Here is a 115,343-nt window from a genome sequence, read left to right as displayed (position 1 = left end):
AAACAGACCAGCATAAGGTATATTACCACAAGCTGAATACCCCGCAAAAAAATGACGAACTCATCTTCGGCGGCACACCCGAGCAAAAACACCGCTACATTGGTGCCGGCACAACTGAAGACAACAAATACCTCATCTTAAGCGCCAGCAATGCGACTTCAGGCAATAAACTGTTTATTAAAGATCTTAGTAAGCCCAATTCAGGTTTTGTAGCCATTGTTGATAACGAAGACACTAACACTTCGGTTATTGAAAACGTAGGTTCTAAACTATATATCGTTACCGATAAAGACGCACCTAATAACAAGATTGTCACCGTTGACGCTTCAAACCCAACTCCTGAAAATTGGGTAGATTTTATCCCGGAAACCGAAAACGTACTCTCCCCCTCAACCGGTGGCGGCTACTTTTTCACCGAATATATGGTTGACGCCGTTTCGCAGATCAAGCAATACGATTATGACGGAAAATTAGTGCGTGAAGTAGAACTTCCCGGTATAGGTAGCGCTGGTGGTTTTGGGGCGAAAAAAGACGAAAAAGAACTGTACTACAGCTTTACCAATTATACGACTCCCGGAAGCATCTACACCTACGATATCGCTTCGGGTGCGTCTGAATTATTCCGCAAGCCGGCTATTAATTTCAATCCCGAAAATTACGAGAGCAAGCAGGTATTTTACACCTCAAAAGACGGTACCAAAGTACCGATGATCATCACCTTTAAGAAAGGTCTTGAACTCAATGGGAAAAACCCGACCATCCTGTATGGCTATGGTGGTTTTAATATTTCGCTTACGCCCTCTTTCAGCATTACCAATGCGATCTGGATGGAGCTGGGTGGCGTGTATGCCGTGCCTAACCTGCGCGGTGGCGGTGAGTACGGTAAAGAATGGCATGATGCCGGGACCAAAATGCAAAAGCAAAACGTATTTGACGACTTTATCGCTGCGGCAGAATACCTGATTGCCGAAAACTATACCTCTAGCGATTATCTGGCCATTCGCGGGGGTTCTAACGGCGGTTTGCTGGTTGGTGCCACAATGACCCAACGACCCGATTTGATGAAGGTAGCACTTCCCGCTGTTGGCGTGATGGATATGCTGCGCTATCATACGTTTACCGCCGGAGCCGGTTGGGCGTACGATTACGGTACCGCTGAAGACAGCAAGGAAATGTTTGAATACCTGAAAGGTTATTCACCCGTACATAATGTAAAAGCCGGGGTGAGCTATCCTGCAACGCTTGTCACTACCGGAGATCACGACGACCGTGTGGTACCGGCGCACAGCTTTAAATTTGCTGCCGAATTGCAGGAGAAACAGGCGGGAGACGTACCGGTTCTCATTCGCATAGAGACCGATGCAGGTCACGGAGCCGGTACACCGGTAAGCAAGCAAATTGAGCAAACGGCAGATATTTTTGCCTTCACGCTGTACAACATGGGCTTTAAGGTACTTCCCGAAGAAATTAAAGGCTAAGACCCCTAACCCCCAAAGGGAGGATAATCTGTTTTTAATAATTAAAACCACACAGGTTTCAGAAACCTGTGTGGTTTCTATAACTAGACGATGCTGCACGTAACAATTGATTCTTTTGCCTATGCCGAAAATCCGGTTTTAAACGATCTCGATTTTAAAATTGAAGAAGGACAGCATATTTCTATTTTGGGCGAAAGCGGGTGTGGAAAAAGCACCCTGCTTCAAATCATTTACGGCTTACTTCACGTAGAGCACGGAAGCATTTTCTGGAAAGATCAGGAACTTTTAGGTCCTAACTTCAATCTGGTTCCCGGCGAAGCTTTCATCAAATATCTGGCTCAGGATTTTGATCTGATGCCTTTTATTTCGGTGGCCGATAATATAGGCAAACACCTCTCGCGCCGCTTTATGCAGCAGCGCCAGGAGCGTATAGATGAATTGCTCGAGGTGGTAGATATGACGGCGTATGCAGACCAGCACGTAAAAAACCTAAGCGGTGGCCAAAAACAACGTGTTGCCCTGGCCCGTGCTATTGCCAAAGAACCCGAACTGCTCCTACTTGACGAACCCTTCAGCCATATTGATAATTTCAGGCGAAATGCTTTGCGGCGAAAGCTTTACGCGTATTTAAAAAAAGAAGGTATTACCTGTATCACCGCCACTCACGATAGTGAAGAAGCGCTTTCGTTTTCTGACGAAATTAAAATGATGCGCGAAGGTACTTTTATACAAACCGACACGCCAGAAGCCTTATTCCAAAATCCAAAGGATGAATATGTAGCTTCGTTTTTTGGTGATGTCAACTCTTTAAAAATCGATGGCAAAATCCGGCTTTTGATGCCGCATCAACTTAGGTTTTCTCCATCTGAAACCGAATTTAAGACCACAGTAATGAAATCCTATTTTAAAGGAAGCTACTATCTGATTGAAGCTTTTTCTGACACTAAAGCGATTTATTTTAATCATAACACGAATCTAAAAGCAAATACAACGGTTTTTTTAAAATCTAAATAGCTCACACCTAATAGATAATTCAAATTATATTATTTTTAATATTTTAGTTATTGTTGAATAATATATATGGAGCTTATTTACAATTCAAAGTTTCTTAGCATTCATTTGGATGATGGAATTATGATTCAGGAATGGACTAAGGTCCAGCTCACTGAAGCAGATTTTAAAGAAGAACTGAAAAACTTTTTGGAGCTGTTTAAAACTTATAAGCCTCAAGGAGCCTTATGGATTTTAGACAATCTTGATTTAGAAATTTCTGAAAGCCTGTATAAATGGGTTGAAGAAAATATTCTGAAAGCCTTGTATCAGGCAGGTCTGCGCAAACTCCCATCTACAGTACCCAAAGAAAAATTGATTTATTTATCAATCATCAACTCTGTTCAGAATGTGGGACTCGTTTTAAAACCAAACTTTTTCTCCTCCAGACAAGAAGCTCTAAATTCTATTAAACATCCCAGGAGCTCAGAAAATAACGCCTTTAACTATCAGGTTAACGAGTCTAAACAAAGCGGTGAGATTATTTTGGAAATGGATTACGACCAGCTGCCCAAAGTGATCAAACACCTTGATAAGCTCAACAATGAATTGAAATTTAATGAAACGAATCAAAGCTATTTTGACCAACTAAGTTTCAGGGAAGTTGAAATTTTTAAAAGTATTGCTCAGGGTAAATCAAACAGGGATATCGCAGAAAATTTATGCCTTTCTGAAAGCACCATTGCTACACATCGCAAATCAATAATCAAGAAGTTGAACGTCAAATCTGTAAAGGACTGGCAACATTATGCCGATGCGTTTCTGTAAAGATTAGTTTTTGACTAAACCGGCAAGCTTCTTCCCCAACAGGCTACCTATAGCTATACCCATTCCGCCCAGGCGCACACCGCAAAATACGTTAGCTGACAGGGGTTCTAAGACAGGCTGCTTTTGATCGCCAACCCCAAGAATACCACTCCAGCGGTGCTCGATCTCAAAACGTCTTCCGGGTAAAATTGTCTCTGCAAGTACCCGTTCTAAATACTGCTGAATTTGTGTTGTTGTCCCAAAAGAATCGGTTTGCTCGCCTTTGAAGTCCAGATTACGGCCTCCTCCCAGTAAAATGCGATCGTCTATGGTTCTAAAATAGGTATAGCCTTCATCCAGATGGTACGTTCCGGTCAGGTTTAAATTTTTAATGGGGCCGGTAATCAATACCTGATTGCGGGCGGGTTGTACTCTTGAAATTCCTAATTTTTGTGCGAAACCATTTGTGGCTATAAACAATTTTTGGGTTTTGAATTCGGCTAGAGACGACTTTAGCACAACCCAATCGCCAAGATCATTATAATCTTCTACCGTGCAGTTGTTAAGTATTTGAATAGTATTGTGTTGTGCCAAATCTACAAGCGCCCGCATCATGTTGCCGGTGTCGAGTTCGCCCTCTTCTTTGTTAAACAACAGTTTCGGCTGAATGTTTTTGAAGTTTTGTGCATTGGGTTTTATGCTGAAAATCGTGTCATTAAAGAGCGGCTGCAGTAAGCGGTTAACGCGCTCTACCGAATCTAAACAGGTTTCATACAAATCCTGCTGACTCTGGAAAAACAGTTCATAACCCCCGTTTTTTTTAAAACCTAGTGCCTGCCCTCCCACTCGGTTTTTAAGCACTTCAAGCCCTTTTACGCGCATTTCTACGAGATTGAGGAGTTCGTCTTCGGTATGTGTTTTAAGATCTGCCAGAAGTTCTGAAACGCTCCCGAAGCAGGCAAAGCCCGCATTTTTGGTACTGGCGCCCTGAGGCATCGCACAGCGCTCTAAAATGAGTATTTTGGCTTTGGGATACATTTCACGAAGTTCTAGTGCGCAACTTAAGCCGGTAATACCGCTGCCCACAATGGTAAAATCTACGTTAGTAAACCAGGTTTTATATTCCCAATAGGAAAGTGCCACGCAATTCGTTTTTCTGGATTCTATTCAAAGATAGGTTAAACCGGTAAAGCCTTTAAGAACTTCAGTTGCTTCTGCTTTACGAGATAGCCTGCGTTAGGGATTGAGCGGTTTGTTTGAGCTCTTCTGCCCCATACGGGCAGAAAGCGAGCCGTGAAAGCCCGACCCCGCCTTATCGCGGGGTAACGCCCTTAAAAAAAGAAAACCCCAAACTTAAGGTTTGAGGTTGTTCTTCTGCTTGATTTTTTATCTATTCTTCTTCCGGAGCGTTCATTACAAAATCGTTCATAAACGCGGTGGTGTAATTGCCTGCTATATAATCGGGATGATCCATCAACTGGCGATGGAAAGGGATAGTGGTTTTGATACCTTCTATCACAAACTCATCTAGGGCACGCTTCATTTTATTGATAGCCTCTTCACGACTTTGAGCCGTGGTAATAAGTTTGGCGATCATCGAGTCGTAGTTAGGCACAATAGAATAGCCGCTATATACGTGCGTGTCTATACGTACCCCGTGACCGCCCGGCGCGTGCAGGTTTGTAATTTTACCCGGAGACGGTCTGAAGTTGTTATATGGATCTTCAGCATTGATACGGCACTCGATAGAATGCAATTGTGGATAGTAGTTTTTACCTGAAATGGCTACACCCGCAGCTACCAATATTTGCTCGCGAATCAAATCGTAATCAACTACCTGCTCTGTGATGGGATGCTCTACCTGAATACGGGTATTCATCTCCATAAAGTAGAAGTTGCGGTGTTTGTCTACCAAAAATTCTACGGTACCGGCGCCTTCATATTTAATGAATTCGGCAGCACGTACAGCAGCATCTCCCATTTTTTCGCGAAGTTCATCGGTCATAAAGGGTGAAGGCGTTTCTTCGGTAAGTTTTTGATGGCGGCGTTGTATAGAGCAGTCACGCTCTGAAAGGTGACAGGCTTTACCGTTGCTGTCGCCTACTATTTGAATTTCAATGTGGCGGGGCTCTTCGATGAGCTTTTCCATATACATGGCGTCGTTGCCAAATGCCGCGGCAGATTCCTGACGGGCAGAATCCCATGCCTTTTGAAGGTCTTCTTCCTTCCAAACGGCACGCATACCTTTACCTCCACCTCCGGCAGAAGCTTTAAGCATCACCGGATAGCCGGTTTCTTTAGCTACGCGCTTGCATTCTTCAAAGTCTTTAATAATGCCATCACTTCCCGGAACACAGGGAACCCCGGCTGCTTTCATGGTAGCTTTTGCCGTGGCTTTATCTCCCATTTTGGCAATCATATCTGGCGAAGCACCAATAAATTTCACTCCGTGCTCTTCACAAATTCTCGAAAACTTGGCATTTTCTGAAAGGAAACCGTATCCCGGATGTATGGCGTCTGCATTGGTAATCTCTGCAGCAGCCATAATATTTGACATTTTGAGATAAGACTCGCTACTGGGTGCAGGACCTATACAAACGGCCTCATCTGCAAAACGTACGTGCAGACTTTCGGCATCTGCAGTAGAGTACACTGCTACAGTTTTTATGCCCATCTCTTTACAGGTTCTGATTACGCGTAATGCGATTTCTCCCCTGTTTGCTATAAGTATCTTTTTAAACATATCTCTGGTACATTAATGGCAATGCAATTTGCCTGAAGCGTTTTCGACTTGTTGCCGCTAGAGACTGCTTCTGGGAAGCAATCGGGCTGCAATCAATTAAGCCGGGTCAACCAGGAATAATGGTTGGTCAAATTCAACAGGCGAAGAATCGTCAACAAGAATTTTAACGATCTTACCTTTTACTTCACTTTCTATTTCATTGAAAAGTTTCATCGCCTCAATTACACAAAGCACATCACCTTCTTTTATTGAAGATCCTACTTCAACGAAAACAGGCTTATCTGGAGCCGGCTTACGGTAGAATGTACCAATGATTGGCGACTTCACCGTGATGTATTTGTCACTCTTATCTGCAGGTTTTTCGGCTGCCTCGGCTGCCGGAGCTGCCTGGGTTGCTGCTGCCGGTTGTGCTACAGGAGCAGCTTGTTGAGGCATAGCGTTGCCCATCATAGGCACCTGCTGTACAATTGTAGTCTCACCCTTACCTTCTTCGGTTGTTTTGATGGTGATTTTAAAATCATCCATCTCAAGCTTCACCTCACTTGCACCAGACTTGGCAACAAACTTGATAAGGTTTTGAATTTCTTTTAAATCCATAATGAATAAACGTTAGTTAGATTAAAAATTAAGCATTGTAGGCCCATTTCAGGTAGATGGAGCCCCAGGTAAAACCGCCACCAAAAGCGGCGAATATTAGATTGTCCCCTTTTTTAAACTGCTTCTCAAAGTCGCTCAAAAGCAGGGGTAGTGTGGCAGATGTGGTGTTCCCGTACCGCTGTATATTCATAAGCACCTTGCTGTCATCAAGCTGCATACGTCTGGCAGTAGCATCTATAATGCGTTTATTAGCCTGGTGTGCTACAAGCCAATTAACGTCATCGTGAGACAAATTGTTGCGCTGCATAATAAGCTCGCTTACATCGGCCATATTAGAAACGGCAAATTTAAAAACAGTTTTTCCGTCCTGATAAACGTAATGTTTTTTATTAGCCACAGTTTCTTCGGAAGCAGGCATTAAAGACCCACCGGCTTCTATACGCAAAAAGTCTCTTCCTATACCATCTGATCTCAGATACTCATCCTGAAGTCCCAAACCTTCTTCATTGGGTTCAAATAAAGCTGCGCCGGCCCCGTCACCAAAAATGATACAGGTCGTACGATCTGTATAATCAATAATTGAAGACATTTTATCTGCTCCTATTAAAAGCACTTTTTTATATCTGCCGGAAGCCACATAGGCCGAAGCTGTAGACATCCCGTATAAAAAGCTGGAGCATGCTGCCTGTAAATCGTATGAAAATGCGTTTGTGGCACCAATGGAGGTGGCAACATAGGCAGCTGTAGAGGCTACCGGAAGATCTGGAGTTGCGGTGGCCATAATGACCATATCAATTTCTGAAGGGTCAATACCGCTTTTTGCAATTAAATCTTCGGCTGCTTTTATACCTAAAAAAGAAGTTCCTTTAGAAGGGTCTTTTAAAATGCGGCGTTCTTTTATTCCTGTTCTGGTCGTGATCCATTCATCATTGGTCTCAACCATTGTTTCCAAAATTTCGTTGGTAAGCACATATTCTGGCACATAAGCGCCAACAGCAGTTATGGCTGCAGTGATTTTACTCATATAAATCTGGTTTCTGCGAAAAAATAGCGTTTTCGCGTAAAAATGGAAGGAAAAGTACTAAAAATCGATTAATTAGCGTCGATAATTAACTTTTTTTGGTACTCCTCAAAAATAAAAAAACTCCCGAAAAATCGGGAGTTTGTTTGGTTTTACAAGCTGCCGTTAAGCCACTTCCTCGTTAGAAGTCGCGTCTATTACAACCTGCCCTCTGTAATACAATTTACCTTCGTGCCAGTGTGCGCGGTGGTAAAGGTGTGCTTCACCAGTAGTGGCGTCTACACCAATTTTAGGCATTGCAGCTTTATAATGCGTTCTTCTCTTATCTCTTCTGGTTTTCGAGGTTTTTCTCTTAGGATGTGCCATTACCGTATTCTATTTATCTGTTAAAAAATCTTTTAGTTTATCCCAACGGGGATCTGTTTCCTTAGGTGTCTGAGTTTCCGGCTCTTCAACCTCCTTATTTTTAATACTTAATTCTTCAAGTTTATCAAGTATGTCTGACTCCAGGCTGCCGTCCTCAACTCCGGGATGCACCCGTTTTAAGGGCATCGCCAAAACAATGAGCTCATAAATGTACTGGGCGATATTTACCTCGTAATCACCATGAGGCAAAATTAAAATATCATCGATCTCGTCATTATACTCCTGCCCAAACTTTACCACAAGCTTATACGAAGCTTCAATGGGGTGGTCATACGGCTCGTTTGTAAGATCACAATTTACATTTACAAAACCCTGAGCATCAAAATAAAATTCCATCAATGTGGACTTTTTACTTAGGATTACCTTTAAATCTACGTCTATAGAATTAAAGTCATCATACTCAAAATGCTCAAAGAACGTGTTATCAATTTTATATTGAAAATCGTGCTCCCCTTGTTTTAAACCAACAAACTGGATGGTATACGTTTTCAAATGCTTCATTACCTTCTCTTTCCTAATTCAAATCTTTCCGCAAAAGGCGGGTGCAAAGATATAAATTTTTATTTAGCTGTTAATTAAGTGTGGATAAATTTTTTATCTACCTTTCTTTCTGGCGTGAACGCCCGCCCGGTTGCTTCTTACGGGGTTGTTTTTTGAGGACGTTTTGGGTTAATTCGGCGTATTCTTCCCTTTTTTTGTAAATATCCAACGCCATAAATACCGCTTCTTTAAAGGAGCCTGTGTCTGCAACTCCCTTTCCTGCAATCTCAAAAGCAGTGCCGTGATCTGGGGAAGTGCGCACTTTATTAAGTCCGGCAGTATAGTTTACCCCTTTACCAAAAGCCAGGGTTTTAAACGGTATAAGCCCCTGATCGTGATAAGCTGCAATTATCGCATCAAAGTTTTTATAATTTCCGCTACCGAAAAAACTATCTGCGGCATAAGGCCCGTAAGTGATTTTACCTTTTGATCTAAGCTCGGCAAGTGTAGGAATCAAAACTGTATCATCTTCCTTACCTATGACCCCGTTGTCCCCGACGTGCGGGTTTATTCCTAAAAAGGCAATTTTTGGCCGTTCTACTCCAAAATCCTGAATAAGACTCTGGTGGATGGTTTCAAATTTCTTTTTAATAAGGTCTGCTGTAATGCTAAGGGAAATATCACTTACCGGAACATGATCGGTAAGAAGGCCCACCTTGAGATGTTCACTCACCATAAACATAAGGCTGTTTCCCTCCAGTTCCTGGTTCAGGTAATCGGTATGACCGGGAAATTTAAAATCTTCAGCCTGAATAGATGCTTTATTGATGGGTGCCGTTACCAATACATCAACGTCTCCATTTTTTAAGCCTTCAACCGCTGCTTTAAGCGACTTGATAGCGTAGGCACCGGCTTCCGGATCTTCCTTTCCAAAATTAATCGAAGGGTTTTCGTTCCACACATTCACCACATTTATTTTACCGTCGATGGCCTGTGAGGCATGTTTGATCCCCTGAAAGTTAAGATCCAGTTCAAAATGCTTTAGAATATAGGTTACGGTTTTTGCTGAAGCAAAAATAACCGGTGTACACAAATCGAGCATAAGCGCGTCCTCAAGAGTTCGCATCACAATCTCCCCTCCAATACCGTTTAAATCTCCTATGCTGATTCCTAATTTTATACTTTGTTCTTTCATAGTAAACCCCTTTTTGGTTTTCCTTTGTAATAGAATTGTAAAAGTAGTTAAGTAAATAACCACAGTACACATTCCAATTCATTTTATTTAAACCCTATTTTAAGTAAATCTTCAAAAACCAAACTCATGTTTACCGGAATTATAGAAAACCTCGGAATTGTCAAAAAGCTTAAGCCTGAGAATGGCAATCTTCATATAAGCGTTCAAAGCAAACTTAGTGCGGAGCTTAAAGTTGATCAGAGCGTTGCGCACAATGGAGTGTGCCTCACCGTAGTTGATCTTCACGAAGATATGTACACGGTTACCGCTATTGACGAAACTTTAAAGAAATCCAACCTGAGCACCCTCAAGGAAGGCGATTCAGTAAATCTGGAACGTGCAATGATATTGGGTTCCCGCCTGGACGGACATATCGTACAGGGTCACGTAGATCAAACGGCGACTTGCATTGCTATCAAAGAAGAGGATGGGAGCTGGCTTTTTACTTTTGAATATGATCCCAAGTTACAAAATGTGACTATAGAAAAGGGTTCTATCACCATTAATGGAGTAAGCCTTACGGTCGTAAACTCAAAAATCAATGAATTTAGCGTAGCCATTATTCCGTATACCTATGAGCATACCACCTTTAAAACCTTTAAAAAAGGAACTCTGGTAAATCTGGAATTTGACGTTATTGGAAAATATGTTAAGCGTCTTCTGGAAATTCGCGCTTAATATTTTCACTAAAACCCAGCAGGTAAACTCCTAGAACCAGACCAACCGGTATGAGTAAAGGAATGTAATCGTCGATAGGGACTGGTTCTCCTACAGGAGGAGGAGGTCCTGGTCCTGGTCCTGACGGAGGAGGTGGTTCCTGAGCAAAAGCCATGGCAGCATATAAAAATGCGAACAACAGAAGTAGGGTATTTCTGATTTTCATAGCTGTTTGAAGTGGGACATTCTAATTACTCGCGACGAAAATACTAAAAGTTATTAACTTTCGTAGCATATTTTATGCATATAATCGAATAAATATTATTTTTCAAAGATATTTTTATTGGCAATATCGTATTCTAATCGGATGATTTCCCTTAATTTAGCCCTATTTTCGGGAAAATCAAGATAAACCAAGTAGCTTAATTCCTACTTGTTGATAATTTTCCCTAATAACGAGAACAGCAAAAAGCCTACTAAAAGTAAGGCTTTTGATTCTTCTGTTTACACTAAAATACATAAGACAAGCAAAACAAAGACGGCAAAAGCATTTTTGGATAGCGTAGACCGTTTTTAGAAGACCATAAGAGAAAAATTCAACTACTATTTTATCTCTGGAATAAAAAAACCCTTATAAACGAATTGTTTATAAGGGTTTAATGTGGTCCCACCTGGGCTCGAACCAGGGACCACCTGATTATGAGTCAGGTGCTCTAACCAACTGAGCTATAGGACCGGCTTTTAAGGTGTATTACATCTTAAAGCGGGCGCAAAAATAGTATTAATTTTCATTTAGCGCAAGGTTTTCATTTTTCTTCTGCCATTACTCCCGATCCTGGCACAATTCAATCAAGACCCCTTTGGTGCTTTTAGGATGTAAAAACGCAACCCATTTGTCATCTGCCCCGGCTTTAGGCTCTTCGTTAATCAGCTCAAAACCTTCAGCTTTCAATCGCTTCAATTCGGCTTTAATATCTGTCACCGCATAAGCTATATGATGCACTCCTTCTCCCCGCTTCTCTAGGAATTTAGCTATGGCACTGTCTTTATTTGTAGCCTCAAGCAATTCAATCTTACTCGCTCCCATTTTGAAAAAAGAGGTATTCACCCCTTCCGAATCAACCCGCTCAGTTTTATAAGGAGGTATACCAAATAACTTTTCATAAAGAGCATTGGCCTCATCCAGGTTTTTAACTGCAATCCCGATGTGTTCTATTTTTTCCATTACTTAAAACTACGGCATTTTCTTTAGTTACACGAGGCTGAGATAGTCTTACAAGAATATATAGAACCTGAAATCAGCCGGTAGCTGCAGCAGATTAAAAATATGGGACAATTTAGAAATTAGGAGTTTTACCTACGTCATTAAAACCAGGCCGTGCAACCTACAATTTTCAATTCGCCGCTCAATTATCGCCAAATAGAAGACTTACAAGCACCCTACTACTAATACCTGCTGCCTGAAAAATATGACTTCGCGATCCCGCACGTAAACGTCATGCAATTTTATTGATGTATTTTTGCCTCTATGGAAACAAACAGACAAAAGAAAGTAGCCGGTGTTTTGCAGCGCGATCTGGTAGACGTGCTTCAAAAAGCATTGATGCAGGCCGGTGTTAAAAATATCATCGTGTCGGTAAGCAAAGTCAACGTAACTACCGATTTGTCACAGGCAAAAGTATACATGAGTATATTTCCTCATGCAGAAGCTACAGCAATGCTTAAAGAAGTCAATGCGGTTAAGCCTTTTATCAAGCACGAAATTGCACAGCGTACGCGCCACCAATTGCGCCGTATGCCCGAACTGCAATTTTATGTAGACGATTCTTTGGAGTACATTGACGGTATAGACAAATCGCTGAAAGGAACCGAAGATCCTATAGAAAATCCCGATTTACTGCCTCGTCGCAAAAAATCTTAATCCTATCTTGAAGTTTTCAGTATTTATCGCAAAACGTTACCTGTTTACTAAAAGCAGTAATAATGCTATAAATATAATCACCCTTATTTCTGCTTTGAGCATTGTGGCCGGTTCGGCTGCTTTGTTTATTGTGCTTTCCGGATTTTCAGGGCTGAAAGATTTCAGCCTCTCGTTTTCTTCCCTTTTTGATCCCGATATAAAAGTGATTCCTGCGCAGGGAAAAACCATCACTTTTGATGAAAAAACCATTGAAGCCCTTCAAAATAGCGAAAGTGTAGCCGATTTTACCAAAATTATTGAAGAGCGTGCTTTTTTAGAATTTAGGGGGAAAAACCACATCGCCTATATTAAAGGTATAGATGAAAAATACCTCAAGGTCAACCCTATCGATAGTACATTACTTTATGGAAACTGGTTATCGCAGGATGAACCCTTAGCTGTTATCGGTTTCGGAATTTCGAGAATTCTCTCCCTTGGGGTTAACAATTACACCGATTTGCTGCGCGTTATGGTCCCCAGGCCCGGCAGCGGTCAGATCACCGATCCTACTCAGGCCTTTAACAGTTCGCAGCTTGTGGTTTCTGATATTTTTCAGATAAATGAAGAACTCGATCAAAAGTATATTTTTGTCAACTTTAACTATGCGCAGCAGTTGCTCAACTATCCGGATACCACGTTAAGTGCCCTCGAAATACGCTTAAATCCCGGAATAAATCCTATCTCAGCACAACAGGAAATCCAAAGCCTTTTTGGTGATCGCGCCGAGGTCAAGACCCGTTTTCAGCTGAACGATAAGCTCTATAAAATGCTTAATGCCGAAAATCTGGCGGTGTATCTCATTTTTACTTTAGTCCTGATCATTGCATTATTTAATCTTGTGGGAAGCATCATCATGATCATCATCGACAAGAAATCGAACATCAAAACCATGCATAGTATGGGTGCTTCGCTGAAAGAAATCAAGAAAATCTTCTTCCTTCAGGGAGCGATGATGACGGTATTTGGAGGTTTGCTGGGTCTGGTTATAGGCGCACTCGTGGTTGCGGCTCAATTGCTTTTTGAACTCAAAATGATCACCCCCACACTGCCCTATCCTATGCAATTTACAGTTATGAATTTCTTAGCAGTATTTCTTACAATAAGTATTCTTGGGATTCTCGCCTCCTATCTCGCTTCTTCAACCATCAGACCGAAGCTGCTGGAAGATTAGATCACTGCCTAATAGGTAAAGTAAACTACTTTGGTACAATCCTAAGAAAAACCCAAAGGAAACAAAGCTTTGATTTCAAAGGAGTTCTAATTACACACTCTGGCTGAGCCAATCAAAGTCTGCAAAGTGTTCCTCTACCTCATCAAATGCAGCAAAAACATCTGCTGCATCGTCGCTGGTTACCATTTTCATACGATAAGGCTTAAAATCTGGAATACCCTTGAAATAGTTGGTATAATGCCTGCGTGTTTCAAACACCCCGAGTTTCTCACCCTTCCAGTCAATAGCCATTTTGAGATGTCTGCGTGCCGCATCTACCCGTTCCTGCAAGGTAGGCGGAGCCATATGCTCGCCCGTTTTAAAGAAGTGTTTGACTTCTCTAAAAAACCAGGGATAGCCTATACTCGCCCGGCCAATCATGGCGCCGTCAAGTCCGTACTCATCACGCATCTCCACAGCACGCTCGGGAGTATCAACATCGCCATTGCCAAAAACCGGAATATGCATGCGCGGATTGTTCTTTACTTCTGCAATAGGCCGCCAGTCGGCACTACCTTTATACATCTGGGCGCGGGTTCTTCCGTGGATGGAAATCGCCTTACAGCCCACATCCTGCAAACGTTCTGCTACCTCAACAATTTTAATGGAGTCGTGATCCCAGCCTAAACGGGTTTTTACCGTAATGGGCAGGTTGGTATGCTTCACCATCGCTTCGGTGAGCGAAACCATCAAATCTATATCTTTTAAAATACCGGCTCCGGCGCCTTTAGAAACCACCTTTTTTACCGGACAGCCAAAGTTGATATCAATAATATCGGGCTTTGAAGCTTCAACAATTTCAACACTTTGCAGCATAGATTCCAGGTTTGCACCAAAAATCTGGATACCCACCGGGCGTTCCTTCTCATAAATATCAAGCTTCATCACGCTCTTTGCTGCATCGCGTATAAGGCCCTCGCTCGAGATAAACTCGGTAAATACTACATCTGCACCCTGCTCTTTACACAATGCGCGAAAAGGCGGATCACTCACATCTTCCATAGGTGCCAAAAGCAACGGAAAGTCTCCTACATCTATATCTCCTATTTTTGCCAAAGCTTTGAATTTTAAGTCGGTATCGTTGAGATTGCTCTCAAGGATACCATTTCTGGATTACCGCGCAAAATTAAGCAATGTTTGGTAAAGTAGGTTAATGACGGTTCTGATTAGTAGATATCTAGTCTTTCCGCTCTAAACGGGTTTCTTCTTCAGCATTTACCGCTCTGCTGTTATCGCTGAGCTTAAAGTTTCCAAATTTATACCGAAGGCCTACCCGTATTTTTCGGGATTCGGGCATCGCAAAAAAAGAATTGTTTTGATTTAAATAACGTGACGTAAGCGGAATGTTATTCGTATTGAAAATATCTTCCGAACTCAGATTAAAAATAAGCCTTCCATCCAGAAAAGTCTTTTGAATGTCAATGTTTAAAGCATACTGCGGTCTGTCGTATTGATAGGAACCTGCTAAAATATTGGAGGTAAAAGTATTTACAAGAGTCGCGCTTAAGCCGGGTTCAATAACAAAATAATTTTGCGTCTGAACAAAAATCCCATTGATACCCTGATTATAATCTTGTGCTCCGCTCTCTAGTGCTTCAAACTCATTTTCCATTCTAAAAAATGATGTGTAAACACTCATCCACATCCAATTGGTCACAAATTCTGAATAGGTCACATCCAGGCTGTACTGCTGCTCATAATTGAGATTCGTGTTCAAACCTCTAATCGTCAGGTTTTCATTATCCTGAAAAGGCAAACTACTCATCGCATTATCTATACGATCCCAGTATAGACTGAAAATAAGTTTATTCTTAAATGTGTAATTAAACTCTACCCGGTTTGCAATTGCAGGCTGAATATTAGGATTTCCTTCCTGAAAGTTGTTTTCATTTAGAAAATACCGATACGGATTTAAACTTTGAAAACGGGGTCGATCAATCCTGCGACTGTAATTCAATCCAAAAGAATGGTTTTCTGAAGGATTATTCATCAAGTAAATGGTCGGGAAAAGCTCCAGATATTCCTGAGTATTTACAACTCCTAAGGTTCGTGAATTTCCATTAGCATCGGTATATTCTCCCCGTAAACCGGCCTGAAGACTCCAGGTCTCCCAATCTTTCGAAAAGCTGAAATACGACGCGTAAATACTTTCGGTGTAGTCAAAATTGTCATTTAGGATTGCATTGCCGGAGTTAATGTCCCCATTACCGTCAAAAAAATCCTGCCTGCTGTTTGAATTGATTCCCGAATATTTAGCCCCCGCTTCAAAAGCCCAGTTTCCTAAATTGCCGGTATAATCAAGCTGCCCGGTATAAATTTGTGAATCCTGAGTAGGAATGGTATTGAACGAATTTGCATTCAAAAGCTTGCCTTGCGGTGAAAAATAGCGCGTGGCTACCACCTGTGATTGATCGTTAGAATAGTCAATATAGTTGGCATTTGCAGTAAGTGTTGCCCCGTTTTCGCCCAGCTGCCTTTCGTAGTTAAGATTAAAGAGCAAATTATCATTTTGGTTTTCGAGCCTGCTTTGTGTAGTGTACAGTGAATCAAGCCGACCCTGCGGGTCGAAAATTTCGGTTCTTCCGCTGATGTCTGAATCAGCTTTTGGTGTGTGCAGCACATTGGCACTCAGACTCAGCATGTCTTTTTCGCTTAGCGTAAAATCTAAAATGGTATTGAAGCTGTGCGAAAACGTGCGTGTGTCTTTTAAAAAGAGATCATCCCAGGTTGCTTTAGTGCTTCCATTGGGATTAAAAAATTCGATAAAACCTTCATCGGTTTTAGTATCAAAGCGCGAGTTAAAAGTATAACCGGCATAGGCATTGAGCCAAACGGTTTTATAATAATGACTGCTACCTGCCGCATATTTGGGTAAAATTCCCACAGTTGCCGAAGCATCAACGCTTCCTTTATAGCCTATAGACAGATTTTTTGAAGTCACGATATTCAAAATCGCTCCGCCTTCTGCATCGTATTTGGCCGGTGGTGTGGTAATCACCTCAACCGATTTTACGTTTACCCCTGCAAAACCTTCCAGCAATTGCTGCAGCTCGTCATTGGTTAAATACACCTTGCGATCGTTGATGTAAACCTGCGCAGGGCGATTTCTAACCAAAATTGTTCCCTGATTGACAATGACTCCCGGAGTGCGTTTTAAAATATCAAAGGTTGTCCCGGAAGAAATCGCTGTGTTTTCCACATCAAAAATCAGACGATCCACCTTACGCTGTATAATCGGCCTGCGTGCAGTGACGGTAACCTCATTTAAAAACTGGGGGGATTCTTTAAGCACAAGAGCTTTTAAACTTAAGCTTTGCTGCAGTTCAAAAGGATCGCTGTAGGCGTCTTCATAGCCCACAAAACTGGCCTTAAGCAGGTAATTACCGGTAGTAAGATCTTCAAATTTAAACAGACCTTCTTCGTTGGTAACAAACCCACTCACAAAGGTAGAATCTGCGGCTTTTAAGAGCAAGACATTGGTGAATGGGACGGGGTTTTGTTCACTATTCTGAACAAGCCCATCAAGACTTAGACTTTGAGCTGATAGAAATAAGGGGGCGAAAACAAAGACGTTAAAGAGTAAAGTGGATCGCATAGATTTCAAATCTAATTTAATTTCTATGTTTTTAAGATACTTCAATTAGATTTTCGATGATTTGCCCTATAAATTGCCAAAAATAGAATAATTAGAAAATGCATTAGCTAAACTGTATATTTGCAGACTAAAGTTGACCTTATTTAGGTACTTAAACAGATGGGTTTTCGATTTATACCATTTTTGGCTGTCTAAAAATTGCAAATGAATCGGGAGGCCAATGCTTAAACAAGGCAACGCTGATGAAGAACGTCTATGAAGAACATTCGCAATTTTTGCATTATCGCTCACATTGATCACGGGAAAAGTACGCTTGCAGACCGTCTGCTAGACTCTACAGGTTCTGTAACCGATCGTGAAAAACAGGAGCAATTACTTGATAATATGGATCTGGAGCGCGAGCGTGGTATTACCATTAAATCGCACGCCATTCAGATGAATTATATACACAACGGTGAGCCTTATATTTTAAATCTCATCGACACTCCGGGACACGTGGATTTCTCCTATGAAGTGTCACGAAGTATTGCTGCCTGTGAAGGTGCTTTGCTTGTGGTTGATGCCGCACAGAGCATACAGGCGCAGACCATTTCTAACCTGTATCTGGCTCTTGAAAACGATCTGGAAATTATTCCGGTGTTGAATAAGGTTGATTTGCCCAGTGCAAACCCCGAAGAGGTGACCGATGATATTGTAGATCTTTTGGGTTGTAACCCCGAGGATGTAATCCCTGCCAGTGCTAAAACCGGCATTGGTATCACCGAAATCCTTACTGCGATTATTGAGCGTATTCCGCCACCGAAAGGAAATCCTGACGAGCCTTTACAGGCCTTGATTTTTGACTCGGTTTACAATCCATTTAGAGGGGTTGAAACCTATTTTAGGGTATTGAATGGTGAGATTACCAAAGGGCAGAACATCAAGTTTATGGCCACCGGTAAAACCTATTTCGCAGACGAGGTAGGAACTCTCAACCTAAAACAAACGCCGAAAAAAGTAGTCAAAACAGGCGATGTAGGTTACCTCATCACGGGTATTAAGGAAGCCAAAGAAGTAAAAGTGGGGGATACCATCACCGATGCGAAAACGCCCACAACCAATATGATCGAAGGTTTTGAGGATGTAAAACCGATGGTATTTGCCGGAATTTATCCGGTAGACACCGAAGATTATGAAGATCTGCGTTCTTCGATGGAAAAACTGCAGCTCAACGATGCGTCTTTAGTATTTCAGCCCGAGAGTTCAGCGGCATTAGGTTTTGGTTTCCGTTGCGGATTCCTGGGGATGTTGCACCTGGAGATCATTCAGGAACGCCTGGAACGTGAGTTTGATATGACCGTGATCACGACCGTACCTAACGTATCGTATCACGCGTACACCATAAAAGATAAGCAAACGCCAATACTGGTTAACAACCCTTCCGATTTACCTGATCCTTCGGGGATGGACCGGGTTGAAGAGCCCTTTATCAAGGCAAGTATCATTACTAAAGCCGACTTTGTAGGTCCGGTAATGTCCTTATGTATCGAAAAGCGGGGACAAATCACCAATCAGACCTATCTTACACCTGAGCGTGTGGAATTGTCATTTGATATGCCTTTGGCCGAAATCGTATTTGATTTCTACGACCGCCTGAAAACGGTTTCTAAAGGCTATGCCTCTTTTGATTATTCGCCAATAGGCATGCGGGCTTCCCATCTGGTAAAAGTTGATGTGCTCTTAAATGCAAATGTGGTTGACGCGCTTTCAGCTTTACTACACCGCGATAATGCCTATGATATCGGCAAAAAGATGTGTGAGAAGCTAAAAGAATTGATCCCGCGTCAGCAGTTTGATATTCCTATTCAGGCAGCGATTGGAGCCAAAATCATCGCACGGGAGACCGTAAAAGCCCTGCGTAAAGACGTTACGGCAAAATGTTATGGTGGTGATATTTCGCGTAAGCGAAAACTACTCGAAAAGCAGAAAAAAGGTAAGAAACGTATGCGCCAGGTGGGTAACGTAGAAATCCCTCAGGAGGCATTTATGGCCGTACTTAAGCTTAACGATTAAGATGAAATTAACCAAAATACAACTCACGGGTCTTGGCCTTATCGTGATTTGCGGTGCTCTGAGTCAATGGACAGCGGCAAAGGAAAGTCAAACTCTGGTTTGGATTCTCGCAATTGGTGCTGTTGTGGGGGTCGCTTTTGTAGTTTCAGATTACTTTAGCCGCAAATAAACCGGCATTAAAAACAAAAAAAGCTTCCTGAAAACGGAAGCTTTTTTGTTTGGTATTCATTCGGGTATTAATACTGTTCCAGTTGAATGCGCTCGCTATTGGTATAGCCCGACTTTAGCGCCGCCTCCACAATTTGAATATCCCGCAAACCTTCAATGCCGGGTGCAATGACAGGCGTATCGTTTAAAATCGCAAGTGCATCATCATCCATTTGCAGGGCTTGCTGGTTGCAATTGCAGGGTGGTAACTTTTTACCATCACTGGTGCTTCCCTGAACGCCATTATAACTCTGAAATGGGGATAACTCGTAGTCTCCGTTTTCACAATTTACCTTCAAAAAATTCACATTATCAGCATAAGTAACCCTGGCTGTGGTCTTTAAGCCACCTGGAAATTCTACATCAAGCCAGGTAATTTCAGGTGCTTTATTGAGAAACAAATCCGGTCTTTGGGTCTCGTGACGTGCGGTAAGCGATAGTGGCTCCAGACCCGTCGCATAACGCAGCGCATTAATATTGTAAACACCCATATCGTAAATGGCGCCACCGCCTTTAGAACCATCCAGACGCCAACCGCCGCCCGGGCCTATGCGCCAGCCTACTTCAGTATCTACATTTTGAATGCTTCCGTAGGGCTTTGTTTTGGCCCACTTCATTATAGTTTGGGTATTTTCCTCGTGCTGCATACGATACCCGATAGCTAATTTGACTCCGTTTTTATCGCAGGTTTCCATAATTTCGCGGCATTCTTCAACCGTCATCGCCATCGGTTTTTCACAGAAGACATGCTTTCCGGCGTTAGCCGCCATCACGCTGTATTTTTTATGTAGAAAGGTGGGCGTTACGATGTAGACTACATCAATTTCCGGATTATTTGCAATCTCAGGCAATGTCTCATAACTGTAAATATTTTCGTCCTTTATACCGTATTTCTGCTGCCATTGCTGAATTTTCCCGGGACTTCCCGTTACAATACCCCGCAGTTCAATATGTTCGGTTTGTTGCAGGGCAGGAGCCAAATTGTTAGTCGCATAGCTACCCAGGCCCAGTAAAGCAACACCCAGTTTCTTGTTGGGTTTAGAACAGGCATAATAGGGTAAAGGCAAGGTAGATGCTGCGAGAACAAGACCTGATTTCTTCAAAAAACTTCTGCGGGTACTCATAACTTTTTTGTTTTCAAGTTAATGAATGCCCAATCAATACAGAAGAGCTTTCTAAAAGCTTAGGAAAACTTTAAAGTTCGTTTTCATCGATCTTTGGTTTGACCGGCATTTTCTCAGGATCAAAAGGCTTGCCGAGGTAAACCAGCTTGATATTTTCAAAACTGTCTATCTCAAGCTCGTTGATGTTCGATTTTAAAATCTCAAGTTCGCCTGATTCCTGTTTTAAAAATATAGGTACCATGTTTCGATCTTCCCGGGTACTCTTAACAAGCTTCTCAAAATCTTCTTTGGTCTTAACCTCAATTTCCTGGATGGTTGGATGTGCACGGGCTACTTCGGTAAGTCGAATAAAGTCATCGGTAGGCGAGAAAAGACCCTCATTTGGAGCATCGGGACCGCGCATTTCATCTGGAGTAATGAGCCTGAATGAGCCGTTTTCACCAAAAATATTTTTAAAACGCTTGATCGCGTAGTCGTTGATATCCCCGTTTCCGGTAAGTGCCATCAGGTAACCCACGTCGTTCAGTTCGATATTGTTCATCAAACTGTCTGAATAAATACTTTCTTCAATAGCCTCGAGGCCGCGCTCCTTGGCTTTTTCAATATTGTAACTGTTGCTGTCTACCAGTACCACATGGCGGCCATTTTTCATCAGGTATTCACCTATAATACGCGAAGCTTTTGAAGCGCCAATGATCACAATACCCTTAGATTCGGTAAGGAAGACACCTACAATTTTAGCAAAGAGACGGGCTGTGGTGGCATTTAACAATACCGTACCCAGTACAATCATAAATACCAGCGGTGTGATGTATTCTGCCCCTTCAACGCCTTCACTTACCAGCTGTAAACCAAAAAGGGAAGCAATACCCGCAGCTACAATACCGCGCGGACCTACCCAGCTTACAAAGAGTTTTTCGTTAAACTTTAAACCGGAGCCTTTCGCACTTAGGAACACTCCAATAGGTCGTAGAATGAACACAACAACGGCAAAAAGCAAGGCTGCTTTCCAGGTATACACCAGGTATAAATCCTGCATTTCGATATTTGCGGAAAGCAGAATGAACAGCAAAGAGATAAGCAAAACGCTCAAAGACTCCTTAAAGTAGAGGAGTTCTTTGATGTTGGGCAGTTTCATATTCCCCATAATGATTCCCATCACCACAACCGAAAGCAGACCGCTCTCGTGAGCAAACAAATCGGAGAGTACAAACACCCCAAGCACTGTTGCCAGGGTAAATACATTCAATAAATAATGCGGAATCACATTGCGTTTGATTGCAAATGCGAGTGCGTGTGCAAAGGTAAAACCGAAGGTAAACCCAAAAAGTACAATCTTACCAAACTCTTCAAGAGCGGTGATGGTAAATTCACTACCGGCACCTACACTGATAAATTCAAAAACCAATACGGCTACCAAAGCACCTATGGGATCAATAAGGATACCTTCCCATTTAAGAATGGCTGAGATGTCTTTTTTAAGCGGAATGTTTCTAAGAATTGGGGTTATAACCGTAGGTCCGGTTACAATAATCAATGCCGAAAACAGAAAGGATATTCTTAGACTCAGGTCAAAAATATAGTAGGCTGCTGCTCCTGCGCCAAAGAAGGTTACCAAAGAACCCACGATAATTAGTTTGGTAATTACCGGTCCCACATTTTTAATCTCGCTAAAGCGTAAGGTAAGACCTCCTTCAAAGAGTATTATTCCGATAGCCAAAGAAACAAAGTTAAAAAGCCGCTCCCCGGGGAATATGCCTGTTTCACCGTCCCAGATGGGTTCTATCCACTTGGAGCCGTCATAGGTAAACAAGGTTGAAATAGGCCCTACAAAAAGCCCGATTAAAATAAGAGGTAAGATCGCAGGTATTTTAAATTTCCAGGCAACCCATTGTGCCAATATACCCAAGATTATTATTCCGCCCAGTTCTAACATGAATTTCGATTTTTTGCTATGATACGGCTTTAAAAATTCATTTTAAAGCCCGATTTTGCTATTCTTTGTTAAATATAGCTTAATTCGCCAAGGCTTAAAATTTGATTTAACGCTGTTTTAGTATTTTGCACAACTTTGTTTATCCTGAAGCCGCAAAATTTTCAGCTTCCTGCATTAAACTACCTCAGGGCAAGCCCGGGAGGCATTCGTTAAAAACAAATTTTCATTTTCGAGGTAAGCCTCGTGGTATTAGCTCTTTGGAGGTGCCATTTAAAAATCAGTAGTCCGTTTATGGTCATTCACGCAATAGAAGCCGGTAATTTTAAATTAGACGGAGGCGCTATGTTTGGAGTCGTCCCAAAATCACTCTGGACCCGCACCAATCCCGCAGATGCAAACAATATGATTGATATTGCCGCACGCTGTATGCTCATTGAGGAAGGCAATCGCCTCATTCTTATAGACACGGGAATGGGCGACAAGCAAAGCGAAAAGTTTTTTGGCTTTTACTATCCCTGGGGTGATGATACCCTTGAGAAATCGTTAAAATCTAAAGGTTTTCATCCTGACGATATCACCGATGTTTTTCTCACGCATTTACACTTTGACCATTCCGGAGGCTGCATAAAATGGGCTGAAGATGGTAAAACTCCGGTTCCGGTTTTTAAAAATGCAACCTACTGGAGCAACAAAGATCACTGGGAATGGGCCACAAAACCCAATGCCCGGGAAAAAGCGTCTTTTTTGAGCGAAAACATCTTGCCCATAGAACAAAGCGGGCAGCTTCGGTTTATTGAAAAAACCGGAAAAACCTTTCTTGAAAATAGCGATCTGGGCTTTGGTATTTTATTTGCAGATGGACATACCGATAAACAGATGATTCCGCATATAACTTATAAAGACAAGACCCTTGTTTTCGCAGCAGATTTGTTGCCAACGGCGGGTCATTTACCCTTACCGTATGTGATGGGCTTTGATACGCGGCCCTTGCTTACTTTGGGCGAAAAAGAAGAATTTTTAAACCAGGCGGCAGATCATAACTATTATTTGTGGTTAGAGCATGATGCGCATAACCCCATAATCACGGTAAAACATACCGAAAAAGGAGTGCGGCTTGATCAAAGCCTCAGAATTGAAGACGTACTCTAACGAAAACTTATACGTGACTCAAATACAAAACCTAAATTTTAAATATAAATACATACAGATAATGAAAAAATCCCTGATTGCAGCATTTGGAGCTGCATTGCTTATCGCCGGTTGCGATACACCTGCAAAACTGATAAGCGTCCCTGTTGAAAATGTTGACCAACTTCCCGTTAAAATAGCCGATCTGGATGAGGAGCAACTCAAAGAATGGCCCGGAAAAGACATTAAAGAAGATACCATTCCCGGGATGAGTGTTGAGAAAACCTACGACGAACTTATAAAAGGTCAGGGATCTTCCGTAATTGTTGCGGTTATAGACAGCGGTGTTGATATCGAGCACGAAGATCTGGATGGTGTTATCTGGACTAATGCAGATGAAATTCCAAACAACGGAATTGATGATGACAAAAACGGCTACATCGATGACATTCACGGTTGGAACTTTCTGGGCGATATCGTTGCCGAACAACTTGAAAAAGCGCGTATTGTACAAAAATATGACGCTCAGTTTAGCGGAAAAACATTAGATCAGATTCCGGCTGCTCAAAAAGAGCTTTTTAAAACCTATACTAAAGCTAAGGCAGAAGTTGAAAAAGACCGCAGTGAGCTTGAAGATCAAATCACCCAATACCAGGGTCTAATGGCTGCTGTAAAAACCGCTCATACCGAAGTTTCTCAAAAACTAAATAAGGAAGATTATACTGCCGAAGAACTTGCGGCTCTTCCTGCAGAAACGCAGATGGAGCAGCGCAACAAGGCTATTCTTACCCAGATGCTTACCTATGCAGATACTATTCCTGAATTTATGGAAATGCTTACTGAGCAATTAGAGAGTATGCAGGAGCGTCTGGATACCAATTACAAACTCAACGCTAATTACCGCAGTGTGCTGGGTGATGACCTTAACGATTTAAACGATACCAATTACGGTAATAACAACGTAATAGGTCCGGATCCGGAAGCAGCCCGTCACGGGACTCACGTTGCCGGTATTATCGCTGCAGAACGCAACAACGGTATTGGTATGAACGGGGTGGCTAACAATGCAAAAATTATGGTGGTTCGTGCCGTTCCTGACGGGGATGAGTACGATAAAGACATCGCCTTAGCAATACGCTATGCCGTAGACAACGGTGCAAAAGTGATCAACACCAGCTTTGGTAAATACTTTGCTACAAACCCGGAGTGGGTATATGAAGCCATTAAATATGCGGCTAAAAAAGATGTATTAATTGTAAATGCAGCCGGTAACGAAAGCATTGACCTCGATGGCGGCGATACCGTTTATCCTAACGATCAGCTTGATAATGTAACTGAATTTGCTGATAATGTGATTACGGTAGGTGCGCTGAACTACAAATACAGTGGCAAATTAGTCGCAAGTTTTTCAAACTACGGAAAATCAAATGTTGACGTTTTTGCTCCCGGAGTTCAAATCTGGTCTACCGTTCCCGGTAATGAATACGAGTTTTTACAGGGTACCTCGATGGCCGCTCCCAATGTTGCCGGTGTGGCAGCGATGTTACGCTCGTATTACCCGCAATTCTCTGCTGCTCAGATTAAACAAATCATTATGCAGAGCGGGATCACCAGCAATATTCAGGTATCTGCCGGTGGTGATGCTGACGTGATAAAACCCTTCAGTGCACTTTCAAAATCGGGCGAAATGGTAAATATGTATAACGCCTTCAAAATGGCAGAGTTATCTACTAAAAAGTAATAATTATGGAATTAAAAAAAGCAATTCAATCTACCTTCTGGAGTGCTTCGGTACTTGTTTTGGGTTTAATCCCTGCAAGTACTTCGGCACAAAATAACACCTCCTACTGGCAACAGCATGTGGACTATAAGATGGAGGTTGATATGAATGTTGAAGACTACAACTATACCGGTAAGCAGGAGTTAGTTTACACAAACAATTCTCCCGATACCTTAAATCAGGTATTTTACCATCTGTATTTTAATGCCTTTCAACCCGGCAGTGAGATGGATGTGCGTTCGCTTACCATCAAAGATCCCGATCGTCGTGTGATGGACCGGATTTCAAAACTGGAGCCGGACGAAATTGGTTTCTTAAACGTAAACACGCTTACTCAGGATGGAACGCCCTTAACGTACGAAGTTGCAGGAACCGTTCTAGAGGTTAGCCTGGCGAAAGCTATTGCGCCGGGCGAAAGCACAACCTTCAATATGGATTTCAACGGGCAGGTACCTGTGCAAATACGCAGAAGCGGTCGCAACAATGCCGAAGGTGTAGCACTCTCGATGACACAATGGTATCCTAAACTGGCTGAATACGACTTTGAAGGATGGCATGCAGATCCGTATATCGCTCGTGAATTTCACGGCGTTTGGGGTGATTTTGATGTGAAAATCAGCATCGACTCTGAGTATACGGTAGGAGGTACCGGTTACCTTCAAAATACCGAAATAGGTCACGGCTACGAAGAGCCCGGTCAAAAAGTAGAAAAGGCCAAAAAAGGAAAACACACCTGGCATTTTGTAGCGCCTAATGTGCATGACTTTACCTGGGCTGCAGATCCCGACTATATTCACGATAAACTTACTGCTTCAGACGGTACGGTATTGCACTTTTTCTATAAAGACAACAAAGACATCATTGAAAACTGGAAGAACTTACAGCCTAAAACCGCTGAGCTTTTAGCCTTTTATAATGAAAACGTAGGCCCTTATCCTTACGACCAGTACTCGGTAATTCAAGGAGGTGATGGTGGTATGGAGTATGCGATGTGTACCCTGATCACCGGAGAGCGCAGCTTTGGCAGCCTTGTGGGTGTGACCGCTCACGAGATGGCACATACCTGGTTTCAGTTCTTGCTGGCTTCAAACGAAGCCAAGCACGAGTGGATGGATGAAGGTTTTACCAGCTATATTTCTGACGAAGCGATGAATGTGGTAATGGATGAAAAGAAGCCTAATCCACAAGCCGGGAATTACGCATCCTATTTTAGACTGGCAACCAGTGGTATTGAGCAACCTCAAACGACGTATGCAGACCGTTATGAAATGAATGCCGCTTACGGAGCTTCGGCTTATTCTAAAGGCGCTGTGTTTTTAGCACAACTGGGCTACATCATTGGCAAGGAAAATCTGGATAAGACCATCAAAACTTATTTTGATGAGTTTAAATTCAAGCATCCCACGCCTAATGATGTGAAGCGCGTTGCCGAAAAAGTAAGCGGAATGCAGTTAGACTGGTACCTGGTAGACTGGACACAGACCACTAACACCATTGATTATGCGATTAAAAATGTAGAGGAAGTAGACGGTAAAACTCAGGTAACTCTGGAGCGTAAAGGTCTTATGCCAATGCCGGTTGACTTTTACGTCAATGTAAAAGACGGCGACAACGCAGAAGGAATAAACGAGTCTTATTACATTCCGTTGCGGATGATGCGTGCCGAAAAGCCTAACCCATTCCCAAATATGGAACGTACCCAATTGCCGGATTGGCCCTGGGCGTATCCAACCTATACGTTTACTATAGATAAGCCACTTTCTGAAATCAATTCAATGACCATTGATGCTCAGCAATTGATGGCAGACATCGACCGAAGCAACAACAGCTGGAATCAGCCTGCTGAATAAACTTTCGGAATAATCTTAAAGTCTAAAGCCGTTTCAAAATTGAAACGGCTTTTTTCATTGGAATCTACGGTCTGACTTTGCCTAATTACCGTTCCGTTTAGTTTGTTGCTATCTTTACACCTAAATTTTTTCGCCTCTGGCTAAACTATGAAGCAAACTTTCCCTAAAAAAGAACACTTAAAACGGAAAAAACTTATCGACGCCTTGTTTACCGAAGGACAGAAAGTAAGTGCCTATCCCTTGCTTTTGGTTTATAAAACTTCGGCTTTGCCTGAGGAAGGGGTTTCTATACAGGCCGGAGTTTCTGTAGCCAAACGCAATCACAAACTTGCCGTGACCCGAAACCGTATAAAACGCATTATGCGAGAGGTTTACCGAAAAAATAAACAGGATTTTCAAACAAACGGCTTAACTTTTGCGTTTATGTTTATCTATACCGGCCGCGAGGTCATGACTTATGAACAGCTCGAAAAAGCCATGCTTAAGCTCATTGCAAAGTTCAACGCCGCGCAAAACGAAATAGATGATTAACCGTTAAACCTATTCTTTATGAAAATACTGGGTTTTTGGCTGCTGAGTATGATTTATATGTGCTCAAGCGGCAGTTCTGATGAATCCTATGCAGCTGCTGATGCTGCTTACGAAGAAGAAATGGCTCAGCCGGAACTGGCTGATGATGTAGAAGCTGATGTGGAGCAAAAAATCATTAAAACCGGGAATCTTCGGTTTGAAACTCAGGATTTAGCCGAGACCCGTGCCCAAATTCTTAAGGCTGTAAACACGACTAAAGGCTATGTTGAGAACGAACGTACCGGTAAAGACTATCGCGGCAGTTATCAGGAACTGCAACTGCGCGTTCCTGCTGAAAATTTTCAACAGGCGCTCGAACTAATCTCCCAGGGTGTTGAATTCTTTGAAGAAAAATCAATAAGTCAGCGCGATGTTACCGAAGAATTTATTGACGTGGAAGCCCGTCTTAAAGCCAAACGCGAACTCGAAAACCGGTATCTGGAGTTGCTTAAAAAAGCCTCATCAGTAAAAGAAATTTTAGAAATTGAGCGTGAACTTTCGGTTATACGCGAAGAAATAGAATCTAAGGAAGGAAGGCTTAAATACCTTTCAAAACAGGTTTCGTACAGTACCCTCAACGTGTATTTTTATAAAACCGAAGTGGAAAGCGGCGTGACCAAATCCTACGGTTCAAAAATGCTACAGGCCGTAAAAGGCGGCTGGCAGGGGATCTCAACCTTTGTTTTGGGGTTGATCTATATCTGGCCGTTTATTATTCTGGTGATTCTTGTTATCTTTCTCATTCGCCGCTGGCAAAAGCGCAAATCCCAAAAAAATACGCCTAAATCTTAATTGAAAATTGCTTCATCTATGAAAAAGAGAATCCTCATCGCCGCTGCTTCGCTGGCTATTTTAGTTACTACCGTAAGTTTTAAAAGTGACTTTTTTGAAATCGCCAAGCAGATCGAAATTTTCACCACCTTGTTTAAAGAGCTCAATATGAATTATGTTGATGAGGTAAACCCTGCACAACTTATGGATAGTGCTATAGAAGGGATGCTGGCCGACCTTGACCCGTATACCACATACTGGACCGAGCAGGAGGTTGAAGATGCACGCATTAATAATTCAGGGGAATACACCGGTATTGGAGCTTCGGTATTGTCACGTAACAAGAAAATCACCATAATGGAAGTCTATGAAGACTATCCGGCTGATAAAGCCGGTCTTCAGGCGGGTGACGAACTCGTTAAAATAGGGGATATTACCATTGCAGATTTTGAAGACGATGCAGGCGATTTGCTTCAGGGAGCTCCCGGAACCAGTATTCCCATTACCTATAAACGCCAGGGTAAACTTCAGAACACCACACTTACCCGTGAGGAAATAGATATTCCGGCAGTGCCTTTTTATTCCCTTATAAAAGACAATATTGGTTATGTAGTGCTGTCTAAATTCAATAAAAAAGCTTCCGCAGAAACAGCAGCTGCCATTAAAGAGCTGAAAGAACAGGGAGCTACTTCCATAATTCTCGACTTACGCGGCAATCCCGGTGGTTTATTAACCGAGGCCATCAACGTAAGCAATCTGTTTTTACCCAAAGGAAAATTGATCACCACCACAAAATCGGTTATTGAAAAGTACAATCAGCAATACTATACGCGCAACGAGCCCCTGGATACAAACATTCCTGTGGCGGTGTTAATAAACGGTCGCAGCGCATCGGCCAGTGAGATCGTTTCAGGCTCTCTGCAGGATTATGATCGCGCGGTGATTGTAGGAGCCCGAAGTTTTGGTAAAGGTCTTGTACAGCGCCCTAAAGAGCTTACGTATGGCACGCAGTTGAAGATTACCATTTCTCGGTATTATACGCCCAGCGGCAGATGTATTCAGGCACTTGATTACTGGAACCGTGATGAGCAGGGAAATGCCATACGCACCGATGTTGCAGATTACAATGCATTTAAAACCAGCACCGGTCGTACGGTTTATGATGGGGGCGGAGTACTTCCTGATATCGTAGTAGAGTCTGCTAAACTCAGCGCCATCACCGAAGCTTTGTTGAAAGATCAGGCGATTTTTGATTTTGCTACAAACTATTTCTACACGCATAAAATCGAAAAGCTAAGCGATTTTAAATTTACTCAGGCCGACTATGCAGCTTTTAAACAATTTCTGGAAAAGCAGGACTTTACCTATGAAACCCAGACCGAAAAAGAACTGGAAGAAGCCTATCTCAATTCGGAAAAAGATGACTTGCAGAATGCTATAAGTACCGAATATGCCAATCTGATGAAAGCGATTGATGCAACGAAGAAGCGGGAACTAGATGCGAAAGAAAACGAGATTTCTAATCTGATTATTGACGAACTCGTAAAACGTTATTTCTACAGACAGGGTTTATACGAATACCAAATAGATCATAATGAAGAGATTGCAGAAGCTGCAAATGTGGTAACCGACGCCTCAAAATACCGCAAAATCTTAAATCAGAATTAATTCTATTTTAACCCAAACACACCCATTTACAACAATTTTTTTACAATACCATACATAAACAGGTGATTTTAACAGTTTTAAAGCAGATTTTAACCTCAGCTTAAGAGTTAATTAGATCTAAAAGCTTATTATTTAGTATGATAACTTTAGATAAGGATACAGACAAGAATACACAGATTTTGGAACAGGCAATAGGATACCTGGAAGACCGCGGCTTTGAAAACATAAAAGCAGATACGGAAGGCTTCGAAAGTCCTAAATCATATATCAAAAAAGGGAGTGAAGTAAGTATTACTCCAGATATTGTGGCTGAACGTGATGGTGAAAAACACATCTTTGAACTCAGCTTAAAATCTAAAAAACCCCGTTTACTTAAGTCGAAATGGTTATTTCTGGACGTACTTAGTAGTATGAAGAATTTTAAATTTAAAATTATGACTACCAGAGGCCATTATAAGTTTACTGATGAAACGCTAAGTAGCATCAGTCTCGATAAAAAACCTATGAAAATTTAAAATAAGTATCTAACATACTTGACCAAAATAGAAAATCCGCTGTAGAGCGGATTTTTTTTTAGTTTCTAAGCATACGTATATGGGGTATGTTGTCTTCGAGATAGCCTTCACCAAATTCTATAAACCCCAGGTCATTGTAAAATTTCTTCAAATATACCTGAGCAGATAATTCAATTTCTTTGGTATCAAACTCATCCTGCAAAACCTTTATGGACGCGTTCATAATATCTTTACCATAACCATATTTACGGTAATTTTCCTTTACGATTACTCTTCCTATACTTGCCCGTTCAAAATAGTCACCCGGTTTGAATAAACGTGTATAAGCAACAAGTTTACCATTCGCATAACCCAGAACGTGCAGGGCTTTTTGATCTTTACCATCAACATCCTGATAGGGACAATTTTGTTCGACTACAAAAACTTCGGCACGCAATTGTAAAACCTCATAAAGCTTCTGCAGACTAAACTCTTCAAATGTTAGTATTTCAATATTCATCTTTTTAAAATTCGTTTTCCGCAACTAATCAAGGCTTAAATAATTCTGTTGACTATCTATCCCTGAATTTCTTTTAGGGTCTTTCTACGGGCAAACTTAATGCTGAACAATCAGTTTTTTATCATCTGTCTTGTCAAATTCAGGCTGAATGTTCACATGATTGATTCCGCATTCGCGAGCATAGGCTTCAATTTGATCTAATATAAGATCAAACTCACTCATGGTGATATCAGCTTCCAGGTCTATATGTGCCTCCAAATGGGTTTGGTTTTCATTCAGCTGCCAGATGTGCATGTGATGTATATTCTTTACCTGCTTTATTTGCTTTACATGGTCCACAAAATGCGTGAGTTCAACATCATCGGGACTAAAAAGCATCAGGACCTTAAACGAAGATTTCAACAGACCGTAACCCATAACAAGGAGGTAAATACTGATGGCGAAGGTTAGTAAAGGGTCTATCCAATACACTTCATAAACGCTCATCAAAATTCCGCCAACTAAAACCGCCACAGAAGCCATCATATCAGTTAATAAATGCAAATAAGCCGACTTCATATTCATATTGGTGTCGCTGTCTTTTTTAATTAACAACACACTAAAGCCGTTTACAAGGATTCCCAGCGCTGCCATCCAGATCACGATAGAAGATTCAATGGGTTCGGGGTTTAAATAGCGTACCACGGCTTCTTTGATAAGGAGTAGTGCTACAACAATTAGTGTGGCAGCATTGATGAAAGCGGCAAGTATTTCGGCACGTTTATAACCAAAGGTTTTATCTAGAGATGCTTCTTTTTTAGAAAGCAAACGGGCAATGTAGCTCACAATCAGAGAAAGCACATCGCTTAAATTGTGTGCAGCATCTGAAAGTAAAGACAAACTTCCCGAAATAATACCGCCTATGGCCTGCGCCAGCGTTATCAAAACATTGAGAGCTATGCTTATGAGTAAATTACGCCCGCTTAGGTCAGCACCGTGGTTGTGTTGATGGCTGTGATCGTGTCCCATAAGTTTTAGTTATTAGATTTATAAACGAATACGCTTACAAAGATATTCATAAGCCGGGCTATGCTTACCCGGGATTATTTGATTAACGCTGATTTTAAATCAGTTAACATTTAGTTAACATGACTGTTTATAAGTTGTCATCAAAAACTAACAAGCAAAATTGTTTTTTCGATAAAAAAATTCAAAGCAGAACATACCCCATACGAGTCAAGAAAATCTTCTTAGTTTTTATGGAGAAGTTATGAGACAATTGAGTCTTCATTTTTAATAAATGTTAGTAAGATTTTATCAAAAGAAAGCTGCTGATTTCAGTTTTCAACAATTGTTGACAGCTAATCACAAAAGCTTTAAAATCAAGTATTCCTGATGCTGAAAAACTATCAATAAGCGGTTAATAAATGTCAATAACAAAAAAAACAAGACTTTATCAACCTAAGTTATACCGCTACTAACAAACCATTATAAGCATCAGTTTTAATTTTAAATTTCAAAAAAGAAAAGTGATACTAGTATTAGTTGTTGATAACAACTGTTTTGAAAAAAGTGAATGGGGTATTTTAATGAAGGCAAAAAAAAAGACTCTTAATTTAGAGCCTTTAAAATCTTTGATGAACGATACCTAGAAGATCGAATTTACGTAGGAGATGACACCTAAAAATCCAAGGATGAATATGGTGAAAAATAGAATGACAACCGAATAACGTTTAATCTGAATCAATTTCATAACTCAATTATTGGAAGTTTATAGGAGACAAATTTAATATAATTTTAACAGGAATAGCCTATTCTAAAATTATTTAAATATGAAACTTAGGTTAAGTTTTGGTCTGATTATTAGACACTAAGTAAAGATTAACTAAATCTTTACCGTTCAGTTTCTTATAAGTAGCGTACGAAAGCTTACTTTTACAAAAGTTAACGCTCTGCTAGGAGTACGATTAAATTTCCCCTACCTTGGGAAATCTTTAAACTGAATTTTAGATAAGCTAACCTCAAAATCTTAAAATTCATTTCTTTCCGAATAAAAATTTAATACAACGCATTTAATGCCAAATAAAAAACGAAGAAGATCAAGTATAGAACCGGTTGATCTCACACAGAAAATTCTTAAGATACTCAAACAAGAACCGGGAAAATCTTTCAATCATAAACAAATTGCAGCCAAACTCAATGTTGATGATCCCAATAGCCGCAATCAGATTGTAAAAAATCTCTCTCAACTTCAGACCAAAAAACATATTAAAGAGACCGAACGCGGTAAATATACCTTTAGTGCAGAATCACACTATCATACGGGTACCTTAGATAGTACTACCAAAGGTGATGGTTATGTAGTGGTTGAAGGGATGGAACAGGATATTTACATCCCAAAAAACAATATGAACAAAGCCTTAAACGGAGATACGGTTAAGGTTTACGTTTATAAACAACGACGCAGTAAAAAGCACGAAGGGGAGATTGTAGAAATTATAGAGCGCAAAACCGATGAGTTTGTTGGAGTCGTGCAGATGCAAAAGAATTTTGCCTTTGTAAATACTTCTGCAGAAGGAAAGATGCGTACCGATGTTTTTGTACCTAAAAATAAACTCAATGGAGCTCAGGACGGGGAGAAGGTTTTAGTGAAAATTGAAGACTGGCCCGAAAAAGCCGATTCGCCTTTTGGTAAAGTCATTCAGGTTTTGGGAATGCCCGGAGAGCATAATACCGAAATTCACTCCATTTTAGCCCAGTACGGTTTACCACACGACTTTCCGCAGGAAGTAGAAGATTTTGCCAATCAGATTGATACCAGTATCAAACCAGATGAGATCAAAAAACGTCGTGATATGCGCGATGTACTCACGTTTACGATCGATCCTAAAGACGCTAAGGATTTTGATGATGCGTTAAGTTTTCAGGTTTTAGAGAATGGAAACTATGAGGTGGGCATTCACATTGCAGACGTGTCGCATTACGTAATCCCGGGAACCATCCTGGATGATGAGGCTTACGAGCGTGCAACTTCGGTTTATTTAGTAGATCGGGTAGTTCCTATGTTGCCCGAAATACTTTCAAACAATGCCTGTTCGCTTCGGCCTAATGAAGAAAAATATACGTTCTCAGCGGTATTTGAACTCGATAAATCTTCTGGAAAGGTCAAAAATCAATGGTTTGGTCGCACCGTAACCTACAGTGATGCCCGTTTTGCCTATGAAGAAGCCCAGCAGATTATTGAAACCCGAAGCGGAAAAATCCCTGCTGATATTTCCCTTACCGGTACTGAATACACCGCCGATGAAGCCATAGTTGAGGCGACTTTAGAACTCGATCGTTTGGCTAAAATCATGCGCAGACAGCGTATGAAAGATGGTGCGATTTCTTTTGATAAGGTGGAAGTAAAATTCAATCTGGATGAAGATAATGATCCTGTAGGTGTATTTTTTAAAACCTCAAAAGATGCCAATAAGCTGATTGAAGAATTTATGCTTTTGGCCAATAAAAAAGTAGCGGAATTTATAGGTAAACAATCGCCTAAGAAAACCTTTGTTTACCGTATTCACGATGAGCCCGATGATGAGAAACTGGCTGCATTGCAAACTATTGCCGGTCGTTTTGGTTATAAAATGAATCTTAAAGATCGTAAGAGTACGACTTCTTCATTGAACAATCTTTTGAGTGATGTTTCGGGTAAAAAGGAACAAAACTTAATAGATACGCTGGCCATCCGTACGATGAGTAAAGCGGTTTACAGTACCGATAATATAGGGCATTACGGTCTGGCATTTGATTATTACACGCATTTTACCTCGCCTATACGTAGATATCCTGATGTGATGGTACACCGTCTGCTTCAGCATTATCTGGATCAGGGCAAATCTGCAAACCAGGAAGAATACGAGCAAAAATGCAAGCACAGTAGCGAGATGGAATATTTGGCTACCAGTGCAGAGCGTGATTCGATCAAGTACATGCAGGTTAAATTTATGCAGGATCATAAAGATGAAACCTTCCTGGGTGTTATTTCGGGTGTTACCGAATGGGGTATTTATGTTGAAATCATTGACAATAAGTGTGAAGGAATGATTCGTCTACGCGATATCAAAGGCGACCATTTTGATTTTGACAGAGATCAATATGCAATTGTGGGCCGAAAAACCCAACAAATAATCACTCTTGGAGATGAAGTTTATGTGAAGGTTAAAGAAGCAGATCTGGTTAAAAAGCATCTGGATTTCAATTTAGTTAGCGTAAAATCTGCAATTGAAGATTAAGTTACTGTAACAATGCAGTTTTGGTTTTGTCTTTAAAACAGACCAAAATTTTTAGAATTATGAAAAATCAAATTTTAGCCCTTTTAATCTTAGTCACCGGTGCTTTACATGCGCAGGAAAAAGTGGAAGATATAGGTGATTTCACCGAAGTCAAAGTCTTTGACCGTATGCGTGTAAACCTCATCAGGTCTGATGAAAATAAAGTGATTTTAAAAGGGAGAGATACCGAAGATATTGAACTCATCAATAAAGACGGCATACTTAAAATACGTATGGACATCGATAAGATATTTGACGGTAACGAGACTTTTGTAGAAGTATATTTCAATAATCTTAGGGTTATCGACGGTAATGAAGGGGCAGAGATTAATATCAATGAACTTTTAGAGCAGGAGTCTATAGAAATTCGGGTGCAGGAAGGAGCACGGGTTACAGCCGGTATGGATGTGAAATCTGCAACCTTGAGAGCAGTAACCGGCGGAATCATTAGAACAACAGGAAGTGCAAAATATCAAACTGTAGAGATCAACACCGGGGGTATTTACAACGGGAAGGATCTCGAAACCACAGATACCCAGTTGCGTATTCAGGCCGGGGGAGAAGCTGAAATTTTTGCAAGAAGAACTGCTGATATCAAGTTAAGAGCAGGAGGAGATGTATTTGTATACGGTAACCCTACCGAATTGATCAAAGATAAGTTTATAGGAGGTCGCGTTAAGGTGATGAACCAGTAAGATACATAGAGGTCGTAAAAGCTTGTATTCGGTCATTTTATTTATTTTTGCAGGGATATACCTAAATTCTTTTAGGTTTTAAAGAAATTATCGAGGTTGTTTTCCTAATTTGACAATCTTTAACCCCCGCAGTTTTGCGAAAAGACTTTTGATACTCTTAAATGCTACAAGACCTCTCAACAGCGATTCCTCTGGGTTTTTTACTTGCGTTCTTAGTTGGTCCCGTATTTTTTGTATTATTGGAAACAGCTGCTTTAAAAGGTTTTAGAGCGGCATTTGTTTTTGATATAGGTGTCGTGTGTGCCGATACCATCTTTATTTTAATAGCCTATTTCAGTACCAATCAACTTCTTGACAAGCTCAAAGATGATCCCGCATTGTATGTTTTTGGCGGTATGCTTCTCTCGGTTTATGGAGTGATTTCATTTTTAAGAGTGCGTAAAAACAAGCTTGATGATGACGAGCATCCTACCGTGATTATGAGCAAACGTAATTATTTAGGTCTTTTTGTAAAGGGTTTTTTGCTCAATTTTATAAATATTGGTGTACTCGGCTTTTGGCTTGTAATTCTTATTTCAGCAGGACCGGCGCTTGATATGAACCCCGACCGGCTTTTAACTTTCTTTGGCGTGATTTTGTTAACCTATCTCATCATTGATATTTTTAAAATTTTATTGGCCAAAAAACTGCGTAGTAAGCTTACTGTTACTCGTATAGCCCGCATCAAACAGGGAATAAGCGTATTGATGTTACTCTTTGGATTGCTCTTAATCTCTAAAGGAATTTTTCCTTCGGAAGTGCATCAACTGGAAAAACGTATTGAAGAAATCACCCCTGAAAATCAGTTTGGGATAGATAGTTTAGAACTGTAATGCCCCTGATTATCCATTAGAAAAACAGAAAACCTTCGCTTATGGAAGGTTTTTTTGGTTTATAGCTTCCCGAAGTCTCGGGAGAACCGCAGTACGCTTTCGACTTTAAATAATTGAAATGAAAAAACCCTTCCGGTTAAGAAGGGTTTTTGCTGAGGTGTCGAGCGGATTCGAACCGCTGTACGTGGTGTTGCAGACCACTGCCTAGCCACTCGGCCACGACACCCTTTTTATTCAGGACTGCAAATTTAAGTTTTTTCTTTAGATAATAAAGGGATTAACGCTTTTTAGTAAGTGTCACCCCAACAGAAGCTACATCACCACCTATGGGAGGATTGATTTTACGCACGGTTACAGTAGCTTTTTCAAGCTCGGGAATCTCCAAAAATGACCTGTCGAGTATGCGCTGACCCACGTGTTCCAGCAATTTTGAGCGTTGCGCCATCTCTTCCTTGATGATTTTATTCAGATGCACATAATCTACCGTATCGGCAAGTTCATCTGTCACTGCAGGCTTTGTGAGATTTGATTTTACTTTAAGATCTACGAGATAATCAGAGCCTATCTGGCCTTCTTCGATTAAACAACCATGGTAGGCGTAAACCTTTACTTTATTGAGCTTTATTATTCCCATTTTCCTTTTCAGATTAATTCTTCAGTAGTTTTCTAATGTTGAAGTGACGCAAAGATACTATATAGGCCAATCCTTAAATAAATAACAGCTGTTTTAATAACGCTTAGCAAGGCTCAGGCACTGCTATTTTTACTAATTTTACCCGATGAATCGAGATTAATTATCTCAAGGCTAACCTTTGGTTAAAAACAATCTTTCAAATTAAAGTTCGGTCTTTGATTTTAAGATAATTTATTTTCCGGCAGAGCACATCTGCGTTGGTTTAAAGCACAAAACAATTTATGGCAGAAGAATATGTAGCGCTCAATTTTTTAGAGCAGATCGTAGAAGAAGATATTAAAAACGGATTTCCGGAATCTAATTTAAGATTTCGTTTTCCTCCCGAGCCTAACGGCTATTTGCACATTGGCCATTGTAAGGCGATATGCATCAGTTTTGGTCTGGGCGAAAAATACGATGCGCCGGTTAATTTGAGATTTGATGATACCAATCCGTCGAAAGAAGAGCAGGAGTACGTTGATGCGATTCAGGAAGATATCAAATGGCTGGGTTTCAAATGGGATCAGGTTTGCTATTCATCAGACTACTTTCAACAGTTATACGACTGGGCCATTCAGCTTATAAAAGATGGTAAAGCCTACGTAGATTCACAGTCCAGTGAGGCTATGGCCGAGCAAAAAGGTACTCCAACAGAACCGGGTACAAACAGTCCGTTTCGGGATCGTTCTGTAGAAGAAAACCTGGAGCTTTTTGAACAAATGAAAAACGGGAAGTTTCCCGAAGGTGTTCACGTGCTTCGTGCCAAGATTGATATGACCTCGCCAAACATGCTGTTGCGCGACCCCATTATGTACCGGGTTGTAAATAAGGCACACCACCGTACCGGTAATACCTGGCATATTTATCCCATGTACGACTGGGCTCACGGCGAAAGTGACTATTTAGAGCAAATTTCTCACAGTTTATGTTCACTCGAGTTTAAGCCACACAGACCGCTTTACGAGTGGTTTGTTGATCATGTGTATACAGATGGGGTAAAACCCAAACAACGCGAGTTTGCGCGGCTTAATTTAAGCTATACCATTATGAGCAAGCGCAAGCTGCTTAAACTGGTAGAGGAGGGTGTAGTAAGTGGCTGGGATGACCCGCGTATGCCTACCATTTCAGGACTAAGACGCAGGGGATACACACCGGCATCTATTCGCAATTTTATTGATACCGTTGGGGTTGCCAAACGGGATAACGTGATTGATGTTTCCTTACTTGAGTTCAATGTACGGGAAGATTTGAATAAGACCGCACCGCGTGTGATGGCTGTTTTAGATCCGGTTAAACTCGTTATTGACAACTATCCGGAAGATAAGGTAGAATGGCTTGAGGCCGAAAATAACCCGGAAGATGAAAGCGCCGGTTATCGAAAAGTGCCTTTCTCCAAGGTATTATATATCGAAAAGGATGATTTTAAAGAACAGGCAAATAGCAAGTATTTCAGACTTTCATTAGGTAAAGAAGTACGGCTGAAAAATGCGTATATCATTAAGGGTGAATCTGTAGTTAAAGATGCACAGGGTAACATTACCGAAATACATTGCAGTTACGATCCGGATTCTCAAAGCGGAAGCGGTACCGAGGCCAGTCTGCGTAAGGTAAAAGGAACCCTGCACTGGGTTTCTGTAGATCACGCCATAGAGGCCGAAGTGCGTCTTTATGATCGATTATTTAACCACGAATCGCCGGACGGAGATAAGGAAGTTGATTTTATGCATCATCTAAACCCAAATTCTCTTGAGGTGATAACCGGCTATCTGGAGCCCGGTCTGGCCGATGTTAAGCCTTATGAAGGATTTCAGTTTCAGCGAATAGGTTATTTTAATGTTGATAAAGAAAGTACTTCAGAACAGCTTATTTTCAACAGAACGGTGGGATTGCGCGATACCTGGGCCAAGGTTGAATCTAAATCTGAAAATCAGGATAAACCTCAGGAACAACCTAAGAAAAATATTCCTCAGATCCCTGCATTGAATGAGATTAAGAAAGTAGGGAAGAAGCTGGCTCAGATTCCCGATGAAAAGCGGGTTAAAGCTATTACAAGGATTCGCCAACTGGCTAAAGATGTTGATTTCGAAGAATTGAAGGAACTGTTTAATACTTCGGCGAAAAAGGTAGGAACCAGACTGGCAGTTTTAGAAACCTTAATCGTGTTGATAAAACTCGAGAAAGTAGATGCTAATGATCAGGAAGTGGCTGCTTATTTAGAAGAAATGAAAGTTTCCGGTGAGCCTCTTTTAGAAGAATCGGTACAGGCGCTTTAATAATTAATCATCTATAAAGTTTAAAAAAGGGTCGTTAGCATCCTTTTTTAGCATTCCTTTAAGGTTAATAGTCAATTTATTAACCGGTTATTAACGGAGAAAAGTAGCTTGAGGCTGTACCTTTGAATGAAACAAAAATCTAATTACCATGTCAAAAACAGGAAATACAATTTTAGCTTTAATAACAGGTGCAGCAATAGGTGCAGGTCTTGGTCTTCTTTATGCTCCTGAAAGTGGGGATAAAACAAGAAAGAAAATTTCTAAAAATGCCAAAGAGGCTAAAAGAAAACTAGAAAAGCAAATTAGCGAAACTTCAGAGCAATTATCTGCTTCTGCCAAGCAAGCCAAAAGATCTTTTGATTCTAAACTTGAGGACACGCTTAAAACAGCCAGTTCAAAAGCAGATGATATCTTGGTAAGTATGGAAAAAAAGCTTGAAGAGCTTCGCAAGAAGAATGCTAAAGCATCACAGGAAGTAGTAAAAGAAGTGAAAGATATTGACGTGCCAACTGCAAAAGCATAAGCACATATGTCTATATTCAACCTTTCAGAAAATATAAGTAAAGTATCTGATGATGCTAAGAAATATCTAAACAGTAGTCTGGAGTACTACAAGTTAGATAGTTTCAAAAAAATGATGAATGGTGCTGTATCTCTGGTTAATCTTATGGTCAGTGGCAGCATTTTTTTGATTTTCCTATTGTTCATCTCAGTAGGTTTAGCCATCTCAATTGGAGAATCATTAGGAACTATGAGCTACGGTTACTTTATTGTAGCCGGATTTTATCTTTTGGTTTTTATACTTTACAAATTATTTGGTAAACCTTTTACAACCGAAATCGTCCTCAAGAAATATTCTAAAGTATTCTTCAATGAATCAACTCAGGAGGATGTTTTGGACGAAGAATTTAAGCATTTAGAAAAGTAATTATGAAAGTCTATAAATCATTTGATCAGATCGACCGCGATCTCAAAATACTTAAGCTTCAGCAGCAGATAGATGAAGAGACACTTAAGCTAAGTATTAGTGATGTTAAGAGTTCATTTTCACCTGTAAGTCTTATTGCCGGTTCTTTAGGCGCCATTGTTCAAAAAGCTATTGTGGTTAAAACCGTAAATAAGCTTTTAGGAATCAAAAAAGTAAAGGTTAAGAATGTAGAAGATTAAAATACCTAATCAGCAGTATTAAAAAAGCCCGGATCGTAAAATCCGGGCTTTTTTGTTTAAGATAAATCTTCAGGATTATCTAAATCTCTATATCCTGATTGCGGTCTGGGTTTTTTAGGCTTTTTTGCCTTGGCTTCGATTCCCAGCTCTGCATTTCGCTTTTTCATTTCTTCACCAATCTGGTTAGATGCGACAAAACTTGCGATCATATTGTTTAGCATATCGCTACCCACCTGTGGTGAATTAGGAAGAAGAATCAGGTTACTGTTTGTTTCTTCACCTATAGATTGTAACGTATCGTAATGCTGGGTAACCACAATCAGAGCAGAGGCTTCCTGAGAGTTGATACCCACATTGTTTAAAACCTCTACAGACTCCTCCAGACCGCGCGCAATCTCTCTGCGCTGGTCTGCTATACCCTGACCCTGTAAACGCTTGCTTTCGGCTTCTGCGCGCGCTTTAGCGACTATTTTAATACGTTCTGCTTCGGCTTCATACTCTGCAGCCACTTTTTCGCGTTCAGACGCATTAATACGGTTCATCGCTATTTTAACCTGCTGGTCAGGATCAATGTCTGTTACCAGAGTTTTGATGATATCATAACCGTAATCGGTCATAGACTGGTTTAACTCACTTTTTACTGCAATGGCAATGTCATCCTTTCGCTCAAAAACGTCATCGAGTTTCATTTTTGGCACTTCAGAACGTACCACGTCAAAAACATAAGAAGTAATCTGATTCTGAGGATCTTCAAGTTTATAAAACGCGTCATACACGTTAGACTTCACTACCTGAAATTGTACTGAAATCTTCAAACGTACAAATACATCATCTTTAGTTTTGGTTTCAACAATAACGTCAAGCTGCTGTATACGCAGATTTACACGACCAGCCACCTTATCAATAAGAGGTATTTTAAATTGAAGCCCCGAATTGCGAATACTGGTAAATTTCCCAAAGCGTTCTATAATCGCAGCAGTTTGTTGCTTAACCATAAAAAAGCTGGAAATAAGAATAAGAGCGCCTACAAAAAGTAGTGCCGGAATAAGGTAAGACATAGTATTGAGTTTTAAATTATTAACGTAGTAGGGGAGTACCTATTAAAAATACAATAGATTTGTCTCAATTCTGACAAATTCGTAACAGCTTGAGACTACTATTTTTTATTTCTGCAATACTGCTATCCTGTTCTTCATATGCACAGCGATCAAGAACGGTGCATAATCACATCGGTTTGCAAGGTGTATATGCGATGAGTAATCTACAGACCGAAAATTTCAATACGTCTCAAGGCGAAGGATTTTTAGCAGGTTTATCAACACGGGGAGCTTTTTACAACGATTTTGATCTCATTTACGGTATTGATTTTATCCAAATTGGTTTGCAGGTTGAAGCGGGAGGGAAGCAGGTTGAATATGCGTTAAGTGGAGCCCAGGTAAAATTTCTTGCCAGTTATCGTATTGCCGGCGAATACCTGAGTGCATAGTTAGGACCCGTTTTACAGGTAAATGGGGGCCTAAAATTGAAAGATCAAAGTCAGGAAAATTTAATTGTTGATGGTTATACCACTTTGCAGGCCGGGGACCTGGAAGAAGTAAGCAGAATTAATGGTATGCTTACTGCCGGCTTAACCGGTGGACTTAAATGGTTACGATTGACTGCGGCTTATCAGTATAACTTTACCAATATCCTGAATAGGCTGAATTCTGAGGATCTCAATCTTAAAGATCCTGCAGCAACAAATTTCAAGGGAAATCTTGGTTTTGTTACCGCAGGTATTATCTTGTATTTATAGCCTTTCAATCGCAAAGCGAATGCGTTCCAGTGTTTTTTCTTTGCCAATGGTCGCTGCGATTTCAAAAACATCAGGTCCAGACATGGAACCTACCAGGCTTAAGCGGAGCGGTTGCATTACCTTACCAAAGCCCAAATTTTCAGCCGTAATCCAGCCTTTTACGTTAGCAGAAAGATTTTCCGCACTAAAATCTTCAGTGTCATTTACAATTTTTGATAAATGAATCATGATCTCACCGGTGTCTTCTTTCCAGGTTTTTTTGGCTGTTTTTTCATCATACTCTTCAGGTCTCTCAAAGAAGAAATGACCCTGTTCCCAAAGATCTTCAATAAAAATAGCGCGTTCTTTTACCAGTGAAATTACTTTTTGCACGTATGCATCGTCGTAGTCCAGGTGTTTTTCCTTTAGGATTTCCTGAAAAGGTTTTACCAGAGACGCTTCAGAGGTGAGGTGCAAATGTTGCTGTTGAAACCATTTGGTTTTTTCAGGATCAAATTTAGCCCCCGATTTGTGCACGCGTTCCAGCTCAAAATCTGCAACAAGCTCTTCAAGCGTATAGATTTCTTTTTCGGTACCGGGATTCCATCCTAAAAAAGCGAGCATATTAACAACGGCTTCTGGTAAGTAGCCATCTTCGCGATATCCTGCCGAAATTTCACCGGTATTGGGATCTTTCCATTCCAATGGAAACACCGGGAATCCCATTTTATCCCCGTCGCGTTTGCTTAATTTTCCTTTGCCCACAGGCTTCATAATAAGCGGTAAATGGGCAAAGCGTGGGGCTTCCCAACCAAATGCGCGATAGAGCATAACGTGCAGCGGCATAGAAGGCAGCCATTCTTCTCCACGAATTACGTGGGTAATTTCCATGAGGTGATCGTCAACAATATTTGCCAAATGGTAGGTAGGCATACCATCCGCTTTGAAAAGAACTTTGTCATCCAGCAAACTGGTATCGACTTCTACACTGCCGCGTATGAGATCTTCAAGTTCAAGCAGTTCACTTTGAGGAGATTTAAAACGAATTACATAATCTTCACCGGCATCAAGGCGTTTTTGAGTTTCTTCAGCTGAAAGATTTAGCGAATTATCAAGTTTGTTGCGGTTGTGCCAGTTGTAGATAAATGTTTTGCCTTGCTCTTCGTGATCTTTACGATGAGCGTCAAGAGCTTCAGCGGTGTCAAAAGCATAATACGCATCACCCGAAGCGATTAGTTTTTCGGCGAATGCCAAATACTTGTCTTTACGCTCGCTTTGACGGTAAGGACCATAGCCCTGCTCTTTGCCCGGACCTTCATCAAAAGGAATTCCACACCAATTGAGCGCTTCGATTATATAATTTTCGGCACCGGGAACATACCGGTTTTGATCTGTATCTTCTATTCGTAAAATAAACGAACCCTTATGTTTTTTTGCAAACAGATAATTATAGAGTGCGGTGCGTACACCACCTATGTGCAGAGGACCTGTAGGGCTGGGTGCAAAGCGCACCCTTACGTTTTGATGCATAGCTAAATTTTAGACGGCAAAGGTACTCATTATACCACACTCTGAAACAAGGTTTATTTGAGCTTTTAGATAAGGTCTTTAAGTCTGTTGAAGGCAGTTTGTGTTTATATCCCTTAAGTTGTGTATTTTAAAGATATGGGCTATACTAGAAAATTGTAGTTTTAGTTATTGTAAGTAGCGAGGTTTTAAAGAGATCATTTTGTGATGGCGTTAGAGGAAAAATTAGAAGCATTTATCAGTAAATATTATAAAAACGAACTCTTAAAGGGTATTTTGTTTTTTGTAGCCATAGGGCTCACCTATGTGTTGCTTGTTTTGATTATCGAATATTTTCTGTGGCTTAATAAACTGGGTAGGGGATTGCTCTTTTGGTCTTTTGTAGGTCTTGAATTGGTTCTGCTCATCCGCTTTATAGGTTTGCCTCTCTTTCGGCTTTTTAGACTCTCAAAAGGAATAGATTACACCAAAGCCTCTTTACTCATAGGAAACCACTTCCCCGAAGTGCGTGACAAACTCATAAATACCTTGCAGTTAAAAGCCAGCAACGCGCAATCAGATTTAGTGGCCGCAAGTATTGCTCAGAAAAGTAAAGAGCTCGAGCCGGTTCCGTTTTCATTAGCTATAGATTACAAGTCCAATGCCAGGTATATCAAATATGCGCTTATTCCGGTATTGATATTTGCTGCGGTAAGTTTTAGCCAGGGAAGTTCTTTTTTTAGTCAGACTGCGGAGCGCGTTTGGGATTATAAAGGGGATTATGTACCGCCTGCGCCTTTCATCTTTGAGTTAGCAGATTTAGAAAACCGGGCAATTGAAGGTCAGGCTTATGAAATAGAAGTTCAGGTTTCGGGTAGTCAACTGCCGGAAGAAGTTCGCATCAATCTTAACGGTCAGGATTATTTTATGAGCAATCGCGGAAGAGGGCGTTTTGCTTATACGGTAGATCAGGTGCGGGAGGATTTGAATTTTCATTTGGAAGGTAATGGGGTACGATCTGTTGGCTATGAGATACCTCTGGTAAAGACACCGGTGCTTACCGGTTTTGAAGCTCAGTTGAATTATCCTGCTTATCTGGCTAAAGCAAATGAAATTATTCTAAACACAGGATCATTCACCATACCGGAAGGAACTGAGGTGATCTTTAATCTGGAAGCACGCAATGCTGATCTTTTAGAATTTGTTTCAGATACGCTCATAGCTTTCTCCCTGAAGGGGGATAGCTTTGAATTAAAGCGCAGGTTTTTTACATCTACAGATTATGCTATTGCGACCAGCAATGCTTCTTTGAATCGTTTTGAAGAATTGCAATACCGTATTGATGTGATTCGGGATGCCTATCCCGAATTGGAATTAGAACGTAAGTCAGATACTTTGGGATCAGAACAGGTTTTTTATAAGGGAACTATAAGTGATGATCATGGTCTAAAGAGTTTAAGGTTAGTTTATTATATTGATAATCAGGAAGATAATAAGAATTATATAGATATTCCGGTTTCTAAGTTGACCGTTGATCAGTTTTATGCTGCTTTTCCGGGCAAATTGCAGTTAGAGCAGGGTAGGGCTTATACGTACTATTTTGAAGTACGGGATAATGATGTCTTAAATGGTTATAAAGCCACGCGTTCGGCTCCTGAAACTTATGATGTACTTACTACTGATAAGGCCCTGGATAAGCAACTGGAATTACAGGAAAAAACGCTCAGGGATTTAGACAAGTCAGTTTCTAAAATGCAGGAGCGCCAACAGGACTTACAAGATTTACAAAATCTCAATAAGGAGAAAAGTAAGCTTGATTTTAATGACCGAAAGAAAATTCAGTCTTTTTTCGAGAGGCAAAAGGCGCAGGAAGAGTTGATGAAGAATTATTCGGAAACGCTGAAGAAGAGTCTGGAACGTATGGATGAATTGTTAGATGCTCCATCGCAAACTAACGATTTACTTAAGAAGCGTTTAGAAAAGAATGAAGAGCAGCTTCGGGAGCAGGAAAAATTAATGGAAGAAATGGCCAGGCTTCAGGAACTTATAGACGACGAAGAACTCAGTAAGCGCTTAGACGAACTTTCTAAAAACAGTAAAAATTCCAGCCGGAGTATGGAGCAGTTGCTTGAGCTTACCAAGCGATTTTTTGTTCAGACTAAAGGGGAGCGCATAGGACGCGAACTTAATGAATTGGGTAAGGAGCAGAGCAAGGAAGCCTCAGAGCGTTCTGTTTCTGATGCTGAAAAGCAAAAACAAATCAGTAAGGATTTTGATGAACTTAAGAAGGAAGTTGAAGAATTACGTAAGGAAAATTCTGGACTTCAGAAGCCGTTGGAGATGCCTCAGTCGTCAAAGTTAGATCAAATTGATCAGGAGCAGCAAAAGGCAGAAGATGCTCTTAAGCAGGATAATTCTGACAAAAAGGAAGAACCTTCCGAAGCTCAAAAGGAAGGTAAAAAGTCGCAGAAAAAGGCTGGTGAGCAAATGCAGAAGGTAGGTCAGCAGATGATGCAGAATATGTCTTCAGGTGGAGGAGGAGGTGCCCAACAACTGGAGGAGGATATAGAAATGTTGAGACAGATTTTAGATAACCTTATTGTGTTTTCGTTTGATCAGGAATCTTTAAAGGATGATTTTGCATCACTAGATAACAGCAATCCGATGTTCTCTAAATATCTTGTAAAGCAAAATACCCTGCGCGAGAACTTTCAGCATATCGATGACAGTTTATTTGTTTTGGCATTGCGCAATCCGTTTCTGGAGGAAGATATTAATTCGGAGTTAACGGAGATCAGTTACGGTTTAGATCAGGCTTTAGAACGTCTTGCTGATAATGATATCGAGAAGGGTTTGGCCAGTCAGCAATATGTATTTAAAGGAGCAAATACATTAGCTGATATGCTTTCTGATATTCTTGATAATATGCAGGCACAAATGTCTATGGGCATTGGGTCTGGTAGCAGCGGTATGCCAATGCCTAATCCAAAGGGAGGATCCGGAAGCGGGAAACAGCTGAGTGATATTATAATGTCCCAGGAGGAGTTGGCTAAGAAGCTTGGTAAGGGAAAGCAGGAAGGTCAATCTGGAGAAGGAAGAAAGGGAGAGGGTGAGAAAGAAGGTTCAGGAAGCGGATCTGATGGTGAAGGATCGGGCGGTGATTCAGAGGATGCAAAAGACGGGAATAATGGAAAACCCGGAGGTGAATCTGGTGAAGCAGAACTCGCAAGACAATACGAGATTTATAAACAACAGGAACGTTTACGTAATAAATTACAGGACTTAATTGAAAACGGAAATTTAAATGAAGGAGCCCGGGATCTTTTAAAGGAAATGGAACAAATTGAGGAAGCATTACTCTCTGGGAACTCTTCGAGTGCAAAAAGGAGAATGGAAGATGTCATTCAGCAGTTCTTAAAACTGGAGGAAGCAGAGCAGGAAAAGGATCGTAAGAGTGAACGGGAATCTACAGCTAATACAAAAAATTTTACAAATGATGTACAAAGGGATTTCCCGGAATTGAAGGAATATTTCAATACAGATGAGATCCTGAATCGGGATGATCTTCCGTTAGAATTTAGATATAAACAAAAGGTAAAAAGTTATTTTAGAAAGACAGATGATTGAATTTAATAGTCAAAATGAGTTCAAATTAGATAAAGAAGATCAGGTTTTAAACTGGTTAAATTCCGTTGCTGAAATGGAAAATCATCAGGTGGGTGAACTGGGCTATGTTTTTTGCTCAGATGAATATTTACTGGATATAAACATACAGTATTTGGATCACGACACCTATACCGACATTGTTACTTTTGATTATAAAGAGGGCACTGTACTTAATGGTGAAATGTATATAAGCACCGATCGGGTTGCAGATAATGCAGAGCAGTTTAGTGTAAGTTTTGATAGTGAGCTGCGACGGGTAATGGTGCATGGGTTATTGCATATGTGCGGCTTTGGCGATAAGACAGATGAAGACGCAAAGCTAATGCGTGCAAAGGAGGATGAGTACTTAAAGCTTTGGGATGAGCGCTTTGCGTAAGTTGGTTATTAATTGAGTACCTTTGCGCTCATTTTAAGGAAAGAATAATTAAATGTTTCACGTGGAACAATGAGTTTTTTTGATCAGACATACGATGTTATTGTAGTAGGAGGAGGCCACGCAGGTTGTGAAGCTGCCGCTGCCGCTGCCAATATGGGTAGCAGTACACTTTTGGTAACTATGAATTTGCAAACCATCGCACAGATGTCCTGCAATCCTGCAATGGGTGGTATTGCAAAGGGCCAGATTGTGCGTGAGATTGATGCGATGGGTGGCTATAGTGGTATCGTTTCAGACCGTACGGCTATTCAATTTAAGATGTTGAATAAAAGTAAAGGTCCTGCAATGTGGAGTCCGCGCGTGCAAAGTGATCGTATGCGTTTTGCGGAAGAGTGGCGGTTAATGCTTGAGCAAACCCCTAATCTTGATTTCTATCAGGAGATGGTAAATGGTCTTTTGATGGAAGGAGATCGCATTGCGGGTGTACGCACTTCTTTAGGCATTGAAATCAAATCAAAATCGGTTATCCTTACTAATGGAACTTTTCTAAATGGTCTTATTCATATTGGTGAAAAGCAATTTGGTGGAGGTAGAGCAGGGGAGCGTAGTGCAACCGGAATTACAGAACAGTTGGTAGATTTGGGTTTTGATTCGGGTAGAATGAAAACCGGAACCCCACCTCGTGTCGATGGTAGAAGTCTTGATTTTTCTAAAATGATTGAGCAACCTGGAGACGAGGATCCGCAGAAATTCAGTTATTCAAATGTAACGAGACCACTTACCAAACAACGTTCGTGTCAAATGAGTTATACCAGCCCGGAAGTACATGATTTGCTTAGGGAGGGTTTTGACCGTTCGCCTATGTTTAATGGTCGAATCAAAAGTACGGGACCACGGTATTGCCCTTCTATAGAAGATAAAATAAACCGCTTTGCCGATAAGGACCGGCATCAGCTTTTTGTAGAGCCGGAAGGTTGGGATACTATAGAGTATTATGTGAATGGGTTTTCTACTTCGCTTCCCGAAGATGTTCAATTTAAAGCTTTACGTCAGGTGGCTGGTTTCGAAAATGTGAAGTTTTTCAGACCGGGTTATGCTATTGAATACGATTATTTTCCACCTACCCAATTAAAACACACGCTCGAAACCAAGTTGGTAAATGGATTGTATTTCGCAGGTCAGATTAACGGAACCACCGGTTACGAAGAAGCAGCTTCTCAGGGTTTGATGGCAGGAATAAACGCAAGTCTGAAAGTTCAGGAACGCGATCCTTTTATTCTGAAACGTGATGAGGCGTATATAGGTGTTCTGGTTGATGATTTGATAACCAAAGGAACCAAAGAGCCTTACCGTATGTTTACCTCCAGAGCAGAATATCGTACGTTGCTGCGTCAGGATAATGCAGACAGTAGACTTACTCCTCGCTCTTTTGAGATTGGTTTAGCCCGGGAAGATCGTATGCGTGCTTTAGAGAATAAAGAAAATGAAGCTCAAAATCTGGTTGATTTTTTCAATACCACGAGCATTCAGCCTGAAGAGGCTAACCCTGTTTTAGATGAAAAGGGTACTTCGCCTATGAAGCAATCTGATAAGATGGTGAAGATTTTTAGTCGTCCGCAGATTGCACTAAATGATATGCTTCAGTTTAAAGATGTAAAAGCCTATGTTGAAGAACATGATTTAGATACTGAAGTTTTGGAACAGGCTGAAATAAGAATCAAGTACGAGGGTTATATTGCTAAAGAAAAAGCGAACGCCGATAAGTTGCAGCGATTAGAAAATATCAAGATTCCCGATAACTTTGATTACACCAAATTGAAATCACTTTCTTTTGAAGCTCGCGAAAAACTTTCTAAAATTAAGCCCACAACCATATCACAAGCTTCACGGGTAAGTGGGGTTTCTCCCAGCGATATTTCGGTTATGTTGGTTTATATGGGGCGCTAAAATATAGTTCCACGTGAAACATCTCAGGCTATAATCTCTTCTAGAAGTAATTTATTTTGAAAAAAAACCGTTTAAAAATTAAAGATTATTCCTGTTCGCAGGAAGAGTTTGAACTGGTTTACGATTCCTATTTAGACAAGTACACGACCCAACCTGTACCTTCAAACCTGGAAGATTATTACAAGACTGACAATTATATTTCTCATACAGATGCTAAGGAAGGATTAACCGAAAAGGCGTATCAGACCGTAAAGCGTTTTATGTTGAAACGTAAATTGGCACTTATTGAAAAATATTGTGGCAAAGGCAAACTTTTAGATATCGGAGCAGGAACCGGAGATTTTCTAAAATTCGCTAAAAAGGAAGGTTGGGAGGTAAGCGGTCTCGAACCTAGTGCAGTTGCACGGACGCATGCAGAACGAAAAGGAATTACACTTTTTGAAAGCGCAGAAGCTTTAAAGGCCGAAACATTTCAGGTGATTAGTATGTGGCATGTTTTAGAACATGTACCGGACACCGAAAAGCAAATTCAGTGGATTCATCAACATCTTTCTTCAGACGGAATAGCGGTTATCGCTGTTCCAAATTTTAATTCTTATGATGCCCGGCATTATAAAGAATTTTGGGCAGCCTGGGATGTGCCCCGACACCTGCACCACTTTTCCGCTCAAAGCATCAAACTTATTTTTGAAAAGGAAGGTTTTAAACTTATAGCTCAAAGACCTCTTATTTTCGACTCATTTTATGTGAGCCTGCTTTCCGAAAAATACAAAGGAACTAAAATTCCATTTTTATCCGGTTTTTTAAATGGATTACGATCCAATATAAAAGCTTTGATTAGCAAAGAGTATTCTTCACTGATTTTTGTCTTTAAAAAGGACGAAAACTAAAAATAAAGCCTTTAGATGGTGTTATTTTAATCTTGTCAGGTAAGTGATAGCTAAATTTCCAAAAAGCCCTGAGATCGTCTTATATGAAGTCGTTTTTTATTGCTTTTGACTATTTGTTTAAATTCCTGCATAGATTCGGCTTATTGTAAATTTATTTTTACAAAATCTTTTTTTAATGCGTGCTAATCTTACATTTGCACCAAATTTTAACAAACATGAAAATTATAGCTCAATTAATGCTTTTAGCATTTCTGGTATCTTCTTGTTCAAAATCAAAAACTGGTTTTGTAGATACCCAAAAATTATTTGAAGAGTATACCGAACTTACCGAAGTACAGGATAAGTATACTAAACTTAGTGACGAGGTGCGTTCAGATCTTGAACCACAAATTCAGGCTTTTCAGATCAAGGTTGATTTATATCAGCAAAATGCCGCTACTATGAGTCCGGCAGAACGTCAGCAAAAAGAGCAGGAGTTAGGAGCACTTCAACAACAGATTCAACAGGCACAACAAGTGCGTGGAGGTCAGATTCAGCAGGAGAGCCAGGCTGAGATTGACACCATTATCAAAAAAGTGCGTGATTTTATTGCAGACTACGGGAAGAAAAACGAGTATGAGTATATCTACGGAAAAAATGAAGGGGCTAATATTCTTTACGGTAAAGAAGAATTAGATCTAACTGATGAAATCCTAAAAGAACTAAACGATAAATATACTTCTGGTGGTAAAGAAGTTGCTGAACCTGCTGAAACTGAAAAGCCTGCTGATAGTCTTAACTAAGCCGAATCAAAAAGTATTAAAAAGCTGTCTCCAAAGACAGCTTTTTTTATGCTTTGGTGTGTAGTAAACGGGTAAGTTTTATGGAAAGATCAGTTAGAATAATCTTCGCATTGCCATTGCGCTCAATGTGATACGAGGCTGTCTGCAGTTCTTCAATCACCCCATTTATATTATTGCCATGTACATAAGGAGCAAATTTGGCCAGTTCAAATTGGGTAGAAGGTTGTAAATAAACCAGTTCTGAAGCATTATAATTCAACAATAAGGCTTGCCTAAAAAAATCTTCACAATAGCCTAAAAAACTTTTTTGTGTTTCTCTTCCTTTTGAGGCAATGTTTTCGCTCCAGGCAATAAGATCGAGTATGGCCTTTTTATTCCCACGAGCTTTAAATGCAGTACGCACCCAGTCTACAAACCAGGTCTCATATTCTTCTTCCTCGCTGTTATTCTCCAGTAAATGCAGCGCCAGATTATAGTCTCCGTGAGCTTTTACGGCAATTTTTTGAGCTTCGGTTTTAGTGCAATAGTGTTTGCTTATCAGCGCCTCTTCCAGTGCTTCCGAGGCAAGAGGAGGGAAGTGCAGGATCTGGCAACGCGATTTAATGGTGTCCAGTATTTGATCTTCGTTTTCCGCGACGAGTATAAAAACGGTTTTTTGCGGAGGCTCTTCAATCAACTTAAGCAACTTGTTTGAAGCCGAGGTATTCATTTTATCGGCCATCCAGATGATCATCACTTTATAGCCGCCTTCATAAGATTTCAAGGAGAGTTTCCGCACGATATCCTGAGCCTCATCAACCCCAATTTTCCCCTGTTTTTTCTCAATGCCGAGATGTTGATGCCAGTCGTAAAGACTTCCATAGGGATTTTTGCCGAAAAATTCGCGCCATTCTTTTGCAAAGTGATCAGATACCGGATGGGATTTAACCGAATCTGTCGTCGCTACCGGAAACGCGAAATGCAGGTCAGGATGTGAAAGATGCTCAAACTTGACATTGCAGGAGGTATTACCACCGCTATTTTCACCATCAGCATTAGCGCAAATAAGGTATTGGGCGTAAGCTACGGCACAGGGTAAAACACCACTTCCACTGGTTCCCACAAAAAGTTGGGCGTGTGCGATGCGTTTACGGTCTACGCTGGTAGTCAGGTGGTTTTTTATAAACTGCTGCCCTAATATAGATTGAAACTGCATGCGCCAAATATAACAGAAATGTAACGTATTTTCTGAGCCTATCTGTTATATTTGTTGGCTCTGTGACGCTTAAGGCGTTACATCATTAAAGACCAATCAACCTTAAAATAATAGCTAACCGTAAAAGCAAAATTTCATGAAAACTATTGACGATTTCAATTTTAAAGATAAAAAAGCCCTGATCCGGGTAGATTTTAATGTTCCGCTAAACGACAGTCTTGAAGTTACCGATGTAACCCGTATCGAGGCGGCAAAACCTACCATTTTAAAAATTCTGGAAGACGGCGGATCTGCGATTTTGATGTCACACCTGGGAAGACCTAAAGATCACGAGCCTGAGTTTTCATTGAAAAATATTACCGGCACCATTTCTGAAATCATAGGAGTGCAGGTAAAATTCGCTGAAGATTGTGTAGGACCTAAAGCCGAACAAGCTGCTGCAGATCTGGAAGCCGGTGAAATTTTACTGCTTGAAAACCTACGCTATCACGATGCGGAGACAGACGGGGATGAAGATTTCTCTAAGCAATTGGCCAATCTAGGCGATATTTATGTGAACGACGCTTTTGGTACCGCGCACCGCGCACACGCCTCTACGACTATCGTTGCCCAGTTCTTTCCAGAGAAAAAGTGCTTTGGCTACTTACTGGCCAAAGAAATTGAGAGCATCGATAAAGTATTAAACGATAATGAAAAGCCAGTACTCGCTATTTTAGGTGGTGCTAAGGTTTCATCAAAAATCACTGTTATTGAGAATGTGTTAGACAAAGTAGATGACCTGATCATTGGTGGCGGTATGGCCTATACCTTTATCAAAGCGCAGGGCGGAAAGGTAGGAAGCTCAATCTGTGAAGATGACAAGTTAGAACTGGCACTTGATATTTTAAAGCAGGCTAAAGAAAAGAATGTAAATGTTCACCTGCCTGTTGACGTGGTTGCTGCAGACAGCTTTTCTGAATTTGCAAACACCAAAGTAGAACCTATAAACGCTATTCCTGATGGTTGGCAAGGTCTTGATGCAGGACCAAAATCACTAGAAAACTTCAAGAGCGTGGTACTGCGAAGCAAAACGATTTTATGGAATGGTCCATTAGGCGTTTTTGAGATGAAACCTTTTGCAAACGGGACTATTGAACTGGGTAATTTTATCGACGAGGCTACTCAAAAAGGAGCATTTTCACTTGTAGGTGGTGGCGATAGTGTAGCCGCAGTTAAACAATTTGGTTTCGAAGATAAAGTAAGTTACGTTTCTACAGGCGGCGGCGCAATGCTCGAAATGCTTGAAGGTAAAGAGCTTCCGGGTATCGCAGCTATACAAAATTAACATACCACAGGTTTGGGATTATCCCGGGCGTTTTAGATTTTGATTAAAAAATACGACTTTAGCGTTTGCATCGTTGTTAATATCTATGAAGAAAAGCTTAAGTCTCGGCATCGCATTAAGTTGCCTGTCTGTTCTGGTCTTAAACGCCCAGGAATCCAATACCGAAAAACCGGCTGAAGCTGCACTGCTCAGCAAATCACTACCTGTTGTAGATACGGTAGAACTCAAACAAATTCAGCAAAGCCTGAATAAGGAAATGAAGGGTAATCCTTCAAAACCTGATCAAAAAGTCTTTTTGTTTAAAGAGGTTAAGGGTGATAGTACTACCTATAACTTAAAAGATCGAAAGTACGCGGCTAAAATAGATGAGCGTTGGATCGAAGAACTCACCACAGGAACACTTTACGACTCGATCAGCGCATTAGTTGATGATACCGAGTACGAAGAGGTCAATTACCCTGAACTCACCACAGAAACGCTTAAAAAGCGTCTGGCAGATCTCAATGCCCGAACACCTTTCAATATCGAGTATAATCCTTCTCTTGAAAATGTCATTAAAGGCTACTTAAAGCGACATAAGCCCACTTTAGAACGCCTTATGGGACTTTCTGAATTTTATTTTCCGGGATTTGAGGAGACCTTTGATAAGTACGATATGCCCCTGGAGCTTAAATATCTGGCCATTGTGGAATCTGCCCTTAGACCACGCGCAAAATCCCATGCAGGTGCTACCGGAATCTGGCAGTTTATGTTTGGTACCGGTAAATTATACGGTCTTGACATCAGTTCGTATGTAGATGAGCGCATGGATCCCATTATGTCTACGGAAGCTGCTGCAAAATACCTCTCTAAACTCTACGAAATTTTTGGAGACTGGGACCTTGCCCTGGCTTCGTATAATTCAGGACCGGGTAATGTGAGTAAGGCCATACGCCGCAGTGGTGGCCGTACCAACTACTGGAACATCAGGCACCATTTGCCACGTGAAACAGCAGGTTATGTACCGGCTTTTCTGGCAACAATGTACATCTTTGAGTATGCCGAAGAACACGGCTATAAGCCTCAAAAGCCGGATATCAATTACTTTGAGACCGATACGGTACGGGTAAAGGAAATGCTCACCCTGCAGCAGGTTTCTGCTTACACCGGGGTTTCTTTAGAAGAAATTCAGTTCTTAAACCCGGCTTATAAACTGGATATTATTCCCTACGTTTCTGATGAAGATTATTATTTGCGCCTTCCGGTAACGGCTTTGGGACCTTTTGTAAATAATGAAACCGAGATTTACGCGACAGCAAAAGAAGAAATGAAGCGGGAAGAAGAAACCTTGCCCGAGTATCTTGAGGTGCCTTCAAGTGTTACGTATCGTGTGCGCAGTGGGGACTATTTGGGTAAAATTGCCGAACGCTACAGCGTAGGCGTGTCTCAAATAAAACGCTGGAATAACCTGAGGTCAAATAGCTTACGTGTGGGACAGCGGCTTATTTTATATCCTACAAAACCTGTTGCTACTGCCGGTGCAACTGCACCAGCCGCCAAGGCTTCCAAAAAATATGTTGTCAAAAAAGGGGACAGTTTATGGACTATCGCGCGGAAATTTCCCGGAGTTAGTGCAGAGAACCTTAAAGTTTGGAACGATCTTAGTGGTAATAGCTTAAAACCGGGAATGACTCTGGTTATCGCTAACTAACATTAATTCTTTTACACAATGCGAAAAATTATTCTTTTATTGACGCTCTTTGCTTTGGTTGCCTGCAACGACAAGCCCGAAGGAAAAGTGCTTTCAAGCTCATCAGGTGTGCTCAATACCCTCACCGTGATCATGCCAAATGATATGTGGGCCGGTGCCGTGGGGGAGGCCGTTAGGGAAAAACTGGCAGGGCCGGTAAACGGTTTACCACAGGTAGAACCCATGTTTGAGATTAATCAAATGCCGGAAGAGGCCTTTACAGGCTTTATGCGGAAGCAACGTACATTTTTAAAAATCGAGCAGGCCGATTCTTCGGGAGTTTCTATAATCAACGATGAATATGCTCGTCCTCAAACAGGGATTATCGTAAAAGGTCCTTCCGAGGAAGCCATTATTAATCAAATAGCTCAGGACAGTGCTAAAATTGTAAATGCAGTAAAAAAAGCAGAGTTCACCGAAAAAATCCGTCAAATAAGCCTGTCTTTAAAAGAGGATAAACCGCTTCAGGATGCTTTTGGTATATCGATGAAATTCCCAACCGCATACCGCTACGCTAAGAAAGACGATAATTTTTTCTGGATACGTAAAGACATTCCGCATGGGGATATGAATATTACGGTCTATGAAGTGCCATACAGTATGGTTGACCGAGACTCTAATACCGTGGGATCACTTATAAAAATGCGCGATTCCATAGGTGGCGATAATATTACCGTAAGCGAGGGCATGCGTTTTATTACGGAAGCTGCTTTTGCACCTTATCTGGAAGAAACCACTATAGATGGCAAGCCGGCTTATCAGATGAAAGGGATGTGGGAGGTTAAAGGCCGTTATATGGCCGGGCCTTTTGTAAATTTTACTGTCGACGATAAAGAAAATGATCGTTATCTGGTGCTTGAAGGTTTTGTATTTAAGCCTTCTGCAAGCAAGCGGGATAATCTTTTTGAACTGGAGTCTATTTTACGTTCAGTCAAATTTTTAGATCAAAGTGAATAAACCGAATTTATAAAACGAAAAAGCGCCTGAGGTTAATCAGGCGCTTTTTTTATTTAAACAATTTTGATAATTGTTATGATTTTTTATCCTCTAATTTTTCTTCAGATTTTTTTGAACTGTCATCATCTCTGGAAGCATCTTTAAATTCCTTTATACCACTTCCTAAGCCTCGCATCATTTCCGGTATTTTTTTACCTCCAAAAAGTAAGAGTACTATCACTACGATAAGCCCAATCTGCCAAGGACCCACCATGCCTAATATTATCGCTGGTATATTCATAATTCAATATTTAGAAGGTAAAGATAACAAGAATTAGCCAAAAAGCGTTGTAGTATCAAAAACTTTAGCAGTAGGCAAACGCCTTTTTAAATTTTATATTTGTTGACGCATACGTTAATTGAGACCTTAGAGGTATGCAACTAAAGCACGTTTAAATCATGGCCAAAACCAAAGAGCGTAAGAAATTAAAGAAGCGACTGCTGCACAAGTATCGGTTGTTGATTTTAAATGAAGACACTTTTGAGGAACGCGTCTCCTTAAAACTCACCCGTCTCAACGTGTTTATTTTAGTAGGCTTTTCTGTGATCATTCTTATCGCATTGACCACAATACTCATTGCCTATACGCCATTACGTGAATATATACCGGGCTATTCTTCGGTAAGATTAAAAAGACAGGCCACCGCATTAATGTTTGAGACCGATTCTCTTAAGCGGCAGCTCGACATCAATCAGCAATATTTGGCCAGCATTAAAAGAGTGCTTACCGGTGATGTGGCAGAGGTCAATTTCAACAAGGACTCTATTGCATTAACAGAGCCCAGAGATACAGCCGGACTCGAGTTTCGGGTTTCTAAAGAAGACAGTATTTTACGGGAACAGGTAGCAAATGAAGACCGCTATAACCTTTTTGATCCGGCTTCACCTACAGTAAGTTTTTCCCTGTTTCCGCCTGTAAAAGGTAATATTACTGAAGGCTACGACGCAGATGAACGCCATTACGCAGTAGATGTGGTGGTTCCTAAAAATGAACCGGTAAAAGCAGTTGCAGACGGTACCGTTATCTTTTCAGAATGGACGGCAGATACCGGCTACGTGTTAATCATAGAACATGGCAACAATTTGATTTCGGTTTATAAACACAACGCTTCACTTACCCAAAGTCAGGGTGATCTGGTAAAAGCAGGGGAGGTGGTGGCCATTGCAGGCTCTACAGGCGAGCTCTCTACAGGGCCGCATCTGCATTTTGAATTGTGGAATAACGGCTACCCCGTAGATCCTACTAATTATATCGCATTTGAATAATGTCTATTAAATCAATTTCGGCGAAAATCTTTGCCCAATACATCGTATCCAAAACCAAAAAGTGGAGCCGTAACCCCGGTGCCTCACAACAACAGGTTTTTGAATATTTAATCAGCAAAGCTGAAAAAACACGATTTGGTGAGGATCATAATTTTAAAGCCATAGACAGCTACGAGGCATTTAAAAAGCTGGTTCCCATCAGGGATTATGAAGAGCTGAAGCCCTATGTAGAACAGGTGGTTGCCGGTAAAAGAGACATTTTATGGCCGGGTTTACCGGAGTATTTTGCTAAAACTTCGGGCACAACTTCCGGAGCCAAATACATTCCCATCACTGCCGAGTCTATGCCTATGCACGTGAACGCTGCACGTGATGCAATCCTGCATTACATCGCAGATACCGGTAAAAGCGACTTCGTAGATGGTAAAATGATCTTTTTACAGGGTAGTCCCGAGCTTCAGACTAAAAATGGCATCAAAACCGGGCGCCTGTCTGGTATTGTGGCGCATTATGTGCCCGGTTATCTGCAACGCAATCGGATGCCGTCCTGGGAAACCAACTGTATTGACGATTGGGAAACCAAGGTAGATGCCATCGTCGAGGAAACCCATGACAAAAATATGACCGTCATTAGCGGGATTCCTTCCTGGGTGCAGATGTATTTTGAACGGCTAAAAGCCAGGCGAGACCTTCCTGTAGGTGCCATTTTTCCAAATTTTGAACTGTTTATTTATGGCGGGGTAAATTATGAGCCGTATCGTAAAAAGTTTGAAAACCTCATAGGCCGAAAGGTTGACAGCATTGAATTATACCCGGCCAGTGAAGGCTTTTTTGCCTTTCAGGATTCGCAAAGCGAAAAGGGCATGCTTTTGCTGCTAAATAGCGGTATTTTCTACGAGTTTGTAAAAGCCGATTCGTTTTTTGAAGAGAACCCGGAACGCCTGAGCATAACCCAGGTTGAATTAGGGGTAAATTATGTGATGATTATTTCTACCACCGCAGGTTTGTGGGCGTATAATGTAGGAGACACCGTGATGTTTACAAGCCTGAAACCTTATCGGGTAGTAGTTACCGGCCGCATTAAGCATTTTATTTCAGCCTTTGGGGAGCACGTGATCGGTAAGGAAGTTGAAGAAGCCCTTACGGAAGCTTCGATACAGCACCAGGTTCAGGTAAGTGAGTTTACAGTCGCCCCGCAAATCAATCCCGCTTCAGGATTACCCTATCACGAGTGGTTTATCGAGTTTGACCGCGAGCCTCAAGACCTTAATGCTTTCGCGAAAGCGATAGATGAAAACCTGCAAAAACAAAACAGTTATTACTACGATCTCATTGCGGGTAACGTCTTGAAGCGACTCGAGATCCGAAAAATTCAGCCGGGAGGCTTCAATATGTATATGAAATCAAAAGGCAAACTGGGCGGGCAGAATAAACTCCCCAGACTGTCTAACGACCGGAATATTGCCGAGGCTTTAGAGCAACTTAATTTTTAAAAAGTATATTTGGCTTCATGAGTATTTTAAAACAGGAAAGCAGAACACGGGCGCAGGAATCTTCTGCAGCAATAGAGCGTATGTATATCACCATGCGACATCTGTTTAATCGCGGGTTTTATAAACCTATGGGTATTTCAGGTGAAACCTTGCGTGAGGCGCTGCTTATTTTAAGACCGGAGATTTACGGCACCATTGCCGAAGAAAAGGTAGAACTTAACGGTTTGTTGTACGTTATAGACCGTCTTCCGGAGGGGATTGAAGAATGCCGTTATATCAATTTAACCAGTGATGAGGGCTATAAAGATTCTCACTTTAAACCCATTATACCTCCCAAGCGCCGCCGCAATTGCTATCGTATTGACGAGGAGCAGATGAACATTGAAATCACCCGCGGCCGCTCGGAGATCTATGATATTTTAACCCACCTTACGTTTCTGTTTATCGAATCGCATAAGATCATGAAACGTGTGGTGATCAATGAGGAAGGGCATACTACCCGCGACTGGAAAAAGCTGGAAAAAGCCGTGCTCGATGAAGAACCGCTGAGCCGTGAGGATCGGGAGATTGCCCTCACACATACCGCAAATATTCTGGGCAGAACTTTTCAGGAAGCTTCGGCCATCTACACTAAATTTTCGGCACCCAATAATGAAAAGCGCTTTTTGAAGCTCATTTACTGGTTGGGCAAGCGAGCTATTGAAGAAGCCCTCGACAGCGACAAAAGACTGGTGACTTTTTCGCCCTTGCTGCGCGAACGCCTGGGGCATCACATTCACGGGGAGATCTGGGCCAATGCCATAAAAACCGAACTGGAGGCCAAAGGTTTGCTGCGCAGACCCATTCACATCATCAGTGCCAATATGCACAGCGTGATGAATACGCTTTTTGCGCCGGTTGCCCTTGAAAAGGAAATGGCCAAAAAGGAAAATCTTGAGATTTATGAGACGCTAAGCAATCCCGGTAGCGCCAAACTGCGTGCCCGAGTGGAGAAAACCGCGCAGCAAAACGGAATGATTTTTCTGCGCGATCAAAGCGGTACAAACATAGACATTCAGATTTTTGATACTAAAAAACTCGATTTAAAGCAGAATAACTTCTGCACTAAAGCTTCCTATCCTGAAGGGAAAGAACCCGTTATTATCGTGATGGATTATGCTTTTGGCGAGCAGGCTTACGAGACTATGGAAGAATTGCTGAAGCCTTACGAAAACAAGCGCGAAAACGTACATCTCGATGTAAAATCGATTTCGATAATGGGTAAGGCAGGCATTCTTGAAGGCGGAAAGGGAGATATTATGATCCCAAAAGCCCATTTGTTTGAAGGTACAGCAGATAATTATCCTTTTGAAAATCAATTAAAGAAAGAACATTTAGAGGGGCACGGCATTTCGGTATGTGATGGCGCGATGATTACCGTTTTGGGAACTTCGCTTCAAAACCGGGATATTCTGCGCTTTTTCTACGAAAGCACCTGGAATGTCATAGGTCTTGAGATGGAAGGCGCACATTATCAAAAAGCCATACAGGCAGCAGCAAAACTCCGCGGAAGCATTAGCGATACGGTAAAAGTACGTTATGCCTATTATGCTTCAGATAATCCGCTTGAGACGGGAAGCACACTGGCTTCAGGAGGTTTGGGGACCACGGGGGTAAAACCCACGTATTTGATAACCGAGCGTATTTTAGAACAAATTTTTAGCGAATAATGGCAGCAAAACGCGCTACTAACGACATTGAATTGATAGACCTCAAAGAGGGTTTCAAATCGGGCTTTAATGCTCTTGGAATGTTTGTTTTTAGATGCTTACGCTTTGTTTTAAAACGCGCATTAATCCTCGGGATTTTACTTGCTGCAGGAATAGGTCTGGGTTTAATCTGGCAGCTGGCTACTTCAGCACCCAAAAAAGTAGAGCTGCTGGTAAAATTGAATGCCGGCAGTACCGCATTTGTTTACCATACTTTACAGGAATTTGAGCAAACTTCTGAGTTCCCTCACATTCAGTCTGCAGAAATAGAACCCGTTGTGGATCTTTCTGAAATTCTGGAAAAATTTAAAGTGCTTGATGACGAGCAGATCATGATGTTTCTCGATGAGATAAACAGCTCAAAACCGCTTTTACAGTCAGAAGCGCTACGATCTAACTACGAACTTCATAAAATAGACCTGATTGTTGATGATCGTGCAGATTTGCAGGACGCAACGGCTATTTTAGATCTTTTTTCCCGCAGCGAATATTACCGGAATAATCTTGCTCAAATACAGGAAATCAACACGTCTCAGATTGAATCCAATACCTTTGCTGTTGCCCAGATAGACAGTCTCCTGCTCAATATAAACAGGAGTTTAAAGGATACAAAAACAGGCAGCGCATATATCAACTACGAAGATTTTGATTTGGCTTCTTTATTGCGGGTAAAGGATTCTATTATTGAAAAAAATAAGCTGCTCAAAACATGGGATAACGTAGGTACCTGTCTGGTTTGTCTAGTAAATTCACCAAAAGTAAGAGATTACAAATCTTTTTTTTACTACAAAGCCGTTTGGTTACCCATCCTGCTCATTGCAGGCTATCTGCTGTTCAGCGTGGTTCTTAGATTTTATCATAAAACCGCTTCACGTATTGATGAATGATAAAACCCCGGCAGTTTCTACCTTTTCTTAAACAAAACACTCAGGGTTTATTAGCCCTTATTTTAAGAGGCGTGGGGGTAGCTGTTTTACTGGGTATTTCTCTTTTTCTAACCAATTTTTTTGATCCCGTATATGTAGGTGAGTATGAGCTGGTACGCAGCTTATTGCTTATAGGGGGTAGCCTTGTGGTTTTGGGTTTTGATCAGGCAATCCTACATCACGCCGGGGTTTTAAAGGCATCTCAGAATTTAGCAGGGCTGAGGTTGATATACCGCAAGATGATCTTTATGATTTTTTTGAGCTCGCTTTTGATTATGTTGCTGGTCTTCAGCCTGCCCGAAGAGGTGTTTACAAGCTTTTTTGAAGATGTACAGGCAAAACGTCTTGTTTTATTCACCTCGGCCGGATTGTTTTTCTATGCCGTATCAGCTTTAAATACCGAATTATTCAGGGCCTACGGACAAATCAATCGTTCCGAATTATTTAGAGGAATCGTCAAATATGCCCCTTTTTTAATAGGAATTATTCTACTGAAAGTCTTCCGCGCAGGATCATACATTTATCTGGTATTTTTGGGGAGTTTCGTGTTGCTCGCAGTCATCAGTAGTTTGTTGGTGTGGAAGAAAAAGGAAAAAAAAAGTACGGCTGTAGAACCCTTGGGAAGTCTTGGTATTTTAAAAAAATCCTTTCCAATGGCGGTAAGCAGTTTGGGTTTTTTCCTGTTGTTGAGTATCGATATCATTATTTTAAAAAAATATGCTGATTATGCTCAGGTAGCTTATTATGCGACTGCTGTAAAGCTGGTCTTGATCGTAAGTACGGTTTTAAATACGATAAATGCGCTTTTTGCCACTAATCTGGCACACCAGTATCAATTGAACGACACAGGTGCGTTAAAAGCGCTCCTAAAGCGTGCATCCCGACTTATTTTTATTCTATCTCTGCCTCCGTTGCTGATACTTTTGATTTTTCCGGAGTTTATTTTAAGTTTTTTTGGCGAAAGCTATACGCAGGCCTACAATGCCCTTCGAATTCTCGCCCTGGGGTACCTGGTAAGTTGCCTCTCAGGAGTGGCTGCCATATATCTGAATATGACCGGCAGGGCCCGCCAGTTTCAATACATCCTGCTTATCGCTGTTTTAATAAACCTTGTATTGAACCTGATTTTGATTCCATCCTACGGTATTGAAGGAGCTGCGATTGCTTCCGGTATCGCTATCGCTTTTTGGAATGTATGTGTGGTGGTTTATGTTTACAGAACAGATAAACTACAGGTATTTTTAAGTTAAACCTATGGCCCGCTCCAAGCAGAAAACGCTCATTCTTTCTTTGGCCAGGCGCAACAGTCAGCCGCTATATGCGCTCAATATTGCGCGTAAACTGCCCGAAGGAAGCTTTGATTTAATGACCAGTAAACAGAGCACTTACTCCTGTGGCATGTTTAAAAATTGCTTCAGTATTCACACCTATACCAACACATGGAGTTTTTTTTTCAGCAGTATTTTTTTGCTTCCGCTACAGTTTTTAATGCTTTTGCCTCAACTGATAAGAAATTATGACCGGCTGTATCTGCCCTACGGACATTTTTGGGACTTGCCTTTTATACTTCTTTTTAAAATGCTGCATAAGCCGGTAATCTATACCGTTCACGATGGGATTCTGCATCACGGAGAACGCCGTAGATTGGTGCAGTACCTGGAGAATTTCAGGATTAAACGTGCAGATCATTTGATATTTTTAACCCATTTTGTAGAACAGCAAATCAAAACCCAATTAAACAGTTCTGTTCCTACTTCGGTTATACCTCATGGCGCTCTCACAGCGCATTTCAATTTTCCACCTAAATTAAAAACCGACGAAACCCGCATTCTTTTTCTGGGCAGAATCAGCAAGTATAAAGGGGTTGAATTGTTGCTGGAAGCATTTGAAGAATTACAATTGCCGAATACCCGCCTGATAATTGCAGGCGAACCCATTTACCCGTTTAAAGCTAAAGAGCTCAAAGCAGTAGATTACCATCTGGAGTACCTTTCTGAAGCAAAAATAACAGCGCTTTTACAAAACGCAGATATTTTGGTTTTACCTTATCTTGAGGCGACCCAGTCTGGTGTTGTGAGCTTAGGAATAAGTGCCGGTTTACCTATGATTTGCACGCGTGTGGGAGGCCTGCCCGAACAACTGAAGGAGGAGGAATGCATTTGGGTTTCTCCAAACAAAAAAGAATTAAAAGAAGCTTTGATAACACTTGTGACCGAGCCGGAGCTGCGGGCAAAGCTTCGCGAAAAAATGAGGTTTAAGAATCAGGATTTATCGAAGAATCAGTTGGCTGAGTTAAAACAGCTAATTTTAGGAAGAACAACAGCATCTTGAGTATACCTGAATTAAATAACAAGCCCGTTTTAATAAACAAAGACCATCTGTTTTTTATGGTTTTGGCTTTTTTGGCTGTGCTTTTAGCAGTGCTGGCCCCCACGTTTTTACCGGGTCGCTTTTACAATGATGCCCGCATCATTACCCTTGATTTGTATAATGAAATTGGCTGGATAGACAGTTATCCGCTAACTATGGCGTTTTATAAATACACCGGGTTGCGCCTGTTACCGTATTGGCTGGTAGGTTTTATACAATTAACGATTCTTTTTTGGGCACTTTTTAAAATAGGCGTTCCCGATGGTTTTTCACGATTAAGCCTCAAAAACGCATTGGTCTGGATTTCCTTTTTTATTCTTGCGATTTACACCTCAATGCCTTCTAAGGAGTTTATCAACTTTTTGGTTGTGGCTCTTATTCCCGGTTTTCTTTATAAAAAGTACAAATCCCACAGCCGGTTTGCAGTATTAAGCTGTTTATTGCTGATCGTTTTTGGACTGTTATTTAGAGTTTATTTTGTTTTAATTCCTGTTCTGAGTCTGCTTTTTTATGGCCTGGGTAAATTGCGATTGAGAACTAAAATTGCTTTTGTATTTGGATTGGGAATTTTTGCCGTTATCGTAATGTCATTGTCCTACAGTTTTATAAAAGGTCCTTATTTAAGCGAAATTAGCCGCGAAGCAGTAAATAGCGAAAGGCGTTTCAGTCCGGAAGCGGCATCGATGATAGAACCCCCGCTTAACGTTAACACCTGGTACGGGGAAGCGGTAAGTATCACGTACGGATTTTTCACGGTAAATCTTCCGGTAAACGGCCTGAAGTTTTTGGGCAAACCCCAGATTCTGGCATTTGTAATCTGGCAATTCATGCTGTTTGCGTTTCTTATATGGGGTTTCGCAAATGCTTTACGCAAGCAGCAAACCTATCCCAGGATGCTGTGGATTTTTTACTTTGTGATGGCCTATTTTATCGTGCAGGGTGTTTTTGAACCCGATTTAGGCTCGGCTATTAAACATAAAATTGGCATCCTGCCGCTCATCTATTTTGCGCTCTATTATGATTATTTCAGAAAGGACATACCGGTTTAGTTACAATCTATGGCTGGTTGTTTTGGGCACATCTTTGATTTTCAGAATGCCGTCAACCCTATTGCTTATTCTTTTTGCGGCATACAACCTTTTGTTTTTCAAGCGGATGCGATTTACTAAGGATCGTATGCTGATTATGGCTTTGATAGCGACTCCTTTTTTGCTTGATTTGCTCTTTTTGTGGAATAACGAAAGCCTTACAGAAGGCTTTAAACATGCCGAAAAGCGCCTGTCGCTGCTTCTACTTCCGGTATGTTTGCTGAGTCAGACCCACAGGTTTAACACCGCGCGCGTGTTGCGCTATTATGCCTGGCTTAGTACGTTTATTTTAGTTGTATGTCTGCTGCGCTTTGCCTGGATAGAGCCTGAATTATTTTTGAAATACCTCAGTGGAAAAAACCTCTGGGAAATGGGTTACACCTTCGCAAATTCTACCGGAAACCATGCTCCCGCACTTAATATGCATACCGCTTTTGTAGTTGTGATTAACTTCTATTTTTTAAAGGAGAAAGCCCAAAATGCCAAAATCAGAAGTGTTGTTTTACCTCTTTTGTTCTTTATTGCTTCGGTAATTCTTCTCTTTTACATCAATACGAGGTTAGCTATCGCAAATGCTTTTTTTGGAATTATTCTGGTAAGCCTATACCAAAAAGCAAGGCTTTTCGACCTTAATGTATTGAAGAAACTGGGCCTGGGAGTCTTGATTTTCGGAGTTCTTGGAATAGGTTTTATAAAGATGTTTCCCTACAGCATTCAGAAATTTTCTTCGGTCACTTTTGCCCATACCGATAAAGTGGGGAAACTCGACGAACTCGAAAATCCGGAAGAAACGGTTTTTAATGGTCTGGTAACCCGTTTGAGTATCTGGCAATCGGCTTTTGAAGTTGTGAAACAGCATCCCTTCATTGGGGTAGGCGCCGCCGACGGAAAACAGGAACTAATACGCTATTTTAAAACGACCGATCAACAGTTTTTAGCCAAATATGAGTTTCCTGTTCACAATCAATATCTGGATTTCTGGATCAAATTTGGAGTTTTGGGTTTGATCACAAGCCTTATGTACGTTGGCCTGTTTCTCTATTTTGGCATTAAAACCCGGCAGGTTTTGTGCGTTTTTTTCTTTGTTTTGTTTGCTTCGGCAAATACGGTTGATGATTTTTTAATACGCTTTGACGGGATTGTTTTTAGCGGGCTTTGGCTTTGCTTTTTTGCGCAGGCCTATGTGCTGGACCGCGAAAGCAGGAAACGCGGTTTAGAGGAGAAAACTTATTTTTAAATCAGGAAGCTCTAAAGTTCTTTACATATAAGGCCGCAAGCTTGTTGAAATTGGTAGTGCTGTCAAAGAGAAGCCGGTTGCGTTTTGCTGCTGCCTGCCCAATTTTTTCACGAACTGCTTTGGGCTGCAACGCTTTTAAACAAACCTGAAAATCTTCAGCATCTTCAAAAAGATAACCGGTTATACCCGGTTTGATAATGTCTTTATTACCAATGATGTTGGTTGCAATTATAGGAATTTCACGCGCTGCAGCTTCAAGAACAGCAATGGGCAGACCTTCCCAAAGCGATGTTTGCAAGTACACATCCAGTTTTTCAAGCCGTTCAAGACCCTTTTTGTTTTCTTTAAACCAACCCGTGATCCTGATATTGGGTGCGGTAAGTAAATGCCTGAGTTCGCCATCACCAATCCAGATAAACTCAATTTCAGGATTGTTGAGCGCCAGACGGTTAAAAAGCTGAGGATCGCGCTGTGCCGTGGTACGCCCTAAAATTCCTATTCTTTCAGTAGTTGCCGTTTTAAGCTGAGGTTGAGCAGTGATTGCTGCGTGATCAATACCATTGCGTACCAGAACCGCTTTTCCAATTTTTTTGGAATGTAAAAGCTCGGTATCACCGCATGCCACTATGGTGCCTCCGCAGAGTTTCTGGGTGAAAAATTCTATCGCGAAAAAAACAGAGCGTTTAACTTTGCTTACATCCTTTCGCAAAAAGGAATATCCGTGAGGCGTGTAAAACAATTTTGCACGAATGTTACGTGAAAACAAATGCGCAAAACGACCCAGGATACCGGCTTTTGAGGAATGTACGTGTAAAATATCGGGCCTGATTTTAAGCAGTTCCTTTCGCACAGCTTTAAATGCCCTGTAATCTCCAGAAACACTTATCTCCCGCATCATAGGGATGACGATGAGTTTTGTTTGGGGATGAAAGTCCTGCGCCACGCGACCCGGATCAATTTGTTCCCGCCTGTCGCTATAAATAACGGTTACTTCAAAACGGGGGTCAGATGCAAGAACGTGAGTAAGATTTATAAAATAGGTGTACACACCGCCTCCTAAAGCTTCAACAAGGTGTACAATCTTAATTTTCTGCATAAATATAGGTTCAGTTTCTGAAAGGTCCTTTCAGGCTTTAGGAGCTTTTTCGGGGCGAAAAGATATTATCATAATTTGAAATAGCACTGTTCCTTTCCGTTTAATTTGAATATGTATTTCAGGGTTTGGCGCTTACCGGAAATCTTTTAGTAATTTTAGCCCGTTTGCCCCTTTGGGAATACCTGTATTTATGAACGAAAAATCCATCAGACACAATTACCTGCTGCAGCCGGCCATTGCACTTTTTGATCTCGTTGTCATCCTGGTAAGCGCACTTTTACTGCACTTGCCTACCCGTGCCTTGCTGATATTTTCAGTTTACAGCGTCTTTGCCTGGCTCATTACCACAGTAGGTTTTGGTTTTTATAAAGTGTATAGATTTACTCCGCTGGTACGTATTTTGGGACTTATTAGCCGGCAATTATTTCTTGTTTTACTATACACGCTCTCGTTCTTTGGGATTTTTAACGAAATCGATATAGCGCTAGCCGATATTTTCAGTTTTCTGTTGGTTTCTATGATAAGCATCGCGCTTTTTAAAATTCTTGTTTTTAATCTTCGAAAGAAATTTAGAACGCGACTGGGGGCAGATTATGTACAGGTGATTATCATTGGCCGCAATGCAAAAACCGAAAAACTTAAGGATTTTTTCAACTATAATAAGGCCTACGGTTTTAAAATGGTTCAGAATTTTGACCTTAAAAATGAACAGATAAGACTTGACGAGATTCAGCATTTTGTTCTTGAAAACCGAATTGAAGAGATTTTTTGTTCGGTTGCAGAGCTTTCAAACAATGAAATCAAGCAGCTCATTAATTTTGCAGACAATCACCTGGTCAAACTGAAGTTTCTGCCGGACAACAAGGACATCTTCACGAAGAAGATGGATTTTCAGTACTACGGGTATACGCCTATTCTTGCCTTGCGTACGCTTTCGCTAGACTCGCCTATCAACCTGTTTTTAAAGCGCTTACTGGATGTTGTAATTTCGGTTTTTGTAATTGTTGGTGTTTTATCCTGGTTAACCCCCTTGCTTGCAGTAGTTATTTACTTTGACAATAAGGGTCCGCTGTTTTTTAAACAATTGCGCAACGGTCTTGACGGCAGGGAGTTTTACTGTTACAAATTCAGGTCTATGGAGGTAAATTCGAATGCTCATGCTCAGCAGGCGAGCCGCAACGATTCACGTACCACGCGTGTGGGTAAGTTTTTGAGACGCACGAGTCTTGATGAATTCCCGCAGTTTTATAATGTGTTGATGGGTAATATGTCTGTAGTAGGACCAAGGCCGCATATGCTGAGCCACACTATTGATTTTGCCTCACAGATCGATAAATTTATGTTGCGCCATCTGGTAAAACCCGGAATCACGGGTCTTGCCCAAATTAGCGGATATCGCGGGGAGATCGAAACCAAACATGATATCAAAAACCGGGTGCGCCTCGATATCTTTTATGTGGAAAACTGGTCTATCTTGATGGATCTGCGTATTATCGCTAAAACATTTTTACAGGTCATTTATGGCGATAAAAAAGCCTATTAACGCTCCGCTAATCTCGATTGTAACGCCCTGTTGCAACTCGGCTGCATATATTGAAGCGACTGTAAAATCTATTCAAAACCAAAGCATCACAGACTGGGAGTTACTGCTCGTGGACGACGGCTCTACAGACGCTACTCTAGAAATTATAAGCAAACTGGCTGAAGCAGATGCGCGCATTTCCTATTTTAAACAGCCTGAAAATTTGGGCCCCGCGTTGGCACGCAATCGCGGTATTGAGCTGGCTCAGGGCAGTTACCTAACCTTTATTGACGCCGATGATTTGTGGTTTCCCCGGTTTTTAGAGCGCAGTCTTGAGGCTACAAAGGATCACGCTTTTGTCTTTAGTTCGTATCAACGCCTAGATGAAAATCTGCAGCCCTATCTTTCAGATTTTATAGTACCGAAACGGGTAAGCTATACCGATATTTTAAAAAGCAATTCCATCAGTTGTCTTACGGCTTTTATTGACATTTCGCAGCTTGGAAAAAAGTACATGCCCTTGATTAAAAAGCGTCAGGATATGGGTTTGTGGCTGCAGTATTTAAAGGAAACCGGCTATGCATACGGCATTCAGGAGCCGCTCGCGGTGTACCGAATACGTAAGGGTTCGCTTTCACGCAACAAGGCAGCCCTGCTCAACTACCAATGGCAGTTTTACCGGGAATTTGCAAATTTAAATCCCTTACAATCGGCTTATTATATGGCTTGCTGGGCGTACAACGGCTTTGTGAAATACCGCAATTAAAAACTTCGGGTAAATTGCTTCAGCTTACCGCGCGTGCTTCGGTCTAGAGATGTTTTTTGTTCTATTTTGATAGTAACTTCCTGTCCCAGATAATGCAGTAATGCACGCTTTATTTTTTGGAGTTCCGTTTCCGCGAAAGCCTTATCAGCCACATATGCAATCTCAAAGCGATCAGGCTTAGACTGATGAATCACAAATTCCTTGACCGAGCCCGTATCTGAAATGATTTCTTTGGTCACATAGTAAAACGCCAGTGCGGGAATCTTTTTTCCGTCAGGTAACAGTGCATAATCGCCCACACGACCTTCCAGTTTGCTTAAAACCGGCAAGCCATTCTTCAAACTCAAAGCTCCAAGATCGCCTATTTCGTAGCGGATAAAAGGATGCGCCTTATTGAATAGCGCCGTAATCACGATTTTACCCGAAACACCTTCAGGCAACGGCTTATTGTTCTCATCCAGAATTTCCACAAAAATCAGTCTGGAGTCTATCTGTAAATCGCTTCCGGCATTGCCTATTGCAATAATTCCGGTTTCGGAAGCACCGTATTCATTGATAACGGGTACGCCAAACTGCTTTTCGAGTAGCTTCAAATCTTCCGGAAACAGCATTTCGGCAGTGACAATGCAGTGGGTAAGGCTCGGGCAAATACGTTTCAGAACCAGATCTTTTTCAGCCAAAAATTTTGCAAACAGCACCAGCGAACTCGTGTAACCGTTGAGGTAGCTGTAAGCCCCGGTTTTAAAACGGCGTATAAAGGTTTCAAAATTTTCGGGCGAAGCGTCAAAAATGGGAAACCGATAGCGATTGCCTAAAAAGTCTTTAAAACGCTCTTCATAATGATCGATACCGCTTTTTGGAATGCCATAAAAACGCGCTTCCGTTAGGCCCATGTCAATCCCCAGCCCGTTATATAAATCCTGAATAGAAGCCCAGGTAAGCGCGTGCGCAAATTTGTCTTTGGCAAAAATAAAGGGATGACCCGACGAGCCCGAAGTTTTGTGTTTGTGAATGTTTTTTTCAGAAAAGTCTTTAGAAAGACGTTTGGAAAGCGGTTGCTGCAAATCACTTTTGGTCAATACAGGCAGGGAATTCCAGTCTGTAACTTTTCCGGCTAAATTCTGGTAAAAGGGATTTTCAGCAAGATGATGCCTTAGGATTTCTGTTTTTCGGGCTTCTGTATAGGCGGAAAAATCCTGTTCTACTTCAGCCTGCAATTGCTGCAATTTGCGTTTTGCGGCGGCGATAGAATAGCCGTTAAGGCGCAGACTGAGGTTGGTTAAATTCACAAGACTAAAATTAGTAGGTCAATTTACAAACATTTATTTTTGAGGCTTAATTAATTTTTAAGCTCATCTGATGCATATTCTTATTCTGGGCGCCGGCGGGCGTGAACATACATTTGCCTATAAAATCGCTCAAAGTCCTAAATGTGAAAAGCTTTTTGTGGCTCCGGGTAACGCCGGTACAGCCGGTATCGCGACTAACGTTGATATTTCGGTAACCGATTTTGAGGCGATCAAAAAACTGGTTTTAGACAAAAATATAGATATGGTGGTCGTAGGCCCCGAAGATCCGCTGGTACACGGGGTGTATGATTTCTTTAAAAATGATAAGGAACTTGGTCACGTTGCGGTAATTGGTCCGTCAAAACGCGGTGCATTGCTCGAAGGCAGTAAAGAACGTGCTAAGGAGTTTATGGCAATGTACAACATTCCTACAGCAGCCTATGAAAGTTTTAAAGCCGAAAGTCTCGATGCCGGAAAAGCATTTTTAGAAGAGTTGAAGCCTCCGTATGTGTTGAAAGCAGATGGACTTGCAGCCGGTAAGGGTGTGGTCATTCTGAATGATCTCGACGAAGCCAAAGCCGAACTCACCGATATGCTTACCAATAAAAAGTTTGGTGCTGCCAGTGAAACCGTGGTAATCGAAGAGTTTTTAGATGGTATTGAACTCAGCGTTTTTGTGCTTACAGACGGTAAAAATTACATCACCTTGCCTACGGCGAAAGATTACAAGCGTATTGGCGAGGGCGATAAAGGCCTGAATACCGGGGGTATGGGAGCGGTTTCTCCGGTTCCGTTTGCAAATGCAGCTTTTATGGAAAAAATTGAAAACCGAATCGTAAAACCTACGATTGAAGGTTTAAAGGCCGAAGAAATTGAGTACAAGGGCTTTATTTTTATCGGACTCATCAAAGTAGGGGATGATCCTAAAGTGATTGAGTACAACGTGAGAATGGGCGACCCTGAGACTGAAGTCGTGCTGCCGCGTATCAAAAATGATCTCGTAGACGTTTTTGAAAAAGTTGCCGCACAAAAACTCGATGAGGTCGAGCTGGATCTGGATCCCAGATCTGCAGCTACCGTAATGCTTGTAAGCGGCGGCTATCCCGAAGCTTATGAAAAAGGAAAGGTTTTAACCGGTTCAGAGACAGTTACAGACTCTTTGGTTTTTCACGCAGGCACCCATCTAAAAGATGAAGAAGTGGTTACTTCCGGAGGTCGTGTGATGGCGGTGACTTCGCTTCATGAGGATTTTAAGGAAGCGCTTAAAACATCCTATAAAAACATTGAAAAAATCAAATTTGATAAGATGAACTACCGCAAAGACATTGGTTTTGATTTGTAAAACCAAAAGCATAGAACTAAAAAAGCCCCGTAATTCGGGGCTTTTTTACTATGATAAGGGAACAAAAACTAGCTGTTAAGGTTGTGATGTTCCTGACTGTCAAATTTGTTAAGCTGTATGCACCAGTACACAAACGCAACTGAAACTACAATGATAAACACAATATTAATCAGGTTTGCGGCTACCCAGCTGCTATCCTGTAATTGACGTAACCAGTCTAAAGGAGCAAAAGCTACGTTGACAAAAAAATCCTGAATTCCGTAAAATAAATCTTTCAATTCCATAATTGTATACTTTTACATCCTGATTACGAATGCCGCACCCGTTATTTTGAGTTGTGCGTTGCAAAAATAGAAAAAACTACAATGCTAACAAGCTTTTTTGGCGCTTCAAAACCTATAAATTTCGCAGTAATCGTGCTGGGTGTGATTCTGTTTCTTACGGGATATTACACATTTTCAGAATATTACGAGTTAACGGCTCTGGGTATTTTGAGTCGGTTTATGTTTTTATTACTGTATTTGTTTTCGCTGGGGGTTCTCAATTTTGTGGTAAAACGCAACACGTTAACCCGCAGAACCACCTACATTGTCTTTTTCTTCGCCTGTTTTACCCTGGCCATTCCACAAACTTTTTTCAATAATGATATGGTCTTGTCGGGCTTGTTTGTGCTTCTGGCTTTGCGTAGAATCATAAGTCTCAAATCTGAAAAAGACCAAAAAAAGAAAATTTTTGACGCGGCATTCTGGATTGCTGTAGCCTCCCTGTTTTTTTTCTGGAGCCTTCTTTTTATAGTGGTACTCTACTTTGCTATTGTATTTTATTCTCCCAATGAATATCGCAACTGGCTGCTTCCGTTTGCGGGCCTGTTTACGGTTTTTATTTTGGTGCTAACCTTTAGTCTGTATTATGAAGGAGCTGGGGTTTTTGCGCGTAATTATGTGCAGCTGCCAACCTACGATTTTTCGTCATTCAACAATCTGAGACTGTTATTGCCCACCTCATTAATTCTCACACTGTACCTGTGGTGTGGTTTTCGGTATGTGTCGCAGATAAGCGAAGTGAGTCAAAAATTAAAGGCTTCCTATCTGCTTACCTTCATCAGTTCGCTGGTTGCGCTTTTCATCGCCTTGTTTCTCGCACCGGTGCGTGATGGCAGTGAATTGTATTTTTTATTCGGTCCGCTGGCGATCATCGCGGCCACCTATATAGAAACAAGCAAAAGCTTTTGGTTTAAAGAAATGATTCTATGGCTGGCGTTGCTTATGCCTTTTTGCGCAGTCTGGTGGGGCGTTTAAATCTTGTTCAGCTGGAGGGCGAACTCAAAAAGCGTTGGCTTTATCCCGATACCTGGTTTAGAAAACAAAACGATGTCTGGGACCGGCGCAGTGATTTTATCTATGATTTTTGGCAATTTGAAAGCGTTTTGGAACGCATCTCGCGGACTGAAACTTCAGAATTTGACAAACAGGCTTTCTTGAACTATGCACTCAATCGCTGGTACAATTACTGGAGCGCCCGCGCTGTTGAACAGATTTTTTGCGAGCAACCGGGAGTCGTACCGGCAAAAAATGCCAAAGACCGTCTGGTTGATTTTAGCATAAACGGGATTAATTTTGACCTGAAAACTTCCGTTTTTCCAAAGGCTTTTGATCAGGATCTCGCTTTCGCGAAAGCAAACCCGGCACAGCTCATCAACTGGCTGTATACGCATCAAAGCACCGGCAGGCGCTTTCATCTGGAAAACCGGCTTTTTTTAATCGTGCATCAAGCAGACGGAAGGCATTACCGGTTAAAGGCAGAAATATCCTGGTTGCAAGGGCTTATTGCAGATTATGTGAGTACTTTTGATGCCTCAAAATTAATTGCAGTTTCAATAACGCACTCAAAAACCGTTTTTTCAGATAGTATCTGGGCAGTACGATGAATTATATAGGCTCAAAACATAAACTTTCTTCCTGGTTGCTCAGCAGCATCAGTGACGTGTGTGGGCCAGATTTATCAAAGCTCGTTTTCTGCGATTTGTTTGCCGGTACGGGCAGTGTGGGACGCACGTTTAAACCTTTGGTCAAAGGGGTGATCGCAAACGATCTGGAGTTTTACAGCTATGTCTTAAATCGAAATTACATTGGCAACAATGAGCCGGTTAATGCTTCAGCCTATATTGAAGAATTAGAAAATCTCCCACCAAAAGCAGGTTTTATCTTCAATACCTATAGCGAGGATGGAAAAGCGGGACGATTGTATTTTTCAGCCGAAAACGGCAAAAAAATAGACGCGATCCGCAGCCAGATTGAAGCCTGGTTTTTACAGGGCGAAATAAACGAAGACGTGTATTTTTTTCTGTTGGCCAGTTTGCTGGAGAGTGCCGATAAGGTTGCCAATACGGCTTCGGTTTATGGCGCGTATTTAAAAAAACTGAAAAAATCAGCTCAAAACACTTTGATCCTAAGACCTGCCGAGTTTGAAATCACCCCGGGTAATCATTCGGTTTACAACCAAAACAGCAACGAACTCATCAAAGCTATTTCGGGCGATATTTTATACCTCGACCCGCCCTACAACGCACGGCAGTATGGCGCCAATTATCATGTGCTCAATACTATCGCAAAAAAAGATACCTTTGTACCCAAAGGAAAAACCGGGTTGCGGAGCTATAAAAAAAGTGCTTTTTGCAGCAAAATTGAGGTCGCAACTGCTTTTGAAGAATTGATAAAGGAGGCAGATTTTAAAACGATTTTCCTGAGTTACAATAATGAGGGCTTAATGCCTGCCGAAACCGTAAAAGCGATTATGCAGCGGTATGGCAAATACGATTTGGTTACCACATCGTATCAGCGTTTTAAAGCCGATAAGACCGAAAACCGCAATCATAAAGCAACCGGTACAACCGAATATTTACACATATTAGAAAAATAACCAGCCATGATAACACATACCGCAAAACGTATATTTGAGCGCGCTGTAGACGATTACCACATTAAAGACCGCGTTGATCAGCCTTTTGACAACCCGTACGACACCGATGTTGACTTTTTAGAGCATTTGCTCTACCGCAAAGCCTGGATCGATACGGTGCAGTGGCATTATGAAGATCTTATTCGAGATCCGAAAATCGATCCCGTTGATGCGCTGGAGCTCAAGCGAAAAATCGACGCTTCAAACCAGGATCGTACCGATATGGTGGAGTATATAGACAGCTATTTCCTGAAACTGTATCGCAATATAGAGCCTAAGGATTCGGCAACCATCAATACCGAAAGTCCGGCCTGGGCGCTAGACCGTCTCGCTATTCTCACCCTGAAAATTTACCACATGGAAGAGGAAGCGAATCGCGAAGACGCTTCAGACGAGCACAAAATCGCCTGTCAGAATAAACTAGACGTGCTCATCGAGCAGCGTGTAGATTTATGTACGGCGATAGACACGCTGGTGCGCGATATCGAAAACGGTGACAAGTATATGAAAGTCTACAAGCAGATGAAAATGTACAACGACGAGGAACTCAATCCCGTGCTGCGCAGCCAAAGCAAGAAGTAAATGCCGGTTGCCCAAAATCCCCATATTCTGTGCATACGCCTTTCAGCAATGGGGGATGTGGCGATGACCGTACCCGTATTAATCGCCTTGACACGTACCTATCCCAATTTGGAGATTACGGTGGTGTCAAGGCCTTTTTTTGCGCCTTTTTTTGAACCGCTGGAGCGTGTGCATTTCTTTGGTGCAGATGTTAAGGGCAGGTATAAGGGAGCCGTTGGGCTCTATAAACTGTATAAAGACCTGGATCCCGCCCGTTTTACTGCGATTGCCGATTTACATAACGTGATCCGCTCTAATGTGCTGAGATCTTTTTTTCGCTTACGCGGAAGTAAATCGGCACAAATTGATAAAGGCAGGGCCGAAAAGAAAGCCTTAACCCGGGAGATTAATAAGGATTTCAGGGCCTTAAAAAGCACCCACGCGCGTTATGCCGAAGTCTTTGAAAGCTTAGGATACCCCGTGCAACTAACCGGCAGCGAATTCCTACCAAAACAAGCTATTACCGACAGTATTCGGGAGCATATAGGTCACAAACCCTACAAATGGCTGGGCGTCGCGCCTTTTGCGGCACACGCCGGTAAGCACTATCCACTGGAGTTGATGGATATTGTCCTGTCTCAATTAAACCGCGAATCCTATAAAATCATCCTGTTTGGCGGTGGGGCAGAAGAGACTCAAAAGCTACAATCTTTTGCCAATACATATCCCAACTGCGTTTCGGTAGCGGGTACATTCAGCTTTGCTGAAGAACTCGCCTTGATTTCCCATCTCGACGCCATGCTAGCGATGGATAGCGGTAATGGCCATCTTGCCGCGCTTTTCGGTATTCCGGTAGTTACGATTTGGGGCGTGACGCATCCGTATTTGGGTTTTACGCCCTACGGCCAGCCTCCCGAAAACCAGTTAGTGGCAGACCGGGAGCAATTTCCGGCGATCCCCACTTCGGTTTATGGCAATAAAGTCCTTGCAGGCTACGAGAAGGCGATGTACAGCATTAAACCGCAACAGGTAGTTGATCGCATCAAAACGGTTTTAGCGTAAACTATCCTTTACAGGTGATCTCTTTTTTTACTTCCGATTATCAGATTTGGGCGTGACCCTGCGGGTCGGGCTATCCGCTACAAGTTTATGCCATTTGCAATAGGCATAAAGCTTTCCGCTACTATCCCTCACGCGGTTTGCAACTACCATTTTAAAAACTGCTTTTTAATACGCTTTTAAAACAGGAAAGCTGATTAAAAAACTAACTTTAGAAATCAATTAGTTGACCATGAAAGCATCCCTTACACAGTTACTCCATATTCAGCATCCCATTATTATGGCGCCTATGTTTCTCGTGTCAAACGTAGCCATGGTTAAAGCGGCTATGCAGGCCGGGATCGCAGGCTGTATCCCGGCGCTAAACTACCGTACCTTGCCTGAATTACGCGAAGCAATTAACGAACTTAAAGCCGCAAAAGCAGATGGGGGAGCTTTTGGCTTTAATCTCATTGTCAATAAATCAAATACCAAATACCCCGATCAGTTGGCGGTTTGCTGCGAACTGGGTTGTGACTTCATCATCACTTCCCTGGGTAATCCCAAACAGGTAATTGAAGAAGCCCATAAAAAAGGTATTCTGGTGTTTTGCGATGTGGTCAATCTGGAGCAGGCCAAAAAGGTAGAAAGCCTGGGCTGCGATGCCATTATAGCCGTAAATAACGAAGCCGGCGGCCATCGTGGAGACATTTCGCCCAAAAAACTAATCGAAAGCCTCAATGCAGCGGTAAAGCTTCCTGTGATTTCTGCAGGCGGGGTAGGAACTCGTGCAGACCTGGAAGAAAAAATGAGTTTTGGAGCATCGGGGGTCAGCATCGGGAGTCCGTTTATTGCATCAGAAGAAGCGGGGGTTTCGCAGGAATACAAGCAAGCCTGTGTAGATTATGGGAAACAGGACATTGTGATGACCCAAAAGATCAGCGGTACGCCCTGTACGGTGATCAATACGCCTTATGTGCAGGAAATAGGCACCGAGCAAACCTGGATTGAAAAGCTGCTCAATAAAAACAAATGGCTTAAAAAGTATGTAAAAATGCTCCGCTTTTTAAAAGGAACCAATATGGTGACCAAAGCCGCCACCGAAGCCACCTACAAAACAGTCTGGGTCGCCGGACCCACCATTGAACATACCAAAGCCATTGAACCGGTAGCAAAAATCATTGCACGGTTTACTAAATAATAGCAAACTATGAAAGCAAACGACTTAACTCCTAAAGAACCTGAACCATCTGAAAGCTATAAAGCGATGATGGATGAGATGTTGTTGAAATTTCAAGAGGGTAAACTTGAGTTTATACCTGTTGAAGAGGTTTTGGCGAAATATTCGTTGTAAAAAATCCTCACCCATTTTTGAAATGGGTGAGGATTAATTTTTTTAAAGCGAAGCTTTGCAAATTCCCCCTTCGGGGGTTAGGGGGCTGGGCTCTATACCTCGTCGTAATCAACTGTAAGCGTTGCTGAGGTGGCCAAAGCCTGGCAGGTCAGGATCAGACCTTCTTCAACCTCATCATCGGTAAGGATCTGGTTTTTGCGCATTACTGCGGTGCCTTCGGTAATGCGGGCAATACAGCTGCTGCAAATACCTCCCTGACAGGAGTGCGGCGCGTCAATATCGTGCTCTAAAGCAGCGTCAAGAATAATTTTATCCTGAGGAATTGTAAATTCAAATTCTTCATCGTCGCAGATGATTTTTACCTGAGTTACTCCGTCAAGGGCTTCAGCGATCTCATCCCCGTCATCAGAACTGGTAAAAAGTTCAAATTTCACCTTATCGTCTGCAACTCCGTTTTCTTTTAAAACGCCTTTTACACCATTGATCATTTCTTTAGGTCCGCAGAGGAAAAACTGATCAAAATCGTGCGATTTGAATTTGTTTTTCAGCACAAAATTGACGGTAGCTTTTTCGATTCGGCCAAAATGCGCATCGGTTTCCTGCTTACGACTGTAAATAAATTCGACAAACAAACGCTCCGGGTACTTCAACTGCAATTCCAGCAATTCTTTGTGGAAAATCGTCTCCTCAACGGCTCTGTTTCCGTAAGCCAAAACAAACCGACTTTTAGGCTCCTGCTCCAATACGGTTTTAAGGATGGAGAGCACCGGTGTGATTCCGCTTCCGGCAGCAAAAGCTGCGTAATCCTTCTGATTCTTGGGATTGGTTTCTACTGTAAATTTTCCTTCCGGCGGGTGTACTTCAAGCGATTCGCCAACCGTAAGTTTATTATTGGCTAAAACGGAAAACGTTCCGCCTTCAACCTCTTTCACGGCAACTTTCAACATTCCGCTTTGCGGAGTAGAACACAGCGAATACGCGCGGCGCACTTCTTTACCGTCAATTTGTGTTTTAAGGGTGATGTACTGGCCGGCTTTAAAGCTGAATGTCTCTTTTAAGTTTTGAGGGACTCCAAAGGTGATGCTCACTGCTTTATCGGTCTCGCGGGTAATATCTTGTATGGTTAGTGCGTGAAAATCGCTCATAGTTCAAAAAATTTGGGCAAAAATACGAAGCACAGGCGTTTTGCGCTGTAACAATTCTATAATTTTCGCACTAATGCGGTGACAATACGTTCAAAAAAAGGCAATACAATGATCAAACACTTTATCAATCTGGAATGGAAGAGCTTTTTTAGATCTGCAGCTTTTCAAACCAATCTGGTACTCAAAATATTTATGGCCCTCGGGGCGCTGTATTTTATAGGTCTTTTTACACTTGCGGGTGTCGGAGCCTATTTTGGTCTTGAGGAAGCAGGTTATGAGCCCTTGCAAACGCTTAATAAGTTTATGATTTATTATGTGCTTTTCGACCTGATCATTAAGTATATGCTGCAAAAAATGCCGGTGGTCAATATAAAACCCCTGCTTTTACTGCCTTTTAATAAGGCTAAGATTGTAGATTTTGCGCTGGGCAAAACCATGCTGTCGTTTTTTAACATAGTACACGCGTTTTTCTTTATTCCGTTTAGTGTGGTGTTGCTGGCGCAGGGTTATGATGCGCTGCACGTGATTACCTGGCACCTGGGGATGATGGCGCTTATTTATGTAAACAATTTCATCAACGTGTTTCTCAACGATGCGATGGCTTTGGTTGTAGGTTTGGGGTCAGTCATTCTGGGACTTGGAGCCCTTCAGTATTACGGGATTTTTGATATAACACCCTACGTAGCTCCCTTTTTTCAGGGATTGTATGACACGCTGTGGATGTTTGCCATCCCCGTAATTGCTGCAATCGCGCTGTATAAAGTCGCTCACGGCTATTTTCTGAAGCGCCTGTATCTGGATGCCGGTCTGGCCGTAAAAGCTCAAAAAGCGTCAACCGAAAATCTGGATTGGCTCGATCGTTTTGGGAAAACCGCAACCTTCTTAAAGAACGACATCAAACTTATTAAGCGCAACAAGCGGTCTAAAACTACTGTGATTATGAGCGTGGTATTTTTGTTTTACGGTTTGCTCTTTTTTACCGGTGGTATTGAAAGTTACGACAACCCGTTTATGAAGATTTTTGCCGGAATTTTCGTTTCCGGAGGTTTTCTGTTCAGTTTTGGGCAATTTGTACCCAGTTGGGACAGCGCGTATTATCCGCTGATGATGACCCAAAACATCCGTTATCAGGAATATTTAAAGTCTAAATGGATGCTGGTTGTTTTGGCAACTGCGGTATCAACCATTTTAGGCCTGGGCTATCTGTATTTTGGTTGGGAAGCTTATGCCGCGGTTTTGGTAGGCGGAATTTACAATATGGGTGTAAACGGACACGTGGTTCTACTGGGTGGTGCATACATCAAAACGCCCATTGATCTGACCAGCAACAAAAAAGCTTTTGGTGACAGTTCGGCATTTAACGTGAAAACCCTGCTGATTACGATTCCAAAACTATTACTGCCAATCGCTTTGTACGCCATCGGGCATTTTACGCTAGGTCCCGTATTTGGTTATGCGCTGGTTGCTTTGGCCGGTGTCGCGGGCTTTGCGTTCCGCGATTTTATGTTCAAAAAAATCGAATCGGTTTATAAAGCGGAAAAGTATAAAACCATAGCTGCGTATAAGCAGAAAAACTAATATCCCATCCTAACCCTTCTCTCCCGATAACTATCGGGAGGAGGGAAGTTTAAGCAACAATTAAGAAAATTAGTATTATGATCCATATTCACAACTTATCGAAGACCTATAGCGGCGTTACTGTTTTAAATATCGAAGAACTGCACATTCCTAAAGGCGAATCTTTTGGCCTTGTGGGGAATAATGGTGCCGGAAAGACCACGCTTTTTAGCGCGTTACTAGACCTGATTCAGCCTACAACGGGTTACATTCAAAATGGCGAAAGCAAGGTCAATGAAAGCGAAGCCTGGAAATCGCACACGGCTTCCTTTATTGACGAAAGTTTCCTGATTGGGTATCTTACGGCTGAAGAATATTTTTACTTTATTGGCGAACTGCGCGGGCAAAACAAGGCTGATGTGGATGCTTTACTCGCAGGATTTACCGACTTTTTTAACGATGAAATTCTGGGCAAACGCAAGTATTTACGCGATTTATCTAAAGGAAACCAAAAGAAAGTAGGCATTGTGGCTACGCTAATTGGCAATCCCGATGTAATTATACTGGACGAGCCTTTTGCCAATCTCGATCCTACGACACAAATTCGCTTAAAAGGTATTATTAAAAAACTGGCAACTGACCGTGACATTACCGTGCTGGTCTCAAGCCACGATCTCATTCACGTAACCGAAGTCTGCGAGCGTATTGTAGTCCTCGAAAAAGGGAAACTGGTAAAAGACATCAAGACTTCTGAAGCAACCCTTAAAGAACTGGAAGCGTATTTTAGTAAGGAGGAGCCCTTGGTGGAGTAGATGAAGTTTGTAGAATAAAAGAGTGATTCAAATATTCTATTTAATATTTTTTGCGGCTTTAGACTTCCTAGTCTATTACGTATTCGTTCGAGATTTTATTATATCAAAGAGACTTCTTTTTGGTATGATCGGATTTGCAGTTTTGTTTACTCTTATTCAATATTACTACTGTTCCAGCTTTGGAATGTCGAATGATCAATTCTTTAATTATTTGAGAGTTACTTTACTATTTCTTTTATTTTTTTCGGTGGCGGGTATGATCATAGAGTCACGTATATCAAATGATGGAATAGAATCAAGGATAAATAATACTTTGTTTCATTTGATCAATTTTTTTAGAACAAGGATTATTTTCGTTATAGCTATAACTTATCAGATAGCAGTTATACTTGGCCAGTATTAGTTTCAAAATTATTTTCGCAGCATTTTAACCCCTTCATACTAATTTTGCTACTTTGCAGTTATTGCTTAATAATCAACTAAGATTTGCAGACTTCGGTACAAAAAATACTTCTCGTGGCCTTACTTCTCGCCGTTTTGGCAGGTTGTTCCCGTAAGAAAGATAAATTTCTAAGTAGAAATTTTCACGCGATTACTGCAGAGTACAATACGCTGTTCAATGGCAGGCAGGCTTTTGAGCAGGGACGTGACGCTCTTATTGAGAGTTATCAGGATAATTTTTGGGAGATTTTACCGGTAGAACGCCTGGACTCTCCAGACTTTATACCGCTTCCCGGTGAAGCCGTAGATCCCAGTTTTGAGCGTGCCGAAGAAAAAGCCATAAAAGCCATACAAAAACACAGTATGGAAATAGACGGCACCGAGCGTAATCCCCAGATTGACGAGGCGTTTATGCTTTTAGGTAAAGCCCGATATTACGATTTGCGCTACGTGCGTGCACTTGAGGCTTTTAATTATATTCTGGCGTATTATCCCGCCAGCAATAACATTGCTCAGGCCAAAATCTGGAAGGCCAAAACAAATCTGCGCCTTAATAACACCAAAATTGCAATTGAAAGTCTGCACAAGCTTCTTGACGAGGAAGATGCTTTAGACCAGCAGGATTTTGCTGACGCTTCGGCTATGCTGGCTCAGGGTTATATTGAAGAAAACCGACTGGACAGCGCTTTGGTCTATATTGAAAAGGCCGCTTATCTCACCCGTAAAAACGAAGAGAAAGGCCGCTATTACTTTATAAAAGGGCAATTGTATGACCGCGTAGGTCAACCGCTGCTAGCCAATGCCAATTACGATAAGGTAATCGATCTCAATCGTAAGTCGCCGCGCAGGTATATGATCAATGCGTATGTTAACAAACTGCGCAATTTCAATTATGAAGGTCAGGATCCACAGCTTGCCTTCAATCTTTTGACAGATCTGGAAGAGAATCGGGAAAACAGACCTTATTTGGATATCATTCAGCATCAGTTTGCTCAGTTTTACCTCAATGTGGGACAACAGGATTCGGCAGTTTCTTATTTCAATAAATCCATTCGTGCCAACAGTCCAGATAACTATTTGACCTCGCGTAATTACCTGAGTCTTGGCGATCTCAATTTTGACAATTCAGAGTACCTCATTGCAGGGGCATATTATGACAGCACGCTTACTTACGTACCCGAAAATACCCAGGAGTACCGCCGTATCAGCAAAAAGCGCGAGAATCTCAATGATGTGATTCTCTATGAAGGCATTGCCACACGCAACGACAGTATTTTAAATCTGGTGCGCATGAGTGATGCAGAGCGCACAGCTTATTTTGAAAATTACATCACAATGCTCAAAGAAAAACGGGCAAAAGATTCGATTGCTTCAGAAATTGCAGAGGCTACTTTGGCAAATAATGAGTTTTTTGTTGCGGATAACAGCAATGGGCCTCCCCAGGGCGGAAGCTTTTACTTCTACAACCCAACTCAGGTTGCACAGGGAAAACTCGATTTTAAAAACCGCTGGGGTTCGCGCCCTAATGAAGATTACTGGCGTATCTCAACCAGACTCGGCGTCTTGCCAGACGAAGCTGCGACTGCCGCTCAGCAGGAAGATCAGGACTTTGGTGATGACAAATTGTATTCGATAGATAGCTATGTGAGTAAAATACCGACTGCCCCGGCTGCTGTAGACAGCATTCAAACCGAACGAAATTTTGCCTATTACCAGCTGGGTTTAATCTATAAGGAGAAATTAAGCGAACCCGTTTTAGCCATTCAGCGGCTTGAAAACCTGCTTGCCAGTAACCCTGAAGAACGCTTAATCCTTCCGGCGAAATACAATTTGTACCAACTTTATGAGTCTGAAGGCGACACCTTCAACCGGGACAAGAATAAATTCGATATTCTTCAGAATTACGGTGATACCCGTTACGCCAGCATTATTAAAAATCCAGGTAAGACCCTTGAGCAGGATCAATCTAGTCCCGAAGCCGTTTACAACAGGTTGTATAAGCAATACGAAAATCAGGAGTACGAGGCGGTAATCGCTAAATCTCAGGATTACATTGATGAGTTTGCCGGTGATACTTTCGCGCCAAAATTTGAACTCCTAAAAGCACTGGCAACCGGTAAGCTTAAAGGCTTTGGTGCCTGGGAGGAAGCGTTAAATTATGTTGCGCTCAATTATCCCAATCAGGACGAAGGTAAACGTGCCAAAGAATTACTGGAAAAGGGATTGCCGGCCGTTAAAAGTTCAGATTTTATTGCCGATGCTGAAGCTTTCAGCTTTAAACTGCTGTATCCTTATGTAAAAAATAATCATCCCGAAACCCTTAAATTGAAAGACGCTGCACAAGCTTTTTTGAGTCGGCAGTCGCGTAAGGATTTGAGTGTTTCAATAGATGTTTATGATGAAAACACCGAATTTTTGGTTTTTCATGGTTTTGTTTCTGCAGCCGAAGCTTTAATTTTTTCAGAAACGCTAAACCGCGAAAAAATCATTGGGATAAAAGAAGAAGAACCTGTTGTTATAAATTCGCAAAATTATCGAACCATTCAGATACACAAGAATCTGCAAGCCTATAAAAATCTAGAAACGAAGTGATGAGAAAAGACAAAGGAAGAACCGAAATCGAAGACGGAAGTAAGCAAAACCGAATCAGTAAAGGGACTTCTATCACCGGAGAGATCAAATCTGAAGGTGATTTTAGAATTGACGGAAGCCTTGAAGGAAAGATGGAAAGCACCGGTAAAGTTGTCATTGGTAAAAACGGAATGCTTAAAGGCACACTCATTTGTAAAGAGGCAGATCTTGAAGGTACCGTTGATGGTACTCTGGCGATAGAAGGATTACTTAACCTCAGAAGTTCGGCTGTGGTGAAGGGAGAGGTGACCACCGGGAGACTTTCGGTAGAGCCGGGAGCAGATTTTAATGCAACCTGCGTTATGGGAACCGGGGTTAAGAACTTAACAGACGATGTCAAACAAGAAGCCGGAAAGTCCGCTTAAAAGCTGGGCCAAATTTTCTACTATTGCGATCCAGATGGGATTGACGATTTACCTGGGTAATCTCCTCGGAGAATGGCTTGATCGCAAATTTGAAACCCAATTTCTGGAGCCCTTAGTTTCACTCCTTGCCGTTTTTCTGTCTATGTATGTAATTATACGCGCCGTAAAAAGCCTCAATTCATGAATCTTAACAAACGCTTACTAAGCAACGCCGCCTTATTACTGGTGACAGGTGTTGTCGCTTACTTTTTGCACAGTGGTTTGCTGCAGTTGCTTGACATAGAGCTGCCTTATAAATTGCTTAATTTTTACCTGTTTGCAGGGATTAGCAGCCTTATCATTTGCCTCACATTTATAAGCCTTCCTGCGTTGGTTCCGGCATTTTACGACAAGTTGGGCTTTATTTTTTTATTCACAATTTTTGGCAAACTGCTTTTTATGGGATTGGTGTTTAAAGATTTGCTGTTTCAGGAAGAAGTTTTTACACGTTTGCAGCGGCTTAGCATGTTGATACCCATATTTATATTCTTAATTTATGAGGTATTACTCCTGATCAGGATATTAAATAAAAAAACCTGATTTTATATTTGCATAAAAAAGGTGCTATTGTGAATAAAATGATTAGTTTTGCACCAAATTTTAGCAAGCCTGATTTTTTAAAAAATTATAATGAAGATAAGTTCTTTACGCATTCATTTTCTAGCTGTTATCAGTTTTTTATTGATAGGATCTTTTGCAAGCGCACAAGAGCAAAGTGTGGCAGAAGCTAATGATGAGGGTCCTGTAGACACGCAGAAGGAAATTACAGATTATACCAATCATCACCTCAAAGACTCTCACGACTTCCATTTGTTCTCGTACACAGATGCAGCGGGAGAGCGTCAGCACTTTGGGTTTTCTTTGCCGGTAATTGTTTGGGCAAGTAATGGTCCCGTGGCCTTTATGTCTTCAGAGTTTCACCACGATATTGATGGTGAGGTAGTTGTTGAGGCAGGAGGAAGCCGTTTTGTGAATCTACACGACAAAATTTACGAATTAGAAGAAGGTGCAGAAGAAATCGTTATGGGCGAAGATCACCATCCGGTTAATGCGCATCATCCCTTCGATTTATCGATTACTAAAAGTGTTTTCGGGATTATCCTGGTTGGGCTGTTGTTGCTTTTCTGGTTTGGTTCACTTGGAAGACAATACAAAAGGAAAAATATCCCTACCGGTTTTGGCCGCGCTTTAGAGCCGTTGGTGATTTATGTTCGTGACGAGATTGCCCGCCCCAACATTGGCGAGAACAAGTATCGCAAGTACATGAGTTTCTTGTTGACGGTGTTTTTCTTTATCTGGGTTTCAAACCTATTGGGGATGACGCCTTTTGGGTTCAACATCACCGGTCAGATTGCAGTAACCGTATGTCTTGCGCTGTTCACTTTTGTAATTGTGCAGTTTAGCGGAAACAAAGATTACTGGAAACATATTTTCTGGATGCCCGATGTACCGGTTATTATGAAAATCATACTTATTCCTATTGAACTTTTAGGAATCTTAACCAAGCCTTTTTCCCTGCTTATACGTTTGTTTGCAAACATCACTGCCGGTCACGTAGTGGTAATGGGTTTAATTGCTTTAATGATCACATTAAAAGCCCAGTTTGGCGCTGTAGGTTCTACAGGACTTTCTCTTGTACTTACGCTCTTTATCTCGGTTATTGAAATATTAGTTGCATTCTTACAGGCATTTATCTTTACGATGCTATCGGCCCTGTTCATTGGTATGGCGGTTGCAGAACACGACCATCATCATGAGCACGATGCCGAAGGTCATGAGATTGACGATGTGGAGGATGTGAGAGAAAGTTTTGTTTAATTTTTAAATCAATTGTTATGTACAATTTAATTGGAGCTGGATTAATCGTTATCGGTGGTGGTATCGGACTAGGACAAATCGGTGGTAAAGCGATGGAAGGTATCGCTCGTCAACCTGAAGCGGCTGGAAAGATTCAAACTGCGATGATTATCATCGGTGCACTTTTAGAAGGTCTTGCTTTCGGTGCGTTGATTTTAGGTAAATAATCCCAGTTAAACAACTAAGCAATTCCTGCAACGGTTGGTTGCAGGAGTTGTTTTATTTAAAACATTAAATTAGAGATGGATCAATTATTAAATGATTTTTCCCCGGGCTTGTTTGTAATGCAAGCCGTTATTTTGCTGATTCTCATCTTGTTGATGAAGAAATTTGCGTGGAAACCTATCTTAAACTCTTTAGACGAGCGTGAGCAGGGAATCCAGGGTGCACTTGATGCGGCTGAAAAGGCCCGTTTGGAGATGAAAAATCTTCAGGCTGATAACGAAAAGGCACTACAGGAAGCACGTATAGAGCGTGATGCTATGCTTAAAGATGCCCGTGAGATCAGAACAAAAATGATCGCTGAGGCTGAAGATGATGCTAAAGAGCAGGCTTCAAAAATTATCGCACAGGCGCAGGAAGCTATTGAAGCCGAAAAACGCGCTGCAGTTGCAGAATTAAAAAATCAGGTAGCTGTACTCTCATTAGAAATCGCCGAGAAAGTGGTTAAAGATGAGCTTTCAGATAAGAATAAGCAGATGCAGTATGTAGAGAAAATGCTGCAGGACGCTAACCTTAATTAATATAAAAAGCAGTTCATGTCTTCAAGAGCAGCAATTCGTTATGCAAAAGCTATTTTAGATCAGGCCCGCGAGAAGGGAACTGAAGAGGTGGTTTTTGGTAACATGAAATCAATTAGCGCTACCCTCAATGCGAGCAAAGAATTGCGCAGTGTGCTTAAAAGTCCGGTCATAAAGGCTGAAGATAAGCGTGCTTCGTTACAGGCCATTTTTAAAGGCCATGATGTAAGTACCCTAAGTCTTATTGATCTTTTGGTCGATAAAAAACGATCTGCTATATTGGGAGAAGTGGCAGCAGCATACTTAAAGCTGTATAATACTTCAAAGGGTATTGTTTCGGCCAAAGTAACCACGGCAGTGGCTTTAGATCCGTCATTGGATTCAAAGATTTTGGCCAAGGTAAAATCCCTTACCGGTAGTGAGGAAGTTTCACTTGAGCATCACATCGACCCGAGTATTCTGGGTGGTTTTGTCCTGAGAATAGGAGATGTTCAATACGACGCCAGTGTGAGCAATCAACTGGATAAAGTACAAAAAGAATTTAGTAAACGTATATAATTAAAATGGGCTTTAATTTTTTAAAGCCTGCTTAGATATCAAACAAAATGGCAGAAGTAAATCCAGCTGAAGTTTCATCAATTTTAAAGAAACAACTTTCAGGTTTTGAAGCCTCGGCTTCTTTAGACGAAGTAGGTACTGTACTTACCGTGGGTGATGGTATTGCCCGTGTTTACGGTCTTTCTAATGCACAATACGGTGAACTTGTAGAGTTTGACGGGGGATTAGAAGGTATCGTACTTAACCTTGAAGAAGATAACGTAGGGGTTGTACTCTTAGGTCCTTCAAAAGAAATTAGTGAAGGAGCAACCGTTAAGCGTACCCAACGTATTGCTTCGATCAATGTAGGTGAAGGTATTGTTGGCCGTGTGGTTAACACACTGGGTCAGCCTATAGACGGTAAAGGAGCGATTCAGGGTGAAACTTTTGAGATGCCGCTAGAGCGTAAAGCTCCGGGAGTAATCTACCGTCAGCCGGTAAACGAGCCGTTACAAACAGGTATCAAATCTATCGATGCGATGATTCCTGTAGGTCGTGGTCAACGTGAGCTTGTTATTGGTGACCGTCAGACCGGTAAAACAACGGTTTGTATTGATACCATTTTGAATCAAAAAGAATTTTATGACGCAGGTGAGCCTGTATATTGTATCTATGTAGCTGTAGGTCAAAAAGCATCTACAGTTGCCGGTATTGCCAGCGTTCTTGAAGAAAAAGGTGCTTTAGCCTATACCACTATCGTAGCTGCAAACGCATCTGATCCTGCTCCTATGCAGGTGTATGCGCCTTTCGCAGGTGCTGCAATTGGTGAGTATTTTAGAGATACGGGTCGTCCTGCTTTGATCATTTATGATGATTTATCAAAACAGGCGGTAGCATATCGTGAGGTATCGCTTTTGCTTCGTCGTCCACCGGGTCGTGAGGCATATCCTGGAGACGTTTTCTTCCTGCACTCGCGTTTATTGGAGCGTGCTGCAAAAGTTATTGCAGATGATGAGATCGCAAAAAACATGAATGACCTACCGGATAGTTTAAAGCCTATCGTAAAAGGTGGTGGTTCATTGACTGCACTTCCAATTATTGAGACACAGGCTGGTGACGTTTCGGCATATATCCCTACTAACGTGATTTCGATTACAGATGGTCAGATCTTCTTAGATGGTGACTTATTCAACTCTGGTGTACGTCCTGCAATTAACGTGGGTATTTCGGTATCTCGTGTGGGTGGTTCTGCTCAGATCAAATCAATGAAGAAAGTTTCGGGTACTCTAAAACTGGATCAGGCGGCTTTCCGTGAACTGGAAGCTTTTGCGAAATTTGGTTCTGACCTTGATGCGGCTACACTTAGCGTAATCGAAAAAGGTAAGCGTAACGTGGAGATTTTAAAGCAGGCTGAAAACACGCCATATACGGTAGAAGATCAGATTGCGATTATCTATGCAGGTTCTAAAAATCTGTTGCGTAATGTGCCTATCAATAAAGTTAAAGAGTTTGAGCGCGATTATTTAGAGTTTCTTAATGCCAAGCACAGAGACGTGTTAGATGCCCTTAAAGCAGGAAAACTTACTGACGAGGCTATTGATACCTTAACTACAGTAGCTAACGATCTTTCATCGAGGTATAAAAAGTAATTCAGAATTCTAAATTCAGAATTTTGAATTGTTATGTCTTACGTTCCTAGAAATAATGCGATTGTTGATAAGTCATTTTATTTTGCCTGTGATATTGTTTTGTATTCACAAAAGCTGAAGTCAGCTGGTTTTTATGAAATAGCAAGTCAACTTCTGAAGTCAGGCACAAGCATTGGAGCAAATGTTAGGGAATAGCAAAGAGCTGTAAGTACTAAAGATTTTAAAAATAAATTGGGAATAGCGTTAAAGGAGGCTGAAGAAACTCAATATTGGATGCAGATCATAGACTATACTAAAGTCTTTAATGTGCCCGCAGAGCTCTCTGAAAAATGTGATGAATTATTGAAATTGTTGGTTCGCATAATCAAAAACTCATAATTCATAATTTATAATTCATAATTTAAGAAATGGCCAATTTAAAGGAAATACGTAACCGCATTTCATCAGTATCTTCTACGATGCAGATCACCAGTGCCATGAAAATGGTGTCTGCTGCAAAGTTGAAAAAAGCTCAGGATGCGATTACTGCAATGCGACCTTATTCTGATAAACTAACCGAGTTGCTTCAAAATTTGAGTGCTTCACTCGAAGGTGACAGCGGTAGCCGTTTTGCAGAAGAGCGTCCTGTAGAAAAGGTTTTGGTTGTTGCAATATCATCAAACAGAGGTCTTGCCGGTGCTTTTAACTCAAATATCGTTAAGGAGTCTAAGAACATTGCAGAGAATGCTTATGCCGGGAAACAAGTACACTTCTTGACTATTGGTAAAAAAGCAAACGACATCCTTAAAAAATCGTATCAGGTTATTTATAACAACAATGCCGTTTACGATGATCTTACTTTTGAGAATGTAGAGGAAATTGCAGAGCGTGTGATGACTTTATTTACTGATGGTGTGTATGACAAAGTAGAGTTGGTCTACAACTCTTTTAAAAACGCAGCAACTCAGGTAGTAATTCGCGAGCAGTTTTTACCAATTGTTCCATTGAAGGAACAGTTTGAAGATGTGACGCCTGGCAATGTGGATTATATTTTTGAGCCTTCTAAAGCCGAAATTGTAAAACAATTGATTCCAAAATCATTAAAGACCCAGTTCTTTAAGGGAATTCGTGATTCAGTAGCAAGTGAGCACGGCGCACGTATGACTGCGATGCACAAGGCGACAGATAACGCCAAAGAATTGAGAGATCAACTTAAGTTGACCTATAACAAAGCGAGACAGGCAGCCATTACAAACGAAATCCTTGAAATCGTGGGTGGTGCAGAAGCCTTAAACAATTAAGAAAATAATTTTTATCTTGAAGCCTCGCAATTTGCGGGGCTTTTTGGTTTAATCCCTATACCATCCCGACGGCTTTCGCGTTAACTCAAAAAGCAGTTTATGATGCACTTAAAATGGCTCTCACTTTTTATTCTGATGATAATTACGTCCTGCGGGGGCAGTTCAGAACTTGTAAATGATCCTCCTTTTAAAATTTTAGAAGCAGAAAAAGAACCTTTACAAGTAGACGGACATAAAGTATTTTTCCGTACCTCGGCTTTACCCCGGGATGTTGCTTTCAAAAGCATGTATTTCGGTCAGCGTAAGGCTACCGTGCTTTGGGATGCAGAGAACACCTACTATGCAGATTTCCCATTGTACACTTCAGATGGCGAGAAAGTCCTTTCTTCCAATATGGCTGAGGAGTCTAAAAATCCGTTACCCGTAATGCCTGTTGAAGTACCCCACGCGATTAAAGAGAATGAAGCCCTGTTACACTATTCGGTAGGAGAAGACAGTTTTTACACCATTTTTGAAGTGCAATAAGTCCCACAGTTTAGCTGGGGAATGCTACTTTTACATCTTATTTCAGCTTTAAAACCAAACTTTAAAAAGCTATTTCTTGAGCATCCTAAAGCGTTTTGTTAAAGATACGGCGGTCTATGGCCTGGCAACGATTTTGCCGCGCATAATGAGCGTGGTACTGGTTTATCTGCATACCGATAAGCTGGAGACTTCAGGCTACGCCGAAAACACCTCGTTTTACATTGGAGCCGCGTTTCTCAATGTGATGCTTACTTACGGTATGGAAACCGCTTTTTTTCGGTTTTTTTCAAAAGCGAAAGATAAACAACGCGTGTATAGTACCGTCCTGATAGCACTTACCACAACAACATTGCTCACTTTCGGCATCCTTTGGCTGTTTAAAACACCCATTTCTGAAGCTCTAGAACTGCCTGTACGCTATTTTGGTTATCTCCTGGGGGTGGTTATACTTGACGCCCTGGTTGTGGCCCCATTCGCGTATTTACGCGCCAAAGGCAAGGCACTGCGTTTCGCAGGAATCAAACTCATCAACCTTGCGATTTATGTAATTCTAAATATAGGGTTGCTTTGGGCCATTCCGCATTTTGGATTAAACTTCAGTTGGTATAGTACAGACGCGTATTTGGTTTATATATTTTTCGCAAACCTAATGGCCAGTGCGGTGACCTTTCTGCTCATTTTGCCTGACTTTTTCACGACCCGCCTTGTTTTTGACAAACAGCTCTTTGGCCAACTCTGGCGCTACGGCTGGCCGGTTTTGGTTGCAGGCCTCGCTTTTGTAGTCAATGAAAATCTGGATAAGCTCTTACTCGCCAATATGTTTGATGATAAAGATATTATGGGCGCCTATTCCGGTTGCTACAAGCTGGCTGTATTTATGACCATTTTTATTCAGGCGTTTCGATTGGGTGCAGAGCCTTTCTTTTTTAACCACGCCAGCAGTAAAAATGCTCCGGCAACGTATGCTACTATTCTCAAGTATTTCACAATAGCCGGTGCCTTGGGTCTTATGATCATCGTGTGTTTTATTGACTTTTTTAAAGACCTGCTCATCGGTAATGCCGATTATTTTATTGCGCTTGAGATTGTTCCCTACATTCTGCTGGCCAATTTATTTCTGGGTATTTACCACAATCTTGCGGTGTGGTATAAACTCACCGATAAAACGCTTTACGGAATGTACTTCTCGCTCGTTGGTGCCGGGCTAACCATTGGCTTAAACTGGTATTTTATTCCACTAATTGGTTTTATGGCTTCGGCTTACGCTACCGTAGCGGCTTATGGCGCGATGATGCTCATCTCGTACTATTTTGGGCAACGCCATTACCGCATTCCGTACAACAGCCTGCGCATTGTGCTTTATTTGGTCTTGGCGATGGGAAGCGCCCTGCTTTCGTTCTATATTTTTAGAGGAAATTACATGGTCAATACCCTGTTTATTTTGCTTTTCGCAGGAATCACATTTGCGCTGGAAGGCCGCGAACTCAAACGAATTTTAACCAAAAAATCAGCATAAGTATGCAAATCAATATCATCAACAAGTCCAGTCACGACTTGCCCCATTACGAGACCGAAGCTTCAGCAGGAATGGACCTTCGCGCCGAGCTTGATGCGCCCGTTACCCTCAAACCTTTGGAGCGTGCCATCATCAAAACCGGATTTTTTATAGAGCTTCCCGTTGGGATCGAGGCACAGGTGCGTCCCCGTAGCGGTCTGGCGGCCAAAAAAGGGATCACAGTGCTCAATGCACCCGGAACCATCGACGCCGATTACCGAGGTGAGATAGGGGTGATTCTGGTGAATTTATCGAATGAAGATTTTACAATCGAAAGCGGGGAGCGTATAGCCCAGCTTGTGATCGCCAAACACGAGCGCGTCGAGTGGAATCCTGTAGAGGTATTGAGCGAAACTGCCCGCGGAGCAGGTGGCTTTGGAAGTACAGGTACAAAATAGCGATGAGCTATTTGTCCTTTTCCGCGAAGGCGGAAAACTCTTATGAAAACCAGCCACACGAAGTCAAGAAGGCGGAAAACTTTCAATAGTCAACCAAGAGCTTCATCGTGCTATCGCTCCCGATAAACTTCGGCGGAAAACTCATCCGGAAAACTTTTTATAGTCAACCAGGAGCTTCATCGTGCTATCGCTCCCGATAAACTTCAGGGGAAACTCCCTTAAAAAACTCAAAACTTGAATCAGCCCAGAATACAATCGCTTTATACCTATCCGCTTAAATCTGCGGGAAGCGTTGCCTTGCAACAAACGCAGGTAGGCGACCTGGGTTTTGCCCACGACCGGGAGTTTGCACTGGTTAATGCCGAAAACAAAATCCTCACCGCCCGCGAAAAACCACAGTTGCTGCAGGTAGAGGTTGCCTTAAAGACTGATGTGATGGGGATTTCTGCGGAAGGAACTGCAATCGAAATTCCTTTAAATGCCGAAGAAGAAAGCGTTTACGAGTTAGAGCTCTTTAAAAAACCGGCATTTGGGAAAGCGGTTTCCGGGAAAGCTGACGAATGGTTTAGCGGACTCTTTGATGAACCTTTGCGTTTGGTGCGGTTGTATCCTCAAAAACTGCGTCAGGTAAGTGCGAAATACGCGTTAAACGAGGAGCATCCCATTTCGTTTGCAGACGGTTTTCCTATTCATTTGATCTCAGAAGCTTCGGTAGTTGATCTCAATACGCGATTAGAACAACCGCTTCCGGTGGAGCGCTTCCGGCCCAACATCGTGACTTCAGGAGTTGAAGCTTATGCCGAAGAAACCTGGAAACAGGTTATAATTGGCGATTGTATTTTCGATGTGATTACCGCGACGCCGCGCTGTTCGCTCATTACCATCAAACCCGAAATTGCCGTTTTTGACTCCAATCAGGAACCTTTACGCAGTCTTTTCGCCTATAAAAAAGAGGGAAACCAAATCAATTTTGGCGTGTACCTGATCCCAAAAACTACCGGAATGATTTCTCTAACCGATTCCGTACATCTTAAATAGCTGTTAGTGAATTCGGCAAACAATCAAATCCTTTGTATTTTGCAGCATCGCCGGCTGATTACCAGAAGCAGTCGGTGTCTATACCTACAATTAAAACACAAGAAATGAAAATCATTGTCCCTATGGCAGGCCGCGGTTCCCGACTGCGACCGCACACCCTTACAATACCCAAACCCCTGATTCCCATTGCCGGTAAACCCATTGTACAGCGCCTGGTTGAAGATATAGCCGGTGTTTTAGAAGAAAAAATTGAAGAGATCGCCTTTATCATTGCAGAGGATTTTGGCCCTGAAACCGAAGAAAACCTCAAAGCAGTGGCTCAAAGTCTGGGTGCAAAAGGCACGATTTACTATCAGGATAAACCCCTGGGCACCGGGCACGCCATTATGTGTGCTCAGGATTCGCTAAGCGGACCCTGCGTGATCGCTTATGCCGATACACTTTTTAGGGCCGATTTTGCGTTAGACAAGGAGGCAGACAGCGTAATCTGGGTAAAACAGGTTGCAAATCCGCAGGCGTATGGTGTGGTGTCGCTTAATGAGGCTGATGAAATTACCGGCCTGGTTGAGAAACCGGCCGAGTTTGTATCAGACCTTGCAGTGATTGGTATCTACTATTTTAAACAGGGCGAAGTGCTTAAACAGGAACTTCAGGCGGTTTTAGATGCCCAGTTGATGCACGGCGGCGAGTACCAGATCAACGACGGTATCAAGCAAATGCAGGCTAAAGGCTACGTCTTTAAGCCCGGAAAAATTGACGAGTGGATGGATTGCGGAAATAAAAACGTGACGGTGGAAACTAACGGCAGAATGCTTCAGTTCTTGCATAAAGAAGGGAAGCATCTCGTTTCGGAAACCGCAAAACTGGAAAACGCATCGATTATTCCGCCTTGTTTTATTGGCGAAAATGTGGTGATTAAAGACAGCACTGTGGGACCTAACGTGTCTGTAGGTGTCGGAACGGTAATTGAAAACAGCAGTGTTTCTGAAAGTTTGATTCAGAATTTCAGTACAATTACTAATGCGCAGTTAAAAAATGCGATGATAGGCAATCATGCCAAATTCGATGGTAACTTTACCGCGATAAGCATCGGGGATTACTCCGAATTGATTTAGATTTTATAGATGAAATGGCTCTCGCTCATACTCGTATTCTTTTTGTTTTCGCCTTTGGCGGAAGCACAGGAGCCCAGTCCCCTGCAAGATGAAAATGTGGATGAGCTTGAAGATGTGACCGATGATTTTCAGGAGCTGTTTTTTGAAGCCCTGAAGCAAAAAGGGATCGAAAACTACGACCGGGCCATCACAGCTCTGGATAAATGCATCAATCTGCGCCCGCAGGAACCCATTTTGTATTTTGAAAAAGGGAAAAATGAAGCCGCATTAGGCAACCTGCAGCAGGCTGAAAATAACTACCTCAAAGCCCTTCAGCTCAAGCCCAATCAACAGGACATTATGGAAAGCCTGTATGAGGTCTATTACGCCCGTCAGGATTTTGAGAAAGCGATTGATCTGGTGAAGGACCTGGCGAAATTTGATTTGCGTTACGAGGAAGATTTGGCGCGTATTTACGTGCTTAAAGGAGATTTTGAGCAGGCGATTAAGGTGCTTGATAAACTGGATGCCGAGTTGGGTAAAGACGCCTATCGCAATCAGATTCGCACTCAGGCTTTAGCCCTGAGCGGAGGAGATTTTAAAGAGCAGATGCTTTTGGAAAAAATCAAAGCCAGTCCGCAGGAGGAGCAAAATTACCTGAACCTAATCTATGTATACAGCGAGCAGGGCAAGACCGATAAAGCTTACGCCACTGCTCAAAAGTTGCTTAAGGTGAATCCGCAGGCAGACGAGGTACATCTAGCGCTTTATAAATTCCATTTGGAAGAAGGAGCTGTTCCGCAAGCCTTAAAATCGCTCGAAAAAGTGATGAAAAGCAAGCGTATTGATCCAAAAGCCAAGCACAGTGTACTCAATGATTTTTTGATTTTCGCAGATCGCAATCCCGAGTATCAGCCCGAACTGGAGGAAGCCGTCGCGCTGTTTTCTGAGGAAGAAAACACCGATGTAAGCGAAGAACTGGGCGCCTATTACCTGAAAAATCAGGAAACCGATAAAGCCTTATCCTATTACGAGTCTGCTTATAAAAATGAACCTACAGATCTGGGTGTCCTGCGTAATTTAACCCTGCTTAAACTAGAAGCCGGGCAAAATAAGGAAGCTGCTGCGTTGAGCGAGGAGGCTTTAAGCCTGTATCCTGCTCAGGCTGTGTTTTATTTGGCTTATGGTGTTGCTCAAAATGAGCTCGGCAATTTTAAAGACGCTGTAAGCTATCTCGAGATGGGCATAGATTATGTAGCGGAAAACCCAAAAATGGAGGCCGATTTTTACCGGCAACTGGCTCGTGGCTATACCGGTCTGGGTGATGCCGCAAAAGCGGAAGCCTATCAAAAACGCCTCACAAACCTGAATCAATAAATGCAAACAGTATATAAAATTTTCATTCTTGTTTTAGTTGTCAGCCTTTCGGCCTGTAAATCTACCCGAAGCGTAGCCTCAACCGAAGACCTGGAATCTGCAAAAATTATCGCTTCCCATTACGATACCCATCCGCAGTTTGAAACCCTGGCTGCACGTTTAAAAATCCGTTATCAGGATCCCGGAACCAATCAAAGCGTGACCGTAAGTCTGCGTATGAAAAAGGGAGAAGCCATCTGGATGAGTGCTTCAGTGCTGGGAATTTCGCTGGCTAAGGCGATGATTACTCCAGATCGGGTTCAGTTTTACGAGAAAATAGACGGTTCCTATTTCGACGGAGACTTTGAATTACTCAGCGAGGTGCTGGGCACCGAACTCAATTACGAGCAGGTAGAAGCGCTACTTTTGGGGCAGCCTATTTACGATTTACGCAGCGGTGGTTTTAGTGCCGGGCCTACTTCTACGCGTTATGTGATCGCTCCGCGAAAGCAGTCTGCGCTGTTTGATCTGTTTTTCTATTTGAATAGCGGGTCGTTTACGCTTCAGCAGCAACGTCTAACGCAGCGGGAAGAAAGTCGGGATCTGGTGATTGATTATGGAGATTTTACCAGAGAACAGGCCGGTTATTTTCCGTCAGAAATATACGTAAAAGCTCAGGAAGGCGACAAAGCCACTCTGATTGATATCGAATACCGCGGTTTAGACTTTAATAGGCCGGTAAGTTTTCCATTTTCAATACCTTCGGGGCTTAAAGAAATCGAATTGTAATGCAGTCATCCCGCTTTTACAAACTACTCATTTTTATGATGCTCCTCCTGGGAGCTTCTACGCTTTTCGCCCAAAACGACCGTCAGGCTGAACTCGAGCGCCAGCGCCGGCAGTTGATGAGTCAGATTGAAGAGCTGAGCAAACTGCGCCAAAGCAACAAAAAAGACGAGCGCAACGTGCTGAGTCAGGTTGAAGATCTGGATTCTAAAATCAAGACTCGCCAAAACCTCATTAAGGTTACAAACAGTCAGGCCAATTTGCTCACGCAGAAAATAAACCAGAACATTAATAAAATAAGCGATCTGCGCGACGAACTCGAAAAGCTTAAGACCGATTATGCCGCGATGGTCGAAAAGTCATACAAAAGCAAGAGCAGTCAGAGCCGGATTATGTTTTTGCTGTCTTCGGAAAGTTTTTTGCAGGCCTATAAGCGGGTGCAGTATATGAAGCAGTACAGCAATTACCGCAAAAAGCAGGGCGATCAAATTAAAGAGCGCACCGAATTGCTGAAACAAACCAACAACGACCTTATAAAGCAGAAGGAAGAAAAGCAGCAACTTATTGCCCAAAACCGCGAAGAGCAGGAAAAACTGGAGGCCGAGAAAAAGCAGCAAGATGCGCTTATTGCCAAAATCAGGGAGAAAGAGTCGACGTATGTGGCACAAATTCGCGAAAAGCAAAAGGCTGCAGACCGTATTGATAAAGAAATTGACCGCCTGATACGCGAGGCGATTGCGGCTTCTAAAAAGGAGACCGGGGCCGTAGCTACTAAAGTTGAAAAAGCGGGGGAGATGCCTACCTTTAACCTGACTCCGGCAGCCAAAGCCCTGGCAAGTGACTTTGCGTCCAACAAAGGGCGTATGGATTGGCCGGTAGAACGAGGCAGAATTTACAAACGCTTCGGGACTTCTCAGCATCCTACTTTACCAAATATTACGACCTACAACAGTGGGGTAGAGATTGAAACTGCTCCCGGGAGCGTTGCACGTGCCGCTTTTAAAGGTACGGTTCAACAGATACAATTGATACGTGGCGGAGGTTATACTATACTTATACGTCACGGAAATTACCTTACCGTCTACCAAAACCTTAAAAACCTTAAAGTTAAAGTAAATGATGAGGTTTCAACCAAGCAGGCCTTGGGCGAAATAGCCGTAAACTCCTTCACCGGTAAAACCATCCTGAAATTCCTGGTTTACAAAGATTCTCAGCGCCTTAACCCCGAAGAGTGGGTGTATAATATGTAGATTTTCTAAGTAAAAAGGCGCAACCTTTTTTTGAAATAGGTATCTCTCTGTAAAACACAGTATGAGGATTTTTTACTTTTTGGTTGTTTGCTTTGTTTTCGGCTCTTCTTTTTCCTGCGAAGAACCCATTCTCGATAATTCGCGAAGCCGCGTCAGGGGACAGCTTGTTGATGAGAGCGGAAGTCCCATACCTGGAATCTACGTTGAGGTAAGTGCACAAAGTACCCGTCTGGGTTTTAGTTATACTGATGATGCCGGTTTTTTTGAATTTACATCACTTAACTCTTCTTATGATGATGTGGCGTTACATATTAACGAACCATTTACTAAAGGCAGTTATAACGAGGCCTTTACTTCAATAAGTTATTTTAATAACAATTTTTTAGAAGCAGAAAATACGGTCAATTATGGAGTGGTTGAATTACCACGTCTCGCAACCTTTGAACTGGTAACCAAACCGGAAACAGGTACCGAAAACACAGTCGATTTCAGACTAACCTACACAGATGTATTTTGCGAACGCAATCGGGTTGATTTTGAAGAAGAAGTGTCTAATTCAAGAAACTGCTTTGAAAACCTGGAACAATTTGACAGAAAAACTCCCGATGATTTTACAGACAGCTTCTCGGTATCAACACCGCTTAACTCGCTGGTATTTTTAGACTATCGCATTAATAATGGCGAAGAAATACGAGTTGAGATTCCTGTAACTAATTTGATGACCAGTTATGAGCTCAGCTATTAAACACGTTATTTTCTTTGTCCTTATAGTTTTTTACTGCGGAAAAGCTTTTGCTCAGGACAGTACATCAACAAAAAATAATGATTGGAAACGTCGTGGATTTATTGATGCCGGTATTTATTTGGCAAATCCAGGGAAGGAATCATACGTCGCGGGGGGCTATGAACTTTCACCGGGTATACAGGCTTCTGTTTCCGGATACCTATTTCCTAAAGTGCTTTTCGGGGCTCGCTACGCTACGTTTAAAGGAACAGTTACCGATAAGCAATTAGTTGGTGATTATTCTGAAACACGGTTCAGCACCTTTGGAGTACAGCTGGGATATGATTTGATTTCAAACCGAAGATTTCAGATTAGGCTTCAGGGAGGAGCAGGAGCAACAACGCATATCCATACAAAATCAATTCCCCGGGATTTTAGAGAAAATGGGGGATCCCTATGGTTTAATCCGCAATTGAATGTTCCTCTTTGGAAATGGCTGGCCCTTTATATTATGCCCGAGTATCGGGTAGATTTTATGGCCACCAATGTTCCTGCAGAATTGAAAGATGCTTTTGGTACTATTAGTTATTTAAATGCTTCGGCAGGTTTTCAGATTCGGCTTTAGCCTATTCAAACAAGGCCTTCAGCTCGGTCGCATCATTAGCCTTCATCTTACCGGCAAGTACCAGACTGAGTTGTTTTCTGCGTAAAGCGGCTGCATAGCGCTCTTTCTCCTGTTCGGTTTCGGGTTTGATTTCGGGGATGGGTACGGGTGAACCGGTGCGGTCAACAGCAACAAAGGTGTAAATGGCGTCATTTGCCTTAGATCTCAGGCCACTTTCCCGATCTTCTACCCATACGTCTATGATGACCTCCATCGAGGTCTTAAACGCTCTTGAAATGGTTGCTTCAACCGTTACCACGCTTCCCAGAGGGATGGCTTTGTTAAAAGCCACGTGATTTACCGAAGCTGTAACTACGATCCTTCTGCTGTGACGGCGGGCAGTAATACTCGCAACACGGTCCATACGAGCCAGCAATTCACCCCCAAACATATTGTTTAGCGGATTGGTCTCATTAGGAAGTACGAGGTCGGTTTGTACCGTTTTCGATTCAGAAGGTGTTTTTGCGTTCATCAAGCTTTTATTTTCGGCAAAAATAGGAAGAATACTAGCAACAGAGACTAAAAAAGCCCCCGAGTTGGAGGCTTTCAAAAAGGTTTTTTCCGTATTGGTAAAGCTTAGTCAAGCTCCTGTACTAACATCCAGGCATTAGGATTGTCTGAATTACGCACTTCACGCAAAGCCTTTGCGGCTTCATCGCGATCAGCATAGCTTCCGTAAACCACCTGATGCAGGCCGTATTTGTTAGTTCCTATTAACCGGGCTTTATAGCCGGCTTCACGCAACTCTTCAACTTTTAATTCGGCATTTTCAGGAACCCGGAAAGCACCCGCAACAAGATGATAATTTCCTTTGGGTTTAAACACGTTTAAGGTTACTGCCGGTAACGGATTTTCTATCGTAAATGTGGCTTTCTGGATCGTTTGATCTACCACCTGTTTGGCTTTTTGCTCTTCGGCCAGATTGTGATCTGCAATATCTTTAAAGTACATGAATCCCAGTGAACCCGAAAGGCCTACAGCAAGCAGACCTGCTGCAGCATACTTAACCCAGGGTGAATTGCGCTGTTTTTGCTCTAAGGTTACTACTTTTGGTTGGGCTGCCGGCTCTTCAACAACGGGTATTGCACGTGTTACCGCATCAAAGCTGTAGGTAGCAAGACCAAATGCTTCCGTCAGGAAATTAGACTCACCCGCAGGTTCAAAATTGATTTTACCCGCTTCATTCTTCGACAGGGTTCCTATTTTATCAAAAACCACCTCGTTGCCGGCCTGAAGGTCGGCATTCAATCGCGCTGCAAAATGCTGTACATGCTGCAATGCTTCGGCATAACTAATCGATTCGGCTGAAGCGGCATAGTTTGCCAGCAGGCCATCATTTTGAGTTAGCTGGGCGTTAAACGATAAACGTTTGTAAGGCGGGAAAAAGGTGTGCGTTTCTGCGTCATGTCGCGCTGCAACGCGATGGCCTAAAAAGGCTCCAAAACCGGGTATGATTACACATTCATACCGGTATAGTAAATCGCTGATGTAGGTTGTAAAATGCATGTCGTAAAATTATAAAAAAATGACGGCGGCCTTGAGTTATAAACCGTGATTTGTTAACAATTTTATAATACCTTTAGTTTAAGTTCTTTAGCGCCCCCTCAGTAAACTTAATAGCCCGGTCTTTATTTTATGACGCAAGACGAACTCCACGCATTTCTTACACTGCAACGCATTCCCAATCTGGGGGATACGTCAATAAAGCGATTGATCAGCCGGTTTGATTCGGCTGAGCAGGTGCTGCGCCAAAAAAAGGAAACCTTATTAAAAATTGACGGCATAGGCGAGTTCAGGCTGAAGGCTTTTTTCGATAAAACCCACAGACTTGAAGCTGAAGAAGAATTAAAATTTATAGAGGCAAACGGTATCTCGTATTGCAGTTTTCTGGATGCTGATTATCCCCAGCGTTTAAAACATTGTGTTGACGGTCCCATTCTTTTATTCAAGAGAGGAAGCGCGGGTTATGAAAATCCACGTACGCTATCTATCGTTGGCACCCGTAAAGTAACTACCCACGGCCAGCAGTTTATCAGGAAATTTATCGAAGAACTGGTACCTTTAAAACCCCTGATTGTTTCGGGATTTGCATACGGGGTAGATATCGCCGCCCATACAGCTGCTCTTGATAATGAGCTGGAAACGCTTGCTGTTCTGGCTCATGGTCTTAATCAGCTGTATCCAAAAATACATGCTAAATACCAAAAGGCGGTGGAGCGACAGGGTGCTTTTATTACCGATTTCTGGAGCTCTGATGCTTTTGACCGAACTAATTTTTTACGACGCAACCGCATTATTGCCGGTTTAGCCGAAGCTACTCTGGTTGTCGAAAGTGCCGAAAAAGGAGGTTCTCTGGTCACGGCAGAAATTGCCAATTCCTACAACCGGGATGTTTTTGCAGTTCCCGGCAGGCCTGAAGATATTCAAAGTGTAGGCTGTAATAATTTGATCAAAACCCAAAAGGCGCAATTGATTACCAGTGCAGCAGACCTCGTTTATCATTTAAACTGGCAACCCGAGGAAGTCTTCAAGCCGGTTCAAAAGCAACTTTTTGTTGAACTTACCGAAGAGGAAAAGATCATCTGGCGGCTTTTATCTGCTAACGGAAGGGAGCAACTCGATCTGATTGCCTTAAACTGCGGTTTGCCTACCTTTAAAACAGCCTCCCTGCTTTTGAATATGGAACTCAAAGGCGTGGTCCGACCGCTTCCGGGAAAGCTGTTTGAATTGACCTAGTAACCCAGCTTTTCGCGTACGCGATTTAAAACTCCGTTTGCGACTTCACGGGCTTTTTCTGCTCCTTTTTCGAGAGCCGCATCTACTTCTTCCAGATTATTCATATAATAGGAATAGGCTTCGCGCTCCTTAGCATATTTTTCCACCAAAAGCTCATACAAGGCTTGTTTTGCATGACCATACCCGTAGTTTCCGCCTAAATAATTCTGACGCATCTGAGCAACTTCGGCTTCTGAAGCAATCACTTTGTACAGATTGAAAACATTACAGGTATCGGGATTTTTAGGTTCTTCAAGAGGCGTGCTGTCTGTCTGAATACCCATCACCTGTTTTCTCAATTGCTTATCGGGCAAAAAGAGGTTGATGTAATTGTCGCGGGACTTGCTCATTTTTTCGCCGTCAGTCCCGGGAATGTATTTGGTGTTCTCTTCGATTTTAGCTTCGGGCATGACAAAGGTTTCACCCATCTGTGCGTGAAAACGGGAAGCTACATCCCGGGTCATTTCAATATGTTGTAATTGATCTTTTCCTACCGGAACAAATTCAGCATCATACAACAAGATATCTGCCGCCATAAGCATCGGGTAGGTAAACAGTCCCGAATTTACATCGGCAAGCCGGTCTGATTTGTCTTTAAACGAATGGGCGAGGGTGAGACGCTGGTATGGGAAAAAGCAGCTCAGATACCACGCAAGTTCTGTGGTTTGGGGAACGTCACTTTGACGGTAAAAAACGGTTTTTTCAATATCAAGACCAAAAGCAAGCCAGGCTGCGGCAACCGAGTAGGTATTCTCTTTTAAGACCGAAGCTTCTTTGATCTGAGTAAGTGTATGCAGATTTGCTATAAACAAAAAAGACTCGTTTTTGGAGTCATTTGCCATTGTGATTGCAGGGATAATCGCGCCCAGCAAATTACCTAAATGCGGTGTGCCTGTACTTTGAACACCGGTTAAAATTCGTGACATTCCTTAATTTTAATTTGACACAAAGTTACCCCTTTTGACCGATTAACTCTTTTTAAAATGTCTATTTTTGACAGGGACAAAACCTCAAAAAAAGTAACTAATTCAACTAAACCGGAATGATAAACATCTTGCGTAAGATATTGATTTTGCTTTGGCGCATTTGGTTTTACATCATTCTCATTGTTCCTATTTTGATTTTGTTTCCCATCCTGCTAATATCGGTTGCAAAAGATTCGTGGTATCCGTTTTTCTTTAGACTGGCGCGTTTTTGGGCTCGTATCATCTTATTTGGCATGGGTTTTTGGCCAAAAATTGAGCGGCTTGAGAAAACCGAACCCGGAAAGAGCTATATGTATATTGCCAATCACACTTCAATGGCAGACATTATGCTGATGCTGCATACGGTGCGTAATCCTTTTGTGTTTGTAGGAAAGCAGGAGTTGGCCAGATTTCCCATCTTTGGATATTTCTACAAACAAACCTGTATTCTGGTTGACCGGGGAGACCCAAAAAGCCGGCTTGCTGTTTTTGAAAGTGCCCAAAAACGGCTTAGACAGGGTTTGAGTATCTGTATTTTTCCTGAAGGAGGCGTGCCCGACGACACGTCTGTGGTTTTGGATTCATTTAAAGATGGTGCATTTAGACTGGCTATAGATCATCAGGTCCCCATTGTGCCAATGGTTTTTTATGACAACAAGAAGCGTTTTTCCTATAATTTCTTCACTGGATCACCGGGTGTGATGCGTGTAAAGATTTTGCCTTTTATAGAAACCGAAGGTAAAGAACCCGGCGATCGTCGTGAACTGCGGGATCAGGCTTTTAAAGCGATTCACAGCGAGTTGCTGAAAGACCAAACAACGCCAGATGCGATAAAGGGCTAAAGATTACCAACTAAAAAAGGCTGCCTCTACCCAGGCAGCCTTTTAGGTTACCGTCTACACGATAACCAACCTAACCAACAAAAAAAGTCCATTTTTCTTTTTCAGTGCTTAAAATTTCAGGTTGATACCGGTATAAATACCCATATAATAAGGTTTAAAGTCACTCACACCATTGGTGTAGGCGTTCAGCTGATATTTAAACATGGGTTCCAGATTAAACTCCAGTGTGGGAGTAATGCGGTAGTCAAATCCCAGACCTATATTGGTGCTAAAACTGGTGTTGTTTAGGCTGTTTGATGAACCTAATTCGGTAGAAAAGCGCGAACCTTCTTCTAAAATGACCGAATCGTCATTCAGGAAAAGCGTGCTGAAACCTCCAATGATCTGCATGCCAATTTTTTTATCAATCAGGGCATATTCGGCCTCAAGAGGAACTTCGATATAGCCCAGTTGCTGGCGCAGGGTGCTTGACGGACTTGCAAAATTGCTGGCTGCAAATTCTTCTGAAACGGGAGCATTGGGAATTGAATTGGAGACATCTTCCCTGTTGTTAAAAGTGGATACCTGCACTTGCGAAGCACTCTTATTATAATCAACACTGCGAAGCGCATTAGCCTGAATACTTGGCGAAAAGGCCACCTGCTCGGTACGATAGCCTAAATCAACGCGATTTATCCCTGCCCGAAGCTTAAACTTGTCATTGAGGGCATAACTGACCTGCACCCCGTAGCTCAGGTTGATATCTCCTCGTTTTGCATTATCTGCAAATTGGGGGTCAATACCCGAACCTCCAAAATCTCCATAATAAACGGGAGCGACTATGGGAGCGATACCCCAGCGCGCAGACTTGCTGTTTTCTGATTCTTCATCGGTATCGGCTATTGCTTCTTCCTGATTGGCCAGGCGCAGCAATTCATCGGGATCCTGAACAGCAGCAGCTTTTTCCTCCTGCGCTGCTTCTTCATCTGTGTTTGCAGCAATACCTTCTTTCTCCAAATTAGTTTGGGAAGTATCAGGCCGGCTATCTTCAGTTTTAGCTGTAACGCCTTGCGGAGTATTGGAATCTGTAGGCCTTGTCTTTATTTTTTCGCTTTGCGAAAAGGCGAAAGCCCCACTATTCTTTTTAGAAGTATGAGAATTACGCTTAGCGCTCCTGTTTTGTTCCGGGACGTTTTCTTCAGCGATTTGGGATTGACCCGAAGTACTTAAAGAGCTGTTTGTTTTTGCTGAAGTATCGTCTTGTTCTGATGCTTCAACCACAGCGTTATTGGTCTCCTCTGAATCTGTATTAACTTCTGTGTTGTTTTGGGGCTTTTCTTCCTGAACCAGTTTAGGTTGTTGATCGTCATTTGGGTTGTTGATCTCAAAAAAGTTTCCGCCAAGAAGCAGTAAAGCCAGCACTGCTGCAACACCGCCCAGTTTTATCCATAACGGAATGACACGCTTGCGTTTTTGTTTTTCACGCGCAGCGATAGACTCCCAAACGTGAGGGGCGGGTTGTGCTTCAAAGTCTTTAAACTTCTCCTGAAACAGTCTGTCTATGTTTTTCTTTTCTTTCACGGGGTGAAAAATCTTGTATTCATGCTTTATGAGGTTTTAGATTCGGTCTGAAAGCTTTCTACTTTCTGTTTTAAAATCATCCGGGCACGGGCCAGGTTTGATTTGGATGTTCCTTCACTAATCTCCAGCATTGTTGCTATTTCCTTATGCGAGTAACCGTCTAGCGCATAAAGGTTAAAAACCAATCTGTAACGATCTGGTAATTCCTGTACTATTTTGAGCAAAAATTGCAGTGATACATCTTCTTCGTCGACGATCACGTCTTCCTGCTCTATTAATTCTTCGTTTACAATATTAAATACCCGTTGTTTTCTGTAGCGTTGCAATGCCGTATTGATTACGATACGCTTCAGCCAGCCTTCAAACGAGCCTTTGTGTTTAAACTGGGTGATTTTTTCGAAAATCGTAATGAACCCATCCTGCAAGATATCTTCGGCCTCTGTGTAATTACGGGCATATTTCAAAGACACAGAGAACAGTGTGTTCGCGTAGCGCGTATACAACTGTTCCTGTGCCTTTGAATCTTTTTTAATGCATTTGGCGATGAGTTCGTCCAGACTCACATTAGTTGCGTGTTTAAACCGTTAACCTTTTACAGGTATCGTGTCTGTTATAAAAATATCCTCACCATTTTCATCCTTACCTGCGTAAAACTTAAAGATGTAATCGTAATTGTAGCGGGTTTCAAAAGGCAGGTAAACAGGAACGGTGTCTGTAGGGGTGTCGGTACAGGTTTCCTCTTCGTAAACCCCTTCAAAAATATAAATAAAACGAGTGCTGTCACGACGCGCGTAGTCAAAGTCGTAAAAGTAGTTGCAGGAGCTGGGGGAGATGTAGCGTATTTTAAAATTATAGCGCTGACCCCAAACCAGCGTATCGGGCAACTCATAATCAACTACGGGTTGTAATTCATAACTAAGCTCTACACGGTCATCATCAAGAGAGCAGGAGGTGACTAATGCTAATAGTCCTAAAATTAAAAAAACCTTTTTCATCATTTAAATATTTACCTGGTAGATACCTAAAGATGAAAAAGGTTGCGTTAGAGCTATTTTTTTTTCGGCTATGCCTGATTTGCAAGCTTAATGGCCTCTTTGATTTTGGTCTCAAGTTCTTCCAAAAGATCCGGATTGTCTTTTAAAATAGCTTTTACCGCATCGCGGCCCTGGCCCAGTTTGGTGTCTTCATAGCTAAACCACGAGCCGCTTTTCTTGATAATTTCATAATCAACACCAATGTCAAGGATTTCGCCAACTTTTGAGATTCCTTCCCCATACATAATGTCAAATTCTGCCTGGCGGAAAGGTGGCGCAACTTTATTTTTCACCACTTTAACACGGGTTTTATTACCCTGTATTTCACCGTTTGCATCTTTAATCTGCGTAGAACGACGTATATCAAGACGTACCGAAGCATAGAATTTAAGCGCATTACCACCGGTTGTAGTCTCCGGGTTTCCAAACATTACCCCGATTTTCTCTCGCAACTGGTTGATGAAAATCACTGTACAATTGGTTTTGCTGATAGAGCCGGTAAGTTTACGCAGTGCCTGAGACATCAAACGGGCGTGAAGTCCCATTTTAGAATCTCCCATTTCGCCTTCAATTTCACTTTTGGGCGTCAGGGCTGCAACCGAGTCGACTACTATAATATCAATAGCTCCCGAACGGATGAGGTTATCGGTAATTTCAAGAGCCTGCTCCCCGTTATCGGGTTGAGAGATGATTAGGTTTTCAATATCTACACCCAGTTTTTCCGCATAAAAACGGTCAAAAGCGTGTTCTGCATCAATAAAAGCAGCAATACCTCCCTTTTTTTGAGACTCTGCAATAGCATGTAAGGTCAGCGTTGTTTTACCTGAAGATTCAGGACCGTAGATTTCAATAACACGCCCTTTAGGTAAACCGCCCACGCCCAAAGCCAGGTCAAGACCCAGCGAACCGGTTGAGATCGCTTCAACTTCTACAATGGCATTATCGCCCATTTTCATAACGGTACCCTTACCATAGGTTTTATCCATTTTATCAAGGGTAAGCTTCAGGGCTTTTAACTTGGCTTCTTGTTCTTTACTCATACGATTTTTAAGTCTTTACCCGTTAAGCCGGGGTTTTTAATAGTTTAAGGTTTCTTTCTAAATACGGACCCAAAGGGACGCGAAAGCACCTCAATTTTCAAGCTGCTAAAGTAGTATTTCTTTTTTAGGGAAGCAATCAAAGCGTTATAAAATATCGGAAAAATTCCGTAAAAAAGCAGAAAAACTTAAAATTATCCGGCAAAAAACGGAAAAATTCCTAGAAGGAAAAATATTTTCAACAATCAGGCAACCTTTTCAGGTTTTTTGTATCTCAAAATCAAACGTAAAATCTGTAAGGCTATGATGCAGAAATTACAAAACTATTGTTGCGGTAATGCAGTGTTTACTTTGATTCGTATGTACTGCAATTTTAAGCTGGACGGCGGTTAATGCTGTTTTTTGAGATAATCAAAATCGTATTAACTGAATTAGCCATTCTAGAAAATGCCCCCAGGTGATACCTGCGGGCATTTTTTTATCATTTTATCTAATCTATAGGTTCCCACAGCTGAACTTTATTTCCATCTCCGTCCAGGATATGAATGAATTTTCCGTAGTCATAGGTTTCTATCTTATCAACAATTTCAACACCTTCCTCTCTAAGCTGTTTTACAAGTTCTTCAAGATTTTCAACCCGATAATTAATCATAAAATCCTGCCCTGAAGATCCAAAATAATCTGATGTTTTTTTAAAAGGAGTCCATTGTGTTTGAGCTTTTGTATTAGAATCTTGTTCCTGATACCAGTCAAAAGTTGCCCCGTAGGGATTTGTATTTAAACCCAGGTGTTTTTCATACCAGGCTGTTGTTTTTTTAGGATTCTCTGTTTTAAAGAAAACCCCGCCAATTCCGGTGACGCGTTTCATAATGATATTGGTTTTAGGTTGTTTAAAAAGCACTGTATTGGTTGTAAATTCCAGTGAGAATCTTATAGCCAGGAGTGCTATAAAATGTAAACTTCATTTTATCTGGAATGAGCTTATAGAATATTGAAATTCTAAAAATTCTATTAAATGTACTTTAAAATATGATTTGAATATCTAGAAATACGCTAGAATTCTTTGGCTTGCCTCAACTGTCTAAAAACCGTAGTTTTGCACCACTTTTAATCCCTCATTGAGGGTTTGATCGTTTCAAGGCTTGCCTTGACTAGTACAAATTTTCAAATCATACTCTGTGGGCTTACCACGGGGGTTCTTTAATCTTAAAATCACGTATAGCATGCAACTGTACAACAAATTAAGTGCAAAAGAACGTGCAGCTCTTATCGACGAAGCCGGGGAAGACCGGCTTACGCTCTCGTTCTATCAATACGCCAAAATTGGCAATCCGAACCTGTTTCGCAATCACTTATTTATCGCCTGGGATGAACTTGAGGTTTTGGGCCGAATTTATGTCGCCCACGAAGGGATCAACGCACAGCTTTCGGTACCCGCAAAAAACTTTGAGAAGTTTAAAGAGTTCCTCGACGGGATTTATTTTCTCGAAAACGTACGTCTCAACATCGCCATTGAGCAGGATGCAAAATCCTTTTTAAAACTGAAAGTCAAAGTACGCCCTAAAATTGTGGCAGACGGCCTTAACGACGAGACTTTTGATGTGACTAATAAAGGGATTCACGTAGATGCCGTGACGTTTAATGAGCTTATCGAGAGTGAAGATGTGGTTTTGGTAGATATGCGCAATCATTACGAGAGTGAGATCGGCCATTTTAAAAATGCGATAACTCCAGATGTGGATACCTTTCGCGACAGCTTAGACCTTATTGAAGAAAACCTTAAAGATCATAAGGAAGATAAAAAACTGGTGATGTACTGCACCGGCGGTATTCGCTGCGAAAAAGCCAGCGCCTACTACAAGCATAAAGGTTTTAAACAGGTGTATCAGTTGGAGGGCGGAATCATTGAATATGCCCGCCAGGTTGAGCAATTGAAGCTTGAGAATAAGTTTAAAGGAAAAAACTTTGTGTTTGACCACCGTCGTGGCGAGCGCATTACCGAAGACATCATTTCCAATTGCCATCAATGCGGAAAGCCTTGCGATACGCACGTAAACTGTGCTAATGAAGCCTGTCATTTACTGTTTATACAATGTGAGGAGTGTGCTGAAGAGATGAATCATACCTGTTCAGACGACTGTAAGGAAATCGTGGCGCTGCCCGAAGAAGTTCAAAAAGAACTGCGTAAAGGCATCCCCAACAGCAATAAAATCTTTAAAAAAGGAAGGTCTGAAAAGCTGAAATTTCAGCGGAAGTAATACCAGTCTCGAAGTGAAAGCTTCGGGATTTTTTTTGAGAATGGCCTTCTTAAGAATACGAAACCCTACCCAAATCTGATTTCATATTAAATGCAGATTACAGCTCAATTAAGTCCGGTTTATCCCGTTGTTTTCTCGGCAGCTTAAAAATGTACACGGCTTTCGCGCTTTTGCAATTTAGATTTACTATATTTTTGCATAGCTAAAACGCTATCTTTAGCGGCAAATTAGAACAGAATAATTCTGTTTATAAACATCAAATCCTGCCCTTAAACGAGCAGAGATTTACTAAATATACTGGGCTCATGGCGTGTGGAAATTGTGGTACGACCGTTAACGGTCAGCCGCGTGGTTGTCAAAATAATGGTACCTGTGGTACCGATGGTTGTAATAAATTAACGGTTTTTGACTGGCTCTCTAATATGAGTTTGCCCGAAGGACAGGAGCCGTTTGACTTTGTTGAAGTACGTTTTAAAAACGGCCGGAAAGAGTTTTTTAAAAATGTTGAAAAGCTTCAGATTAATGTAGGCGAGGTTCTTGCTGTACAGGCTCCATCGGGTCATGATGTGGGCATCGTGTCCCTTACCGGTGAACTGGTGCGCATTCAGATGAAAAAGAAAAAAGTGCCTTTTGATACCGATGATTTTCAAAAAATCTACCGAAAAGCCAATACCCGGGATATTGAAGTTTGGGAAGAAGTAAAAGGCCGGGAGGATGCCATTAAGGTAAAATCCCGTCAAATAGCAATCCGTCTAGGATTGCAGATGAAAATATCAGATATTGAGTTTCAGGGTGACGGTTCTAAAGCCACCTTTTATTATACAGCCGAAGATCGAGTTGACTTCAGGCAACTTATTAAAGAATTTGCGCAGGAATTCAGAACCCGTATCGAAATGCGCCAAATAGGTTTCCGTCAGGAGGCTTCCCGTTTAGGAGGTATTGGCTCATGCGGACGCGAGCTTTGCTGCTCTACCTGGCTTACCGATTTTAGATCGGTTACGACGAGCGCCGCGCGTTATCAGCAGTTATCCCTCAATCCGCAGAAACTTGCAGGGCAATGTGGGAAGCTGAAGTGCTGTTTAAATTATGAACTTGACGCCTATCTTGATGCCTTGAAAGACTTTCCGTCAACTGAGCAAAAGTTGAAAACCGAAAAAGGAACGGCTGTTTGTCAAAAGATCGACATCTTTCAGGGTCATTTATGGTATGCCTATGAAGGCGAGTGGATGAACTGGCACAAGCTCACCACCGAGCAGGCTAACGAAATTCTTGAAAAAAATAAAGCCAACCAGCCTGTAGCCAGTCTTGAAGAATATGCTGCAGACCTGGTAACAAATACTAAAGTTGATTTTGGTAACGTTGTGGGGCAGGATAGTCTTACCCGCTTTGACACCCCTAAAAACAACAAAAAGCGATCTAAAAATCGCAGAAAGAAAAAGAATTACCGCAAACGAGGTCCCAAAAAAGATGCTTAGATTTTTTATTGTTTTTGCCTTGCTTGTACTCTTTTGTTCGTGTGACGACAATGCCGTATTTCACGAGTTTAAAGAATTGCCGGGCAGCTGGCAACGCGACTCAGCGGTGGTGTTTAAATTCAATGCTCCCGATAGCTTAAAACCCTATAATGCATTTATCACCCTGCGCAATGATAACACCTACCCATTTAGCAATATCTTTTTAGTTACCCGGATGCAATTTCCCAACGGAAAAACAGTTACAGATACACTGGAGTATATGATGGCGCAACCCGACGGTACCTGGCTGGGAGACGGTTTTGGGGATTTAAAGGAAAGCAAACTCTGGTATAAAGAAAACATACGGTTTAATGAAGCCGGAACCTATCAATTTAAAATAATGCAGGCGATGCGCCGCAATGGAGATCTTAACGCTGTACCCGAACTTTCAGGCATCAGAGATGTAGGTTTGCGGATAGAGCGCATAAATGAATAATACATGGCGACACCAAAAAAGAAAGTTTCAAAAAACGAAACGAAGTCAGATTTTAGCACATACATCAAAGGGTTTTGGATTCTGTTTTTAGGAGGATTAGGTGCTCTCGCACTTGTTTTTCTATTAGCTTCCTGGGGCGTTTTTGGCAAATTGCCCACCTTTGAAGAACTCGAAAACCCCGAAAGCAATCTCGCTACCGAAATCCTTTCGTCTGACGGAAAAACACTGGGTAAATTTTATAATGAAAACCGTACCCCGGTAAAGTATGACGATCTGCCTCAAAACCTTATTGATGCTGTAGTTGCTACCGAAGACCGCCGGTTTTATGAGCATTCGGGAATCGATGTGCGCGGTACCGCCCGTGCTGTGGCCTATTTGGGCTCAAAAGGTGGAGCGAGTACGATCACCCAGCAGCTGGCTAAACTTCTGTTTTCAGATGAGCCCAGTAATAAACTGGAACGCGTGATTCAAAAAGTAAAAGAATGGATTATCGCTGCGCGTCTCGAAAGCCAATACACCAAGGAGGAAATCATCACCATGTACCTAAACAAACAGGATTTCCTGTTTCAGGCAGTGGGAATCCGTTCGGCTTCAAAAATCTATTTTGATAAAGAGCCCATAGAATTACGTCCCGAAGAATCTGCGGTTATTGCAGCGATGCTTAAAAATCCGAGACAATTCAATCCCTATCGCGAAATTTCAAAAGACAAGTCTCTGGAGCGTCGCAATACGGTGCTTGCCCTTATGGCCGAGACCGATAGAATTACCGAAGCCGAAAAAGACAGCCTGATTGCGCTCCCTATGAAGATCAATTTCTCTCCTGAAGGTCACGCAGACGGGATCGCGACTTATTTTAGGGAATACCTACGTGCTTTTATGGCAGACTGGATTCAGAAAAATCCCAAAGGCAAAGATGCAGACGGCAACGACGAGTATTACAATATTTATCGGGATGGTCTGGTCA

General features: G+C 41.9%; 109 protein-coding genes, 2 tRNA genes and 1 pseudogene (2 of these 112 cut by a window edge). 79 read left to right on the top strand and 33 right to left on the bottom strand.

Annotated features, from left to right (window positions below; translation table 11 throughout):
• From LLW17_RS05855 to LLW17_RS05845, 3 genes are all read left to right on the top strand, one after another.
• Positions 1 to 1,478: the 3' portion of a prolyl oligopeptidase family serine peptidase gene (locus tag LLW17_RS05855; RefSeq protein WP_228229326.1), read on the top strand. It extends 676 nt beyond the left edge of the window; the window shows 1,478 of its 2,154 coding nt (coding positions 677-2,154); its start codon lies off the left edge, out of view; it ends in the stop codon at positions 1,476 to 1,478.
• Between the two features lie 90 nt (positions 1,479 to 1,568).
• Positions 1,569 to 2,492 carry an ABC transporter ATP-binding protein gene (locus tag LLW17_RS05850; RefSeq protein WP_228229325.1) on the top strand — a complete coding sequence of 308 codons (924 nt, stop codon included), beginning with the start codon at positions 1,569 to 1,571 and terminating at the stop codon, positions 2,490 to 2,492.
• A gap of 66 nt (positions 2,493 to 2,558) precedes the next feature.
• The gene (locus LLW17_RS05845) at positions 2,559 to 3,296 is read left to right on the top strand and encodes a response regulator transcription factor (RefSeq protein WP_228229324.1); all 738 of its coding nucleotides are present in this window, start codon (positions 2,559 to 2,561) and stop codon (positions 3,294 to 3,296) included.
• A gap of 3 nt (positions 3,297 to 3,299) precedes the next feature.
• On the opposite strand, the gene LLW17_RS05840 is transcribed toward LLW17_RS05845, so the two are convergent.
• The 7 genes from LLW17_RS05840 to pdxA form a co-directional block, all read right to left on the bottom strand.
• Positions 3,300 to 4,418: an NAD(P)/FAD-dependent oxidoreductase gene (locus LLW17_RS05840; RefSeq protein ID WP_228229323.1), complete on the bottom strand. Its 1,119-nt coding sequence runs from the start codon at positions 4,416 to 4,418 to the stop codon at positions 3,300 to 3,302.
• A gap of 247 nt (positions 4,419 to 4,665) precedes the next feature.
• Positions 4,666 to 6,018, bottom strand: a complete 1,353-nt coding sequence (gene accC, locus LLW17_RS05835; protein WP_228229322.1) for an acetyl-CoA carboxylase biotin carboxylase subunit — start codon at positions 6,016 to 6,018, stop codon at positions 4,666 to 4,668.
• Positions 6,019 to 6,114: 96 nt separating this feature from the next.
• Positions 6,115 to 6,615 carry an acetyl-CoA carboxylase biotin carboxyl carrier protein gene (gene accB, locus LLW17_RS05830; RefSeq protein WP_228229321.1) on the bottom strand — a complete coding sequence of 167 codons (501 nt, stop codon included), beginning with the start codon at positions 6,613 to 6,615 and terminating at the stop codon, positions 6,115 to 6,117.
• Positions 6,616 to 6,643: 28 nt separating this feature from the next.
• Positions 6,644 to 7,639: a beta-ketoacyl-ACP synthase III gene (locus LLW17_RS05825; RefSeq protein ID WP_228229320.1), complete on the bottom strand. Its 996-nt coding sequence runs from the start codon at positions 7,637 to 7,639 to the stop codon at positions 6,644 to 6,646.
• Between the two features lie 162 nt (positions 7,640 to 7,801).
• The gene (rpmF, locus tag LLW17_RS05820; RefSeq protein WP_099644251.1) at positions 7,802 to 8,002 is read right to left on the bottom strand and encodes a 50S ribosomal protein L32; all 201 of its coding nucleotides are present in this window, start codon (positions 8,000 to 8,002) and stop codon (positions 7,802 to 7,804) included.
• A gap of 9 nt (positions 8,003 to 8,011) precedes the next feature.
• Positions 8,012 to 8,563 (bottom strand): YceD family protein, encoded by a 552-nt coding sequence (locus LLW17_RS05815; RefSeq protein WP_228229319.1) that lies wholly within the window; start codon positions 8,561 to 8,563, stop codon positions 8,012 to 8,014.
• Between the two features lie 97 nt (positions 8,564 to 8,660).
• The gene (gene pdxA / locus LLW17_RS05810) at positions 8,661 to 9,737 is read right to left on the bottom strand and encodes a 4-hydroxythreonine-4-phosphate dehydrogenase PdxA (protein ID WP_228229318.1); all 1,077 of its coding nucleotides are present in this window, start codon (positions 9,735 to 9,737) and stop codon (positions 8,661 to 8,663) included.
• Positions 9,738 to 9,863: 126 nt separating this feature from the next.
• Here pdxA and LLW17_RS05805 point away from each other — a divergent pair, with 126 nt between their 5' ends.
• Positions 9,864 to 10,454 (top strand): riboflavin synthase, encoded by a 591-nt coding sequence (locus tag LLW17_RS05805; RefSeq protein WP_228229317.1) that lies wholly within the window; start codon positions 9,864 to 9,866, stop codon positions 10,452 to 10,454.
• 641 nt (positions 10,455 to 11,095) lie between these two features.
• On the opposite strand, the gene LLW17_RS05800 is transcribed toward LLW17_RS05805, so the two are convergent.
• Together LLW17_RS05800 and mce are read right to left on the bottom strand one after the other, a co-directional pair.
• Positions 11,096 to 11,169, bottom strand: a tRNA-Ile gene (locus LLW17_RS05800).
• A gap of 87 nt (positions 11,170 to 11,256) precedes the next feature.
• A complete protein-coding gene (gene mce / locus LLW17_RS05795; protein ID WP_228229316.1) occupies positions 11,257 to 11,658 on the bottom strand; it encodes a methylmalonyl-CoA epimerase in 402 nt (133 codons plus the stop codon).
• Positions 11,659 to 11,961: 303 nt separating this feature from the next.
• On the opposite strand from mce, the gene rbfA reads away from it, so the two are divergent.
• Both rbfA and LLW17_RS05785 read left to right on the top strand, forming a co-directional pair.
• On the top strand, positions 11,962 to 12,354 hold the full coding sequence (rbfA, locus tag LLW17_RS05790) for a 30S ribosome-binding factor RbfA (RefSeq protein WP_228229315.1): 393 nt from the start codon (positions 11,962 to 11,964) through the stop codon (positions 12,352 to 12,354).
• A 7-nt stretch (positions 12,355 to 12,361) separates the two neighbouring features.
• Positions 12,362 to 13,564: an ABC transporter permease gene (locus LLW17_RS05785; RefSeq protein WP_228229314.1), complete on the top strand. Its 1,203-nt coding sequence runs from the start codon at positions 12,362 to 12,364 to the stop codon at positions 13,562 to 13,564.
• Positions 13,565 to 13,654: 90 nt separating this feature from the next.
• On the opposite strand, the gene dusB is transcribed toward LLW17_RS05785, so the two are convergent.
• Together dusB and LLW17_RS05775 are read right to left on the bottom strand one after the other, a co-directional pair.
• The gene (dusB, locus tag LLW17_RS05780) at positions 13,655 to 14,659 is read right to left on the bottom strand and encodes a tRNA dihydrouridine synthase DusB (protein WP_228229313.1); all 1,005 of its coding nucleotides are present in this window, start codon (positions 14,657 to 14,659) and stop codon (positions 13,655 to 13,657) included.
• Between the two features lie 121 nt (positions 14,660 to 14,780).
• Positions 14,781 to 17,198 carry an outer membrane beta-barrel family protein gene (locus LLW17_RS05775; protein WP_228229312.1) on the bottom strand — a complete coding sequence of 806 codons (2,418 nt, stop codon included), beginning with the start codon at positions 17,196 to 17,198 and terminating at the stop codon, positions 14,781 to 14,783.
• A gap of 255 nt (positions 17,199 to 17,453) precedes the next feature.
• On the opposite strand from LLW17_RS05775, the gene lepA reads away from it, so the two are divergent.
• Positions 17,454 to 19,250 carry a translation elongation factor 4 gene (gene lepA, locus LLW17_RS05770; RefSeq protein ID WP_228229311.1) on the top strand — a complete coding sequence of 599 codons (1,797 nt, stop codon included), beginning with the start codon at positions 17,454 to 17,456 and terminating at the stop codon, positions 19,248 to 19,250.
• 1 nt (position 19,251) lies between these two features.
• Complete coding sequence (locus tag LLW17_RS05765; RefSeq protein WP_228229310.1) at positions 19,252 to 19,419, top strand: hypothetical protein; 168 nt, start codon at positions 19,252 to 19,254, stop codon at positions 19,417 to 19,419.
• 67 nt (positions 19,420 to 19,486) lie between these two features.
• Here the strand turns inward: LLW17_RS05765 and LLW17_RS05760 are convergent, their stop codons facing one another.
• Together LLW17_RS05760 and LLW17_RS05755 are read right to left on the bottom strand one after the other, a co-directional pair.
• Positions 19,487 to 20,581, bottom strand: coding sequence for a Gfo/Idh/MocA family protein (locus LLW17_RS05760; protein ID WP_228229309.1), 1,095 nt, complete (start codon positions 20,579 to 20,581; stop codon positions 19,487 to 19,489).
• A gap of 70 nt (positions 20,582 to 20,651) precedes the next feature.
• Positions 20,652 to 22,517, bottom strand: a complete 1,866-nt coding sequence (locus tag LLW17_RS05755; RefSeq protein ID WP_228229308.1) for a cation:proton antiporter — start codon at positions 22,515 to 22,517, stop codon at positions 20,652 to 20,654.
• 291 nt (positions 22,518 to 22,808) lie between these two features.
• Between LLW17_RS05755 and LLW17_RS05750 the strand changes: the two genes are divergently transcribed.
• The 7 genes from LLW17_RS05750 (at position 22,809) to LLW17_RS05720 (ending at position 30,799) form a co-directional block, all read left to right on the top strand.
• Positions 22,809 to 23,666 carry an MBL fold metallo-hydrolase gene (locus tag LLW17_RS05750; protein WP_228229307.1) on the top strand — a complete coding sequence of 286 codons (858 nt, stop codon included), beginning with the start codon at positions 22,809 to 22,811 and terminating at the stop codon, positions 23,664 to 23,666.
• Between the two features lie 61 nt (positions 23,667 to 23,727).
• The gene (locus LLW17_RS05745) at positions 23,728 to 25,386 is read left to right on the top strand and encodes a S8 family peptidase (protein WP_228229306.1); all 1,659 of its coding nucleotides are present in this window, start codon (positions 23,728 to 23,730) and stop codon (positions 25,384 to 25,386) included.
• Between the two features lie 5 nt (positions 25,387 to 25,391).
• Positions 25,392 to 27,275 (top strand): M1 family metallopeptidase, encoded by a 1,884-nt coding sequence (locus LLW17_RS05740; protein ID WP_228229305.1) that lies wholly within the window; start codon positions 25,392 to 25,394, stop codon positions 27,273 to 27,275.
• Between the two features lie 147 nt (positions 27,276 to 27,422).
• A complete protein-coding gene (gene rnpA, locus LLW17_RS05735; protein WP_228229304.1) occupies positions 27,423 to 27,806 on the top strand; it encodes a ribonuclease P protein component in 384 nt (127 codons plus the stop codon).
• Positions 27,807 to 27,824: 18 nt separating this feature from the next.
• Positions 27,825 to 28,637, top strand: coding sequence for a DUF4349 domain-containing protein (locus LLW17_RS05730; RefSeq protein ID WP_228229303.1), 813 nt, complete (start codon positions 27,825 to 27,827; stop codon positions 28,635 to 28,637).
• An 18-nt stretch (positions 28,638 to 28,655) separates the two neighbouring features.
• Positions 28,656 to 30,284, top strand: coding sequence for a S41 family peptidase (locus LLW17_RS05725; RefSeq protein WP_228229302.1), 1,629 nt, complete (start codon positions 28,656 to 28,658; stop codon positions 30,282 to 30,284).
• A gap of 137 nt (positions 30,285 to 30,421) precedes the next feature.
• A complete protein-coding gene (locus LLW17_RS05720) occupies positions 30,422 to 30,799 on the top strand; it encodes a hypothetical protein (protein ID WP_228229301.1) in 378 nt (125 codons plus the stop codon).
• Positions 30,800 to 30,857: 58 nt separating this feature from the next.
• Here the strand turns inward: LLW17_RS05720 and LLW17_RS05715 are convergent, their stop codons facing one another.
• Together LLW17_RS05715 and LLW17_RS05710 are read right to left on the bottom strand one after the other, a co-directional pair.
• Positions 30,858 to 31,298, bottom strand: coding sequence for a GNAT family N-acetyltransferase (locus tag LLW17_RS05715; RefSeq protein ID WP_228229300.1), 441 nt, complete (start codon positions 31,296 to 31,298; stop codon positions 30,858 to 30,860).
• Positions 31,299 to 31,394: 96 nt separating this feature from the next.
• Positions 31,395 to 32,306 (bottom strand): cation diffusion facilitator family transporter, encoded by a 912-nt coding sequence (locus LLW17_RS05710; RefSeq protein ID WP_228229299.1) that lies wholly within the window; start codon positions 32,304 to 32,306, stop codon positions 31,395 to 31,397.
• 1,046 nt (positions 32,307 to 33,352) lie between these two features.
• On the opposite strand from LLW17_RS05710, the gene rnr reads away from it, so the two are divergent.
• The 3 genes from rnr to LLW17_RS05695 all read left to right on the top strand — a co-directional run bounded on the left by rnr (position 33,353) and on the right by LLW17_RS05695 (position 37,163).
• Positions 33,353 to 35,557: a ribonuclease R gene (gene rnr / locus LLW17_RS05705; RefSeq protein ID WP_228229298.1), complete on the top strand. Its 2,205-nt coding sequence runs from the start codon at positions 33,353 to 33,355 to the stop codon at positions 35,555 to 35,557.
• Between the two features lie 59 nt (positions 35,558 to 35,616).
• Entirely contained in the window at positions 35,617 to 36,291 is a 675-nt protein-coding gene (locus LLW17_RS05700; protein ID WP_228229297.1) for a head GIN domain-containing protein, read from the top strand.
• A gap of 161 nt (positions 36,292 to 36,452) precedes the next feature.
• Positions 36,453 to 37,163, top strand: a complete 711-nt coding sequence (locus LLW17_RS05695) for a LysE family translocator (protein WP_228229296.1) — start codon at positions 36,453 to 36,455, stop codon at positions 37,161 to 37,163.
• A gap of 155 nt (positions 37,164 to 37,318) precedes the next feature.
• Here the strand turns inward: LLW17_RS05695 and LLW17_RS05690 are convergent.
• Together LLW17_RS05690 and folB are read right to left on the bottom strand one after the other, a co-directional pair.
• Positions 37,319 to 37,389, bottom strand: a tRNA-Cys gene (locus LLW17_RS05690).
• Between the two features lie 51 nt (positions 37,390 to 37,440).
• Positions 37,441 to 37,797, bottom strand: coding sequence for a dihydroneopterin aldolase (folB, locus tag LLW17_RS05685; RefSeq protein ID WP_228229295.1), 357 nt, complete (start codon positions 37,795 to 37,797; stop codon positions 37,441 to 37,443).
• Between the two features lie 281 nt (positions 37,798 to 38,078).
• Here folB and LLW17_RS05680 point away from each other — a divergent pair, with 281 nt between their 5' ends.
• The 4 genes from LLW17_RS05680 (at position 38,079) to LLW17_RS05665 (ending at position 41,276) form a co-directional block, all read left to right on the top strand.
• Positions 38,079 to 40,109, top strand: coding sequence for a glutamine--tRNA ligase/YqeY domain fusion protein (locus LLW17_RS05680; protein WP_228229294.1), 2,031 nt, complete (start codon positions 38,079 to 38,081; stop codon positions 40,107 to 40,109).
• Positions 40,110 to 40,257: 148 nt separating this feature from the next.
• Positions 40,258 to 40,632, top strand: a complete 375-nt coding sequence (locus tag LLW17_RS05675; RefSeq protein WP_228229293.1) for a YtxH domain-containing protein — start codon at positions 40,258 to 40,260, stop codon at positions 40,630 to 40,632.
• A 6-nt stretch (positions 40,633 to 40,638) separates the two neighbouring features.
• Positions 40,639 to 41,037: a hypothetical protein gene (locus tag LLW17_RS05670; RefSeq protein ID WP_228229292.1), complete on the top strand. Its 399-nt coding sequence runs from the start codon at positions 40,639 to 40,641 to the stop codon at positions 41,035 to 41,037.
• A gap of 2 nt (positions 41,038 to 41,039) precedes the next feature.
• On the top strand, positions 41,040 to 41,276 hold the full coding sequence (locus tag LLW17_RS05665; protein ID WP_228229291.1) for a DUF6327 family protein: 237 nt from the start codon (positions 41,040 to 41,042) through the stop codon (positions 41,274 to 41,276).
• A gap of 56 nt (positions 41,277 to 41,332) precedes the next feature.
• On the opposite strand, the gene LLW17_RS05660 is transcribed toward LLW17_RS05665, so the two are convergent.
• The gene (locus tag LLW17_RS05660) at positions 41,333 to 42,334 is read right to left on the bottom strand and encodes an SPFH domain-containing protein (RefSeq protein ID WP_228229290.1); all 1,002 of its coding nucleotides are present in this window, start codon (positions 42,332 to 42,334) and stop codon (positions 41,333 to 41,335) included.
• Positions 42,335 to 42,423: 89 nt separating this feature from the next.
• Between LLW17_RS05660 and LLW17_RS05655 the strand changes: the two genes are divergently transcribed.
• Positions 42,424 to 42,762, top strand: coding sequence for a hypothetical protein (locus LLW17_RS05655; RefSeq protein WP_228229289.1), 339 nt, complete (start codon positions 42,424 to 42,426; stop codon positions 42,760 to 42,762).
• A 36-nt stretch (positions 42,763 to 42,798) separates the two neighbouring features.
• On the top strand, positions 42,799 to 43,071 hold the full coding sequence (locus LLW17_RS05650; RefSeq protein WP_228229288.1) for a hypothetical protein: 273 nt from the start codon (positions 42,799 to 42,801) through the stop codon (positions 43,069 to 43,071).
• On the opposite strand, the gene gltX is transcribed toward LLW17_RS05650, so the two are convergent.
• Complete coding sequence (gene gltX, locus LLW17_RS05645) at positions 43,066 to 44,580, bottom strand: glutamate--tRNA ligase (protein ID WP_228229287.1); 1,515 nt, start codon at positions 44,578 to 44,580, stop codon at positions 43,066 to 43,068. The two genes, LLW17_RS05650 and gltX, sit on opposite strands and share 6 nt — an antisense overlap.
• Before the next feature lie 204 nt (positions 44,581 to 44,784).
• Between gltX and LLW17_RS05640 the strand changes: the two genes are divergently transcribed.
• The 5 genes from LLW17_RS05640 to LLW17_RS05620 all read left to right on the top strand — a co-directional run bounded on the left by LLW17_RS05640 (position 44,785) and on the right by LLW17_RS05620 (position 52,217).
• A complete protein-coding gene (locus LLW17_RS05640) occupies positions 44,785 to 48,183 on the top strand; it encodes a DUF4175 family protein (protein WP_228229286.1) in 3,399 nt (1,132 codons plus the stop codon).
• On the top strand, positions 48,176 to 48,598 hold the full coding sequence (gene ybeY / locus LLW17_RS05635; RefSeq protein ID WP_228229285.1) for an rRNA maturation RNase YbeY: 423 nt from the start codon (positions 48,176 to 48,178) through the stop codon (positions 48,596 to 48,598). The genes LLW17_RS05640 and ybeY overlap by 8 nt, the downstream gene beginning before the upstream one ends.
• A 69-nt stretch (positions 48,599 to 48,667) precedes the next feature.
• Complete coding sequence (mnmG, locus tag LLW17_RS05630; protein WP_228229284.1) at positions 48,668 to 50,545, top strand: tRNA uridine-5-carboxymethylaminomethyl(34) synthesis enzyme MnmG; 1,878 nt, start codon at positions 48,668 to 48,670, stop codon at positions 50,543 to 50,545.
• A 56-nt stretch (positions 50,546 to 50,601) separates the two neighbouring features.
• Entirely contained in the window at positions 50,602 to 51,435 is an 834-nt protein-coding gene (locus tag LLW17_RS05625; RefSeq protein WP_262908937.1) for a class I SAM-dependent methyltransferase, read from the top strand.
• Between the two features lie 215 nt (positions 51,436 to 51,650).
• Entirely contained in the window at positions 51,651 to 52,217 is a 567-nt protein-coding gene (locus tag LLW17_RS05620) for an OmpH/Skp family outer membrane protein (protein ID WP_228229283.1), read from the top strand.
• Between the two features lie 46 nt (positions 52,218 to 52,263).
• Here LLW17_RS05620 and LLW17_RS05615 read toward each other — a convergent pair whose 3' ends face one another.
• Positions 52,264 to 53,412, bottom strand: coding sequence for a DNA polymerase III subunit (locus LLW17_RS05615; protein WP_228229282.1), 1,149 nt, complete (start codon positions 53,410 to 53,412; stop codon positions 52,264 to 52,266).
• A gap of 136 nt (positions 53,413 to 53,548) precedes the next feature.
• On the opposite strand from LLW17_RS05615, the gene LLW17_RS05610 reads away from it, so the two are divergent.
• The 3 genes from LLW17_RS05610 to LLW17_RS05600 all read left to right on the top strand — a co-directional run bounded on the left by LLW17_RS05610 (position 53,549) and on the right by LLW17_RS05600 (position 57,422).
• Positions 53,549 to 54,736 carry a phosphoglycerate kinase gene (locus tag LLW17_RS05610; RefSeq protein ID WP_228229281.1) on the top strand — a complete coding sequence of 396 codons (1,188 nt, stop codon included), beginning with the start codon at positions 53,549 to 53,551 and terminating at the stop codon, positions 54,734 to 54,736.
• 85 nt (positions 54,737 to 54,821) lie between these two features.
• Positions 54,822 to 56,426, top strand: a complete 1,605-nt coding sequence (locus LLW17_RS05605) for a LysM peptidoglycan-binding domain-containing protein (protein WP_228229280.1) — start codon at positions 54,822 to 54,824, stop codon at positions 56,424 to 56,426.
• An 18-nt stretch (positions 56,427 to 56,444) separates the two neighbouring features.
• Positions 56,445 to 57,422 (top strand): DUF4837 family protein, encoded by a 978-nt coding sequence (locus LLW17_RS05600; RefSeq protein ID WP_228229279.1) that lies wholly within the window; start codon positions 56,445 to 56,447, stop codon positions 57,420 to 57,422.
• A 73-nt stretch (positions 57,423 to 57,495) separates the two neighbouring features.
• On the opposite strand, the gene LLW17_RS05595 is transcribed toward LLW17_RS05600, so the two are convergent.
• Entirely contained in the window at positions 57,496 to 57,702 is a 207-nt protein-coding gene (locus LLW17_RS05595) for a Sec-independent protein translocase subunit TatA/TatB (protein WP_228229278.1), read from the bottom strand.
• A 158-nt stretch (positions 57,703 to 57,860) separates the two neighbouring features.
• Here LLW17_RS05595 and LLW17_RS05590 point away from each other — a divergent pair, with 158 nt between their 5' ends.
• The 8 genes from LLW17_RS05590 (at position 57,861) to LLW17_RS05555 (ending at position 67,589) form a co-directional block, all read left to right on the top strand.
• Complete coding sequence (locus LLW17_RS05590) at positions 57,861 to 58,727, top strand: M23 family metallopeptidase (RefSeq protein ID WP_228229277.1); 867 nt, start codon at positions 57,861 to 57,863, stop codon at positions 58,725 to 58,727.
• Positions 58,727 to 60,220, top strand: a complete 1,494-nt coding sequence (locus LLW17_RS05585) for a GH3 auxin-responsive promoter family protein (RefSeq protein ID WP_228229276.1) — start codon at positions 58,727 to 58,729, stop codon at positions 60,218 to 60,220. Before LLW17_RS05590 ends, LLW17_RS05585 begins: the two co-directional genes overlap by 1 nt.
• 17 nt (positions 60,221 to 60,237) lie before the next feature.
• Positions 60,238 to 61,929, top strand: a complete 1,692-nt coding sequence (locus LLW17_RS05580; protein WP_228229275.1) for a DUF6909 family protein — start codon at positions 60,238 to 60,240, stop codon at positions 61,927 to 61,929.
• Positions 61,929 to 62,855, top strand: a complete 927-nt coding sequence (locus tag LLW17_RS05575) for a hypothetical protein (RefSeq protein WP_228229274.1) — start codon at positions 61,929 to 61,931, stop codon at positions 62,853 to 62,855. The genes LLW17_RS05580 and LLW17_RS05575 overlap by 1 nt, the downstream gene beginning before the upstream one ends.
• On the top strand, positions 62,852 to 64,144 hold the full coding sequence (locus tag LLW17_RS05570) for an MATE family efflux transporter (protein WP_228229273.1): 1,293 nt from the start codon (positions 62,852 to 62,854) through the stop codon (positions 64,142 to 64,144). Before LLW17_RS05575 ends, LLW17_RS05570 begins: the two co-directional genes overlap by 4 nt.
• A 4-nt stretch (positions 64,145 to 64,148) precedes the next feature.
• Positions 64,149 to 65,225 carry a glycosyltransferase family 4 protein gene (locus LLW17_RS05565; RefSeq protein WP_228229272.1) on the top strand — a complete coding sequence of 359 codons (1,077 nt, stop codon included), beginning with the start codon at positions 64,149 to 64,151 and terminating at the stop codon, positions 65,223 to 65,225.
• Positions 65,222 to 66,313: a hypothetical protein gene (locus tag LLW17_RS05560; RefSeq protein ID WP_228229271.1), complete on the top strand. Its 1,092-nt coding sequence runs from the start codon at positions 65,222 to 65,224 to the stop codon at positions 66,311 to 66,313. Before LLW17_RS05565 ends, LLW17_RS05560 begins: the two co-directional genes overlap by 4 nt.
• A 106-nt stretch (positions 66,314 to 66,419) precedes the next feature.
• Positions 66,420 to 67,589, top strand: coding sequence for an O-antigen ligase family protein (locus tag LLW17_RS05555; RefSeq protein ID WP_228229270.1), 1,170 nt, complete (start codon positions 66,420 to 66,422; stop codon positions 67,587 to 67,589).
• A gap of 1 nt (position 67,590) precedes the next feature.
• Here the strand turns inward: LLW17_RS05555 and LLW17_RS05550 are convergent, their stop codons facing one another.
• A complete protein-coding gene (locus LLW17_RS05550) occupies positions 67,591 to 68,685 on the bottom strand; it encodes a glycosyltransferase (RefSeq protein WP_228229269.1) in 1,095 nt (364 codons plus the stop codon).
• A gap of 190 nt (positions 68,686 to 68,875) precedes the next feature.
• Here LLW17_RS05550 and LLW17_RS05545 point away from each other — a divergent pair, with 190 nt between their 5' ends.
• Positions 68,876 to 70,228, top strand: a complete 1,353-nt coding sequence (locus LLW17_RS05545) for an exopolysaccharide biosynthesis polyprenyl glycosylphosphotransferase (RefSeq protein WP_228229268.1) — start codon at positions 68,876 to 68,878, stop codon at positions 70,226 to 70,228.
• Positions 70,206 to 70,973, top strand: a complete 768-nt coding sequence (locus LLW17_RS05540; protein ID WP_228229267.1) for a glycosyltransferase family 2 protein — start codon at positions 70,206 to 70,208, stop codon at positions 70,971 to 70,973. The genes LLW17_RS05545 and LLW17_RS05540 overlap by 23 nt, the downstream gene beginning before the upstream one ends.
• On the opposite strand, the gene LLW17_RS05535 is transcribed toward LLW17_RS05540, so the two are convergent.
• Positions 70,970 to 72,262: a phenylacetate--CoA ligase family protein gene (locus tag LLW17_RS05535; protein ID WP_228229266.1), complete on the bottom strand. Its 1,293-nt coding sequence runs from the start codon at positions 72,260 to 72,262 to the stop codon at positions 70,970 to 70,972. The two genes, LLW17_RS05540 and LLW17_RS05535, sit on opposite strands and share 4 nt — an antisense overlap.
• A 70-nt stretch (positions 72,263 to 72,332) precedes the next feature.
• Here LLW17_RS05535 and purD point away from each other — a divergent pair, with 70 nt between their 5' ends.
• Positions 72,333 to 73,604: a phosphoribosylamine--glycine ligase gene (gene purD, locus LLW17_RS05530; protein ID WP_228229265.1), complete on the top strand. Its 1,272-nt coding sequence runs from the start codon at positions 72,333 to 72,335 to the stop codon at positions 73,602 to 73,604.
• Between the two features lie 68 nt (positions 73,605 to 73,672).
• Here purD and LLW17_RS05525 read toward each other — a convergent pair whose 3' ends face one another.
• The gene (locus LLW17_RS05525) at positions 73,673 to 73,888 is read right to left on the bottom strand and encodes a DUF6341 family protein (protein WP_228229264.1); all 216 of its coding nucleotides are present in this window, start codon (positions 73,886 to 73,888) and stop codon (positions 73,673 to 73,675) included.
• A gap of 81 nt (positions 73,889 to 73,969) precedes the next feature.
• Here LLW17_RS05525 and LLW17_RS05520 point away from each other — a divergent pair, with 81 nt between their 5' ends.
• The 7 genes from LLW17_RS05520 to LLW17_RS05490 all read left to right on the top strand — a co-directional run bounded on the left by LLW17_RS05520 (position 73,970) and on the right by LLW17_RS05490 (position 79,515).
• The gene (locus tag LLW17_RS05520) at positions 73,970 to 74,902 is read left to right on the top strand and encodes a DUF6427 family protein (protein ID WP_228229263.1); all 933 of its coding nucleotides are present in this window, start codon (positions 73,970 to 73,972) and stop codon (positions 74,900 to 74,902) included.
• Positions 74,854 to 75,531 carry a hypothetical protein gene (locus LLW17_RS05515; RefSeq protein ID WP_228229262.1) on the top strand — a complete coding sequence of 226 codons (678 nt, stop codon included), beginning with the start codon at positions 74,854 to 74,856 and terminating at the stop codon, positions 75,529 to 75,531. Before LLW17_RS05520 ends, LLW17_RS05515 begins: the two co-directional genes overlap by 49 nt.
• Positions 75,528 to 76,523, top strand: coding sequence for a DNA adenine methylase (locus LLW17_RS05510; protein WP_228229261.1), 996 nt, complete (start codon positions 75,528 to 75,530; stop codon positions 76,521 to 76,523). The genes LLW17_RS05515 and LLW17_RS05510 overlap by 4 nt, the downstream gene beginning before the upstream one ends.
• Positions 76,524 to 76,529: 6 nt before the next feature.
• A complete protein-coding gene (locus LLW17_RS05505; protein ID WP_228229260.1) occupies positions 76,530 to 77,144 on the top strand; it encodes a DUF4254 domain-containing protein in 615 nt (204 codons plus the stop codon).
• A complete protein-coding gene (locus LLW17_RS05500) occupies positions 77,145 to 78,185 on the top strand; it encodes a glycosyltransferase family 9 protein (RefSeq protein ID WP_228229259.1) in 1,041 nt (346 codons plus the stop codon).
• Positions 78,186 to 78,414: 229 nt separating this feature from the next.
• Entirely contained in the window at positions 78,415 to 79,362 is a 948-nt protein-coding gene (locus tag LLW17_RS05495) for an NAD(P)H-dependent flavin oxidoreductase (protein WP_228229258.1), read from the top strand.
• A gap of 9 nt (positions 79,363 to 79,371) precedes the next feature.
• Entirely contained in the window at positions 79,372 to 79,515 is a 144-nt protein-coding gene (locus LLW17_RS05490) for a hypothetical protein (RefSeq protein WP_228229257.1), read from the top strand.
• A gap of 92 nt (positions 79,516 to 79,607) precedes the next feature.
• Here LLW17_RS05490 and LLW17_RS05485 read toward each other — a convergent pair whose 3' ends face one another.
• Positions 79,608 to 80,660: a ferredoxin--NADP reductase gene (locus LLW17_RS05485; protein WP_228229256.1), complete on the bottom strand. Its 1,053-nt coding sequence runs from the start codon at positions 80,658 to 80,660 to the stop codon at positions 79,608 to 79,610.
• A gap of 108 nt (positions 80,661 to 80,768) precedes the next feature.
• Here LLW17_RS05485 and LLW17_RS05480 point away from each other — a divergent pair, with 108 nt between their 5' ends.
• The 23 genes and pseudogenes from LLW17_RS05480 to LLW17_RS05370 all read left to right on the top strand — a co-directional run bounded on the left by LLW17_RS05480 (position 80,769) and on the right by LLW17_RS05370 (position 101,919).
• The gene (locus tag LLW17_RS05480; protein WP_228229255.1) at positions 80,769 to 82,238 is read left to right on the top strand and encodes a DUF5687 family protein; all 1,470 of its coding nucleotides are present in this window, start codon (positions 80,769 to 80,771) and stop codon (positions 82,236 to 82,238) included.
• Between the two features lie 77 nt (positions 82,239 to 82,315).
• Complete coding sequence (locus LLW17_RS05475; protein WP_228229254.1) at positions 82,316 to 83,029, top strand: ABC transporter ATP-binding protein; 714 nt, start codon at positions 82,316 to 82,318, stop codon at positions 83,027 to 83,029.
• A 516-nt stretch (positions 83,030 to 83,545) separates the two neighbouring features.
• Positions 83,546 to 86,062 (top strand): type IX secretion system periplasmic lipoprotein PorW/SprE, encoded by a 2,517-nt coding sequence (gene porW / locus LLW17_RS05470; protein WP_228229253.1) that lies wholly within the window; start codon positions 83,546 to 83,548, stop codon positions 86,060 to 86,062.
• Entirely contained in the window at positions 86,062 to 86,466 is a 405-nt protein-coding gene (locus LLW17_RS05465; RefSeq protein WP_228229252.1) for a bactofilin family protein, read from the top strand. Before porW ends, LLW17_RS05465 begins: the two co-directional genes overlap by 1 nt.
• Entirely contained in the window at positions 86,435 to 86,650 is a 216-nt protein-coding gene (locus LLW17_RS05460; RefSeq protein WP_228229251.1) for an AtpZ/AtpI family protein, read from the top strand. Before LLW17_RS05465 ends, LLW17_RS05460 begins: the two co-directional genes overlap by 32 nt.
• Positions 86,647 to 87,045 carry a DUF6168 family protein gene (locus LLW17_RS05455; RefSeq protein WP_228229250.1) on the top strand — a complete coding sequence of 133 codons (399 nt, stop codon included), beginning with the start codon at positions 86,647 to 86,649 and terminating at the stop codon, positions 87,043 to 87,045. Before LLW17_RS05460 ends, LLW17_RS05455 begins: the two co-directional genes overlap by 4 nt.
• 90 nt (positions 87,046 to 87,135) lie before the next feature.
• Positions 87,136 to 88,323: a F0F1 ATP synthase subunit A gene (gene atpB / locus LLW17_RS05450; protein ID WP_228229249.1), complete on the top strand. Its 1,188-nt coding sequence runs from the start codon at positions 87,136 to 87,138 to the stop codon at positions 88,321 to 88,323.
• A 17-nt stretch (positions 88,324 to 88,340) separates the two neighbouring features.
• Positions 88,341 to 88,529, top strand: a complete 189-nt coding sequence (gene atpE, locus LLW17_RS05445; RefSeq protein WP_004569351.1) for an ATP synthase F0 subunit C — start codon at positions 88,341 to 88,343, stop codon at positions 88,527 to 88,529.
• A gap of 75 nt (positions 88,530 to 88,604) precedes the next feature.
• On the top strand, positions 88,605 to 89,105 hold the full coding sequence (locus tag LLW17_RS05440; protein WP_228229248.1) for a F0F1 ATP synthase subunit B: 501 nt from the start codon (positions 88,605 to 88,607) through the stop codon (positions 89,103 to 89,105).
• Positions 89,106 to 89,120: 15 nt separating this feature from the next.
• Complete coding sequence (gene atpH, locus LLW17_RS05435) at positions 89,121 to 89,660, top strand: ATP synthase F1 subunit delta (RefSeq protein WP_228229247.1); 540 nt, start codon at positions 89,121 to 89,123, stop codon at positions 89,658 to 89,660.
• Between the two features lie 47 nt (positions 89,661 to 89,707).
• Entirely contained in the window at positions 89,708 to 91,288 is a 1,581-nt protein-coding gene (gene atpA / locus LLW17_RS05430) for a F0F1 ATP synthase subunit alpha (RefSeq protein WP_228229246.1), read from the top strand.
• Positions 91,289 to 91,321: 33 nt separating this feature from the next.
• Positions 91,322 to 91,666: pseudogene (locus LLW17_RS05425) on the top strand (four helix bundle protein).
• A gap of 29 nt (positions 91,667 to 91,695) precedes the next feature.
• Complete coding sequence (gene atpG, locus LLW17_RS05420; RefSeq protein WP_228229245.1) at positions 91,696 to 92,568, top strand: ATP synthase F1 subunit gamma; 873 nt, start codon at positions 91,696 to 91,698, stop codon at positions 92,566 to 92,568.
• A gap of 99 nt (positions 92,569 to 92,667) precedes the next feature.
• The gene (locus tag LLW17_RS05415) at positions 92,668 to 93,093 is read left to right on the top strand and encodes a hypothetical protein (protein ID WP_228229244.1); all 426 of its coding nucleotides are present in this window, start codon (positions 92,668 to 92,670) and stop codon (positions 93,091 to 93,093) included.
• A 76-nt stretch (positions 93,094 to 93,169) separates the two neighbouring features.
• Positions 93,170 to 94,609, top strand: a complete 1,440-nt coding sequence (locus LLW17_RS05410; protein ID WP_228229243.1) for an oligosaccharide flippase family protein — start codon at positions 93,170 to 93,172, stop codon at positions 94,607 to 94,609.
• 2 nt (positions 94,610 to 94,611) lie between these two features.
• Positions 94,612 to 95,046, top strand: a complete 435-nt coding sequence (gene dut / locus LLW17_RS05405) for a dUTP diphosphatase (protein ID WP_228229242.1) — start codon at positions 94,612 to 94,614, stop codon at positions 95,044 to 95,046.
• A 234-nt stretch (positions 95,047 to 95,280) separates the two neighbouring features.
• A complete protein-coding gene (locus LLW17_RS05400; RefSeq protein ID WP_228229241.1) occupies positions 95,281 to 96,084 on the top strand; it encodes an MOSC domain-containing protein in 804 nt (267 codons plus the stop codon).
• 104 nt (positions 96,085 to 96,188) lie between these two features.
• Complete coding sequence (locus tag LLW17_RS05395) at positions 96,189 to 97,199, top strand: sugar phosphate nucleotidyltransferase (RefSeq protein ID WP_228229240.1); 1,011 nt, start codon at positions 96,189 to 96,191, stop codon at positions 97,197 to 97,199.
• A 9-nt stretch (positions 97,200 to 97,208) separates the two neighbouring features.
• On the top strand, positions 97,209 to 98,555 hold the full coding sequence (locus LLW17_RS05390) for a tetratricopeptide repeat protein (protein ID WP_228229239.1): 1,347 nt from the start codon (positions 97,209 to 97,211) through the stop codon (positions 98,553 to 98,555).
• Complete coding sequence (gene lolB1 / locus LLW17_RS05385) at positions 98,556 to 99,323, top strand: lipoprotein insertase outer membrane protein LolB1 (protein WP_228229238.1); 768 nt, start codon at positions 98,556 to 98,558, stop codon at positions 99,321 to 99,323.
• Complete coding sequence (locus tag LLW17_RS05380) at positions 99,323 to 100,570, top strand: murein hydrolase activator EnvC family protein (protein ID WP_228229237.1); 1,248 nt, start codon at positions 99,323 to 99,325, stop codon at positions 100,568 to 100,570. The genes lolB1 and LLW17_RS05380 overlap by 1 nt, the downstream gene beginning before the upstream one ends.
• Before the next feature lie 61 nt (positions 100,571 to 100,631).
• Positions 100,632 to 101,315, top strand: coding sequence for a carboxypeptidase-like regulatory domain-containing protein (locus LLW17_RS05375; RefSeq protein WP_228229236.1), 684 nt, complete (start codon positions 100,632 to 100,634; stop codon positions 101,313 to 101,315).
• Positions 101,299 to 101,919, top strand: coding sequence for a hypothetical protein (locus LLW17_RS05370; protein WP_228229235.1), 621 nt, complete (start codon positions 101,299 to 101,301; stop codon positions 101,917 to 101,919). Before LLW17_RS05375 ends, LLW17_RS05370 begins: the two co-directional genes overlap by 17 nt.
• Position 101,920: 1 nt before the next feature.
• Here LLW17_RS05370 and LLW17_RS05365 read toward each other — a convergent pair whose 3' ends face one another.
• Positions 101,921 to 102,430: an acyl-CoA thioesterase gene (locus tag LLW17_RS05365; protein ID WP_228229234.1), complete on the bottom strand. Its 510-nt coding sequence runs from the start codon at positions 102,428 to 102,430 to the stop codon at positions 101,921 to 101,923.
• A 104-nt stretch (positions 102,431 to 102,534) separates the two neighbouring features.
• Positions 102,535 to 103,464, bottom strand: coding sequence for an HU domain-containing protein (locus LLW17_RS05360; protein ID WP_228229233.1), 930 nt, complete (start codon positions 103,462 to 103,464; stop codon positions 102,535 to 102,537).
• A 129-nt stretch (positions 103,465 to 103,593) separates the two neighbouring features.
• Between LLW17_RS05360 and dprA the strand changes: the two genes are divergently transcribed.
• Complete coding sequence (gene dprA / locus LLW17_RS05355; RefSeq protein ID WP_228229232.1) at positions 103,594 to 104,694, top strand: DNA-processing protein DprA; 1,101 nt, start codon at positions 103,594 to 103,596, stop codon at positions 104,692 to 104,694.
• On the opposite strand, the gene trpS is transcribed toward dprA, so the two are convergent.
• The gene (gene trpS, locus LLW17_RS05350) at positions 104,691 to 105,659 is read right to left on the bottom strand and encodes a tryptophan--tRNA ligase (RefSeq protein WP_228229231.1); all 969 of its coding nucleotides are present in this window, start codon (positions 105,657 to 105,659) and stop codon (positions 104,691 to 104,693) included. The two genes, dprA and trpS, sit on opposite strands and share 4 nt — an antisense overlap.
• Positions 105,660 to 105,775: 116 nt before the next feature.
• On the opposite strand from trpS, the gene LLW17_RS05345 reads away from it, so the two are divergent.
• On the top strand, positions 105,776 to 106,540 hold the full coding sequence (locus tag LLW17_RS05345; RefSeq protein WP_228229230.1) for a lysophospholipid acyltransferase family protein: 765 nt from the start codon (positions 105,776 to 105,778) through the stop codon (positions 106,538 to 106,540).
• A gap of 108 nt (positions 106,541 to 106,648) precedes the next feature.
• Here LLW17_RS05345 and LLW17_RS18960 read toward each other — a convergent pair whose 3' ends face one another.
• The 5 genes from LLW17_RS18960 to LLW17_RS05320 form a co-directional block, all read right to left on the bottom strand.
• Positions 106,649 to 108,100, bottom strand: coding sequence for an outer membrane beta-barrel protein (locus LLW17_RS18960; RefSeq protein WP_228229229.1), 1,452 nt, complete (start codon positions 108,098 to 108,100; stop codon positions 106,649 to 106,651).
• Positions 108,101 to 108,126: 26 nt separating this feature from the next.
• A complete protein-coding gene (locus tag LLW17_RS05335) occupies positions 108,127 to 108,663 on the bottom strand; it encodes an RNA polymerase sigma factor (protein WP_228229228.1) in 537 nt (178 codons plus the stop codon).
• A gap of 21 nt (positions 108,664 to 108,684) precedes the next feature.
• Positions 108,685 to 109,098, bottom strand: a complete 414-nt coding sequence (locus tag LLW17_RS05330; RefSeq protein ID WP_228229227.1) for a membrane lipoprotein lipid attachment site-containing protein — start codon at positions 109,096 to 109,098, stop codon at positions 108,685 to 108,687.
• 65 nt (positions 109,099 to 109,163) lie between these two features.
• Positions 109,164 to 110,174: a recombinase RecA gene (gene recA / locus LLW17_RS05325; RefSeq protein ID WP_228229226.1), complete on the bottom strand. Its 1,011-nt coding sequence runs from the start codon at positions 110,172 to 110,174 to the stop codon at positions 109,164 to 109,166.
• Between the two features lie 487 nt (positions 110,175 to 110,661).
• Positions 110,662 to 111,039, bottom strand: a complete 378-nt coding sequence (locus tag LLW17_RS05320) for a VOC family protein (protein WP_228229225.1) — start codon at positions 111,037 to 111,039, stop codon at positions 110,662 to 110,664.
• A 355-nt stretch (positions 111,040 to 111,394) separates the two neighbouring features.
• Between LLW17_RS05320 and trhO the strand changes: the two genes are divergently transcribed.
• The 4 genes from trhO to LLW17_RS05300 all read left to right on the top strand — a co-directional run.
• Positions 111,395 to 112,429 carry an oxygen-dependent tRNA uridine(34) hydroxylase TrhO gene (trhO, locus tag LLW17_RS05315; protein WP_228229224.1) on the top strand — a complete coding sequence of 345 codons (1,035 nt, stop codon included), beginning with the start codon at positions 111,395 to 111,397 and terminating at the stop codon, positions 112,427 to 112,429.
• 305 nt (positions 112,430 to 112,734) lie between these two features.
• On the top strand, positions 112,735 to 113,904 hold the full coding sequence (locus LLW17_RS05310) for a PSP1 domain-containing protein (protein WP_228229223.1): 1,170 nt from the start codon (positions 112,735 to 112,737) through the stop codon (positions 113,902 to 113,904).
• Positions 113,897 to 114,379 (top strand): gliding motility lipoprotein GldH, encoded by a 483-nt coding sequence (locus LLW17_RS05305; protein ID WP_228229222.1) that lies wholly within the window; start codon positions 113,897 to 113,899, stop codon positions 114,377 to 114,379. The genes LLW17_RS05310 and LLW17_RS05305 overlap by 8 nt, the downstream gene beginning before the upstream one ends.
• Positions 114,380 to 114,382: 3 nt before the next feature.
• On the top strand, positions 114,383 to 115,343 hold the 5' portion of the coding sequence (locus tag LLW17_RS05300) for a penicillin-binding protein 1A (RefSeq protein WP_228229221.1). 1,376 nt of this gene lie beyond the right edge of the window; the window shows 961 of its 2,337 coding nt (coding positions 1-961); its start codon is at positions 114,383 to 114,385; its stop codon lies beyond the right edge, outside the window.

This window comes from Leeuwenhoekiella parthenopeia, assembly GCF_020782115.1.
GTDB lineage: Bacteria > Bacteroidota > Bacteroidia > Flavobacteriales > Flavobacteriaceae > Leeuwenhoekiella > Leeuwenhoekiella parthenopeia.
The sequence above is the reverse complement of the archived record's forward strand: the minus strand, read 5'-3'. Positions and strand labels throughout refer to the sequence as shown.

Bases quoted from the DNA above. Each gene is read 5' to 3' on its own strand.
- LLW17_RS05460 (WP_228229251.1), top strand. From the start codon at position 86,435: ATGTCAAACAAGAAGCCGGAAAGTCCGCTTAAAAGCTGGGCCAAATTT.
- LLW17_RS05740 (WP_228229305.1), top strand. From the start codon at position 25,392: ATGGAATTAAAAAAAGCAATTCAATCTACCTTCTGGAGTGCTTCGGTA.
- LLW17_RS05715 (WP_228229300.1), bottom strand. From the start codon at position 31,298: ATGAATATTGAAATACTAACATTTGAAGAGTTTAGTCTGCAGAAGCTT.
- LLW17_RS05360 (WP_228229233.1), bottom strand. From the start codon at position 103,464: ATGCATTTTACAACCTACATCAGCGATTTACTATACCGGTATGAATGT.
- recA (WP_228229226.1), bottom strand. From the start codon at position 110,174: ATGAGTAAAGAACAAGAAGCCAAGTTAAAAGCCCTGAAGCTTACCCTT.
- LLW17_RS05595 (WP_228229278.1), bottom strand. From the start codon at position 57,702: ATGAATATACCAGCGATAATATTAGGCATGGTGGGTCCTTGGCAGATT.
- atpE (WP_004569351.1), top strand. From the start codon at position 88,341: ATGTACAATTTAATTGGAGCTGGATTAATCGTTATCGGTGGTGGTATC.
- LLW17_RS05640 (WP_228229286.1), top strand. From the start codon at position 44,785: ATGGCGTTAGAGGAAAAATTAGAAGCATTTATCAGTAAATATTATAAA.
- atpB (WP_228229249.1), top strand. From the start codon at position 87,136: ATGAAGATAAGTTCTTTACGCATTCATTTTCTAGCTGTTATCAGTTTT.
- LLW17_RS05515 (WP_228229262.1), top strand. From the start codon at position 74,854: ATGGCTGGCGTTGCTTATGCCTTTTTGCGCAGTCTGGTGGGGCGTTTA.
- LLW17_RS05580 (WP_228229275.1), top strand. From the start codon at position 60,238: ATGAGTATTTTAAAACAGGAAAGCAGAACACGGGCGCAGGAATCTTCT.
- LLW17_RS05500 (WP_228229259.1), top strand. From the start codon at position 77,145: ATGCCGGTTGCCCAAAATCCCCATATTCTGTGCATACGCCTTTCAGCA.
- LLW17_RS05545 (WP_228229268.1), top strand. From the start codon at position 68,876: ATGAACGAAAAATCCATCAGACACAATTACCTGCTGCAGCCGGCCATT.
- LLW17_RS05845 (WP_228229324.1), top strand. From the start codon at position 2,559: ATGGAGCTTATTTACAATTCAAAGTTTCTTAGCATTCATTTGGATGAT.
- ybeY (WP_228229285.1), top strand. From the start codon at position 48,176: ATGATTGAATTTAATAGTCAAAATGAGTTCAAATTAGATAAAGAAGAT.
- LLW17_RS05415 (WP_228229244.1), top strand. From the start codon at position 92,668: ATGATGCACTTAAAATGGCTCTCACTTTTTATTCTGATGATAATTACG.
- LLW17_RS05395 (WP_228229240.1), top strand. From the start codon at position 96,189: ATGAAAATCATTGTCCCTATGGCAGGCCGCGGTTCCCGACTGCGACCG.
- LLW17_RS05330 (WP_228229227.1), bottom strand. From the start codon at position 109,098: ATGATGAAAAAGGTTTTTTTAATTTTAGGACTATTAGCATTAGTCACC.
- LLW17_RS05480 (WP_228229255.1), top strand. From the start codon at position 80,769: ATGATCAAACACTTTATCAATCTGGAATGGAAGAGCTTTTTTAGATCT.
- LLW17_RS05590 (WP_228229277.1), top strand. From the start codon at position 57,861: ATGGCCAAAACCAAAGAGCGTAAGAAATTAAAGAAGCGACTGCTGCAC.
- LLW17_RS05495 (WP_228229258.1), top strand. From the start codon at position 78,415: ATGAAAGCATCCCTTACACAGTTACTCCATATTCAGCATCCCATTATT.
- LLW17_RS05575 (WP_228229274.1), top strand. From the start codon at position 61,929: ATGGCAGCAAAACGCGCTACTAACGACATTGAATTGATAGACCTCAAA.
- LLW17_RS05710 (WP_228229299.1), bottom strand. From the start codon at position 32,306: ATGGGACACGATCACAGCCATCAACACAACCACGGTGCTGACCTAAGC.
- LLW17_RS05745 (WP_228229306.1), top strand. From the start codon at position 23,728: ATGAAAAAATCCCTGATTGCAGCATTTGGAGCTGCATTGCTTATCGCC.
- LLW17_RS05455 (WP_228229250.1), top strand. From the start codon at position 86,647: ATGAATCTTAACAAACGCTTACTAAGCAACGCCGCCTTATTACTGGTG.
- trhO (WP_228229224.1), top strand. From the start codon at position 111,395: ATGCAACTGTACAACAAATTAAGTGCAAAAGAACGTGCAGCTCTTATC.
- mce (WP_228229316.1), bottom strand. From the start codon at position 11,658: ATGGAAAAAATAGAACACATCGGGATTGCAGTTAAAAACCTGGATGAG.
- LLW17_RS05695 (WP_228229296.1), top strand. From the start codon at position 36,453: ATGCTACAAGACCTCTCAACAGCGATTCCTCTGGGTTTTTTACTTGCG.
- LLW17_RS05305 (WP_228229222.1), top strand. From the start codon at position 113,897: ATGCTTAGATTTTTTATTGTTTTTGCCTTGCTTGTACTCTTTTGTTCG.
- LLW17_RS05760 (WP_228229309.1), bottom strand. From the start codon at position 20,581: ATGAGTACCCGCAGAAGTTTTTTGAAGAAATCAGGTCTTGTTCTCGCA.
- LLW17_RS05475 (WP_228229254.1), top strand. From the start codon at position 82,316: ATGATCCATATTCACAACTTATCGAAGACCTATAGCGGCGTTACTGTT.
- LLW17_RS05815 (WP_228229319.1), bottom strand. From the start codon at position 8,563: ATGAAGCATTTGAAAACGTATACCATCCAGTTTGTTGGTTTAAAACAA.
- LLW17_RS05505 (WP_228229260.1), top strand. From the start codon at position 76,530: ATGATAACACATACCGCAAAACGTATATTTGAGCGCGCTGTAGACGAT.
- LLW17_RS05675 (WP_228229293.1), top strand. From the start codon at position 40,258: ATGTCAAAAACAGGAAATACAATTTTAGCTTTAATAACAGGTGCAGCA.
- LLW17_RS05660 (WP_228229290.1), bottom strand. From the start codon at position 42,334: ATGTCTTACCTTATTCCGGCACTACTTTTTGTAGGCGCTCTTATTCTT.
- LLW17_RS05615 (WP_228229282.1), bottom strand. From the start codon at position 53,412: ATGCAGTTTCAATCTATATTAGGGCAGCAGTTTATAAAAAACCACCTG.
- LLW17_RS05570 (WP_228229273.1), top strand. From the start codon at position 62,852: ATGATAAAACCCCGGCAGTTTCTACCTTTTCTTAAACAAAACACTCAG.
- folB (WP_228229295.1), bottom strand. From the start codon at position 37,797: ATGGGAATAATAAAGCTCAATAAAGTAAAGGTTTACGCCTACCATGGT.
- LLW17_RS05520 (WP_228229263.1), top strand. From the start codon at position 73,970: ATGCTAACAAGCTTTTTTGGCGCTTCAAAACCTATAAATTTCGCAGTA.
- LLW17_RS05585 (WP_228229276.1), top strand. From the start codon at position 58,727: ATGTCTATTAAATCAATTTCGGCGAAAATCTTTGCCCAATACATCGTA.
- gltX (WP_228229287.1), bottom strand. From the start codon at position 44,580: ATGCATCAAAACGTAAGGGTGCGCTTTGCACCCAGCCCTACAGGTCCT.
- LLW17_RS05670 (WP_228229292.1), top strand. From the start codon at position 40,639: ATGTCTATATTCAACCTTTCAGAAAATATAAGTAAAGTATCTGATGAT.
- LLW17_RS05365 (WP_228229234.1), bottom strand. From the start codon at position 102,430: ATGAACGCAAAAACACCTTCTGAATCGAAAACGGTACAAACCGACCTC.
- LLW17_RS05550 (WP_228229269.1), bottom strand. From the start codon at position 68,685: ATGCAGAAAATTAAGATTGTACACCTTGTTGAAGCTTTAGGAGGCGGT.
- lepA (WP_228229311.1), top strand. From the start codon at position 17,454: ATGAAGAACATTCGCAATTTTTGCATTATCGCTCACATTGATCACGGG.
- LLW17_RS05610 (WP_228229281.1), top strand. From the start codon at position 53,549: ATGAAAACTATTGACGATTTCAATTTTAAAGATAAAAAAGCCCTGATC.
- LLW17_RS05465 (WP_228229252.1), top strand. From the start codon at position 86,062: ATGAGAAAAGACAAAGGAAGAACCGAAATCGAAGACGGAAGTAAGCAA.
- LLW17_RS05755 (WP_228229308.1), bottom strand. From the start codon at position 22,517: ATGTTAGAACTGGGCGGAATAATAATCTTGGGTATATTGGCACAATGG.
- atpG (WP_228229245.1), top strand. From the start codon at position 91,696: ATGGCCAATTTAAAGGAAATACGTAACCGCATTTCATCAGTATCTTCT.
- rbfA (WP_228229315.1), top strand. From the start codon at position 11,962: ATGGAAACAAACAGACAAAAGAAAGTAGCCGGTGTTTTGCAGCGCGAT.
- LLW17_RS05525 (WP_228229264.1), bottom strand. From the start codon at position 73,888: ATGGAATTGAAAGATTTATTTTACGGAATTCAGGATTTTTTTGTCAAC.
- LLW17_RS05765 (WP_228229310.1), top strand. From the start codon at position 19,252: ATGAAATTAACCAAAATACAACTCACGGGTCTTGGCCTTATCGTGATT.
- dprA (WP_228229232.1), top strand. From the start codon at position 103,594: ATGACGCAAGACGAACTCCACGCATTTCTTACACTGCAACGCATTCCC.
- atpA (WP_228229246.1), top strand. From the start codon at position 89,708: ATGGCAGAAGTAAATCCAGCTGAAGTTTCATCAATTTTAAAGAAACAA.
- trpS (WP_228229231.1), bottom strand. From the start codon at position 105,659: ATGTCACGAATTTTAACCGGTGTTCAAAGTACAGGCACACCGCATTTA.
- pdxA (WP_228229318.1), bottom strand. From the start codon at position 9,737: ATGAAAGAACAAAGTATAAAATTAGGAATCAGCATAGGAGATTTAAAC.
- LLW17_RS05370 (WP_228229235.1), top strand. From the start codon at position 101,299: ATGAGCTCAGCTATTAAACACGTTATTTTCTTTGTCCTTATAGTTTTT.
- LLW17_RS05390 (WP_228229239.1), top strand. From the start codon at position 97,209: ATGAAATGGCTCTCGCTCATACTCGTATTCTTTTTGTTTTCGCCTTTG.
- accC (WP_228229322.1), bottom strand. From the start codon at position 6,018: ATGTTTAAAAAGATACTTATAGCAAACAGGGGAGAAATCGCATTACGC.
- atpH (WP_228229247.1), top strand. From the start codon at position 89,121: ATGTCTTCAAGAGCAGCAATTCGTTATGCAAAAGCTATTTTAGATCAG.
- mnmG (WP_228229284.1), top strand. From the start codon at position 48,668: ATGAGTTTTTTTGATCAGACATACGATGTTATTGTAGTAGGAGGAGGC.
- LLW17_RS05440 (WP_228229248.1), top strand. From the start codon at position 88,605: ATGGATCAATTATTAAATGATTTTTCCCCGGGCTTGTTTGTAATGCAA.
- LLW17_RS05700 (WP_228229297.1), top strand. From the start codon at position 35,617: ATGAAAAATCAAATTTTAGCCCTTTTAATCTTAGTCACCGGTGCTTTA.
- LLW17_RS05605 (WP_228229280.1), top strand. From the start codon at position 54,822: ATGAAGAAAAGCTTAAGTCTCGGCATCGCATTAAGTTGCCTGTCTGTT.
- LLW17_RS05485 (WP_228229256.1), bottom strand. From the start codon at position 80,660: ATGAGCGATTTTCACGCACTAACCATACAAGATATTACCCGCGAGACC.
- LLW17_RS05750 (WP_228229307.1), top strand. From the start codon at position 22,809: ATGGTCATTCACGCAATAGAAGCCGGTAATTTTAAATTAGACGGAGGC.
- LLW17_RS05565 (WP_228229272.1), top strand. From the start codon at position 64,149: ATGGCCCGCTCCAAGCAGAAAACGCTCATTCTTTCTTTGGCCAGGCGC.
- LLW17_RS05730 (WP_228229303.1), top strand. From the start codon at position 27,825: ATGAAAATACTGGGTTTTTGGCTGCTGAGTATGATTTATATGTGCTCA.
- lolB1 (WP_228229238.1), top strand. From the start codon at position 98,556: ATGCAAACAGTATATAAAATTTTCATTCTTGTTTTAGTTGTCAGCCTT.
- LLW17_RS05510 (WP_228229261.1), top strand. From the start codon at position 75,528: ATGAATTATATAGGCTCAAAACATAAACTTTCTTCCTGGTTGCTCAGC.
- purD (WP_228229265.1), top strand. From the start codon at position 72,333: ATGCATATTCTTATTCTGGGCGCCGGCGGGCGTGAACATACATTTGCC.
- LLW17_RS05725 (WP_228229302.1), top strand. From the start codon at position 28,656: ATGAAAAAGAGAATCCTCATCGCCGCTGCTTCGCTGGCTATTTTAGTT.
- LLW17_RS05665 (WP_228229291.1), top strand. From the start codon at position 41,040: ATGAAAGTCTATAAATCATTTGATCAGATCGACCGCGATCTCAAAATA.
- LLW17_RS05310 (WP_228229223.1), top strand. From the start codon at position 112,735: ATGGCGTGTGGAAATTGTGGTACGACCGTTAACGGTCAGCCGCGTGGT.
- LLW17_RS05600 (WP_228229279.1), top strand. From the start codon at position 56,445: ATGCGAAAAATTATTCTTTTATTGACGCTCTTTGCTTTGGTTGCCTGC.
- LLW17_RS05720 (WP_228229301.1), top strand. From the start codon at position 30,422: ATGATAACTTTAGATAAGGATACAGACAAGAATACACAGATTTTGGAA.
- LLW17_RS05375 (WP_228229236.1), top strand. From the start codon at position 100,632: ATGAGGATTTTTTACTTTTTGGTTGTTTGCTTTGTTTTCGGCTCTTCT.
- rnpA (WP_228229304.1), top strand. From the start codon at position 27,423: ATGAAGCAAACTTTCCCTAAAAAAGAACACTTAAAACGGAAAAAACTT.
- rnr (WP_228229298.1), top strand. From the start codon at position 33,353: ATGCCAAATAAAAAACGAAGAAGATCAAGTATAGAACCGGTTGATCTC.
- LLW17_RS05850 (WP_228229325.1), top strand. From the start codon at position 1,569: ATGCTGCACGTAACAATTGATTCTTTTGCCTATGCCGAAAATCCGGTT.
- LLW17_RS05345 (WP_228229230.1), top strand. From the start codon at position 105,776: ATGATAAACATCTTGCGTAAGATATTGATTTTGCTTTGGCGCATTTGG.
- LLW17_RS05620 (WP_228229283.1), top strand. From the start codon at position 51,651: ATGAAAATTATAGCTCAATTAATGCTTTTAGCATTTCTGGTATCTTCT.
- LLW17_RS05805 (WP_228229317.1), top strand. From the start codon at position 9,864: ATGTTTACCGGAATTATAGAAAACCTCGGAATTGTCAAAAAGCTTAAG.
- rpmF (WP_099644251.1), bottom strand. From the start codon at position 8,002: ATGGCACATCCTAAGAGAAAAACCTCGAAAACCAGAAGAGATAAGAGA.
- LLW17_RS05380 (WP_228229237.1), top strand. From the start codon at position 99,323: ATGCAGTCATCCCGCTTTTACAAACTACTCATTTTTATGATGCTCCTC.
- LLW17_RS05490 (WP_228229257.1), top strand. From the start codon at position 79,372: ATGAAAGCAAACGACTTAACTCCTAAAGAACCTGAACCATCTGAAAGC.
- accB (WP_228229321.1), bottom strand. From the start codon at position 6,615: ATGGATTTAAAAGAAATTCAAAACCTTATCAAGTTTGTTGCCAAGTCT.
- LLW17_RS05540 (WP_228229267.1), top strand. From the start codon at position 70,206: ATGGCGATAAAAAAGCCTATTAACGCTCCGCTAATCTCGATTGTAACG.
- LLW17_RS05825 (WP_228229320.1), bottom strand. From the start codon at position 7,639: ATGAGTAAAATCACTGCAGCCATAACTGCTGTTGGCGCTTATGTGCCA.
- LLW17_RS05555 (WP_228229270.1), top strand. From the start codon at position 66,420: ATGCGATTTACTAAGGATCGTATGCTGATTATGGCTTTGATAGCGACT.
- LLW17_RS05775 (WP_228229312.1), bottom strand. From the start codon at position 17,198: ATGCGATCCACTTTACTCTTTAACGTCTTTGTTTTCGCCCCCTTATTT.
- dut (WP_228229242.1), top strand. From the start codon at position 94,612: ATGCAAATCAATATCATCAACAAGTCCAGTCACGACTTGCCCCATTAC.
- LLW17_RS05320 (WP_228229225.1), bottom strand. From the start codon at position 111,039: ATGAAACGCGTCACCGGAATTGGCGGGGTTTTCTTTAAAACAGAGAAT.
- LLW17_RS05680 (WP_228229294.1), top strand. From the start codon at position 38,079: ATGGCAGAAGAATATGTAGCGCTCAATTTTTTAGAGCAGATCGTAGAA.